Source organism: Paenibacillus sp. JJ-223 (genome assembly GCF_927798175.1).
Lineage (GTDB): Bacteria > Bacillota > Bacilli > Paenibacillales > Paenibacillaceae > Paenibacillus > Paenibacillus hubeiensis.
Genome location: NZ_CAKMMP010000010.1, coordinates 1 through 115343, shown reverse-complemented (window position 1 = coordinate 115343; position 115343 = coordinate 1). Strand labels below are relative to the sequence as shown.

112 protein-coding genes and 1 pseudogene (1 of these 113 running past the window's edge) are annotated in these 115343 nt (G+C 50.3%); 3 read left to right on the top strand and 110 right to left on the bottom strand.

Features of this window, described 5'->3' with window-relative positions:
• Both argS and L6H98_RS18135 read right to left on the bottom strand, forming a co-directional pair.
• A protein-coding gene (argS, locus tag L6H98_RS18140) for an arginine--tRNA ligase (RefSeq protein ID WP_236417190.1) crosses the window boundary here: on the bottom strand, window positions 1-1292 show its 5' portion. The gene continues 430 nt to the left of window position 1, outside the view; only the first 1292 of its 1722 coding nucleotides appear in the window; the start codon lies at window positions 1290-1292; its stop codon lies off the left edge, out of view.
• Window positions 1293-1790: 498 nt separating this feature from the next.
• Window positions 1791-2876, bottom strand: coding sequence for a GTP-binding protein (locus tag L6H98_RS18135; protein ID WP_236417188.1), 1086 nt, complete (start codon window positions 2874-2876; stop codon window positions 1791-1793).
• A 177-nt stretch (window positions 2877-3053) separates the two neighbouring features.
• Between L6H98_RS18135 and L6H98_RS18130 the strand changes: the two genes are divergently transcribed.
• Entirely contained in the window at window positions 3054-3572 is a 519-nt protein-coding gene (locus L6H98_RS18130; protein WP_236417186.1) for a molybdenum cofactor biosynthesis protein B, read from the top strand.
• 44 nt (window positions 3573-3616) lie between these two features.
• Here L6H98_RS18130 and L6H98_RS18125 read toward each other — a convergent pair whose 3' ends face one another.
• From L6H98_RS18125 to L6H98_RS17615, 104 genes are all read right to left on the bottom strand, one after another.
• Window positions 3617-4177: a hypothetical protein gene (locus tag L6H98_RS18125; RefSeq protein WP_236417184.1), complete on the bottom strand. Its 561-nt coding sequence runs from the start codon at window positions 4175-4177 to the stop codon at window positions 3617-3619.
• Window positions 4178-4249: 72 nt separating this feature from the next.
• Entirely contained in the window at window positions 4250-5269 is a 1020-nt protein-coding gene (locus L6H98_RS18120; RefSeq protein WP_236417182.1) for an acryloyl-CoA reductase, read from the bottom strand.
• Window positions 5270-5508: 239 nt separating this feature from the next.
• A complete protein-coding gene (locus L6H98_RS18115) occupies window positions 5509-6963 on the bottom strand; it encodes a nicotinate phosphoribosyltransferase (protein ID WP_236417181.1) in 1455 nt (484 codons plus the stop codon).
• Window positions 6964-7148: 185 nt separating this feature from the next.
• On the bottom strand, window positions 7149-7715 hold the full coding sequence (locus L6H98_RS18110; protein ID WP_236417179.1) for an isochorismatase family cysteine hydrolase: 567 nt from the start codon (window positions 7713-7715) through the stop codon (window positions 7149-7151).
• Window positions 7716-7779: 64 nt separating this feature from the next.
• Window positions 7780-8583: an NUDIX domain-containing protein gene (locus L6H98_RS18105; protein ID WP_236417178.1), complete on the bottom strand. Its 804-nt coding sequence runs from the start codon at window positions 8581-8583 to the stop codon at window positions 7780-7782.
• A 58-nt stretch (window positions 8584-8641) separates the two neighbouring features.
• Window positions 8642-9067, bottom strand: coding sequence for a PaaI family thioesterase (locus L6H98_RS18100; protein WP_236417175.1), 426 nt, complete (start codon window positions 9065-9067; stop codon window positions 8642-8644).
• Window positions 9068-9170: 103 nt separating this feature from the next.
• Window positions 9171-9620, bottom strand: coding sequence for a YlbF family regulator (locus L6H98_RS18095; protein WP_236417424.1), 450 nt, complete (start codon window positions 9618-9620; stop codon window positions 9171-9173).
• A 235-nt stretch (window positions 9621-9855) separates the two neighbouring features.
• Complete coding sequence (gene miaB, locus L6H98_RS18090; RefSeq protein WP_236417173.1) at window positions 9856-11412, bottom strand: tRNA (N6-isopentenyl adenosine(37)-C2)-methylthiotransferase MiaB; 1557 nt, start codon at window positions 11410-11412, stop codon at window positions 9856-9858.
• 449 nt (window positions 11413-11861) lie between these two features.
• Window positions 11862-12434, bottom strand: a complete 573-nt coding sequence (locus tag L6H98_RS18085; protein WP_236417171.1) for a phosphate propanoyltransferase — start codon at window positions 12432-12434, stop codon at window positions 11862-11864.
• 118 nt (window positions 12435-12552) lie between these two features.
• Complete coding sequence (locus tag L6H98_RS18080) at window positions 12553-13530, bottom strand: membrane dipeptidase (RefSeq protein ID WP_236417170.1); 978 nt, start codon at window positions 13528-13530, stop codon at window positions 12553-12555.
• An 88-nt stretch (window positions 13531-13618) separates the two neighbouring features.
• A complete protein-coding gene (locus L6H98_RS18075; protein ID WP_019005392.1) occupies window positions 13619-13879 on the bottom strand; it encodes a stage V sporulation protein S in 261 nt (86 codons plus the stop codon).
• A 116-nt stretch (window positions 13880-13995) separates the two neighbouring features.
• Window positions 13996-14790 (bottom strand): TIGR00282 family metallophosphoesterase, encoded by a 795-nt coding sequence (locus L6H98_RS18070; RefSeq protein ID WP_236417168.1) that lies wholly within the window; start codon window positions 14788-14790, stop codon window positions 13996-13998.
• Window positions 14791-14913: 123 nt separating this feature from the next.
• Window positions 14914-16449, bottom strand: coding sequence for a ribonuclease Y (gene rny / locus L6H98_RS18065; protein WP_236417166.1), 1536 nt, complete (start codon window positions 16447-16449; stop codon window positions 14914-14916).
• A 308-nt stretch (window positions 16450-16757) separates the two neighbouring features.
• Window positions 16758-17498, bottom strand: coding sequence for a regulatory protein RecX (locus tag L6H98_RS18060; RefSeq protein WP_236417164.1), 741 nt, complete (start codon window positions 17496-17498; stop codon window positions 16758-16760).
• A 249-nt stretch (window positions 17499-17747) separates the two neighbouring features.
• Window positions 17748-18812, bottom strand: a complete 1065-nt coding sequence (gene recA, locus L6H98_RS18055; protein ID WP_290371461.1) for a recombinase RecA — start codon at window positions 18810-18812, stop codon at window positions 17748-17750.
• Between the two features lie 241 nt (window positions 18813-19053).
• On the bottom strand, window positions 19054-20310 hold the full coding sequence (locus tag L6H98_RS18050; protein WP_236417162.1) for a competence/damage-inducible protein A: 1257 nt from the start codon (window positions 20308-20310) through the stop codon (window positions 19054-19056).
• A 109-nt stretch (window positions 20311-20419) separates the two neighbouring features.
• A complete protein-coding gene (gene pgsA / locus L6H98_RS18045; protein ID WP_236417160.1) occupies window positions 20420-21007 on the bottom strand; it encodes a CDP-diacylglycerol--glycerol-3-phosphate 3-phosphatidyltransferase in 588 nt (195 codons plus the stop codon).
• 298 nt (window positions 21008-21305) lie between these two features.
• On the bottom strand, window positions 21306-21797 hold the full coding sequence (locus L6H98_RS18040) for a YajQ family cyclic di-GMP-binding protein (protein ID WP_236417158.1): 492 nt from the start codon (window positions 21795-21797) through the stop codon (window positions 21306-21308).
• Between the two features lie 162 nt (window positions 21798-21959).
• Window positions 21960-22124, bottom strand: a complete 165-nt coding sequence (locus L6H98_RS18035; RefSeq protein ID WP_167666083.1) for a hypothetical protein — start codon at window positions 22122-22124, stop codon at window positions 21960-21962.
• A 72-nt stretch (window positions 22125-22196) separates the two neighbouring features.
• Window positions 22197-23288, bottom strand: coding sequence for a RodZ family helix-turn-helix domain-containing protein (locus L6H98_RS18030; RefSeq protein WP_236417156.1), 1092 nt, complete (start codon window positions 23286-23288; stop codon window positions 22197-22199).
• 63 nt (window positions 23289-23351) lie between these two features.
• A complete protein-coding gene (locus tag L6H98_RS18025; protein WP_236417154.1) occupies window positions 23352-24119 on the bottom strand; it encodes a DUF3388 domain-containing protein in 768 nt (255 codons plus the stop codon).
• 186 nt (window positions 24120-24305) lie between these two features.
• Entirely contained in the window at window positions 24306-24569 is a 264-nt protein-coding gene (locus L6H98_RS18020; RefSeq protein WP_236417421.1) for a DUF3243 domain-containing protein, read from the bottom strand.
• Between the two features lie 120 nt (window positions 24570-24689).
• The gene (locus tag L6H98_RS18015) at window positions 24690-25421 is read right to left on the bottom strand and encodes an SDR family oxidoreductase (RefSeq protein ID WP_236417419.1); all 732 of its coding nucleotides are present in this window, start codon (window positions 25419-25421) and stop codon (window positions 24690-24692) included.
• 39 nt (window positions 25422-25460) lie between these two features.
• Window positions 25461-26741 carry a pitrilysin family protein gene (locus tag L6H98_RS18010; RefSeq protein ID WP_236417152.1) on the bottom strand — a complete coding sequence of 427 codons (1281 nt, stop codon included), beginning with the start codon at window positions 26739-26741 and terminating at the stop codon, window positions 25461-25463.
• Window positions 26742-26743: 2 nt separating this feature from the next.
• Entirely contained in the window at window positions 26744-28024 is a 1281-nt protein-coding gene (locus L6H98_RS18005; protein WP_236417150.1) for a pitrilysin family protein, read from the bottom strand.
• Between the two features lie 130 nt (window positions 28025-28154).
• Window positions 28155-28988, bottom strand: coding sequence for a spore cortex-lytic enzyme (gene sleB / locus L6H98_RS18000; protein ID WP_236417149.1), 834 nt, complete (start codon window positions 28986-28988; stop codon window positions 28155-28157).
• Between the two features lie 185 nt (window positions 28989-29173).
• Window positions 29174-31903 carry a DNA translocase FtsK gene (locus L6H98_RS17995; RefSeq protein ID WP_236417148.1) on the bottom strand — a complete coding sequence of 910 codons (2730 nt, stop codon included), beginning with the start codon at window positions 31901-31903 and terminating at the stop codon, window positions 29174-29176.
• A gap of 89 nt (window positions 31904-31992) precedes the next feature.
• Window positions 31993-32223 (bottom strand): YlzJ-like family protein, encoded by a 231-nt coding sequence (locus tag L6H98_RS17990; protein ID WP_236417147.1) that lies wholly within the window; start codon window positions 32221-32223, stop codon window positions 31993-31995.
• Entirely contained in the window at window positions 32220-32957 is a 738-nt protein-coding gene (locus L6H98_RS17985; RefSeq protein ID WP_290371462.1) for an ATP-dependent Clp protease proteolytic subunit, read from the bottom strand. Before L6H98_RS17985 ends, L6H98_RS17990 begins: the two co-directional genes overlap by 4 nt.
• 238 nt (window positions 32958-33195) lie before the next feature.
• Complete coding sequence (locus L6H98_RS17980) at window positions 33196-34875, bottom strand: ribonuclease J (RefSeq protein ID WP_236417146.1); 1680 nt, start codon at window positions 34873-34875, stop codon at window positions 33196-33198.
• A 478-nt stretch (window positions 34876-35353) separates the two neighbouring features.
• Window positions 35354-36229 (bottom strand): 4-hydroxy-tetrahydrodipicolinate synthase, encoded by an 876-nt coding sequence (gene dapA / locus L6H98_RS17975; protein WP_236417145.1) that lies wholly within the window; start codon window positions 36227-36229, stop codon window positions 35354-35356.
• A gap of 49 nt (window positions 36230-36278) precedes the next feature.
• Entirely contained in the window at window positions 36279-37496 is a 1218-nt protein-coding gene (gene dapG / locus L6H98_RS17970) for an aspartate kinase (protein WP_236417144.1), read from the bottom strand.
• 434 nt (window positions 37497-37930) lie between these two features.
• The gene (locus tag L6H98_RS17965; protein WP_236417143.1) at window positions 37931-38527 is read right to left on the bottom strand and encodes a dipicolinate synthase subunit B; all 597 of its coding nucleotides are present in this window, start codon (window positions 38525-38527) and stop codon (window positions 37931-37933) included.
• Entirely contained in the window at window positions 38524-39423 is a 900-nt protein-coding gene (dpsA, locus tag L6H98_RS17960; RefSeq protein WP_236417142.1) for a dipicolinate synthase subunit DpsA, read from the bottom strand. The genes L6H98_RS17965 and dpsA overlap by 4 nt, the downstream gene beginning before the upstream one ends.
• Before the next feature lie 197 nt (window positions 39424-39620).
• On the bottom strand, window positions 39621-40073 hold the full coding sequence (gene dut, locus L6H98_RS17955) for a dUTP diphosphatase (protein ID WP_236417141.1): 453 nt from the start codon (window positions 40071-40073) through the stop codon (window positions 39621-39623).
• Window positions 40027-41310, bottom strand: a complete 1284-nt coding sequence (locus L6H98_RS17950; RefSeq protein WP_236417140.1) for a pitrilysin family protein — start codon at window positions 41308-41310, stop codon at window positions 40027-40029. The genes dut and L6H98_RS17950 overlap by 47 nt, the downstream gene beginning before the upstream one ends.
• 103 nt (window positions 41311-41413) lie before the next feature.
• Window positions 41414-42409 carry a polysaccharide deacetylase family protein gene (locus L6H98_RS17945; protein ID WP_236417139.1) on the bottom strand — a complete coding sequence of 332 codons (996 nt, stop codon included), beginning with the start codon at window positions 42407-42409 and terminating at the stop codon, window positions 41414-41416.
• Window positions 42410-42611: 202 nt separating this feature from the next.
• Window positions 42612-44714: a polyribonucleotide nucleotidyltransferase gene (pnp, locus tag L6H98_RS17940; RefSeq protein WP_236417138.1), complete on the bottom strand. Its 2103-nt coding sequence runs from the start codon at window positions 44712-44714 to the stop codon at window positions 42612-42614.
• Between the two features lie 234 nt (window positions 44715-44948).
• Window positions 44949-45218, bottom strand: a complete 270-nt coding sequence (gene rpsO, locus L6H98_RS17935) for a 30S ribosomal protein S15 (RefSeq protein WP_056700672.1) — start codon at window positions 45216-45218, stop codon at window positions 44949-44951.
• Window positions 45219-45378: 160 nt separating this feature from the next.
• Window positions 45379-46317, bottom strand: a complete 939-nt coding sequence (locus tag L6H98_RS17930) for a bifunctional riboflavin kinase/FAD synthetase (RefSeq protein WP_236417137.1) — start codon at window positions 46315-46317, stop codon at window positions 45379-45381.
• A 68-nt stretch (window positions 46318-46385) separates the two neighbouring features.
• Window positions 46386-47309 carry a tRNA pseudouridine(55) synthase TruB gene (gene truB / locus L6H98_RS17925; RefSeq protein WP_236417415.1) on the bottom strand — a complete coding sequence of 308 codons (924 nt, stop codon included), beginning with the start codon at window positions 47307-47309 and terminating at the stop codon, window positions 46386-46388.
• Entirely contained in the window at window positions 47309-48280 is a 972-nt protein-coding gene (locus tag L6H98_RS17920) for a bifunctional oligoribonuclease/PAP phosphatase NrnA (protein WP_236417136.1), read from the bottom strand. Before L6H98_RS17920 ends, truB begins: the two co-directional genes overlap by 1 nt.
• 19 nt (window positions 48281-48299) lie before the next feature.
• Complete coding sequence (gene rbfA / locus L6H98_RS17915) at window positions 48300-48659, bottom strand: 30S ribosome-binding factor RbfA (RefSeq protein ID WP_236417134.1); 360 nt, start codon at window positions 48657-48659, stop codon at window positions 48300-48302.
• A gap of 25 nt (window positions 48660-48684) precedes the next feature.
• On the bottom strand, window positions 48685-51324 hold the full coding sequence (infB, locus tag L6H98_RS17910) for a translation initiation factor IF-2 (protein WP_236417132.1): 2640 nt from the start codon (window positions 51322-51324) through the stop codon (window positions 48685-48687).
• A complete protein-coding gene (locus tag L6H98_RS17905; protein WP_236417131.1) occupies window positions 51317-51646 on the bottom strand; it encodes a ribosomal L7Ae/L30e/S12e/Gadd45 family protein in 330 nt (109 codons plus the stop codon). Before L6H98_RS17905 ends, infB begins: the two co-directional genes overlap by 8 nt.
• A complete protein-coding gene (locus tag L6H98_RS17900) occupies window positions 51639-51947 on the bottom strand; it encodes a YlxR family protein (protein ID WP_236417130.1) in 309 nt (102 codons plus the stop codon). Before L6H98_RS17900 ends, L6H98_RS17905 begins: the two co-directional genes overlap by 8 nt.
• A 26-nt stretch (window positions 51948-51973) precedes the next feature.
• Window positions 51974-53071 carry a transcription termination factor NusA gene (gene nusA, locus L6H98_RS17895; protein WP_236417129.1) on the bottom strand — a complete coding sequence of 366 codons (1098 nt, stop codon included), beginning with the start codon at window positions 53069-53071 and terminating at the stop codon, window positions 51974-51976.
• A 124-nt stretch (window positions 53072-53195) separates the two neighbouring features.
• The gene (rimP, locus tag L6H98_RS17890) at window positions 53196-53657 is read right to left on the bottom strand and encodes a ribosome maturation factor RimP (RefSeq protein ID WP_236417128.1); all 462 of its coding nucleotides are present in this window, start codon (window positions 53655-53657) and stop codon (window positions 53196-53198) included.
• A 189-nt stretch (window positions 53658-53846) separates the two neighbouring features.
• The gene (locus tag L6H98_RS17885) at window positions 53847-58169 is read right to left on the bottom strand and encodes a PolC-type DNA polymerase III (RefSeq protein ID WP_236417127.1); all 4323 of its coding nucleotides are present in this window, start codon (window positions 58167-58169) and stop codon (window positions 53847-53849) included.
• Window positions 58170-58315: 146 nt separating this feature from the next.
• Window positions 58316-59770 carry a proline--tRNA ligase gene (gene proS, locus L6H98_RS17880; protein ID WP_236417126.1) on the bottom strand — a complete coding sequence of 485 codons (1455 nt, stop codon included), beginning with the start codon at window positions 59768-59770 and terminating at the stop codon, window positions 58316-58318.
• Window positions 59771-59832: 62 nt separating this feature from the next.
• Window positions 59833-61104, bottom strand: coding sequence for an RIP metalloprotease RseP (rseP, locus tag L6H98_RS17875; RefSeq protein WP_236417125.1), 1272 nt, complete (start codon window positions 61102-61104; stop codon window positions 59833-59835).
• Between the two features lie 36 nt (window positions 61105-61140).
• Window positions 61141-61416 carry a DUF4135 domain-containing protein gene (locus tag L6H98_RS31415; RefSeq protein ID WP_339277487.1) on the bottom strand — a complete coding sequence of 92 codons (276 nt, stop codon included), beginning with the start codon at window positions 61414-61416 and terminating at the stop codon, window positions 61141-61143.
• 492 nt (window positions 61417-61908) lie between these two features.
• Complete coding sequence (locus tag L6H98_RS17870; RefSeq protein WP_236417123.1) at window positions 61909-63063, bottom strand: 1-deoxy-D-xylulose-5-phosphate reductoisomerase; 1155 nt, start codon at window positions 63061-63063, stop codon at window positions 61909-61911.
• A 68-nt stretch (window positions 63064-63131) separates the two neighbouring features.
• Complete coding sequence (locus tag L6H98_RS17865) at window positions 63132-63926, bottom strand: phosphatidate cytidylyltransferase (protein ID WP_236417122.1); 795 nt, start codon at window positions 63924-63926, stop codon at window positions 63132-63134.
• Window positions 63927-63942: 16 nt separating this feature from the next.
• Window positions 63943-64710 (bottom strand): isoprenyl transferase, encoded by a 768-nt coding sequence (locus L6H98_RS17860; protein WP_236417121.1) that lies wholly within the window; start codon window positions 64708-64710, stop codon window positions 63943-63945.
• A gap of 89 nt (window positions 64711-64799) precedes the next feature.
• Window positions 64800-65354, bottom strand: coding sequence for a ribosome recycling factor (gene frr / locus L6H98_RS17855; protein ID WP_236417120.1), 555 nt, complete (start codon window positions 65352-65354; stop codon window positions 64800-64802).
• Window positions 65354-66082, bottom strand: coding sequence for a UMP kinase (gene pyrH, locus L6H98_RS17850; RefSeq protein WP_236417119.1), 729 nt, complete (start codon window positions 66080-66082; stop codon window positions 65354-65356). The genes frr and pyrH overlap by 1 nt, the downstream gene beginning before the upstream one ends.
• A 237-nt stretch (window positions 66083-66319) precedes the next feature.
• Window positions 66320-66970: a translation elongation factor Ts gene (tsf, locus tag L6H98_RS17845; RefSeq protein ID WP_236417118.1), complete on the bottom strand. Its 651-nt coding sequence runs from the start codon at window positions 66968-66970 to the stop codon at window positions 66320-66322.
• 116 nt (window positions 66971-67086) lie between these two features.
• Window positions 67087-67785 (bottom strand): 30S ribosomal protein S2, encoded by a 699-nt coding sequence (rpsB, locus tag L6H98_RS17840; RefSeq protein WP_236417117.1) that lies wholly within the window; start codon window positions 67783-67785, stop codon window positions 67087-67089.
• 226 nt (window positions 67786-68011) lie between these two features.
• Window positions 68012-68635 carry a peptidase gene (locus tag L6H98_RS17835; RefSeq protein ID WP_236417116.1) on the bottom strand — a complete coding sequence of 208 codons (624 nt, stop codon included), beginning with the start codon at window positions 68633-68635 and terminating at the stop codon, window positions 68012-68014.
• A 3-nt stretch (window positions 68636-68638) separates the two neighbouring features.
• Window positions 68639-69193 (bottom strand): hypothetical protein, encoded by a 555-nt coding sequence (locus tag L6H98_RS17830; RefSeq protein ID WP_236417115.1) that lies wholly within the window; start codon window positions 69191-69193, stop codon window positions 68639-68641.
• A gap of 51 nt (window positions 69194-69244) precedes the next feature.
• On the bottom strand, window positions 69245-69562 hold the full coding sequence (locus L6H98_RS17825) for a hypothetical protein (protein WP_236417114.1): 318 nt from the start codon (window positions 69560-69562) through the stop codon (window positions 69245-69247).
• A gap of 51 nt (window positions 69563-69613) precedes the next feature.
• A complete protein-coding gene (locus L6H98_RS17820) occupies window positions 69614-71023 on the bottom strand; it encodes a FapA family protein (protein ID WP_236417112.1) in 1410 nt (469 codons plus the stop codon).
• A 57-nt stretch (window positions 71024-71080) separates the two neighbouring features.
• Window positions 71081-71869: a FliA/WhiG family RNA polymerase sigma factor gene (locus L6H98_RS17815; protein ID WP_236417110.1), complete on the bottom strand. Its 789-nt coding sequence runs from the start codon at window positions 71867-71869 to the stop codon at window positions 71081-71083.
• A 15-nt stretch (window positions 71870-71884) separates the two neighbouring features.
• Window positions 71885-72325, bottom strand: a complete 441-nt coding sequence (locus tag L6H98_RS17810; RefSeq protein WP_236417109.1) for a hypothetical protein — start codon at window positions 72323-72325, stop codon at window positions 71885-71887.
• Between the two features lie 4 nt (window positions 72326-72329).
• On the bottom strand, window positions 72330-72827 hold the full coding sequence (locus tag L6H98_RS17805) for a chemotaxis protein CheD (protein ID WP_236417108.1): 498 nt from the start codon (window positions 72825-72827) through the stop codon (window positions 72330-72332).
• Entirely contained in the window at window positions 72820-73446 is a 627-nt protein-coding gene (locus tag L6H98_RS17800; RefSeq protein ID WP_236417107.1) for a chemotaxis protein CheC, read from the bottom strand. The genes L6H98_RS17805 and L6H98_RS17800 overlap by 8 nt, the downstream gene beginning before the upstream one ends.
• A 3-nt stretch (window positions 73447-73449) precedes the next feature.
• A complete protein-coding gene (locus L6H98_RS17795; protein ID WP_236417106.1) occupies window positions 73450-73911 on the bottom strand; it encodes a chemotaxis protein CheW in 462 nt (153 codons plus the stop codon).
• Window positions 73912-73951: 40 nt separating this feature from the next.
• Window positions 73952-76045 carry a chemotaxis protein CheA gene (locus tag L6H98_RS17790; protein WP_236417105.1) on the bottom strand — a complete coding sequence of 698 codons (2094 nt, stop codon included), beginning with the start codon at window positions 76043-76045 and terminating at the stop codon, window positions 73952-73954.
• Window positions 76046-76078: 33 nt separating this feature from the next.
• Complete coding sequence (gene cheB / locus L6H98_RS17785; protein ID WP_236417104.1) at window positions 76079-77542, bottom strand: chemotaxis-specific protein-glutamate methyltransferase CheB; 1464 nt, start codon at window positions 77540-77542, stop codon at window positions 76079-76081.
• 33 nt (window positions 77543-77575) lie between these two features.
• The gene (locus L6H98_RS17780; protein ID WP_236417103.1) at window positions 77576-78463 is read right to left on the bottom strand and encodes a MinD/ParA family protein; all 888 of its coding nucleotides are present in this window, start codon (window positions 78461-78463) and stop codon (window positions 77576-77578) included.
• On the bottom strand, window positions 78460-79821 hold the full coding sequence (gene flhF, locus L6H98_RS17775) for a flagellar biosynthesis protein FlhF (protein ID WP_236417101.1): 1362 nt from the start codon (window positions 79819-79821) through the stop codon (window positions 78460-78462). The genes L6H98_RS17780 and flhF overlap by 4 nt, the downstream gene beginning before the upstream one ends.
• A complete protein-coding gene (gene flhA, locus L6H98_RS17770; protein WP_236417099.1) occupies window positions 79818-81851 on the bottom strand; it encodes a flagellar biosynthesis protein FlhA in 2034 nt (677 codons plus the stop codon). The genes flhF and flhA overlap by 4 nt, the downstream gene beginning before the upstream one ends.
• A 24-nt stretch (window positions 81852-81875) precedes the next feature.
• Window positions 81876-82958 carry a flagellar biosynthesis protein FlhB gene (flhB, locus tag L6H98_RS17765; RefSeq protein ID WP_236417097.1) on the bottom strand — a complete coding sequence of 361 codons (1083 nt, stop codon included), beginning with the start codon at window positions 82956-82958 and terminating at the stop codon, window positions 81876-81878.
• 23 nt (window positions 82959-82981) lie between these two features.
• The gene (fliR, locus tag L6H98_RS17760) at window positions 82982-83770 is read right to left on the bottom strand and encodes a flagellar biosynthetic protein FliR (RefSeq protein WP_236417096.1); all 789 of its coding nucleotides are present in this window, start codon (window positions 83768-83770) and stop codon (window positions 82982-82984) included.
• A gap of 10 nt (window positions 83771-83780) precedes the next feature.
• The gene (gene fliQ / locus L6H98_RS17755) at window positions 83781-84050 is read right to left on the bottom strand and encodes a flagellar biosynthesis protein FliQ (RefSeq protein ID WP_236417095.1); all 270 of its coding nucleotides are present in this window, start codon (window positions 84048-84050) and stop codon (window positions 83781-83783) included.
• Window positions 84051-84075: 25 nt separating this feature from the next.
• Entirely contained in the window at window positions 84076-84831 is a 756-nt protein-coding gene (fliP, locus tag L6H98_RS17750; RefSeq protein WP_236417094.1) for a flagellar type III secretion system pore protein FliP, read from the bottom strand.
• Window positions 84828-85364: a flagellar biosynthetic protein FliO gene (locus L6H98_RS17745; RefSeq protein WP_236417413.1), complete on the bottom strand. Its 537-nt coding sequence runs from the start codon at window positions 85362-85364 to the stop codon at window positions 84828-84830. Before L6H98_RS17745 ends, fliP begins: the two co-directional genes overlap by 4 nt.
• Window positions 85365-85372: 8 nt before the next feature.
• Entirely contained in the window at window positions 85373-85735 is a 363-nt protein-coding gene (locus L6H98_RS17740; RefSeq protein WP_236417093.1) for a response regulator, read from the bottom strand.
• 28 nt (window positions 85736-85763) lie between these two features.
• Window positions 85764-87020: a flagellar motor switch phosphatase FliY gene (gene fliY / locus L6H98_RS17735; protein WP_236417092.1), complete on the bottom strand. Its 1257-nt coding sequence runs from the start codon at window positions 87018-87020 to the stop codon at window positions 85764-85766.
• Complete coding sequence (gene fliM, locus L6H98_RS17730) at window positions 87010-88008, bottom strand: flagellar motor switch protein FliM (RefSeq protein WP_236417091.1); 999 nt, start codon at window positions 88006-88008, stop codon at window positions 87010-87012. The genes fliY and fliM overlap by 11 nt, the downstream gene beginning before the upstream one ends.
• 45 nt (window positions 88009-88053) lie before the next feature.
• Window positions 88054-88506, bottom strand: a complete 453-nt coding sequence (locus L6H98_RS17725; RefSeq protein WP_236417090.1) for a flagellar basal body-associated FliL family protein — start codon at window positions 88504-88506, stop codon at window positions 88054-88056.
• Window positions 88506-88727, bottom strand: a complete 222-nt coding sequence (locus L6H98_RS17720; RefSeq protein ID WP_236417088.1) for a flagellar FlbD family protein — start codon at window positions 88725-88727, stop codon at window positions 88506-88508. The genes L6H98_RS17725 and L6H98_RS17720 overlap by 1 nt, the downstream gene beginning before the upstream one ends.
• Before the next feature lie 68 nt (window positions 88728-88795).
• Window positions 88796-89611, bottom strand: a complete 816-nt coding sequence (gene flgG / locus L6H98_RS17715) for a flagellar basal body rod protein FlgG (protein ID WP_236417086.1) — start codon at window positions 89609-89611, stop codon at window positions 88796-88798.
• Window positions 89612-89692: 81 nt separating this feature from the next.
• Window positions 89693-90076, bottom strand: coding sequence for a TIGR02530 family flagellar biosynthesis protein (locus L6H98_RS17710; protein WP_236417085.1), 384 nt, complete (start codon window positions 90074-90076; stop codon window positions 89693-89695).
• A complete protein-coding gene (locus L6H98_RS17705; protein WP_236417084.1) occupies window positions 90073-90639 on the bottom strand; it encodes a flagellar hook capping FlgD N-terminal domain-containing protein in 567 nt (188 codons plus the stop codon). The genes L6H98_RS17710 and L6H98_RS17705 overlap by 4 nt, the downstream gene beginning before the upstream one ends.
• A 19-nt stretch (window positions 90640-90658) precedes the next feature.
• On the bottom strand, window positions 90659-92041 hold the full coding sequence (locus L6H98_RS17700) for a flagellar hook-length control protein FliK (RefSeq protein WP_236417083.1): 1383 nt from the start codon (window positions 92039-92041) through the stop codon (window positions 90659-90661).
• 39 nt (window positions 92042-92080) lie between these two features.
• Window positions 92081-93019 (bottom strand): kinesin, encoded by a 939-nt coding sequence (locus tag L6H98_RS17695; RefSeq protein ID WP_236417082.1) that lies wholly within the window; start codon window positions 93017-93019, stop codon window positions 92081-92083.
• Between the two features lie 47 nt (window positions 93020-93066).
• Window positions 93067-93519 (bottom strand): flagellar export protein FliJ, encoded by a 453-nt coding sequence (gene fliJ / locus L6H98_RS17690; RefSeq protein ID WP_236417081.1) that lies wholly within the window; start codon window positions 93517-93519, stop codon window positions 93067-93069.
• A gap of 11 nt (window positions 93520-93530) precedes the next feature.
• Window positions 93531-94850 (bottom strand): flagellar protein export ATPase FliI, encoded by a 1320-nt coding sequence (fliI, locus tag L6H98_RS17685; RefSeq protein ID WP_236417080.1) that lies wholly within the window; start codon window positions 94848-94850, stop codon window positions 93531-93533.
• Window positions 94851-95687, bottom strand: a complete 837-nt coding sequence (locus L6H98_RS17680) for a FliH/SctL family protein (RefSeq protein ID WP_236417079.1) — start codon at window positions 95685-95687, stop codon at window positions 94851-94853.
• Window positions 95680-96696, bottom strand: coding sequence for a flagellar motor switch protein FliG (gene fliG / locus L6H98_RS17675; RefSeq protein ID WP_236417078.1), 1017 nt, complete (start codon window positions 96694-96696; stop codon window positions 95680-95682). The genes L6H98_RS17680 and fliG overlap by 8 nt, the downstream gene beginning before the upstream one ends.
• A gap of 11 nt (window positions 96697-96707) precedes the next feature.
• Window positions 96708-98294 carry a flagellar basal-body MS-ring/collar protein FliF gene (gene fliF / locus L6H98_RS17670; RefSeq protein ID WP_236417076.1) on the bottom strand — a complete coding sequence of 529 codons (1587 nt, stop codon included), beginning with the start codon at window positions 98292-98294 and terminating at the stop codon, window positions 96708-96710.
• Between the two features lie 145 nt (window positions 98295-98439).
• Window positions 98440-98751 (bottom strand): flagellar hook-basal body complex protein FliE, encoded by a 312-nt coding sequence (gene fliE, locus L6H98_RS17665; RefSeq protein ID WP_236417075.1) that lies wholly within the window; start codon window positions 98749-98751, stop codon window positions 98440-98442.
• 60 nt (window positions 98752-98811) lie between these two features.
• Window positions 98812-99264, bottom strand: a complete 453-nt coding sequence (flgC, locus tag L6H98_RS17660; protein ID WP_236417074.1) for a flagellar basal body rod protein FlgC — start codon at window positions 99262-99264, stop codon at window positions 98812-98814.
• 5 nt (window positions 99265-99269) lie between these two features.
• Window positions 99270-99680: a flagellar basal body rod protein FlgB gene (gene flgB, locus L6H98_RS17655; RefSeq protein ID WP_236417073.1), complete on the bottom strand. Its 411-nt coding sequence runs from the start codon at window positions 99678-99680 to the stop codon at window positions 99270-99272.
• A 913-nt stretch (window positions 99681-100593) separates the two neighbouring features.
• On the bottom strand, window positions 100594-101994 hold the full coding sequence (gene hslU, locus L6H98_RS17650; protein WP_236417072.1) for an ATP-dependent protease ATPase subunit HslU: 1401 nt from the start codon (window positions 101992-101994) through the stop codon (window positions 100594-100596).
• 125 nt (window positions 101995-102119) lie between these two features.
• On the bottom strand, window positions 102120-102662 hold the full coding sequence (hslV, locus tag L6H98_RS17645; RefSeq protein ID WP_236417071.1) for an ATP-dependent protease subunit HslV: 543 nt from the start codon (window positions 102660-102662) through the stop codon (window positions 102120-102122).
• A 23-nt stretch (window positions 102663-102685) separates the two neighbouring features.
• Window positions 102686-104023, bottom strand: a complete 1338-nt coding sequence (gene trmFO / locus L6H98_RS17640) for an FADH(2)-oxidizing methylenetetrahydrofolate--tRNA-(uracil(54)-C(5))-methyltransferase TrmFO (RefSeq protein ID WP_236417070.1) — start codon at window positions 104021-104023, stop codon at window positions 102686-102688.
• A 21-nt stretch (window positions 104024-104044) separates the two neighbouring features.
• Complete coding sequence (gene topA / locus L6H98_RS17635) at window positions 104045-106144, bottom strand: type I DNA topoisomerase (protein ID WP_236417069.1); 2100 nt, start codon at window positions 106142-106144, stop codon at window positions 104045-104047.
• Between the two features lie 107 nt (window positions 106145-106251).
• Complete coding sequence (gene dprA, locus L6H98_RS17630; protein ID WP_236417068.1) at window positions 106252-107382, bottom strand: DNA-processing protein DprA; 1131 nt, start codon at window positions 107380-107382, stop codon at window positions 106252-106254.
• A 247-nt stretch (window positions 107383-107629) separates the two neighbouring features.
• On the bottom strand, window positions 107630-108559 hold the full coding sequence (gene sucD / locus L6H98_RS17625) for a succinate--CoA ligase subunit alpha (protein WP_236417066.1): 930 nt from the start codon (window positions 108557-108559) through the stop codon (window positions 107630-107632).
• A 67-nt stretch (window positions 108560-108626) separates the two neighbouring features.
• The gene (gene sucC / locus L6H98_RS17620) at window positions 108627-109787 is read right to left on the bottom strand and encodes an ADP-forming succinate--CoA ligase subunit beta (RefSeq protein ID WP_236417064.1); all 1161 of its coding nucleotides are present in this window, start codon (window positions 109785-109787) and stop codon (window positions 108627-108629) included.
• Window positions 109788-110032: 245 nt separating this feature from the next.
• The gene (locus L6H98_RS17615; protein WP_236417061.1) at window positions 110033-110488 is read right to left on the bottom strand and encodes a MarR family transcriptional regulator; all 456 of its coding nucleotides are present in this window, start codon (window positions 110486-110488) and stop codon (window positions 110033-110035) included.
• A gap of 192 nt (window positions 110489-110680) precedes the next feature.
• Between L6H98_RS17615 and L6H98_RS17610 the strand changes: the two genes are divergently transcribed.
• Together L6H98_RS17610 and L6H98_RS17605 are read left to right on the top strand one after the other, a co-directional pair.
• Entirely contained in the window at window positions 110681-111109 is a 429-nt protein-coding gene (locus L6H98_RS17610; protein ID WP_236417060.1) for an organic hydroperoxide resistance protein, read from the top strand.
• Window positions 111110-111353: 244 nt separating this feature from the next.
• Entirely contained in the window at window positions 111354-112955 is a 1602-nt protein-coding gene (locus tag L6H98_RS17605; protein ID WP_236417058.1) for a YifB family Mg chelatase-like AAA ATPase, read from the top strand.
• Between the two features lie 175 nt (window positions 112956-113130).
• On the opposite strand, the gene L6H98_RS17600 is transcribed toward L6H98_RS17605, so the two are convergent.
• From L6H98_RS17600 to L6H98_RS17585, 4 genes and pseudogenes are all read right to left on the bottom strand, one after another.
• Window positions 113131-113682 carry a nitroreductase gene (locus L6H98_RS17600; RefSeq protein ID WP_236417056.1) on the bottom strand — a complete coding sequence of 184 codons (552 nt, stop codon included), beginning with the start codon at window positions 113680-113682 and terminating at the stop codon, window positions 113131-113133.
• Between the two features lie 250 nt (window positions 113683-113932).
• A complete protein-coding gene (locus L6H98_RS17595; RefSeq protein WP_236417054.1) occupies window positions 113933-114334 on the bottom strand; it encodes a YraN family protein in 402 nt (133 codons plus the stop codon).
• A complete protein-coding gene (locus L6H98_RS17590; RefSeq protein WP_236417052.1) occupies window positions 114328-114636 on the bottom strand; it encodes an EscU/YscU/HrcU family type III secretion system export apparatus switch protein in 309 nt (102 codons plus the stop codon). The genes L6H98_RS17595 and L6H98_RS17590 overlap by 7 nt, the downstream gene beginning before the upstream one ends.
• Window positions 114633-115343, bottom strand: a pseudogene (locus L6H98_RS17585) (DNA ligase); the annotation flags it as partial. The gene L6H98_RS17590 and the pseudogene L6H98_RS17585, both read right to left, overlap by 4 nt.

The following is a 115343-nucleotide window of genomic DNA, read 5'->3' as shown; positions in this document are numbered from 1 at the left end:
TCCAACGAAAAGTCCACGTCGTTCAAGCGATTGTTGCGCAGGTCCCCAAACACGATGGCTCCGACGCCGACGGCTTCCGCCACGGCTTGCGCATTGGCCAATCCCGGGTTTTTCTCCTGAATGATGCGGGAGGCGCGGGCAACGGCCTCGTCCAGCACCTCCTGCAAGAAAACGACCTTTCCGCGGCGAGTGGACATTTTGCGTCCCTCAAACCGCATCAATCCAAACGGAATGTGCTCACAGTGAGCGGACCATTTATGCCCCATTCGCGAAAGCACCGCAAACACCTGCCGAAAATGCAGCTTCTGTTCCCCGCCGACCACGTACAGCATTTTGTCAGCCTTCATCACATCATGGCGATAAACGGCCGTAGCCAGATCCCGGGTAGGATAAATGGTGGTGCCGTCCTGCTTGATGATCAGGCATGGCGGCATGTTCTCTTCATCCAATCGCACGACGAGCGCGCCGTCGCTCTCTTCCAACAAACCTTTGTCCCGCAGTTCCTCGACGACGGCACCCATCTTGTCATTGTAAAAGCTTTCGCCGAGCGTATAATCAAATGCCACATGCAAGCGTTCGTACATGCGGTCGAATTCCTTCATGCTGACTTCCACGAAAAAGGACCACAATTTACGGGCTTCTTCATCCCCCTGTTCCAACTTGCGGAACCACTCGCGTGCCTCGGTCTCCAGGGACGGATCCTGTTCCGCCTCCTCATGGAACCTGACATAGAGCTCCAGCGACGTCCGAATCGGCTCTGCCAGCAAAGCCTCGTCATCTCCCCAACGCTTATATGCGGCAATCTGTTTGCCGAACTGGGTTCCCCAGTCTCCTAAATGATTCACGCTGACAGGGGCATAACCTGCCTCTTGGTACATCCGATACAGCGCAGCCCCAATCACCGTGGAGCGCAAATGCCCGATGCCGAACGGCTTGGCGATATTGGGAGAAGACATGTCAATGACCACTCGCTCGCCTTGACCCAGATCCAGCTTGCCAAATCCGGGCTTCATTAATTCGTTCAACATGGACACAGCCGCTTCGACTCTGTTAAAACGAATGTTGACATATGGACCTGCACTGACGGCTTCGATCCCGCTGCCTTGTAACGACTCTGCGATCGAAGCTGCGATGGCTGCCGGAGCTTTTCGAAGCGATTTGGCCAATGCAAAGCAAGGAAAGGCCAGATCACCCATCTCCGGTTGCGGCGGCACCTCCAGCATATTCCGTACTTCCATTTCGTCCAATCCCGTCAAGGGAGACAACAACAGCGCTGCCTGTTTCTTTAACATGTTAACCACTCCTTAATCGTCATCACTTCCCCGGAAAACAGAAAAGCCCTCGTCTCCATATCAGAGACGAGAGCTGTAATCACAGTTCCCGCGGTACCACTCTAAGTAAACAGCACGCCTGAACCTCGTTCAGGCGTTCGCTGTTCCGCTCGATGCGAGTAACGGTCGCCAACCGGATCGCCCTCTTCCGCTGCCGCCCCATTTTACGCAAAACAGCACTGTTCGGACGACCATCTCACGGGTGCGGTTCGCACAGGTCACGGCATACCGGCTTCCACCCGCTCCGGCTCGCTGTCATGCATGATTCTGGTTACTCTCCCGATCATTGATCATCATCAATATGCAATTCATTTCCATCATTATACAGACCATGTGCCGGTTTGGCAACCGTCCTCCACGTTCTATCTCGCGAAAGCCATAAGGAAACAGCCTGGGTGCATTCAATCCGTCTCCGCGCTGGCTCCGTGTATCGCCATCCGAAAAAAACGCATCGTCATGTTACTCTGCTGTGCCTTCCAATGCGAGCAGCTGCTCGCGAATGGCCCCCTGCTCAAAATGCTCCCCGATGAATACGGCAACGTTGGGTACCTGTCCCTGCGGATTAATTTTCATGTAATCCGATTCCTGATAGGCATACTGGAACCAGAACCGGCTCGCCGTATCGCTGAACGTTAAAATCCCTTTTGCACGATATACGTCCCGTGGCAGATTCGCAACAAAGCGTTCGAACGCTTCGCTGTTGACGGGTTTAGTAAAGTAATGCGTATATACCATCACATGTTCGTGCGAAGCATGCGCTTCATGCCGATGACCGGCATGATCGTGTTTGTCATGACCATGACTGCAGCCGTGCAGCGCACATTCGGCGGTATGCACATGCGAATCCGCCGATCCATGATCGGAATCGGGTTCGTTCCCCGTCAGAGATCGGGATGGGCTCTGCACGCCTGTTCCCGCACGCAGCAGCAAGTCCATGTCCACTTGGCATTTCACCGTGCCGATGACGGGAGCATACGCATTCCATTTCGCCAGCAATTGCTGCAGCTCTTCAAGCTCGCGGTCGTTGACCCGGTCCGTTTTGTTCAGGAGCAGCACGGATGCACAGCGAATCTGGTCCTGCATCAGGCGGAACGTCTTCCCCTTCTGCTCCGTATGAAGGCCCCATAGGTGCGCGGCATCCACTACGGTGATCAGGCTTTTAAGCTCAAGGCGCATGTACAGCGACGTTTCCGTCACACCGTCCAAAATTTCCATCGGATTGGCAGCACCCGTCGCTTCGATAATGATGACATCCGGCGACTCGGTCTGAATCAATTCCGATAGCTGAAGTCCAAGGTCCCCGCGCACGGTACAGCAGATGCAGCCCCCAAGCATTTCGGCCATGGGCACGGATTCGTCGACGACCTGGCCATCCAGATTCACTTCGCCCAATTCGTTCATGATGACCGCCGGCCGCAATCCTTGCTTTTTCCAATGCTCCAGCAATTGAACGAGCAGCGTCGTTTTGCCGCTTCCGAGAAATCCCGACAATATGTATACAGGAACGGATCGATCCTGACTTTGATTCGATGGTTGATTGTTCATTGTTTGCACCTCTCTCACGAACTAGCACAGTTTCATCGCATGATTTTGCCATCCTAGCGAGTGTACACCAACCCCGGCAGCCTGCGCAACATGCAAACGGAAGCGAGCTTCATTGCCTGATGTCCAATAATCGTCTATGCTATGGGGATACAGCCTATTAAGGAGAGGATAACAAGGATGAGCACTTCCGTGGAACAACATCGCCAAGAAGCTCCGGATTCAGTCTCGTGTATGATCGTAACCGTATCGGATACGCGAACCAAAGAAACCGACGCGAGCGGTCAGCTGATGCATCAGCTTTTGACCGAAGCAGGCTATCAGGTCGTCGAATATTTGATTACGCCGGATGAGACAGAGCGCATTCAGGCCATCCTGCAGGATGCGTCTGTGCGGGATGATATCGAAGCGGTTCTGATGAGCGGCGGAACAGGCATTGCGCCGAGAGATACGACGTATGAAGCAGTATCTTCGCTGCTGGATAAGGAACTGCCCGGATTCGGGGAAATTTTCCGTTTTCTCAGTTATACGGAGGACATTGGTTCTGCCGCCATTCTTAGCCGGGCCGTCGCCGGAACGATCGGACGCACAGCCGTTTTTTCCATGCCTGGCTCGAGAGGGGCCGTCAAGCTGGCCATGGAAAAAATTATTTTGCCCGAGCTGCGGCATGTCATGCGCGAAATATATAAACCCGTCTGACAAATCAGACGGGTTTTCGTAATTCGCACAGGGGATCCCTCTGTTTAATGGATCTGATCCAGCACATGATGGAACACGTCGAGAACCTCTTTTTCGTACCGGTCCCTCTCGCCCCCGCCAGCTGTATAAACCATGGCAACATGCCCTTTGCTCAGCATGGTCGTATGTCCCAACACATTGTCCACGTTTGCCTGGTCACCGGCATGACCTACCATTTCATACATTTCCGAAGCTCTCATGCCAGCATCACGAAATATGTGCACCTTGACCACATGCCGACCGTCCCCATCAAGCAAAGCCATATAGGCAACGCCGCCTTGACCGTCATCTGCTGTCATCGTGTTCATAAGCTTGATGCCTTTGGCCGAGAATTCCTTCTCAAGCTCCTCCAAAAGAGGCCCGTTTAATCCTTGGCCTTGATTTTGCGCCCGTATATTGCCTTCCTCTGCCGACTGTCCGGAATATATTTTGCGCTCCTGCTTCAGCGAAGAAGACGAACACGCTCCCAACATGACCAGCATGCATATTCCCACTAGAATAATGGCTGATGGCAGCCGTCTTCCCTTTCTTGCTTTTGCTCGTTTGCTGCATTGCTTGAAATCCATGCCTCTCTTCCTTTCCAGCGACCTGAATCGGTACACTTCGGGTAGAGTTAGCATGCCTGCTGTCCCATCGTTTTATTCCATCGGCGGCTCCGTCATCGTGTTCAGCACGGATCGGCCCACTGCCCCGCCTTTCAAAATCGTTTCGAGCGTCTGGGGCAGTTGTGCCCAGGAAATCTCTTGAATGCCGAGCTCAAGCGCCCGTTCAGGCTTCCATTCCCCGCCGAGCAGCTTCCAGATCCGTTCCCGGCGCTCCATCGGACAATACACGGAATCGATCCCGATCAACTGCACGCCGCGCAGAATAAAAGGAAACACGCTCGATTCGAACGACGGCCCGCCCGTCAATCCCGATACGGCAGCAGCACCGCCATAACGGACGTGCTTCAACCGTTCAGCCAGCCCCGCTCCTGCGGTCGGATCTACGATCCCGGCCCATAACTGTTTCCCGAGCGCTCCCTTGGCCGGTGCGTCTGCTTCTTCCCTTGAGATGACATGCGCTGCCCCGAGCCGTTTCAGCAGCGGTTCCTGCTCTGCCTTTTTCCCCGTGCTCGCCGTCACCTCAAAGCCTAACCGTGAGAGAATCGCAACGGCCATGCTGCCGACGCCGCCCGTGGCGCCCGTAACCAACACCGGCCCCATAGCCGGTTTCACGCCAGCATGCAGCAATGCGTCCACAGAGAGGGCCGCTGTAAAACCCGCCGTGCCGATCGCCATCGCTTCCTTCTCGCTTAATCCCGGAGGCAGCGGCACAAGCCACTCACTGCTCAGACGCGCATATCTGCTGAATCCCCCGAAATGGGAAACCCCTGGTTCATACCCCGTACTAATGACCCGGTCTCCGGGAGCAAACCTGCCGCTGACCGATTCTTCGACGACCCCCGCGATATCGATGCCCGGAACCATCGGATAATGGCGTACCACTCCGCCTTTCTCAGCGGCAGCAAGGCCGTCTTTGTAATTGACGCTCGAATACTGGACGTGTACGCTGACGTCGCCGTTCGGCAAATCTTCTTTTCGGAGCTGCTCGATCGCTGCGTGAACGCGGCCCTGCTCATCCTGACGTACAACATAAGCTGGAAACGATGTATTCATAGAGATCTTCTCCTTATATTTTAAATGATGGACTCATGGACTGCTTCTGTTACTTTCATCCCCTGACAGCACCGGATTGAAACATTTCAGGCATTGCCGGGTTTTCCCGGGAAATGTTTCGCAGGGTGGAATCAAGGGATAGTATACCGTACTTTGCGGAGTCCCCGTCCATGATTTTTGACACATATCAAAAAGGCATGACCCCTAACAAGCTTTCAGGTCATGCCCAGCCTTGATTATTAAAACTCTTCCTGCGAATGCACATGCTCCGCAATCAGCTTCTGCTTCATGTTCCACGCCGCAGGGCTGATGTTCACGCGATAAATTTCCGGATTGAGTTTGCGCAAATATTCCGGCCAGAACAGGTCAAGCTGTTCTTCATGATATCTGCGAATGTCATCCAGCGTAGGCAGTTCATAAACCTGCTGTCCATCCACGAAGATGGGCTCCAGCATGTTGACCGCTTCATAGCGGGTTACCGTCTTTTTCAGATAAGGGTGAAGTGGATTGAACAGTTTGAGCGGCCCGCCCTGAACCGGCTGTTCTTCTCCAGGATAACAAATGTAGTCGGCAATGGCTTTGCCATGCTTCGGGTCGACGATTCGAAAAACTTCCTTTTTCCCCGGCGTCGATACTTTTTCCGGATTTGCGGATATTTTGATCGTCGGCAGCATGCCGCCTTCCACTTCACGCTCCACCAACTTGTATACACCGCCGAGCGAAGGCTGATCCGAAGCCGTGATCAACTGCGTACCCACACCCCATGTGTCGATACGCGCGCCCTGAGCCTTCAGGTTAAAGATCGTGTTCTCATCCAGATCGTTGGAAGCCACGATTTTTACGTAGTCCAATCCAGCCTCATCCAGCATCTGTCTGGCTTGAATCGACAAATAAGCAAGGTCTCCGCTATCAAGACGAATGGCGTTCATGCGTTTGCCTTGGCTTTCAAGCATTTTGGCCGTCTTGATCGCATGAGGCACACCGCTGTTCAATGTATCGAATGTATCTACCAGCAGCGTGACTTGATCGGGCATGACTTTGGCATACACATCAAAAGCTTCCTGCTCGCTCATGAACGTTTGCACCCAGGAATGGGCATGCGTTCCCGCCGTCGGGATACCGAAGCGCTCTCCCGCCAACATGTTGGACGTGGCATGAAAGCCGGCAATATATGAAGCACGCGCTCCCCAAATGGCCGCATCCGCCTCCTGTGCCCTGCGCGTGCCGAACTCCAGGAGAGTGTCCTGATTCGCCACCCGTTTGATCCGGGATGCCTTGGTCGCAATCAATGTCTGATAATTCATGAAATTAAGGATGGCCGTCTCCACCAACTGTGCCTCCATAATGGAGCCCTCGACCCGAATCAACGGTTCGTCGGGGAAAACCAATGCTCCTTCTTTCATGGAATGAATGGTTCCCTTGAATGAAAACTGAAGCAGTTCCTCAAGAAAGCCCGGATCGTAGTTTTCCTGTTGTTTGGATAAATATTCGATGTCCTCCATCGTAAAGCGAAGCTGGCTGATATAATTCACAATGCGTTCCAATCCGGCAAATACGGCATAACCGTTTCCGAAAGGAAGCTTGCGGAAGTATGCTTCGAACACCGCCTTCCGTTTGTGAGTTCCATTGACCCAGTGCGCATACATCATGTTGATTTGATACTTATCCGTGTGTAACGCCAGGCTAGTCTGCATTTGTCTCATCCTTTCCGACTTCCGCTCATGTCCATGGATCCTGTCCACAGTCACGGGTCATCATGGTGGAGACTCTATCCTGTTGCTGTATGTCCAAACAACAATCGAGTCTCCGCTAACATGGTTTGTTTTAAATCAAATCATTGGCCCTGTCATCGTTTCTGACATGCACGCCGGCTCATGCTTCATTCATTGGCTGCCAATACCGTCTCTCGCGCTTGAATGACCTGAGCCCCAAGGCTGGAACGGAAATGTCCGAGCGCCCACTCATGTCCCCCAGGGTTGAAGCTGGCCACGGCGTCCTCAAATACCGTAATGTGAAATCCTTTGTTATAGGCGTCCACGGCCGTATGAAGCACGCATATGTCCGTACATACACCAATCAGGGCAATGTCCGTAATTCCTCGTTCCCTCAGCTTTAACTCAAGATCGGTGCCGCAAAAAGCGCTATATCTCGTTTTGTCCATCCATCGGATTTCCGACTTGTACTGTTCCATGACCTCTGCAAGGCGTCCATACAACTCCCGTCCTTTCGAACCGCGGATATTGTGCGGCGGAAACAACGCCGTCTCCGGATGATATGGATCATTCTGTTCATGCAAGTCAACGGCCATCACCACTTCATGACCATTCCGGCAATACGTCTCGGTCACTGCAGCGACAGTCTCAGCGATGTCCACGGCCGGCTGGCCTACGGGCAATGCTCCCGTCACAAAATCATGCGTGAAATCAATCACGATCAATGCTTTCATTCGTCCACACTCCCTTGGTTTGAGGTAGGTACATGAACTTCGTCATTGTGACCGTTTTTGCCAATTATGTGTAAATGGATAAACGCGGCACAAGCTCGGTGAACCGATACAGCTGCGCCGGACGCTGCGAATACTGATTCGAGCTTAGCAAATTGCCTTCCTCATCCCTGACCTCTTCGACGATGCCTTTGCGACTGCGCGTCGATGTGATTTTGCGAATGAAGTTGGGCTCTTCGAAATCCGGTACGACGCTCTGGATCACCTGATACAGTTCGCTAAGCGTAAATTCGCGGGGCAGGAATTGCCTTGCAATGGTCGTTTCCAGCATCTGCTGCTGAATCCGGTGATACGCATCCTCAATAATGGTCCGGTGATCGAAACCAAGCTCCAGCTCATGCAATGCCTCCTGAATCGTAAACAGGCCTACCTCCTCGGCATCATCGGCCGCCTGGCGGTGTTCCAGCATCCATTCCTCGACCAATGCGAAAAATGCATGGGAGATAATCCAGCCCCTCGGATCCCGACCCGGCTGGCTGTACACATTCAAGTATTCCAGGTGACCGCCGTCGACGCCGGTCTCTTCCATCAATTCCCGCTTGGCGGCGTCATAGATGGATTCATTCTCCTGGCAAAACCCTCCTGGAAGTGCCCATCTGCCGGCAAAAGGCCAACCTTTGCGTTTGATGAGCATCACTTTCAATTCCCGAATCGGCAACGTTTTGGTTACCGTTCTGCGTTCCCGCTTGGTCAAGGTAAACATGACGATATCTGCGGGCACGCCGTCCGGGGTACGATATTTTTTGGAACTATAGGCACGCGCCATTTCTTCATCGTTCTCAGCATTGAAGTGTTCGTTGTTTTCGCTCATGGGCACCACCGACTATTTTCATTTTGATAATTTCATTATGACATAGTAATACCGTTTGTCAACCATTTGATTGCTGATCGGGCTTTTTCGTACGCGCGACGCGAAACGTTGCGGTAGCCATGCACCCGAGCGTACCGGCTTGGTCATGGATTTCCGCCTGGGTTGTAATGCTTCGCCCTGCTTGATGCAATACGGTTGCCGTAACCGTCAGCTCCCCCTGATGCATGGGTGCCAGAAAGTGCACGTTCAGGTTGGTTGTGACGCAGCTGTCCACGTCCATCGCCGCAGTAGCTACCATCCCCATCGCCTGATCCATCAAAGAGGTCAGCACGCCTCCATGGATGATGCCCATGGAATTGGTATGCTGCTCGCCGGCCGTCAGCGCGATCTGTACTTCGCTTTGACTCCCTTTTATATAACGGCAGCCCAGGAATCCCCAGAACCGGCCGCTGCCTTCCTCCACCATTTTATCCAAAATGCTCATATTTGATTTCTCCTTCATAGCACCTTCGTCTGTTCATTCTTGATGCATTCGTTTTCCGATATGAACAAAAAGGCACGGACCGCGTCCGCACCCTTTCCATTTTTTAACCGCAGCTGCTCGGCGGCGAGTCCGTGCCTGCCTCCACATTGACTTTCTCGGAAACGGTATCCCGGATCACGGAAACGACCAGCTGCAGCAAATAGTTGATGTCGCTTTGGCTTTGCTGGAATTCGTTGACCAACGGAATACTATCCAGCTCATCCTGAAGCTCTTCGATCTCCTGCTCGATTTTGCTCACCATGGCCGCATTTTTGAAACTTTCGAAGGCTACGATTTCCTTCTGTTTTTTCTTGATGTTGGCGATCAGTTGCTGAATGCGTTCATGGTTTTGGATTTTGGCTTCAGCCTGCTGGAATTGCTTCACTTCCTCGCTGGTTCCGATCATACTGGCCAACTCTTTGGCTTTTCTCATAATGTCGTCGCGTATGACCAGATCGCGCGTATCGTACGTCGGCATACCATAACGGTTATATTGCACTTGTTCTTGCGCCACTGTAATCGCTCCAATTCGTATGAGATGAGGCAAAATGAACGGTTCTTTCTCCCACCAGTCCGCTACGGTTACGGATCGTTCTTCCGATCGCTGTTGTCCCCGAATTTCTGAATCTATGTTGCTCAAGGTTGAAATTCGGTGACAAAGGCGAGCGCTCTCGCTTCCTCCGTCTCCTCCGCTGCGTGCGCTGGATTCCAACTTCAAACACGTTATTTTGCAGGGTGGTAATGTATATTTACTGATTCGCTGCAACCGGATCGGTGAGCAGGTTACCCCGGATATAGAACGTCATCGGGTCGGTGATTTCGACCTGCACAAACGTCCCGATCAGATCTTTTGAACCTTCGAAATGCACTAATTTGTTGCTGCGTGTGCGTCCAGCCAGTACGTTGGAGTTCCGTTTGCTCTCGCCTTCGACCAATACCTCAACCACTTTGCCGCGCTGCTTCTCGTTGCTGCGGTGGCTGTATTCGTTGATCGTTTCGTTCAAGCGTTTCAGGCGCTCCTTCTTGACTTCCATCGGCACATTGTCCTCCATTACCGCAGCCGGTGTTCCTTCGCGCGGAGAATAGATGAACGTATAAGCAAAATCATAACCTACTTCGCGCACGAGGGAAAGCGTGTCCTCGAACTGTTCGTCCGTTTCTCCAGGGAAACCGACGATAATGTCGGTGGTCAGCACCACATTCGGGATCGCTTTCTTGATTTTGTGAGCCAGGTTCAGATAGTGTTCCCGCGAATACTTGCGACTCATGCGTTTGAGCACTTCCGTGCTGCCGGACTGCACCGGAAGATGAATATGCTCGACCAGATTGCCCCCCTTGGCGAGAACTTCGATCAGATCGTCGTCAAAATCGCGCGGATGGCTTGTCGTAAAGCGAACGCGGGGAACGTCGATTTTGCGGATGTCGTCCATCAGGTTCGCGAAGCTGTAGTTTATATCGGTAAAGTCTTTGCCGTAAGCATTGACGTTCTGCCCCAACAACGTAATTTCCTTGAAGCCCTGCCTTGCCAGGTCACGCACCTCGGCAATGACGTCTTCCGGTCTGCGGCTTCTTTCCTTGCCGCGCGTATACGGAACGATGCAATACGTACAGAACTTGTCGCAACCATACATGATGTTGACCCATGCTCGCATGCCTTCCCGTTTTTTCGGCAGGTTTTCGATGATATCGCCCTCTTTGGACCAAACCTCAACGACCATTTCCTTGCTGAACAGCGCTTCCTGAATCAGATGAGGCAAACGGTGCACGTTATGCGTACCAAAGATCATGTCCACAAAACCATGCTTTTGCATGATGCGGTTAACGACGCCTTCCTCCTGGGACATGCAGCCGCACACCCCAAGCAGCAAGCCTGGACGTTCGGTTTTCAACGTTTTGAGATGACCGAGCTCGCCAAACACCTTGTCCTCCGCATTTTCGCGAATCGCACATGTGTTCAGCAGGATGATGTCGGCTTCCTTGCGATCTTCCGTAGCCTGGTAACCCATGGATTCGAGCAGACCTTTAATCGTCTCCGAATCATGCTCGTTCATCTGGCATCCATAGGTGTAAACGATATAATGTTTGCCTTCGCCGATATGCTTCAATTCATCCGGGACGGCATTGTCGTAAAGTACCTGGATGTCTTCCTTTCCCCGCTGTTTCTCCTGACGATGATTCGGTTCGGACTTGATCGTAATGTCCCGGCCGCGAATCCGAATTTTTTTACTGAATTCATCTTGTGAAATTACTTTGGCATCGGAGAAATCAAAATATCGGGAGTAATCCTTTTTCGAATCTTTAGCCATGCCTGCGGTCACTCCTTACAGCCTCTATTCATATTCATTAAAATCCGTTATACCATATGGATCGGTGTTCTTTGCACCCGTTATACAACAAAAGAGCATTACGTCAAATTATAACATGGTTTGGACCGCAGTTCCATACGCAAAGCCTGCCGCCTCTTGTATCGCTGAAACGTAACGCCTTATGTATGCAACGCCGAGTGATGGAGCAGTGGAACCTCGTTTGGTTGCGGCATCGGTCTTCCTATATGCAAAAACCCGAGCTATCCATAACATCGGTCTTCGACCGTACCATGGATGTGCTCAGGTTTTTGGACTTGGTATTACATTCTCCAAAAAGAGTGGATTGCCTTAAAGGAAACCAGTTCCCATTTGTATCGCGGCAGAGACTTCAACGAAATTCCAGCGAAAATTTCGTCGAAATAAACCACCGCTAATGTCCCCGAAATTCCTTAGTCGATGATTTCAGCAGTGTCGCCATTACGCGCGCCTGCCGCGTTTGCTTCATCGGTATCGATGTGCATGTCCAATGCAAAGGAGTCGGATACGCGTGCCACTACATTTTCCAACACGAGGCCGCGTTCGCCGCTCAAGCGCACTTTCAGCATTTGTTTGTCTTGAATGCCCCATTTTTCCGCATCGGAAGTGTGGAAGTGGATATGGCGGGCAGCAACGATGACGCCTTTGTCGATGGTTACTTCGCCGGCAGGGCCTTTGATGGTTATTCCCGGAGTTCCTTCAATGTTTCCGGACTCGCGTACAGGGGCTTTAACGCCGATCGCAAAGGAATCCGTCATGGAGATTTCCAATTGGGTTTCCGGGCGAACAGGCCCGAGGATGCGGACTTTATCGAACTGTCCTTTCGAACCGATTACCGCTACTGTTTCGTTTGCGGCGTATTGGCCTGGTTGGGACAGAGGTTTGAACTCAGTCAGTTGATAACCTTTGCCGAACAAAATGTCGACATGCTCTTGGGATACGTGAATGTGGCGGGCGGATACGCCCACAGGTACTGTTTTACTCATTTGAAATTTCACTCCTTGTTTATCTCTGGCCTGAGGTCAGGCTCATAACAATCCTTTGGTATTATACCCCTTTTTGGCGTGAAATGAAAACGAACTGTTGAAAATTCATGAAATCCCCTTATTTTACCTGATTGGCGGCAGAAGAAGGCAATTGTTCATGCAAATAATTTATCGCATTATCCCACATCCAGCCTCGCACCACATGCTCGTCATAATGTTTCAGCAGCACTTCGATCCACTGCGGATATTTCCCCGAATGCTCCAAACCATGAATATATGTCGGTATTCCGTCAAAGTCGGACCCCATCATCAAATGCTGCGCTCCGCCCAAGGTGCATATCCGTTCGATATGCGGCAGCAGATCTTCCATGTGTACCTCATCCGCCTGTTTCACGAACCATGGCACAAACGTCAATCCCACCCGCCCATTCCGGGCCACAATGGCCCGAATTTGATCATCCTTCAAATTGCGGACATGGGGACACACCTCGTAGCTGTTCGAATGGGAAGCAATAAACGGACGCTTGCTCAGCTCGGTCAGTTCCCAGAACCCTTTTTCCGTCAAATGCGAAACATCCAGCAGCATGCCGATTTCATTGCAGCGCCCGACCAATGCCTTGCCTTTCTCGGTCAAACCCGCTCCTCGCTGCTCCATCACCCCGTCTGCCGCCCAATTGGCATAGTTCCAGGTCAGCCCTACGATTCGTATGCCCATCTCGTAACATAGCTGCAAGTAGAACAGGCTGCCTTCCAGGCCGTCCACACCCTCCAGCGTCAAAAGTCCCCATGGGTTCTCAAGCTTCCTGACATCAGCCACCTGTTCCCGCCATAACAGCGTTTGGATCCCCCGGCCTTGCCCATCGTTCCCATGAACCCGGTTTCTGTATAATTCGAGCTGACCCATAACGTGCTCAAACTTCCCCCGGCCCAATACTTCCGGCAAATAGATCGCAAACGCCTGCAAGCCGACGCCGCCTTCCTCCATACGCTGCACATTGACATCCAGCTCCGATGCATTTCGGAACGAAAGCTCGGGTTTCAACAACATTTTGCTCAAGGCATCACAATGAAAATCGGCGACACGCCATTCACGCATGAACGCTCCTCCTTTGGCCTGGAAATAAAAAATGGCATGCAAAAAAACCTGTCTACGACGTAAACAGGCTCCTTGCAGGAATCATGTATTATCTGGGCTCCACTATCAGCTTAATGGCCGTTCGGTCCTCACCGTCAATTACGATATCAGTAAAAGCTGGAATACAAATCAAGTCAACTCCACTTGGTGCTACGAATCCCCGGGCTATCGCTACCGCTTTAATGGCTTGATTCAATGCACCCGCCCCGATGGCCTGCAGTTCAGCATTTCCACGTTCACGAAGAACACCTGCAAGCGCACCGGCAACGGAATTGGGATTGGACTTTGCTGAAACTTTTAATACTTCCATGGTAAGTACCTCCCTGGGATTGTTGAATGTTTGTTTCCACTTACTAGATTTTATTCGCGGGAGGCAAAAAAATTCCTTCTTTTTAGACGAGGCTCGGAGAAAACGGGAACACCCCGCTACTCCATGCGCCACTCATCCTCGTTTAAACGAATTTTCTCGATTCGGGTTGCTTTGCCCGTGCTTTCGTCGATTTCCACAAACACGCCATGGAAGTGCCATTTGCCGTCATCCACCACAAAGCGTACCGGCAATTGGGTATAAAACTTGCGCAATACTGCCTGACGTTCCATGCCCAAGATGCCGTCACGCGGTCCAACCATGCCGGCATCCGTCAAATAAGCCGTTCCTCCCGGCAAAATGCGATCATCATTGCTTTGCACATGGGTGTGCGTTCCCACGACAAGCGAGACACGACCGTCCAAATGCCAGCCCATCGCAATTTTCTCCGAGGTCGCTTCTGCATGCATATCGACCAGAATACACTTGTGCTTCTGGCGAAGCTCGTCGACGATCTCGTCGGCGGTGCGGAACGGGCAATCCAGTGCGGGCAGAAACGTGCGCCCTTGCAGATTCACGATGGCCAATTCTTTGCCCTCGCCTTTGACCACGGTGTACCCTCTGCCTGGAGTGCCTGGAGGAAAGTTGGCAGGACGAATCATACGCGGCTCATCGTCGATGAACTCAAAAATGTCCTTGTTATCCCATGTGTGATTGCCCAGCGTTATGCCATGCACGCCCCAGTTAAAAAATTCGTTCGCAATCGCTCCGGTAATCCCGCGGCCTGCCGCCGCGTTCTCGCCATTGACGATGACGACATGCGGCTTGTACTTGTTTTTAAGGTAAGGCAGATTTTCTTTCAACGCTTTGCGCCCGACGTTTCCTACGATGTCACCGATAAAAAGAACTTTCAATGTATTGCCTCCTTCATTACTTACCATATCTGAATCCGGATTAAACATGTTATGCGCCAAAAGCAACGGTAACGTGCATAAATAAGAAAAGCGGCCACAATCGCGGCCACTTTTCGAAATGATCTATTTTGCGTATTCAACCGCCCGGGTTTCCCGGATCACGGTGACTTTGATGTGTCCCGGATAATCGAGCTCGTTCTCGATCATCTTGGTGATGTCACGTGCGAGGCGGAAAGCTTCCGCATCGTCGATTTTATCAGGCTGCACCATGACGCGAACTTCGCGGCCGGCCTGAATGGCATACGATTTCTCGACACCTTCGAACGATTCCGAAATTTCTTCCAGCTTCTCCAGTCGTTTGATATACGTTTCCAGTGTTTCGCGGCGTGCGCCTGGTCTTGCTGCGGATAAGGCATCTGCTGCTCCAACCAGCATGGCAATAACCGAAGTTGCCTCGCAATCCCCATGATGGGAAGCGATGCTGTTGATGACAACAGGGTGCTCCTTGTATTTCTTCGCCAGTTCCACGCCGATTTCGACGTGTGATCCTTCCACTTCGTGATCCAGCGCTTTACCGATATCATGCAATAATCCGGCACGTCTTGCCAGCGTAACATCTTCTCCAAGCTCGCCAGCCATCAATCCAGCCAAGTAGGCGACTTCCATTGAATGTTTCAAGACGTTCTGACCATAGCTTGTACGGAATTTCAATCTGCCCAAAATTTTGATCAAATCCGGATGCAGACCGTGTACGCCCACCTCGAACGTAGCTTGCTCACCGTATTCACGGATACGCTCATCCACTTCTTTGCGGGATTTCTCCACCATCTCTTCAATGCGTGCCGGATGAATACGTCCGTCTGCCACCAGTTTCTCCAGGGCTGTACGGGCAATTTCACGGCGAATCGGGTCAAAGCCCGACAGAATGACTGCTTCTGGCGTATCATCGATAATGAGGTCAATCCCGGTAAGGGTTTCTAGTGCACGGATGTTTCGTCCTTCACGACCGATAATCCGGCCTTTCATCTCTTCATTCGGAAGCGTTACAACAGATACCGTCGTTTCTGCCACGTGATCTGCCGCGCAACGCTGGATGGCCAGGGTAATAATTTCGCGGGATTTTTTGTCCGCCTCTTCCTTCGCCTGCTGTTCAATGTCCTTGATCATCTGAGCCGTCTCATGACGGACTTCCTGCTCTACGTTGGACAGTATGATACTGCGTGCGTCTTCCATGGTGAGGTTGGAGATACGCTCCAGCTCCGTAACCTGGCTTTTGTAAATCATTTCAATTTGCTGCTGTGTCTCATCAATGCGTTTCTCTTTGTTAGCCACTTGCTCTTCTTTACGTTCGAGTGATTCCATCTTTTTATCCAGCGACTCTTCTTTTTGCAACAATCGTCTTTCTTGTCGTTGAATTTCATTTCGACGTTCACGAGTGTCTTTTTCAGCTTCGGCGCGAATGCGATGGATTTCGTCTTTTGCTTCCAGCACCGTCTCTTTTTTCAGCGCCTCTGCCTCTTTTTTCGCATTTTCAACGATTTGTACGGCAGCTTGTTCCGCACTGGAAATTTTGGCCTCTGCAAGAGATTTGCGAATAAAATATCCGACTCCGAACCCAATGAATAGCGCGGCTACAACGAGAACGATCGTGATTATCATACTGTTCACCTCCTCGTTGGTTCCTCCAAGGCATTCCTTGGGTCTTTTTTCTGTTTTCAAACCTCGCATATTTTGGGAATACGAATACTCACGGCGATCCCCCGCCGATTTTCATTTCAAGTGTACATGTTTCCACGTACTATCCGCCTTCTCAAGCGAACCATAGTCAATGAATGGTTGAAAGTCCTGGAAATCGGAAACCGCTTTTTTGGAAGGAAAAAGGGTTACCCAATTCTTACAGACTCATGTCCATTTTAGTATTTGACGAAATAAATTGTCAAGAGAATGCAACCTGGCACATCGTCCTGTTAATCCCATAACCAACTTTCATGCTCTTCGTTGTCCGTCTCGCCATCTTCCTCGATCAGAACATTCACCGCACGACGAACCATATCCATGGGAAATCCGCGGCGAACCAGAAAGGGAAATGTTTTACGTTTTTTTTCGGAAATGTCACCTTTAACCTGCTTCCACTTTTTTCGACCTGCTAGCAGGGCAGTTTCAAACTCATCGTGCGCGCTAACTTCTTGCAAAGCCTCGGCAATGAGATCATTGGATACGCCTTTTTGGCGCAGTTCCTGCCTTATCCACAGTTTTCCCTTCCGCTGGCCTGTCATACGCTGTCTCGTCCATTCCTTTGCAAACCACTGATCATCAACGAGTTTCTCCCGCTCCAGCTGATCCAGCACATCTTCAATCAATGTTACCTCAAACTGTTTTTGTTGAAGCTTCTGGGCCAATTCTCGCCGGGTCCGCTGCTTATGTTCAAGATATCGCAATGACTGCACATAGATGCGCTGGCGCTCGTCCGCCACAACGATTTTTTCCAAATCCCGCTTCACAAACGTATTCCCTTTGGTCATGCGATACTTGATCATAACGTCTTCCAGTACGGTTAATGAGTACGTCCCAAAAGTGATGCGATACCGTGCTTCCCGGCTCTTCAGCCTGTCCACGCGTGTAATTACGAGTTCCTCGTTATCCGGAAAATCGGCGATCCCCTCCGGTTCATGTTCCGCTTCCCACTGTTCTTTCTCTGTGTTGTCCATGCGCTCTCCCTTCTACCTTCCTTCAAAACGCCCTTCCCAGACTCCTTAAAAAAGTGCAATTTCAAAGCCACTATAATATCAGGCAAAAAACTAACTCCACATGTGAACTTTATGGATATCAATAACATACCATGAACTGCGGTATGCATGCTAACAGCCCCTGTCCAATGATTGGACAGGGGCTGTTAAAACAGTACGATGAATTCAAACGCCTATTTTCACTTCGGTCATCCGCGAGAAAGGACAAGACTACTCGTTCAGTTCAAACAATTCCTGTTCTTCTTCCTCTTCCTCTTTCAATTGTTCATTGGTCGGAGCCGGAACTACCGTTGTCAAATTGCTTGCTTCACGGATTTTTTGCTCAATAACGTTAGAAATTTCGGTGTGCTCTTTAATGAACTGCTTGGCATTCTCGCGCCCTTGTCCAAGGCGTTCACCTTCGTAAGAATACCATGCACCACTCTTATTCACGATATCAAGCTCTGTAGCGATATCAATGAGACTTCCCTCTCTGGAAATACCTTCGCCGTACATGATATCCACTTCAGCCTGTTTGAATGGAGGGGCCACTTTATTTTTAACAACTTTGATACGCGTACGGTTACCGATGATATCGTTACCTGACTTGATGCTTTCTACGCGACGTACGTCCAGACGTACTGTAGAATAGAATTTCAAGGCCCGTCCACCTGGGGTCGTTTCAGGGTTACCGAACATGACGCCTACTTTTTCACGAAGCTGGTTGATAAAGATCGCGATCGTTTTCGATTTGCTGATGGCACCCGAAAGCTTACGAAGCGCCTGGGACATCAAACGGGCTTGCAAACCAACGTGGGAGTCACCCATCTCACCTTCGATTTCAGCTTTTGGTACCAATGCGGCAACCGAGTCTACAACGATGATGTCAACAGCACCGCTGCGAACCAATGCTTCTGCAATCTCCAACGCCTGTTCACCCGTGTCCGGCTGGGAAAGAAGCAGTTCATCAATGTTTACGCCCAATTTGCTGGCATACAGCGGATCAAGCGCATGCTCTGCGTCGATAAATGCAGCTTGTCCACCCACTTTTTGCACCTCTGCAATGGCATGCAGGGCAACGGTTGTTTTACCGGAAGATTCCGGTCCATATATTTCAACAATACGGCCTTTCGGAAGGCCACCTGTTCCTAATGCAATATCAAGAGCCAAGGATCCACTGGGGATAATTTCCACTTGCATGTGAGTGGATTCTCCCAATTTCATGATGGAACCTTTACCAAATTGCTTCTCTATTTGACGGAGCGCCATATCAAGCGCGGCACGACGGTCTGACAATATGTTCACACCCTTTACTGTTTATACTATAATGATACCTTGTTTTAACACGTTTGCCAAGCATTTTTTCGAACATACATTCGTTTTTTTTACGATGGACGAGGCGCCTCTCCTCCATGAAGCCTATCAGCAAAACAGAAAAAAGAACCGCAAACGAGGCTGTAAAGCCTGATTGTGCGGTTCTTCCGTCTTTCTCCATTATACCGGTCCACGCTCACAAAGGCAATCACGAACGCCAAAATTAGTCCATATCGACCAATTTGCGCCACAGACGATACAATATAGCTTTGGCGGAACGAATCCGCACCGTCTCACGATTGCCGTTGATCCGCAGTTCATGGATTTCCGTTTCTTTGTCCCGCTGGGCCAGCCCGATGAACACAAGCCCCGGCGGTTTGCGCTCCGAATATCCAGGCCCGGCAACACCGGTCACCGACAGGCCAAAATCGGCGTCCCCGATCATCCGGACCTGCTCTGCCAAAACCTTGGCCACCTCGGGACTCACGGCTCCAGGGGCGTCTTCACCTTCCAAATAATTGTGCGGCACGTTCAAAAGCTTCTCTTTTAACTCATTGGAATAACACACGATGCCACCCTTCAAAATGGACGCGCTCCCCGGAATCGATGTCAGGCTCTGCATGACAAGGCCTCCCGTGCAGCTCTCCGCAGCACTAAGCGTCAGCCCCATGTCCGTCATCATTGTGACAATCGCATGTTCGATAGGCACATCCTCATTAGCGTAGAGATGCTCAGGCAGCCTTTCCCGGATTTGGACCTCCATCGCATCCAGCTTCACCTTTGCTTCGCCCTCGCTCGGCGCTTTCGTGGATACGCGGACTGTGACTTCGCCCTCGCTTGCGTAAGGGGCAATCGTCGGATCCGTTTGTCCATCAATCAGGTCCAGCAGCCGATCCTCCAGTGCGGACTCGCCAATTCCCGCAAATTTCAGCATGCGGGAATAAATCGGCATTTCGGTCGTCAGAACATGCTGGAACAGCCATGGCTTCACTTGTTGTTCAAACATCGGAATGAGCTCCTTCGGCGGCCCAGGCATGACGATATAATGTTTGCCCTGATCCGAAATGGCGTTTCCGGCAGCAAGGCCCGTCTCATTGGCCAGCGGCGTTCCACCTTCGATGACGATCGCTTGACGGCGGTTATTTTCGGTCATGTCCACATTGCGGTCCAGGAAAAACTTCTCGATTTTGTCCATGGACAAGCGGTCAATATGAAGCTGTCGTCCGAGTACGGCTGCCAGGGCATCCTTGGTCAAGTCATCCTGCGTAGGGCCGATACCTCCCGAGAACAGGATAACGTCGGCACGCCCTTGTGCAATCCGAATGGCCTCGCTGAGCCGGCCCAGATTATCCCCAACGACAGTTTGAAAATAGACATCGATCCCGATCGCAGCAAGCTCGCGGGAAAGGTATCTAGCATTCGTATTTACGATTTGCCCAAGCAAAAGCTCGGTTCCTACTGCTATGATTTCAGCCTTCATTGAACATCCTCCTGTACGTATCGCGAGTGATCAAAGGGCAATAGGATTTGTCCCTATTGCCCTTTGCGATGCATTCTGCCATTCATTACCCTTTTTCACCTGTAAAACGTTATACTTCAGACAACTTCAGCAAATTTTTATTTTTGATGAAATAGTCGATTCCGGACCAGATCGTAATCAATGCCGCTGCCCAGACTGCGATAACGTCCACATGAATCCCCAGGAAGAAGAATGGGAAGTTATTCAGCAGCAGCAGCACGATTGCCGCAATCTGCACGACGGTTTTCAATTTGCCCCACGCGCTGGCCGCTACGACCGAACCGTCCAGCAAAGCGATTTGGCGCAAACCGGTAACCGCAAATTCCCGGCTGATGATCACGACCGCAATCCAGGAATCCAGCTTGCCCATCTCGACCAGAGAAATCAGCACCGCGGTTACCAACAGCTTGTCCGCAAGCGGATCGAGCAATTTGCCAAGATTGGTAACCATATTGTTTTTCCGCGCCAGATATCCGTCAATGCCATCCGTGCTTGCCGCAATGATGAAGATGACCGCAGCAATCAATTGATTATAAGGAAGCGAGAAACTTCCGAGCTGCAACGGCTCCGGATAAAACGGAAAATCCACCAGCAGAAACACCATTAAAAAAGGGATTAAGCAAATACGTGCAAGCGTAATCCGGTTGGGTAAATTCACAAGACGCCCTCCCTCTCATCCTCCAAAACTCCAAACATGAACGCTAATCCCATCCATCATTTTGACTGTGCCGGCAATAAGGTGTATGTAAAAACGCAAAATAAAGCCAACCGTTCAAACGCAGGCACCGTTTTAAACGTATCGGCGACATCCGTAATGTACTGCTTTTCACAAAGTCAGCAAACGATGGTGACTGGGCTTATATGCTTGGTTGCCAGCAATGCACATTTAGTATAATATACGCCCATTGCAGTGTCAAAAAGAAGCCTTGGGTCGCTCACGTTGCAACAGCTGTTGCTTATTTGAGGTTGGTATACTGCAAATCCAACGGCAAGCTGGCTCCATTCAACAATTGAATGACAGCCTGCAAATCATTTTTGCTTTTTCCGGTTACCCGCAATTGGTCTCCCTGAATCTGGCTTTTCACTTTCAGTTTGGAATCGCGGATCAGCACATTGATTTTTTTGGCTGCTTCCTGATCGATTCCCTGCTTGAAGCTAAAACGTTGGCGGACCGTACCGGAGGAAGCAGGCTCCACTTTGCCGTAGTCGATGTTCTTGAGCGGAAGGCCCCGCTTCACCATTTTAGATTGAAGCACATCAATGACGGCCTTGAGCTTGACCTCATCGTCGGAAATGATCGTCAACGCGTCCTTGTCCAGCTTGAGGCTGCTTTTGCTGCCTTTGAAGTCATATCGTGTACTGATTTCCTTTTCGGCCTGTGTCACGGCATTGCTCAATTCCTGCAAGTCCATTTTGGACACGATATCAAAAGAATGTTCTGAACTCAAAACCGGTCACCTCTCAAATTAATCTATGTTCTGTGTAACATTATAGTGGATACCCCAAGCAAAAGTCTAATTTTTGAACATTCGATTTTAAAAAGAAAAAGGCATTTTCGGCACCCTCAGCGGAAGGATACTGCCAAAAATGCCTTGATCCTGAATCAACGATTAGTAACGGCTTCGGTTAGGTTGTCTAAACATGTCCAATACGCCTAAAAGGATATGGGCAAGCCCAAAACCCAATATACCATAACCCCATGCGCTGGGCGTCAAGTAATAGCCCAGCAGGCTGACGATGATTCCGAGCCCCGTAACGATCCAGCTGACCGTCATCGCTTTCCACCTGCCTTCACCAAAAGTTAATTGCAAAAGGAGACACCTTAGTGTCTCCTGCAGTCTTTTTGGCTATTCGTTGGCCGTATTGCCGTCGCTATTCGTTTCGGTTGTCGATCCCCCATCCGTCCCCGTGGACGTGGTGGAAGCATTCCCGCTACTCTGACCCAGTTTGAGGCGAATGCGGTTCGTCGCTTTTCCATCCGTTACGACTTGTCCGCCAACTTCGATGGTCGTTGCTGCGGCATAACCGGATTTGATGTACAAACCGGTGTCGTCCAAATTAAACGTAAACGTATCGCCGCTTGCGGTCATCCCGAATTGCAGCTTTTCTCCACTGGAGTTTTGACCCTTGTATACTTCAAGCCAGCTTTCACCCGTAGCCGTAATGCTCACCGTAACCGGTTTGCCGGCACTGTCCGCCACCTCGAAATTGGTGATATTCCCCGACTTGCCACTTTGAGTGACAGTTACGCCGGACGTTTCGCCAGCAGGCTCCTCATTCTGATTTTCATTCGTCGTTTGTTCTGGCGTTTGTTCTGGCGTATCCTCGGTGGATTGGCCGGTTCCTTCATCTGTATTCGGCTCAGACGTGGCATTGTCCACTTGTTCCGAACCTCCGCCATTGCCGCCTGCAGCCGCGTCGCCCTCATTGCTGCCAGGCTGCTCTGTCGAGGCCTGACCGTTATCGCTAGGCGTGGCATCAGGCTTATCATTCGGCGTATTCTGGCTATCGGTGATTTTGGTTGGATCCACTCCAGGATTCGTGCTGCCATCATCCTTATTCATGACGACGTAAACGTATAGAAGCACGATGATCAAAATCGGAAACGTCCACATCAAAGCAACGGACATCCATCGGTTGCTGCGCTCCGCCGGACGGCTTGAACGCTTCTGGATGACCGGTTCCATCGTGGCTTCCGGTTGTTCCGCAGGCACATCCTTTTTGTGCCCCTCCAGCAGCTCATCAGGATTCAGTCCCACCGTCTCCGCATATGTTTTGATGAAAGCACGAACATAAAAACTGCCGGGAAGAACCTTATAGTCCCCCGCTTCGATTGCCTCCAAATACCTTTTGCGAATTTTCGTCATTTCCTGTACGTCGTCGAGACTCATCCCTTTTTGCAGCCGGGCCTCTCTTAACTGCTGACCCAGTTCAGACATGCCATCTCCTCCTTATGTTTCTCTTGTATGGTTTCCATCTATTCAAATCATTCCGAACAGGCATTACAGCTCGTCGGTATAGCTGGCCGTGAACGTATCATATACGATTTCTTCGCCCGGATTGTTGCGCAGTTCAATGATAATGTCAAAATCATTATAGTCATATTCGGACTCCTGGACAAATATATCCGGATGTTCGATCACCTTGGTGCTAGGCATAGCCATGATTTCCTGCAGCAGGTTGTAGTGCCGCTCGCTGGAACGAATGGTGCTAACAATCCCGTCAATAATGAAAACGTTGTTCGGGTTCATTTCGTCCTCGGAAAGCTGGCTTCGGATCGTTTGGCGCAGCAATGTCGACGATACAAACGTCCACCGTTTCATGGCGCATACACTGCCTGCGATAATGGATTCCGTCTTCCCGACACGCGGCATGCCGCGCAATCCGATAATTTGACTGCCTTCCCTTTTAAATACTTCACCCAAAAAGTCGACGAGCAACCCAAGCTCATCCCTCGTGAAGCGGAACGTTTTGCGATCATCCGAATCGCGGTCGATATAGCGTCCATGGCGGACAGCCAAAATATCCACGAGCTTGGGTGCACGCAGAGCAGATACCGTGATGCTGTTGACCTTGGCAAGCATTTCTCCCAGCAGACGGATTTTCTCATCGTCATCGGACTCAAGGAGCATGCCCCTCGTTTTGCCTTCCACGCCGTTGATCGTCAATATATTCACTTCAAGCATCCCCAACATGGAGGCGATATCCCCCAAAAGGCCGGGTCTGTTTTTATGTATTTTATATTCCATGTACCATTGTTTGGATTCCATTTGAACACCCCGTAAAGCAAAATTCCACATTATTCGACACTCCCGAAACGTGCCCATCGCACAACCAACCGGGACATCTTCTAAAAATGGGTCACGTTAATGATATATAAAATGAAAATGAATTACAAGAACAGGTCTGTAATCATTAGAGAAAAGCCCCCTTGCGGGAGCTTTCCGTCCTTAATCCTATGCGTTTTGCTTGGCCAGCTTGACCATCAGGCCCGCAATCGTACGACGTTCGTTCTCGTCGCCGACTTGCCATAACTCCTTCAATGCACGGTTGGAAGCGTTGGCCGGATCTACCTTGTCATCGAGAAAGTCGCCAATCTCGAAAGCAAGCTTGTTGATGGTTTCTTCAGTCATTCCCATCTTTTCTGCCTGCTTGACGCGGTCACCCAAAAACTTCTTCCATGTGTCGAAGTTGCTAACTACCGTTTTGTCTGTTGACATCATAAATCCTCCTTAGCGAAACGCATGAGATTTAAAATCAACAGTTGTAATATGTGATTTGGGAGCCGATTGTATACTGGTGAAATTACCCAGACCCATGTAAATACGCTAATCAAAACGTTATGTCAGCCAGCCTCCATTGGGACTGATGATTTGACCATTGATGTAACCCGACTCGGGAAGCGCGAGAAAGTATACCAACGAGGAAATTTCGTCAGGCTGGGCAAGCCTTCCCGCCGGAATTTCCTCCTCCAGCATTTTCAGCTCGTCCTGGTCAAGATGGTTCAGCATAGAAGTCTGCACGGCTCCCGGAGCGACGGCATTCACCGTCACTCCGGACGGAGCCAGCTCTTTGGCCAACGCTTTCGTAAATGCGTTTACACCGCCTTTGGTCGTAGAGTACAGCACCTCACAGGAAGCACCCGACAATCCCCATATGGAAGACACATTGATGATGCGTCCATATTTTTGTGCAATCATGTAAGGCATCAAGGCCTGGGTACACAAGAACGTTCCCTTCAGGTTGATGGCCATCACTTCATCCCATATTTCTTCCGTGACGTCCGACAACAACCCGTAATGCGAAATGCCGGCATTGTTAACGAGAATGTCGGGCATCATGCCGTGGGATTCCAGCTTCTCCTTCATACGCTCGATTTGTTCCCGGCTGCGCAGGTCAGCCGAGACCGTCATGACTTTGCCGCTCCCCTTCTCCATGCATCTTCTCGCGGCTTCATTAGCCGCCTCATGGGATTTCATGTAATGAATGGCCACATTCATTCCCACAGCTGCAAACCGCTCTGCAATGGCGGCACCAATTCCACCGCTTGCTCCCGTGACCAGCACGGTCATTTCTCCGATCGCTTTCAATCGTCCGTTCCCCTCTCCGTATCAAGGACTTGCCACTATCGATACTGCAAGCTGCTCCCATCTAATATGTTCCCTCAACCTGCGATTCACATCTTCCAAGGTGATGGATTCATAAGCCGAGAGCATATTGAAAAAATCGCCGCCCCTGAACTTTAGACGCGTAAATTCATGGGCAATGTTTTCCGGCGAGTTGAGCATGCGCAAGTATCCGCCCATCTTTTTTTTGCGGGCGCGCTCAAAGTTCGTCTGATCAAACCCCGTTTGCAAAAGCGCATCAACTTCCTCGCGTACACGGCTGAGCAGCCGCTCCGGATCCTTCGTATCTCCGCCTGCCGCAGAAAAAGCATACTGAGATGAACTGTTATATTCGTATCCGAAACTGTCCGAGATCAAATCCTCGTCATACAGCTTCTGGTACAAGGAAGTGCTTGCGCCAAACAGCAGGTCCAGCATTAATTTCGTCGTAAGATCGCGTTTGTGGAGCTCTTCTCCCGTCAACCCAACATCCGTTTCCTTGAAACCGAACAAACATTTGGGCAGAGAAACCGCCAACTTCTCTACTCTTTTCTTCTCCCCTACCTCTTCAGGCTCCTGCTCGAAAAAACGATTGATCCGGCCTTGGAACTTGAAATTTTTGCCGGCCTGGTTCGAACGAACCCGTTCCATCACTTCCTCCGGATTCACGCCGCCAACCACAAAAAGCAGCATATTGCTGGGATGGTAAAACGCATTATAACACGTGTACAGCGTTTCTTTCGTGATCGTGCTGATCGATTCCACCGTTCCGGCAATGTCGATGCGAATCGGATGTTTTTGATACATCGCTTCAATCAGTCCATAATAAGCCCGCCAGTCCGGATTATCGGCATACATGTCGATTTCCTGTCCGATGATGCCTTTTTCCTTCTCCACGTTTTGATCCGTGAAATACGGATTTTGCACAAAATCGACTAATGTTTGTATATTTTCACTTACGTGCTCTGTCGCCGAAAACAGGTACACCGTCTGATCAAAACTTGTAAATGCATTGGCGGATGCTCCGTTGGACGCAAATGTTGCAAAAATGTCGCCCGTAGGCTCTTCGAACATTTTGTGTTCCAGAAAATGGGCGATGCCATCGGGAACCGTTACCTCGTCCTGGCCTTCCACCTGAAAATGCTTGTCGACCGATCCGTACTTGGTTGCGAAGGTTGCAAAGGTTTTCTGGAATCCCGGCTTTGGCAGAACATAAACCTGCAGCCCGTTATCCATCACTTCATGGTACAGTGTTTCCTGCAAATCATCGTATTGAATGCGTTCCACCGTTATTCCCCCTTCTGATCGCGCAAAAAATAGATCGTATCCAACCGGAACTGACTCGCCGCCTCTTGAACCTGATCTTTGCCGACCTGTTCGACCTGTTCCAGCAGCTCCTCGGCGGTCCGGTCCGTTCCCGACAACTGACCATTGAAATCATAAGCAATCAGCTCAAACGCAGAATCCTGCATCTCTTTGACCAGATTGCGGATCATCGCTTTGGTCTGGGACATTTCCAGATCGCTGAGCGTTCCGTTTTTCATCTCTTCAAGCTGTTGTTTGATAATCGCAACGGCCTTTTCGTAGTTTGGAATTTCGATCCCGGATTGGATCGTTGCGATGCCTTTATGCCCGTCGTAACGCGATGAGGCGTAATATGCAAGGCTTTCCTTTTCCCTTACGTTGACAAACAGCTTGGAATGAGGGTACCCTCCCAAGATTCCGTTATACATTAGCGCTGCAGCATACCGTGAATCTCCATAGGTAATGGATGTGCGAAGACCCATATTCAGCTTCCCCTGGCCCACGTCCATCCGCTCCACGACCGTGTTCACTGCCCTATCCCCCAAAACGGCCGGTTTAGGATGATACCCTTCGGTGCCGATACGATCGACATCAAAGTAGCGCTGAACCAGGTTCTCCACTTCCTCCAGCGTGGTATCTCCGACCACGTACAGATCGATGACGGACCGATTCAGCCAATCCCGGTATGCCGAGGTCAATGAAGGAGCATCAATGCCTGCAAGCTCCTTGCGTTGGCCCAGCGCATGCAGTCGATACGGCTCATCCTTGCACATTTCTTCGATGCAGCGTTCGGCCGCATACCGCATCTTGTCGTTCACCACGGATTCCAGCTGCTTAAGCACGGTTTCACGCTCTGCTTCGACGTAGGCCGTGCGGAAGTGTCCATTTTCCTGAGCAGGACGGGTCAGCACTTCGCCTAAAAAGGCAAAGGACCGTTCCAACAATTTCTCGTCCCCGCCGACAAAAGCATCGTTGATGGTGTCCATTCGAAATTGCACGATCTGGTAATCTCCGCGTTTATAGATGTCAAAACCAAACCCGGCACCATACAGATGCTCCAACTGCTCGCGGAATTGCGTTGTTTCCGGATATGATTCGGTGCCGCGGCGCAATACAAACGGCGTTACCGCCACAGAGGTCACCGTGCTTTCTTGTAAAGGCACCCCTGCGTACAACGAAATGGCATATGTTTTAAATCGTTTGGTCGGAAGAACATGAATGCGAAACTGCTTCCGGTTTCCTCGTTCAAAGGCGGATGTATTCAACGTTCATAACCCCTTTACGGCATCATTTGTAAGGCAAAACAATGTTCCAGACAAGGCGTAACCACCATTTTAACCCATGCAAAAGACAAGAAGCAACCGAAGTCACGCCTTCTGGTTGCTTCTCCCGGCATCACATGCAAAAGATGTGTTGGCCGATGGTTTTGACCTGAGGACGGCTCCATATCCACTTGGACGTTGCCGTCTTTGGATTAAAGTAATACAGGCATCCGCCGGATGGATCCCAACCGTTTATCGCCTGCTCAACCGCTTTGCGGGCCTGGGCGTTCGGTTCGAGATAGATCTGGCCATCCGCCACTGCCGTGAATGCGCCAGGCTGGAAGATCACGCCGGAAGGCGTATTCGGGAAGCTTGGGGATTTGACCCGATTCAAAATGACCGCCGCCACCGCCACCTGTCCTTCGAAAGGTTCGCCTCGCGCCTCGCCGTACACGGCGTTCGCCATGATTTTGATTTCATTCTCCGACAAACCCATGGAATTGGCAGACCCCATGTTGTCCTGATCATTGTCATTCGCGGCACCGTTGTTGCCCCCGGCTTCGCTTCCTGCCCCACCCTTATGCAAAGGCGGTTCGGTTGGAGCCCAGTTTTTGGTGGCATTGTACAACTTCAGCTTGGTTTTGGCCCCGACGACGCCATCGGCCTTCATGCCGAACTCGGACTGGAACCATTTGACCGAATTCAGCGTTTTGCTGCCGAAATTGCTGTCAATTTTACCATTGTAGAAACCCAGGTACTTCAGTCTGCCCTGAAGTTCGTATACATCCTGCCCGTAGCTTCCATACTTCACCGTATTGCTGCTGAAGGTAGGCATTGCCTGTTCTTCCACTTGAGGCGTACTTTGATTCGAGGCCTGAGGCTTGGGATCGTGTGGAACCAAAAATCGGATTCCCAATGCGGACAACAGCAAAATAGCAGTGAAAAGCCATATGTTCATTTTTCGCATCAACTGTGCTCTACCTTTCTCTTGTGGGATTAACAGAATCGCTAACGTTATTATGACAAAGCCGCCTGTTTCCTATGCACCAAATCATCCGATCCTTGGACAGGATGGCAATGCGGGAAAACCAAAAAAGCCGCCAACCCTTAGGTTAACGGCTTCTTGTTTCCCGCGGCATCGCGGTCGATCCATCAAGAACTCATTTTATTCTGCTGATATTGTTCCAGCGAAATCAATACTTCGCGAGGTTTGCTTCCTTCGTACGGCCCGATGACGCCGCGAGCCTCCATTGAATCGATCAATCTCGCGGCACGGGTGTAACCGATACGCATCCGGCGCTGCAGCAACGATACCGATGCCTGCTTCGCCTCCAGAATGATCTGTACGGCTTGTTCGTACAGCTCGTCGAGCACCTCTTCATCCGCCTGGCCGGATTCTTCGACCTCAGGCACAAGGGATTCATCATACTGGGCTTCGCCCTGGCCGCGCACATAATTCACGATGTTTTCGACTTCCTCATCGCTCATGAACGCGCCCTGAACCCGGACCGGTTTCGAAGCGCCCATCGGCATGAACAGCATGTCCCCCCGACCCAGCAATTTCTCGGCCCCGCCCATATCGAGAATGGTGCGGGAATCCACCTGAGAAGATACGCCGAAGGCGATACGGGACGGAATGTTCGCTTTGATCACGCCGGTGATGACGTCTACCGAAGGCCGCTGCGTTGCAATAATTAAATGTATGCCCGCCGCCCGCGCCATCTGCGCCAGCCTTGCGATCGCATCCTCGACGTCGCCGGCAGCGACCATCATGAGGTCTGCCAACTCGTCGACGATTACGACGATATACGGCAAGATGGCCGCAGGGTTGTCTTTCATCAGGTTATTATACCCTTCTACGTTGCGCGTGCCCGATTTGGAGAACAGTTCGTACCTTTTCTCCATTTCCACCACGATTTTTTTGAGGGCGAGCGAAGCGCGTTTGGGATCGGTAACGACGGGTGCCATCAAATGCGGAATCCCATTGTATACATTTAGCTCGACCATTTTGGGGTCAACCATCAGAAACTTCACTTCATCAGGTTTCGCTTTGTACAAAATACTCGTGATGATACCGTTAATACATACAGATTTACCTGAGCCTGTTGCACCGGCTACCAGCAAATGGGGCATTCGGGCCAAGTTGCCGATGATCGTTTGCCCCGAAATATCCCGCCCAAAAGCGATCGTAACCTTGGATTCGGCTTCCTGGAAAACGGACGTCTCCATCACTTCTCGCATCGTTACGAGCGATACCTCTCCATTCGGCACCTCAATACCGATGGCTGATTTGCCGGGGATCGGCGCCTCCATACGGATGTCCTTTGCGGCAAGGGCAAGTGCGATATCATCCGTCAGACTGACGATTCTGCTGACTTTGACACCGATGTCAGGCTGAATCTCATACCTTGTTACTGCCGGCCCTCTGACCACTTCAAGCACCTTCGCGCGAACGCCAAAGCTTTCCAACGTCGCTTCCAGCTTGCGGGCTGTCTGCATGTAATCCTTCTGATCCTTGCCTTTTCCGCCGTTATTCGGCTTGGCGAGCAAACGGAACGGAGGCAGCTTGTACGGCTTCGGCGGAGGCGGAGGTGGCTGGACAGGCTGTGCTTCCTGAACGCCTTCTACCGCGCTCCCAGGAGGTGCAGGAGCACCATCAGCAGAAACACCGTTGTCATCCTGCAATGGAATCGATTCATTCCCTACATTTTCGGGACCAGACCACTCCAGAGACTCCTCAAGCTCGTCCCTGATGGTTAGCGGAGGTTCATGCTCTTCCATTTCGGGCTCCTTCAAGTCCTGAGGGAACGGATAGACCTCATCAAGATCATCCGACTTGTTATGTTCAGATCGAACGTGTTCGAAGAAGTCTCGAATAATGGGTGCGGAATTGGCTTTGGACGGAATTGCGGCCGCACCGTCCAGCGATCGTCGCTCGCTGGACGTCGGCATCTTCTGGCTGTTCCATGTTTCGTCCAGATCATCATCGTTCGCACGGTACAAGACCTGCTCCATCGCGCTTTCCTCGTGTTCCTCTTCACGATCCTGCTTGGCAGTTTCGCGTTCCGCTCCCCATTTCCCAAACAATTGGAAGAAAACGGGTGCCTTCCGTTTGGGGAGCGTCTCTTCTTCCTCGAAGTCGTCATCCTCGTCATCATACGGATCGGCAGGAACCGGGACTGCCTTTCGGGCAACGCCTTTCTTTTTGACCGAGGACGCTGAGGACGCCCGCTCCGACATTCGGGCCTGGACCCTTTTGTACATGGCAGAACCGGCGTCCCACACCTTGGTCCTGAAGATCCGAACCAAGTCCACGTAAGATAGGCTCGTAATGAGCATAAAACTGATCACAAACATCACGATCATGATCAACCGTGCTCCAAGACTGCCGAACAACCATAAAAATACGGCAAACTGTGCAGCCCCGACATAACCGCCGCTGATATCCTTGTTAAGCATGGAGTCTTTGCCCTCCGGGGCGGGTTGCAGCAGTTCGGTTTGCATATCGTTATGTACCTGCGTCAACACCGCACCGGGTTCAAGCGCACCGATGGGAATTAACTTCTGATGCATGGCGGAAACGGTGCTCATCAGTGTAAGCGCAAAAACAAGCAGGACAAGTCCTGTCTTGCGTGTAGTCCACCCGTTAGGCCATTTCCGGTGAATCATCACCATAAGGCCGTAGTAAATACCGATCAGCGGGATAACAAAATAAAATTTTCCAAGCATCAGCCCAAACATTTTGGATAACGAACGCCCCACCGTTGCTTCACCGGATAACGCGATAACGGATAACGTAATCAGCACGATGCCATAAATTTCATATTTGAGAACGCCGCTAAACGCAGCAGCCTTTTTTTTCTTCTTTTTTCTTCTGGCCAAATTCAGGTCACCCCCAGAAGAATATTATACCATAAAAATGTCCCCGTACATATGTTCTTTCTTTGCTCAATTTGTAAAAATCCCGTCGTTTATGCCGTTCCTCCAACATGCGGAATGCGAATAACCGATCCTGGCAAATGGCAAGGCTCCAGATACGCTTCCAAAGGGCAATCAAGCAGCCTGACGATGACTGCCTCGTTTCCGGAAGTGGGCCTGACTTGCATCAGTATCCCGTTAATTCTGACATCCTGCGTCCCTTCGTCTTCTTTCCACATCCCTGACCAAATTTGCTCGGGAGGCATAACCGTATACAACGTCATTGAGTGTACCCTCCTGCCTGAATTTCCTGTTTTCGCTCTCCCATCAACTGATTCAGTTTGGCGATGGCTTGACCGATACCGCCCACTGCGTCCATCAGCCCGTATTTGACGGCATCCGAACTGCCGACTGCCGTACCGATATCCCGGTTCAACTCTCCGGTCTTGAACATAAGCTCCTTGAACACTTTCTCGGAGATGTTGGAATGAGTGGTCACGAAGCGCACGACGCGTTCCTGCATTTTTTCCATGTACTCAAAGGTTTGCGGAACTCCAATCACCAGGCCGTTCATGCGAATCGGATGAATGGTCATCGTTGCGCTGCCGGCAATGAGCGAATACGAAGAAGCTACGGCAATCGGTACCCCGATGCTGTGCCCGCCCCCGATGACCACGGTAACGGTTGGTTTGCTCAAGGAAGCGATCATTTCGGCAATGGCCAGTCCAGCCTCGACATCGCCACCCACGGTGTTCAAAATGATAAGAATTCCCTCGATTTTGGCGTTCTGCTCGGCCGCGACCAACTGCGGAATGATATGCTCGTACTTTGTCGTTTTATTTTGGGGCGGCAAAATCAAGTGCCCCTCTACCTGACCGATGATCGTCATGCAATAAATGTTGGATTCGCCCGCAGGAGATTGGGTTTGTCCGAATTGCTGAATATTTTCCGTAACCGGAGCCATTCCCTTTTCTTCCTGCCCGGGATGTTCTCCCGGTTGTTCGGATTTCGATAACATTCTGTCTTGTTCAATATGATCCACTTCAAGCATGCTCCCTTCCCCGCAAACAATTTTTTTACCTTAGTATGGGGATTTTTCCAAGAGACTTATACTCGAAAGCTTCAGCATTTTGCGACCAGAGCGAATTATTATCCCGAAAATGCAGAAAAAGCCCCTTTTTTACGAGGAACCGTCCAATATTACTCGTAAAAAAGAGGCGACTGTGTGCCTGAATCTATGTGATTAACTGTTTTGGTTATACTTCCATGATGATCGGCAGGATCATCGGTCTGCGACGGGTTTGCTCGTAGAGGAAACGTCCCAGCGCATCTTTTACGTTCGTTTTGAGCGAAGCCCACTCGTTTACATTTTCGCTCATCAGCTTCTGCAGCGTGCTGCTTACGATGCGGTTGGCCTCATCGAGCAATCCTTCGGATTCGCGCACGTACACGAAACCACGCGAGATAATGTCCGGGCCGGACACGATTTTGCCATCCTGTTTGCTGAGCGTAACCACGACGACCAGAATGCCGTCTTGGGACAACAATTTGCGATCACGCAGTACGATATTGCCGACATCGCCAACACCCAGGCCGTCGATCAACACGTTGCCTGAAGTGACTTTGCCCGCTTTGCGCGCTGCGCCGCCCTGAATTTCCACGACTTCACCGATATCCGTAATAAAGATGTTGTCCGGATCGATCCCGACCGATTCGGCCAGAACCGCGTGGCGACGCTGCATGCGGAATTCGCCGTGAATCGGGATGAAAAATTTCGGCTTCATCAGATTCAGCATCAGTTTCAGTTCTTCCTGGCTGCCGTGGCCGGACACGTGTACGCCGCTGTTTGCACCGCTGTAGAACACGTGCGCGCCGAGACGGAACAGCTCGTCAATCGTGCGGCCAACATACTTTTCATTGCCCGGTACCGGAGTCGCCGCAATGATTACGGTATCTCCAGGCAGAATATCCACTTTGCGGTGGGTTGAGCGAGCCATGCGAGTTAAAGCGGACATCGGTTCGCCCTGACTTCCCGTGCACAGGATAACGACGCGATCCGCTGCCATCTTACCTACTTCTTCCGGCTCGATGATCATGCCATCCGGAATTTCGAGATATCCCAATTCGGAAGCGATGCCCACCACATTGACCATGCTACGTCCAATGACAGCCACTTTGCGCCCAGTTACCACGGCAGCGTTAATCACTTGCTGAATCCGATGCACGTTCGATGCAAAGGTTGCTACAACGACACGCTGTGTCGCTTTGCGGAAAATGTCCTCCAAAACGATGCCCACGTTTTTCTCCGAAGGCGTAAATCCTGGCTTCTCTGCATTGGTGCTGTCGGACAAAAGAGCAAGTACGCCATTGGCACCGATTTGAGCCATACGCTGGAGATCTGCATATTGACCATTGACTGGTGTATGGTCAAACTTGAAGTCACCCGTATGAACCACTGCACCTTCCGGTGTATCGATACATACCCCGACCGAGTCCGGAATACTATGGTTAGTAGCAAAAAACGTAGCTCTCAGCGTATTGCCCAGTTGAAGTTCGGAATCCACGTTGATCAGAATTCGCTTCGTTTCGCCGAGCAGATTCGCTTCTTTCAACTTGTTCTCGACAAGTCCAAGCGTCAATTTTGTTCCGTATACCGGAACGTTGAGATGTTTCAGAACGTATGGCAGACCGCCGATGTGGTCTTCGTGTCCGTGGGTCAAAATGATGCCTCTTACTTTATCGCGATTTTCAGTCAAGTAAGAAATGTCAGGAATGACAATGTCGATGCCCAACATGTCTTCTTCCGGAAACTTGAGTCCGGCGTCTACGACGACAATATCGTTCGCGTATTGGACAACATACATGTTCTTACCAATCTCACCTACGCCGCCCAGTGCAAAAATCATCAGTTTATCGTTATTATTTTTTTTAGACAAATGAATCTGAACCTCCTATGGTAGTTGGACGTCGTACCTTATTATTTTTGTATTTTAAGTTAAAAAAGCAGTCCATACACCACGTATCTATGATTAGATACGAATGTGAAAGAATACCTTTATTCACGATATTTGGAAGAAGTTCTTCGAAGTTACTCCCCTTCACCAACGAGTTGGATTTGAAATGATTCCTTCTTAGCCGACCCTTCCCTTTTCACAGCAAGCCACATCATTAAACGATGTCGCTTTCAATTTCAAAAAAATACCGCACCCAGTCACTTGACATCATTATACATGATCAAAAACTAAAAAAACAAGTCACTCTGTGAGCAACCTGTTCTTTTGCTGACCGGCAAGCCACTCTTGCTGTGCCTTGTCCCATAAAAAAAACCGTGCTTCCCGAAGAAAGACGGTTCCTTCTTTATCCATTTATAATGAATGATGCCTGCACTTGTCTTGGACTAACTCAAACCACGTTTCACCCGAATAGGCCGCGAATAAATTGCTCCTCCTGCTCCGTTGGAGGCACTAGCGGCAACCGTACCGACCCTACGTTCACTCCTTGCAGAGTCAGCGCATATTTGACGGCCACCGGATTCGGCAGCGGCTGAGGACATTCGAACAGCCCCTTGAAAATGGGGAACATTTCCTGATGCAGCTGCGCCGCTTCTTGCGGCAATCCTTGGACAAACGCTTCGATCATACGTTTCATTTTGAAACCGACCACGTGGCTTGCTACGCTGACGATCCCGTGTGCGCCAACGGACATGGCCGGCAGCCCGGACGCGTCGTCTCCGGTGTACACCCTGAAATGTTCAGGCGCGCCGGCAGCTATCAACGTGACATGTTCCAGTGAAGCACATTCCTTGGTTGCCACGATGTTGGAAATTTGGGCAAGACGCAGTGTCGTTGCCGCCGACAACCCCGCCACCGTACGACTAGGCACGTTGTACAACATAACGGGCAAAGCGGTCGATTTGGCAATGGCTTCGAAGTGTCTGTACATGCCTTCCTGACTCGGTTTGTTGTAATACGGAACCACGAGAAGCACACCGTCAACCCCGACACGTTCCGCTTCCTTGGTCAGATGGATGGAGTGCGAAGTATTGTTGCTGCCCGTACCTGCGATGATTTTGCATCGTCCTGCCGCATGCTTCACCGCAAATTCAAATAATTGTACCTTCTCTTCATCACTTAGTGTGGGAGATTCTCCCGTCGTCCCGGATATGACCAGCGCATCGGACTTTTGCTCCTTGATCAGATAGTCGATCAGCCGCGCCGTTTCCTCCCAATGAATTTCTCCTTGCTCGTTGAACGGAGTTACCATTGCTGTAATCAATCTTCCAAAGTCCAATTCGATTCCTCCTCAGAACAATCTGGCTCCGCCTGCTTCAAGTCTGATATTACAAATGGAGCTCGAACGAAGCATGCAGCGCCCGCAGAGCCTGGACCATGTCTTCTTTTTTGACAAGCACCCAAATGGTGGTGTTCGAATCCGCCGATTGCAGAATTTGAATATCCGCCAGCGTCAGGGATTCCACGATTCTTGCCATAATGCCAGGCACGCCGTTAATGCCCCCGCCGATGACGGACACTTTGGCACACCCTGACAAGCTTTGGGGTTTCAGTCCGATCTCTTGGAGCACGCGAATCGCTTTCTCGGAGTCGCTGTCAAATACCGTATAGACCACGCCTGTTGGGGTAACATTGATGAAATCAACGCTGATGGCGTTGTCTGCCATCGTTTTGAACACTTTCAGCTGAAGGCGATTGGCGTCGCTAGGCACGTCCACGGTAATTTGCGTTACGTTGCTTACGTAGGCAATCCCGGTAACGTACCGGTCCACTACGCCTGTTTGCACGTCCTGAAACCCTTCCGGATGCGTCACAAGCGTGCCTTCAGTATCCGCAAAGGTAGAACGGACCCTTACGGGGATTTGGGCTTGCATTGCAATTTCGACCGCCCGCGGATGGATGACTTTGGCTCCGTGATGCGCCATGTTGCAAATTTCGGCATAACTTACGACCGTAAGCGGGCGTGCATCTTCCACGATGCGGGGGTCCGCGGTCAAAATGCCATTAACATCGGTGTAAATATCCACGATCTCGGCATGAAGGGCTGCCCCCAATGCCGTTGCAGAGGTATCGCTTCCTCCGCGTCCAAGCGTGGTAAAGTCCCCTTGCTCGGTCTGGCCCTGAAATCCGGTAACGATGACGACCTGCCCTTTTTCGAGCAGTTCCAGTACACGAACAGGACGGACATCCAAAATCCGGGCATTCCCGAAATTGTCGTCCGTCACGAAACCAGCCTGCGCACCCGTCAGCACCGTATTTGCAATTCCTTCATTCTCGAGCAAGCTGCTCAGCGTGGTTGCCGATATAATTTCACCGCAGCACAGCAGTAAATCCTTCTCGCGCGGGGATAGTCCGTTTCCATTCTGGGCTGCCCAGTCCAGCAATGTGTCCGTCGCATAGGGCTCCCCACGGCGCCCCATCGCAGAGACGACCACAACAAGGCCGTAACCTGCCTCAAGCTCACGTTTAACATGACGGAGCACGTGCTCTCTTGCCTGAACGGTCGAAAGCGACGTGCCGCCGAATTTTTGTACCATGATGCGCATCTTTATTCCTCCATTTGTGTACGCAAGAAGACTGACACGTGCCGGATGAACAAATGGATCTATAAGGGGCGCTCCGATGTGAAAATCTAGTCTTTGTACGACATTACCTACGGCTGCCCGACTTCGGACCATCGAAGATCATCCAAATGAAGCAGCAGTTTGTTGCCCGGATTGCAACGTACACGCTGCGTGAACGCATGATCGTTGACTCATCCGGCTTTCGCTTCAGGCATCCTATGCCCGCATGTCATCCTCAAACATCAAGCAGATGCCAACATCGGGAGGAACGTCCCCCATGATTCTATTGTTTCTCAGACCATTTATCGTTGCTTCAAGCGTATGACCATTAATCCTTTAGCCGTTCCCATATCGCAAAGACATTCCTTCAAATGCGTTGATGCATGAATTTGCGTTCTTTAAGCACGCTTTTCACCCTACGCCTTTGCGGAGCGTTCCACGATCATAGGCTGCAGCTGCCTGCCCTCAAGTGCACTCCAGCAGGCTTCCGGTATCAATTCCATTTTGGCCACGAGCGAATTCGGTTTTCTCACCGGATCATCCTGCCCGAACGGCACGAAGTACATATGTTTGGCCACGAGCAGTTTGGCAATGTTCGCGGCGTTCAGTCCAAGACCATCGTTCGTCGAAATCGCCAGCACGACCGGACGCTGATTACGCATCTGCGCCTTGGCTGCCATCAGTACGGGACTGTCGGTCATCGCATTGGCCAGCTTGCTGGTTGTGTTGCCCGTACATGGGGCGATGACAAGTACATCAAGCAGTTTGGACGGTCCTAATGGCTCCGCCTCGACAATCGAGGAAATGATATCATTTCCGGTAATGTCCTTCAACTGTTTGTGCCAATTTTGAGCCGTGCCAAAGCGCGTGTCCGTCGTCAATACCGAATTCGATATGATCGGGACCACATTCGCCCCTTCCGCTACAAACCGGCTGATCACCGGCATGACCTCTTCAAATGTACAATGAGAACCCGTAATTGCATAACCCACCGTTTTTCCCTGCCAGTTCATCGTTCAACCTCCCGTGCGTTTTGTTCTTCCAAAAGCAAACGGATCAACGCGTCGGCAATAATGCCGCCAGCCGTTTTGGGAGCAACAATGCCGGGGAGACCTGGCGCCAGCAGCGCCTTGATGCCGCGTTTTTCAGCAAATCGGAAATCACAGCCGCCAGGGGCGGATGCAAGATCGATAATCACTGCTTTTTGCGGCATTCTAGACAGGATTTGTGCTGTGATAATCATAGTCGGTATCGTATTAAAAAGCAAGTCGACTTCCCCCGTTTGAGCGGCCAAATCCGTTGTCAAAAAAGGCTTCCAGCCCATGACGGCTGCACGCGCCACATCCTCCTCACGCCTCACGCCAACCCGGATATCAGCTCCGAGGCCCTGCAGCGTTTTCGCCATTGTGAATCCCGTTCGACCAAGGCCCAGCACGATGCTCTTCGAACCGTGAATCGTAAAGTCTGTCTCCCGGATTGCCATCGCAACTGCGCCTTCAGCCGTGGGAATGGAGTTATATAAGGCAATCTCGTCACGGTCCAGCACTTCCATCAATCTTAACCCGTTCTCCCGGCACAGCTCGCGCAAATACGGCTTAGCCATGCCTGTAAACACAATGCAATGCTCGGGCAATGCAGACACATGCTCCCTTTTCAAAACAAGCGGCAGATCGCTGAACGTTGCACTTACCTTCCCTTGATCATCACAACCCACTACAGGCAAAACCAACACATCGGCCGAAGCGAATACGCTGTCCTCCAATGGCTGATGCTCAATCCCTTCGATCGGGCGCTCCAGCTTGTCGAAGCCGACCACACTGATCGTGGCATCCAGCTCCGCACATTTATGAATGACTTCAAGCTGCCGCGCATCTCCGCCCAGAACGACAATCCGGACTCCGGTCAGCATCGGAACGTCACTCCTTTCACCACGCTATATGCCATATCGTATGCAATCGCCCACAACGTGGTGAAAGCAATGCATAAAAAGGCTTTGCACTTCCCAGAGCCACCTGAAATGGAAAGTGCACGCCCGTGATGCGTGCGCTGCATCCGAAAGAACAAAAAAAGCCGTCCCCAGAGAAGGACGGCATGTCTAATTTAGGTTTATTTTCCGGTATGTCCAAACCCGCCAGCACCCCGAACGGTTTCAGACAATTCGCTAACCTCGGTCAACTGTACGTCAGGCACGGTCTGGAATACGATCTGGGCGATGCGCTCCCCGCGTACGATCGTGAAAGGCTCCTGTCCAAGATTGATCAACAGCACTTTGACTTCCCCGCGATAGTCCGCATCGATGGTACCCGGCGTATTCAGGCATGTGATGCCATGTTTGAAAGCAAGGCCGCTGCGCGGACGCACCTGGGCTTCAAGCCCGGCCGGCATGGCCATGGCAAGTCCTGTCGGGATCAGCGCGCGTTCGCCCGGCTGCAGGACGAGCTCCTCCTGCAAAGCAGCGACAACGTCAAAGCCGGAGGCCAGCTCCGACATTTTTTGCGGCAGCTTGATATCCTCATTGCCCGGAAGTTTTTGAATTTGAACGTAGTGCAACGAAATCATCCCTTCTTAATCCAGCGATGGAGCGATCGGAGGCACCGACCATGGCGAGCGCGAAAGGCTCGGCGAACATCAGGTCCAGCACGGCATCGATATCGTCCATCGTTACTTGTTCTATTTTGGCGATCATTTCATCCAACGTATGGTGACGCCCAAGCATCAGCTCGTTTTTGCCAAGCCGATTCATGCGGCTGCCCGTGCTCTCCAAACTTAGGATCAGGCTGCCTTTCAGCTGCTCCTTGCCTTTGCGAAGTTCATCGTCGGACAGTCCGTTGACGGCAAGATCACGCAGCACTTCTTTGGTAAGATCAAGCACTTCCTTCGTCTGTTTTGGCGCGGTTCCTGCATATATGGTAAACAGACCGCTGTCTGCATGGGAGCTGTGGTAGGAATATACGGAATACGCAAGCCCGCGCTTTTCCCGGATTTCCTGAAACAGTCTCGAGCTCATGCCGCCGCCGATGGCATTGTTCAACACAACCATGGCAAATTGCAGCGGATCTCCGATTTTGCAACCCGGGAACGAAATGCAGATATGGTTCTGCTCGGTTTTCTTCTTATGGAAGAGTTGACCGCTCTGGAATTTGGGCAGTTCGACTTCATCCGTTTTTCCATGAAGGTCAAACGCCCCAAAGTGTTTTTCCATCAAATCGATGACGCTGTCGTCAATGTTGCCCGCAATGCTGATCACCGTATTTTCAATGGTATAATGTTCGTTCATGTACGCCCGCAGATGGCTCGAATCCATCGCTTTAAGCCGCTCTTCCGTTCCCAGGATCGGATAAGCCAGCGGGTGTTCTCCATATGCAGCTTGGGCCATAAGGTCATGGACCATGTCATCCGGCGTATCTTCGTACATCGAGATTTCTTCCAGAATGACGTTTTTTTCCTTCAACAACTCTTCATCGTCGAATTTGGACCGAAAGAACATATCGGACAGCACATCTACGGCGATCGGCAAATGCTCATCCAATACTTTTGCGTAGTAACAAGTGTATTCTTTTGAAGTAAAAGCATTCACGTTGCCGCCAATGGCGTCGAATTGCTCCGCGATCGCTTTGGCATCAAAACGATCGGTGCCTTTAAACAGCATATGCTCGATAAAGTGGGACACCCCGTTGCTTTCAGACCGCTCGTTGCGCGAGCCGGTTTTGACCCATATGCCGAATGACACGGAACGACAGGTCGGAATTTGTTCCAGCACTACTCTGAGGCCATTGCCCAGCTGAATTTTTTTCACGGTTGGCCCTCCTACATCTCTATAATTGCCATGATCCCGAAAAACGCATCTATCGAAATCGACATTTGGTTCCAACTGTTTGATATTAACAAAAAATCATCGTTCACTCAACCGACGCCTTCGCCACCCGGTTTGAGGACAACGTCTCACTGACCGTTCCAAGCGTAAGTCCCTTGGCGCGGATGGAGTCAATCATGCCCTTCAGTGCTCCGGAAGCAGACGCTGTCGGGTGCATCAAAATCAATGTTCCTGCCTCCACCTTTTGCGAAATTTTATGAACAACGGCATCCGGACTTGGTTTGCGCCAGTCCACCGTATCCAGCGTCCACAACACGGTTTTAAGCCCCATGCTGGAAGCGATCTCGACTGTCTTTTGGTTGAAATCCCCGGACGGTGGAGCAAACCATTGGTTGTCCACACCCAGCGTTTGCTTCAGGAGTTCTTCCGTTTTCGCGATTTCCTGTCTCGCCCGCTCCGCGCTCAATCGGCTCATGTCTGGATGCGAATACGCATGGTTGGACATTTCATGTCCCCGTTTCTGAATTTCCTTGGCCAGCTCCGCGTTTTTGCTTAGCCAACTGCCGTCCAGAAAAAAGGTCGCCTTCACCTTTTCGGCATCCAGCGTATCCAGCATCGGTTTGATGTATTCGTTTCCCCAGGCTACGTTGATCATAAATGAAACCATTGGCTTCTCGGGGTTCCCACGATAAATCGGGTGTGCTCCCAAGTCTTCAAGCCCGATTTCGGGTTTGGTCTCACGGTACACATACGAAAGCTTCGTATTCAGTGAGCCTCCAAGGGCTTTGCGGTAAGTGGCCTCCACATCGATTTCCAAACCATTATAACCCGGAATGGCCTTCCAGACCCGATCAACCCTGGCATTGATGGGGGGAACCTTTGTCTCTTCCGCCTTTTTCCGAATGGCTTCCAGCAGCGCGTCCTCTCCAGTAGCTTCTTTAAACATGTCGAACGCATTTTGAGTGCCTGGGCCCTCCCGTATCTCCGAAATGTATGTACGAACACCATCCGCTTGTCCGGCCAGCACGACCACTGCCAAACCTGCCAGGACAGCAGCCAGTTTTTTCGTTTGTTTTTTCACAGCTCATCCTCCCGCCGTCTTTGTCCACATCATATGAGGACAAGGGACGGAATATGAATGATCTCTAGAGCAAAATCGGATGAAAAATACATCTCCTTATGTGCGAACATGGAAGAACGAATGCTTTGGACATATAAAAAAAGAGCCAGAAATACAGCTTCTGCCTCTTCAACTTCTTTACATGTATTCGATTGGCTGACGTTTAGGATTGAGCAGGAGCTTCCGCAGTCAGCACGGCTTTGCGAGACAAGTTGATCCGGCCTTGTTGATCGATTTCCGTGACTTTGACGGTAATGGAATCGCCAACGGCAACGACATCCTCCACTTTGCCAACGCGCTCGGTCGACAATTGCGAGATATGTACGAGACCCTCCTTGTTCGGAAGCACTTCGACGAATGCGCCAAACTTCTCAACGCGTTTCACTTTGCCGACATAAATCTCTCCGACAACAACCTCGCGTACGATCCCTTCGATAATGGATCTGGCTTTTTCGTTCATCTCCTGGTTGGAAGATGCGATAAAGACGCGTCCATCTTGCTCGATATCAATTTTCACGCCGGTCTCTTCGATGATTTTATTGATGATTTTACCGCCAGCACCAATAACGTCACGAATTTTGTCAGGATTGATATGCATCGTCAAAATTTTCGGAGCATACTGCGACAGATTCTCGCGCGGAGCCTGAATGACTTCATTCATTTTGCCGAGGATGTGCATGCGGCCTTCTTTAGCCTGTGCAAGCGCCTCGGACAAAATTTTACGGTCGATTCCGTCGATTTTGATATCCATCTGAATTGCGGTTACGCCTTCTGCCGTTCCCGCCACTTTGAAGTCCATGTCTCCCAGGTGATCCTCCATGCCTTGAATGTCACTAAGGATGGATACATGTTCTCCATCTTTGATCAATCCCATCGCAATTCCGGCTACCGGGGCTTTAATCGGCACGCCTGCATCCATCATCGCGAGTGTACTTGCACAAATACTTGCTTGTGATGTGGAGCCATTGGATTCCAGCACCTCGGATACGAGACGGATCGTATACGGGAATTCGGTTTCCGAAGGAATGACTTTGGCCAACGCACGTTCACCGAGCGCACCATGTCCGATTTCGCGACGGCCTGGAGCACGCAGCGGACGAGCTTCACCGACGCTGAACGGAGGGAAATTGTAATGATGCATGAATCGTTTGGATTCTTCCAGACTGATGCCGTCCAGAATCTGAACATCCCCCAATGCGCCAAGCGTACATACGCTGAGAGCTTGTGTTTGTCCACGCGTAAACAGACCGGAGCCGTGCGTGCGTGGCAGCAGCGAGGTGTCGCATTCGATCGGGCGAATCTCAGCCAATCCTCGGCCGTCCGGACGGACTTTGTCATGCGTAATCAGACGACGCACTTCCTCCTTGACGATGTCATGCAGGACCTCTTTCACATCTTTGAGCAATTCCGGAGTTTCCAGATATTTTTCCTCGAAATGAGCGACGGTCTCATCGTTGATGGCATCAATCGCATCCTGACGAGCGTGCTTCTCGGCAATTTTGACGGCTTCCACCAAGCGGCCTGCCGCAAATTCACGCACTTCTTGGTTTACGTTTTCGTTAACCGCGTGCAGTTTTACGGCCATCTTCTCTTTGCCGGCAATCTCTACCAGCTCTTCGATGACAGTCACGATCTTTCTGATCTCTTCATGACCGAACATGATCGCTTCAAGCATAATGTCTTCCGGAACCTCATTGGCTTCGGCTTCAACCATCATAATTGCATCGCGGGTACCTGCAACAACCAACTCGATGTCGCTGACTTCAAGCTGTGCAATCGTCGGGTTAACCACAAACTCCCCGTTGATGCGTCCCACTTTTACGCCGCCGATCGGACCGCTGAACGGAACATCCGAAATGCTCAGAGCTGCGGAAGTACCGATCATGGCAGCGATCTGAGGTTCGCAATCCTGATCCACGCTCATCACCAGATTCAAGACTTGTACATCATTGCGGAAACCTTCCGGGAACAATGGGCGAATCGGACGGTCTGTCAGACGGCTGGCCAAAATCGCCTTTTCGCTCGGTCTTCCTTCCCGTTTGATGAATCCACCCGGAATTTTACCTACGGCATACAATCTTTCTTCATAGTTAACTGTCAGCGGGAAGAAGTCCAGATCTTTAGGCTCGCTGGAAGCCGTTACGGTACACAGTACAACGGTATCGCCGTAAGTCACTTTAACAGCGGCATTGGCCTGTTTCGCCAAACGGCCTGTTTCAAGCACAAGCTTTCTGCCGCCAAGCTGCATTTCAACATGTTTTTCCATGAAATCCCTCCTTGTTTAAATCAATCTTACATCAATGGATTCTGCATTCTCACAGTATTTCCTGCATGCTCTAATATACTCTCATGCAAAACAAAAGCTCCTTGCGGAGCGTTCATTTACAAATATATGGCACCGCGTTCATCTACAAAACAACCCGGCTGTGGGCCCGCTTGTCCTTTCAGACAAAAGAACGGCGGATAACAGCCAGGTTGGTTTTGAAGACATGTACGATAATTAACGACGCAATCCGAGTTTTTCGATCAGTGCGCTGTAACGTTTAACATCTTTGTTTTTCACGTAAGCCAAAAGCTTACGACGTTGACCTACCATTTTCAAAAGCCCACGACGGGAGTGGTGGTCTTTCTTGTGCGTACGCAAGTGGTCTGTCAAACTTCTGATGTTTTCCGTAAGGATAGCAACTTGCACTTCAGGAGATCCTGTATCGGACTCATGAGTTTTGTGCTCGTCGATCAGTTGTTGTTTGCGTTCTTGAGTCAATGCCATCCTATTCACCTCCTTCATAATAATCGCCATTAGCCTCGTTACCGCCGGTGAGAGCAAGCAACCAAGCCAAGGTTAATGTCGCCCCGAAGGACAACGTAGTACATTATATCATAGTTGCCCAATAAAAGTAAATGTAAACATCCATTTTATTATGCAATGGTTAGCTGAGCAGCCTTGCGGCAGTCAATGCATCCTCGCGAATCTGGGCAATGAGTGCATCAATGGATGCAAACTTGCGTTCCGGACGGATGTAATGAACCAGCTCTACCTTCAATTCCTCATCGTACAGCTGCCCCTCGAAATCGAGCAGATGCACTTCAAAGGTCGGTTTCATGCCCTGCTCATGAAACGTCGGTTTCACGCCAAGGTTCATGACCCCGCGCAGCTCCTGTCCCCGATACTCCACTCGCACGGCATAAACGCCGGTAGCCGGTGCAACGTAACGGTCCGTGAGCTCAAGATTGGCGGTAGGGAAGCCGATGGTTCGCCCTCTTTTCTCCCCATGCACCACGGTGCCGCGTATGCTGTAAGGCCTTCCAAGCCAGCGACTCGCCTCATCCATTTCGCCCCGCTGGAGCAGCCCCCGGATGAGCGAGCTGCTGACCTTCTTGCCGCCTAACAGAAACGGCGGCACCGTCTCAACGCTCATTTGCTCGCCCCCCAGTTCTCGAAGCAGCGCTTCGTCCCCTGCTCCCTTGTGGCCGAAACGGAAATCGAATCCGACGACCGCAGTTCGCGTTTGTAATGGAAGCAGCAGATCCTGCACAAACTGGTCTGGCGACAAGTGGGAGAATTGTTCGTTGAACTCAACGACGTAGAGCACATCCACTCCCATCGCTGAAAGGATGTCTTCTTTATCTTTCAGAGGAGTCAAATATCCCTCATAGTCCCCTTTGCGCATGACTTCTTTCGGGTGTGGGTGAAAAGTCATGACGGCCGCTTGCGTGCCGGTTTCACGCGCAATGCGCACAGCCGATAAAATGACGCTGGCATGCCCGAGATGCAGTCCGTCAAATTGGCCGATGGCCAGCACCTGCGGCTGGGGATGCAATTCTTCGGACGATAACGTCCGCGGATACGATAGCATTACCGTTTTCACAATCATTCACCTGCAATTCGCTTGATAGACAGAGCTTAGCATCACCGCGGCCTAAACTCAAGTTTTCCTTATTCCGGCAAAAAAACTTTAACCGCCTTCACCGTCGGTTTGGCTTCATCCCGTTCGAAAATACCATAAAATGTGCCGTCCTGCGCATACAAACGCAGAAATCCGGGTTTCTCCGCGGGAGGATCGAGCAGCTTTGCCGATAGCTTTTGCCCCTGAAGGGCTCCTTTGGCCTGCGCATCGCCAACCGTATGAGCAGGCAAGTAGGCAATAGCTTCATCCACTGGAATCAGCGCATCGGCCAACGTTCCGTCCGCCATACGCCGCTCCACGTCTTCGATATGCAAGCAGCGGTCTGCCGGAATGCCTGCAGATATCGTACGTTCCAGCTTCACCATCGTGGAAGGATAACCTAGCGCCTTGCCAATGTCGACGCATAACGTCCGTATGTAGGTGCCCTTGGAACATAGCGCGCGGAAGGAAATGTCCGTCACATCTTCTCTGACGTCCATGCCCGTCAGCTCCAATTCATGAATAGTCACTTCGCGGCTTTTGCGTTCCACGGTTTTTCCTTCACGGGCAAGCTCGTACAACCGTTTGCCATCGACCTTCACCGCGGAAAACATGGGCGGAACCTGGGAGATCGTACCCAGAAACTGCTGCAATACCTGCAAAACTTGCGCCTCTGCCACACGAACCGGTTCATCCGCCCGCTGGGTAACTTCACCTGTCATATCTTCTGTATCGGTGGACAATCCAAGTCTCAACGTTGCCAGATACTCCTTCGGAAGTTCCTGCATGTACTCCACAACTCTTGTTGCTCGTCCAAGACACAAAGGGAGTACCCCCGTGACTTGAGGGTCCAACGTTCCTGTATGTCCGATCCGTTTCATCTTCAAGATTCGCCGCATTTTGGCAACGACATCATGGGACGTGAATCCTGCCGGCTTATACACCGGCAAAATCCCTTCAAACGGTTTTACCATCATACATTCACCTGCTTCAATACACGGTCTACGATATCATCCAAGCTTCCTTCCAGCCGGCAACCGGCAGCGAGCACATGCCCGCCTCCGCCGAAGGTTTGCGCGAGTGCAGCGACGTTGACCTTGCCTGCAGAACGAAGAGAGACTTTGACGGCCTGGTCATGAATGACCTTGAAAAAAATACCGACTTCAACCCCTTCAATATTGCGGGGATAGTTGACGATCCCTTCCAAATCTTCATTCGCCGCGCCGCAAGCCACCATGTCCTCGGGAGTGATCACTACCCAGGCAATTTTGCCATCGTCGGTCATCTTCAGACTGGAAAGCGCTTTGTTCAGGATACGCACCTGCGGGAGAGTAACCTGCTCCAACAGGATTTGGGCCAGCATCGGTCCATCCACGCCATACTCCAGCAATTTGGAGGCGGTTGTCATCACATTAGGACTTGTGTTGGCATACCGAAATCCACCCGTATCCGTTAACAGTCCTGTATAAATAGCCGTAGCCGCAGCCTTGTCCATCTGGATCGGAAACTGTCCGACAAAATCGAATAAAATTTCAGCCGTTGCTGCTGCATCCGGTTTAATGATATTCACCGTGCCGTAACCGTCATTGGTCGGATGATGGTCGATATTCAAAATGAGGGCATCTTCTTCAAAATATTGCTTCGTTAAGCCCACTCTTGCAAAATCTGCACAATCCACGCAAATGACTGCTTTGTACTTCCGCTGCGGCGGCTGTTCGGTCATGTTCACGATGCGGTCCGCATTCCACAAAAAGCGCATGCGCTGCGGAATCTCGCCTTCGTTCATCATCGTGAAAGTTTTCCCCAGACATGACAGCAGCCAGCCCACCGTTACCGTAGAGCTGACTGCGTCACCGTCCGGCTGTACATGCGACACGACCAGGTAATCGTCATGCTCCAGCAGAAATTGCTTTCCGTCCTGAAGCGCCTGTTCATAAGTGTGCATAGCCGTCTCCTTTATGCAATTACTGGGATTCGTTGTTATCGCTGCCGATATCCCCGAGCAGCTTTTCAATGCGGCTGCCATAGGCAATCGACTCATCAATCTTGAAGATCAATTCGGGAACATGGCGAAGTCTGATGCGCTTGCCAAGCTCGGAACGCAAAAACCCATTTGCTTTTCCGAGCGCTTTAAGCGAATTATCCTTCTGTTCTTCATCCCCGAAAACACTCAGATATACTTTGGCTTGGGACAGGTCGTTAGTTACTTCAACGCCTGTCACCGTGACAAAGCCGATGCGCGGATCTTTCAGTTCCGATTGAATCAGCAAGCTAAGCTCTTTTTTGATCTGTTCGCCTACTCTGCCAGTACGAATCTTGGCCATCGTTGTTCACCTCATGCTTCCTTGCTTATCGTTCTACGGTCTCCATCACGAAAGCTTCGATCACGTCGCCTTCTTTGAGATCGTTATAATTATCCAGCGTAATACCGCACTCGTAGCCTTGTGCTACTTCTTTAGCATCATCTTTGTAACGTTTCAAGGAATCCAGCTTGCCTTCGTACAGCACGATGCCGTCACGAATCAGGCGAGCTTCCGCCGAACGTGTGATTTTGCCGGAAGTAACCATACAACCTGCAATGGTACCCACTTTGCTGATTTTGAACGTGTTGCGAACTTCTGCATGCCCAATGACATTCTCTTTGTAGACCGGATCAAGCATACCCTTCATCGCCTGTTCGATTTCCTCGATCACGCTGTAGATGACGCGATGCAGACGAATGTCTACTTGCTCCTGCTCAGCCGTGATTTTCGCCTGATTGTCAGGACGCACATTGAAACCGATCACGATGGCGTTCGATGCCGTCGCGAGAATGATGTCAGACTCGGTAATTGCACCTGCACCACTGTGAATGATTTTTACGCGCACACCTTCGACTTCGATTTTGGCAAGGGAGCTTTTCAGCGCCTCAACCGAACCTTGCACGTCACCTTTGATGATCACGTTCAGATCCTTGATTTCGCCGTCTTTGATGTGTTTGAACAAATCATCCAGCGTTACGCGTGTGTTGGTGCCCAGATCGGACTCACGCTGCGTAATCGCGCGTTTGTCGGCAATCGAACGTGCCTTGCGCTCGTCTTCGAATACCATGAACGGATCGCCTGCGCCTGGAACTTCGGTCAAACCGGTAATCTCTACAGGTGTCGAAGGTCCGGCTTCTTTCAAACGGCGTCCTTTGTCATTGACCATTGCGCGCACACGTCCGAAACAGTTACCTGCAACAAACGCATCCCCGACTTTCAATGTTCCGTGCTGTACGAGAACGCGAGCTACCGGGCCACGGCCTTTGTCGAGCTCGGCTTCGATCACCGTACCGCGGGCACGTTTGTTCGGGTTGGCTTTGTACTCGTTTACTTCTGCAACGAGCAGAATCATTTCAAGCAGACCTTCCAGTCCGATCCGTTGTTTCGCCGAAACGTTAACAAAGATCGTGTCGCCGCCCCACTCTTCCGGAACGAGCTCATAGTTGGTCAATTCTTGTTTAACGCGATCTGGGTCCGCACCCGGTTTATCGATTTTGTTCACGGCAACGATAATCGGAAGTCCGGCCGCTTTGGCATGGTTGATCGCTTCAACCGTTTGTGGCATGACGCCGTCATCGGCAGCTACCACAATGATGGTAATATCCGTAACCTGAGCTCCACGCGCACGCATAGCGGTAAACGCTTCGTGACCTGGCGTGTCCAAGAACGTGATTTTCTTGTTGTTGATCTCAACTTGATAAGCACCGATATGCTGCGTGATTCCGCCTGCTTCGCCGCCTGTAACGTTTGTTCTACGAATGGCATCAAGCAGCGTTGTTTTACCATGGTCAACGTGACCCATGATGGTAACGACCGGTGGACGGGACTGCAAATCTGCCGGATCGTCGTTCTCTTCAACCGTTTCGAAACGATCGTCCTCAACCGGGATTTTCACTTCGACTTCAACACCGAATTCACCCGCGAGAAGAAGAATCGTATCAATATCGAGCTCTTGGTTGATGGTCGCCATAACGCCCATGCCAATCAGCTTTTTGATCACCTCGGAAGCGTCTTTGTGCAGCAGCTTCGCTGTTTCGCCTACCGTCATGTCACCACGAACGATGATTTTCTTCGGCGTATTGTCGATTTTCTCGCGCGGCGGGGACTGGTGTTGATTTCTGCCACGGTTATTTTTTCCACCACGATTGTTGCGGAAATTGTTGCCGCGTCCGTCATCGAAACGACGTCCGCCACCATTGTTGGAACGGTTACCGTTGTTGTTTCCGCCCGAACCGCCTTGGCCGCCTCGGCGTTGTCCTTGTCCTTGGCCTTGGCTCTGGCCTTGGCCGCCGCTGCGATTGCCGCCATTGCTTGAATTTGCGTTTCTTACTTGACCGCCACCGCTGTTGTTGCTGCGCTGTCCTCCGCCTTGCGGACGGGATCCGGTGCTGCCACCAGTTCCGCCTTGCGGACGGGATGCGGTGCTGCCGCCAGTTCCGCCTTGCGTACGGGAGCCTGCACTGCCGTTAGTTCCGTTTTGCGCCGGTCTGGAGCGGTTGCCGGATTGTCCCCCTTGGTTTGAACCTTGGGAGCTATTGGATCTGTTGCGGCTGTCTTGGCCGCTGTGTCTTTGGGAGCCGTTGTTATTGTTGGAATTTGGTCTATTGTTCATACCTACCTGCTTTTCCTGTTGTATTTTTGTTTGTACGGGACTGCCGGAAGAACTTGAATTGCCCGGCGTGTTCACTCCGCCGGCCGGCTTGCTGTTGTCCACTGTTTTGTCGCTGCGCACCGAAGATGTGGCAACGGACTTTGGTTCGGAGCCCTGCTTCGTAGCTGCAGATGATTTTATGTTTTTAAAAAATTGTTCCACTTTATCCACCGAACCATTCTCCATGACGCTCATATGATTGTTCACCGGAATATCCAGTTTTTTAAGAATGGTTATGATTTCTTTGCTGCTCATGTTAAGGGACTTCGCATATTCATAAACCCGCAATTTATCCTTGTTGTCCTGTTTACTCAATATACTCCACCTCCGACATTATACCGACTTGCTTGGAGATCATTTTTGCAAACCCAACGTCCGTTACTGCAAGAACAACCCGCGTGTCTTTACCGATACTTGAACCCAGGCGATCCCGGTCAAAACCGATGACGAGCGGCACCTGGTAGGAACCGCATTTGTCGCGAAATTTCTTTTGTGTATTGGCCGAGGCGTCACCCGCAACAATAACCATTTTAGCTTCGGAAGAGCGGATTGCTTTGAGCACAATTTCTTCACCGGTAGCCAGCTTGCCTGCGCGCATCGCGAGTCCGAGGTAAGATAACACTTTTTGGTCACTCATCCTGATCACGCTCCTGCGCAGCCTTGAATTCATCCTCCACGCGAATGAAGTCTGCAGCCAGCTGCTCGTAAATTTCCGGTGAAACCTTGCCTTTCAACGCCCGGTCCAGGGACCGGTTTTTGAATGCAAGCTTGAAACAAGATTCTTTGCCGCATAAATACGCGCCACGTCCGGATTTTTTGCCAGTCAGATCGATCAGCACCTCATCCTCGGGCGTTTTGACCACGCGAATCAGCTGCTTTTTGGGCATCATTTCCTGGCACGCCACACATTTGCGCAGCGGTACTTTTTTTGGTTTCATACATTAACGCCCCCCCGTGCTTAGCTCTAGTCGACGGAGACGGAATCCTGATGCATTTCCGCGGAAGAATCCTTTTCTCTGCCAAACTCCTGTTCTGCCTGGGTCTCGCTCTTGATATCGATCTTCCAACCGGTCAGTTTGGCCGCAAGACGGGCATTCTGTCCCTTGATCCCGATTGCCAGCGAGAGCTGATAGTCAGGAACGATGACCCGCGCCATCTTCTCTTCCTCGAATACCTGAACCTCCAAAACTTTGGAAGGGCTGAGGGCGTTGGCCACATACTCATCCACTTGTTCAGAGTATCGAACGATATCGATTTTCTCGCCGCGCAGCTCATTCACGATGGTCTGCACGCGCGTGCCTTTCGGACCTACGCAGGAACCGACCGGATCGACTTCCTCATTGCGGGAATGCACCGCGATTTTGGAACGGAAGCCAGCTTCGCGAGCGACGGAACGAATTTCTACCACGCCGTCGAAAATCTCGGGAACTTCCAGCTCGAAGAGACGTTTCAACAAACCTGGATGCGTACGGGACAAAATGATTTGCGGGCCTTTGGTCGTATTTTCCACTTTCGTGATGTACGCCTTGATCCGGTCGCCGTGAGCAAACTTCTCGTTCGGCATCAATTCCGTCAAAGGCAATGCCGCTTCGATCTTGCCCAGGTCGATGTAAATATTGCGCAAATCCTGACGCTGCACAACGCCTGTGACGATATCTTCCTCTTTATCCACGAAAGCGTTGTAAATCAACCCGCGTTCTGCTTCGCGAATGCGCTGCGTCACGACCTGTTTCGCCGTTTGGGCGGCAATACGCCCGAAATCGCGCGGCGTAACTTCAATCTCCGCGATATCTTCCAATTGGAAGTGAGGATTGATTTCGCGGGCTGCCGGCAAGGAAATTTCCGTCCGGGAATCCAATACTTCCTCGACGATCAATTTGCGGGCATATACCCGGATGACGCCCGTGTTGCGGTTCATGTCGACGCGCACGTTCTGAGCTGTGTTAAAGTTCCGTTTGTAGCTGGAAATCAGAGCTGCTTCGATGGCTTCAAACAGCACATCCTTGCTAATCCCTTTTTCCCGCTCCAATTCATTCATTGCTTCAATAAAGTCCATACTCATGAATAATTGATCCCCCTTTCAAACATGGCACCCCATACGTAAAACGGCGAAGGCCCAAAACTGCCGGGCACCTTGCCGTTATCGCGAGGGATGTGTCTTTTTATTAGGTAAGTGAACAAGGTACCTAAAACAGAATGGCCAAGCGCGCGCTTGCAATCTTGTCATAAGGAACGGCATGTTGTTTCTTGCCGGCCTCAATGACAAGCTCACTGCCATCAAAAGAAAGCAGTTTGCCTTCAAACTCTTTCATTCCGTTCACCGGTCCGTAGGTCGTCACATATACGTTTTTGCCTACGGCTTTGGCAACGTCCTCCGGCTTTTTCAGTGGACGTTCCGCACCCGGAGAGGACACTTCAAGGAAGTAGACGGTCGGAATCGGATCGGTCTCGTCGAGCTTGGCGCTAAGCTGCTCGCTGATCATGACGCAATCGTCAATGTCGATACCGCCTTCTTTGTCGACATATACCCGCAGAAACCAACTGCTGCCTTCTTTGACATATTCGATGTCAACCAGCTCGAAGCCTTGTTCATTCAAATAGGGTTGGATCATTTCTTCCACAGTAGATTTAATCTTCGATGTGCTCAAAACCGATAACCTCCAACTTAGGTTACACCGGCCAATAGTTGCCGGCAGTTGTTAAATACCCAAGATTCTTTCATACCAAAGACTAAAGAGTGGGTTTCCCCACTCTTCAGAAATTCGTACTATCTCGTTCACTCCAGAAATTATAACATAGTCTGGTAATAGTGACAAGTAAGCTCTAACCTTCGCCCTTTAGAACAAGGACAACTGGTTGCTTTCAGGCAAACCTCGGAAGCATCCCATGCTCGTAAGAAGCTCGACGATCGTTTTGCTGGCCTTCGACTTCTGCTGGAAATCTTCAATGGAGAGGAACTCCCCATGCTCTCTCGCCGCCGCGATATTGCGCGCAGCATTGTCACCGATCCCGGCCAGCGCCGAGAACGGCGGAATCAGCGAATTGCCGTCCACGATAAATTTCGTCGCTTCGGAACGATACAGATCAATCGGCTTGAGCGAGAAACCTCGCGCTGTCATTTCAAGCGCCATCTCCAAAATCGGCAGCATGTTTTTTTCTTTTGGCGGAGCCTGGAAGCCCAATTGCTCGATCTCGACGATTTTGCGATAGATGGCATCGTAGCCCTGGCACACGAGCTCGATGTCGAAGTCCTCGGCACGAACCGTGAAATACGTTGCATAATATTGAATCGGATAATACAACTTAAAGAAAGCGGTACGCACAGCCGAGATCACGTAAGCAGCGGCATGCGCCTTCGGGAACATGTACTGGATTTTGAGACAAGAATCGATGTACCATTGCGGCACTTTGCATTTTTTCATTTCATCGATCCATTCCTGCGGCAAACCACGTCCCTTACGCACGCTTTCCGTAATCTTAAAAGCAAGGCTGGCGTCCATGCCTGCTTTGTAAATCAGGAACAGCATGATGTCGTCACGGCAGCCGATGACCGTTTTGATCGTGCACGTTCCGTTTTTGATCAATTCCTGCGCATTGCCGAGCCATACTCCGGTTCCATGCGACAGCCCGGAAATCTGCAGCAAGTCCGCAAAAGAGGACGGTTGGGATTCCACAAGCATCTGGCGCACAAACTTCGTTCCCATCTCCGGCACCCCGAAAGTAGCAACAGGTGAGCGGATCTGCTCAGGCGTTACGCCGAGCGCCTCCGTCGAGTTGAACATGCTCATCACCTTCGGATCGTTCATCGGAATGGTCGTCGGATCCACGCCCGTCAAATCCTGCAGCATACGCATCATGGTCGGATCATCGTGTCCCAGAATATCGAGTTTGAGCAAGTTTTCCTCAAAGGCATGGTAGTCAAAATGCGTCGTTTTCCACTCGGCATTGACGTCGTCCGCCGGATACTGCACAGGGGTAACGTCTTCGACTTCAATATAATCGGGCACAACGACGATCCCGCCGGGATGCTGTCCCGTGCTCCGTTTAACGCCAGTACAGCCGGCAGCAAGCCGGTTCAATTCGGCCCCGCGCCATTTCTTGTGGTGGCTTTCCTCGTATTTTTTCGCAAAACCGAACGCGGTTTTTTCCGCCACTGTGCCGATGGTGCCAGCCCGGAAAACAGCCTTGTCGCCAAACAATACCTTCGTATAATTGTGCGCATGCGGCTGGTAATCGCCGGAGAAGTTCAAGTCAATATCGGGAACCTTGTCCCCTTTGAATCCGAGGAACGTTTCGAACGGAATGTCCTGTCCTTCGCCTTTCAGCCTATTGCCGCATTTCGGGCAATCCTTCTCGGGCAGATCGAATCCGCTTGGCACGCTGCCATCGAGGAACCATTCGCTGTATTTGCAATCCGAATTGGTGCAAATGTAATGGGCAGGCAGCGGATTAACCTCGGAAATGCCCAGGAACGTCGCCACGACAGAGGAACCGACCGATCCCCTCGATCCGACGAGGTAACCGTCTTGATTGGATTTTTTAACGAGCCGCTCCGAAATGAGATAGTTCGCGGAAAATCCATATTTGATGATCGGACCCAGTTCTTTTTCCAGCCGGGCTACGATGACTTCAGGCAACTCTTCGCCATAGATCGATTTCGCCGTATTGTAACACGTATTGCGAATTTCCTCGTCGGCCCCCTCCAGGTTCGGCGTAAAGAGCTTGTCCGGGAACAACTTGATCTCTTCAAAACGGTCCGCCAATTCGGACGTATTGGTCACAACGACTTCATACGCCTTGTCCGTGCCAAGGAACTCGAACTCCTGCAGCATCTCATCCGTGGTGCGGAAATGGGCGTCCGGTTTGCGAATATCCTTCAGCGGGCTGAAGCCGGTAATGCCGTGAATCGTAATGTCGCGGAACAGCTTGTCCCGTTCCTCCAAATAATGCACGTTCCCCGTCGCAACGACCGGTTTGCCCAACTTGTCGCCGATGTCCACCACTTTGCGAATGGCCGTTTTCAGCTCATCCGGCGTAGCGACCAAAGCTTTCTCGACCAAGTGCATATACATCGTCAAGGGCTGAATTTCGAGCACATCGTAAAACTGGGCAATCTCCTCGGCTTCCTCCAACGATTTGTTAAGCACCGCTTCGAAAAATTCACCCTTTTCGCAGCCTGACAAAATGAGCAGCCCTTCGCGCAGTTCAACCAGCTTCGATTTCGGGATACATGGCACGCGTTTGAAATATTCCGTATGGGATAACGATACCAGCTTGTACAGGTTCTTTTTCCCGACTCCGTTCAGCGCGTAAATACAGCAATGGAACGGACGCGTGTTGGACAGGTCTTTGCCGACATAGTCATTCAGACGGTCTAGCATGGTCAACCCTTTCATTTGAGCCGCATCGTTCAGCAAACCGTTCAGGATGCCGGCGAGTGCCACCGTATCGTCAATGGCCCGGTGATGGCTTTCAAGCGCCACTTTATATTTATCGGCAAGCGTGTTGAGCCGATGGTTTTTCATCGTAGGATAGAGCAGCCTCGCCAGCTCCAACGTATCCAGGACAGGGTTAGGCAGCTCCGGCATGCCCAGGCTTTTCAGGGAAGCCTGGATAAAGCCCATATCAAATCGAGCATTGTGCGCAACCAGCACCCCGTCCCCCACGAACGCAGCAAAATCGCGAATGACCGGTTCAAGCTCTGGCGCATCTTTTACCATTTCATCCGTAATGTTGGTGAGCTGTTGAATGTTGTAAGGAATTCGCTCATGCGGGTTGACGAAGGAGGCGTACCGATCGATTTCTTTGCCGTCCTGCATCTTCACCGCGGCGATCTCGATAATTTTGTTTTGGGTGACCGACAGACCCGTTGTCTCGATATCGAATACCACATACGTGGCCGTTTTTAATTCCAGCGGCTGGGGTGCCAGCACAACGGCAACGGAATCGTTAACTACGTTGGCTTCCAGCCCGTAGATCATTTTGATGCCGTTTTTCTTCGCCGCCTTGGCCGCCTCCGGATATACTTGCACGCCGCCATGATCCGTGACAGCGATCGCTTTATGCCCCCAGGCAGCAGCCGTTTTCACGTATTTGTCAATGGAGGTTACGGCATCCATCGTGCTCATCGTTGTATGAAGATGGAATTCGACGCGCTTCTCTTCCGCATTGTCCTTGCGGGACGGTGGGGCCTTGACTTCCATCAGATCGGAAGGAATCATGGCCAACTCCGGAACCTGCATAAACCGATCGTATTCGACACGCCCACGGACTTTGACCCATTTACCATTGGCCAGCAGGCTGAGGATCTTGACATCTTCCTTCGTCTTCGCAAACATCTTCATCTGCATCGAGTCGGTAAAGTCGGTCAGGAAAAACGTGAACAACGTATTGCCGTTACGCAGCTCTTTGCTTTCCAAGCCAAAAATGGTCCCTTGCAGCGTTACCTTTTTCTCTTCGTCCTGAATGTCCTGCATAGGCACTGGCGGTTCTTTGATTTCATAGCCCATTTGCAGGCGAATCTCGCCCTGATCTTCTTCCTCCGGCATCTCGGATTCGACGGCTGCAGCCCTCATCTGTTCGATGACCTGCCGCTCTTCTTCCCGCTTCTTAAGTTGGAACTGCTCCATGGCCTCCTGATTGTTCCCACGTTCTCCGACAGCCATTTTTACGCGCAACGATGTATTAAAGTATTTATCATAAAAGGTCATAATGGCCTGATCGATCTGTTTTTTGCGCGCAAGCTCCAGCGACATGGCGTCGCTCATCGTCAGCTGCAGCAAATCCTCCTGGCATTCGAACTGGGCCCGGCTCATCCATCCATTGACGGACGGAATTTCCCGATGCGCCCATTCCAGAAACAAATTCCAATACTCGCTCACGATGTCGCCGAGCTGTACTTGTTCATTGTATTTGAAGCCAAACGTAATTTTGGCGATATGATTCAGCTTTTCTTGAATATGCAGGCAAAATGTCCGGTAGATCGGCGCAGGTACCAAAGTATCCTTTACGATAAGAATGCTCCAGTCGCGATTGCTGCGGCTCGTTTCCACCTTTTCGATCCATCCGTCCAGAAAATAAGGCTCTACCAAACCGGACGGAAGCTCGGCCTGCTTCATCAACAATTCAAACCGTTTTCTCTTTTCCTCGATTCCACTCATCATGTTCCTCCTCGTGCCTTCAAAACAGGAAAAGCTCCTGTGTCCAAAATGTCTTCGATCCGACCCGGCACCGACTCATTTTTTCTGACAGAAGCTCTCCATTCTACATCGCGGGATGAATCGTTGGATTCACCCTTTCTTCCTGATTAGTAGGCTCTTGCAAACACAACGGTATGTTTCGCTTTTTCACCGCAAGCCAAGCAGGTATGCTTTTGTTCCTTTGGCTCGAACGGAATGTTGCGGCTTGTTGCCCCCGTCACTTCGCGAACCTTATCTTCGCAAGCTTCCGAGCCGCACCAGCCAGCCAGCGTAAAGCCGCGTTTGTTTTCCATGAGCTGTTTCATTTCGTCCAGCGTATCCACGGAGTAGAAGTTTTCCGACATAAAGCTGCGGGCACGCTCCAGCATTTCGCCTTGTACCTGTGCCAGCATGTTCTGCACTTCTTCCACCAGGTTAGCCTGTTCAATCACTTTTTTCTCGCCCGTGATGCGGGATACGAGGACACAAACGCCATTCTCCATGTCGCGAGGTCCGATTTCCAGACGGACAGGGACTCCGCGCATTTCATACTCGTTGAACTTCCAACCAGGACGTACGTCGCTGCGGTCATCCATTTTTACGCGAATGCCCGCTTTTTTCAATTCGGAGAACAACTCGTCGGCACGGCCAACGACGGCATCACGCGTTTTTGGCGGTCCGATCGGGATCATCACGACTTGCGTCGGTGCCACTTTTGGAGGAAGTGCCAATCCACGATCGTCGCCATGAACCATGATCAGTGCTCCGATCAAACGCGTGCTTACACCCCAGGATGTCGTATAGGCATGCTCAAGCACGTTTTCGCGGCTGAGGTACTGGATTTCAAAGGCTTTGGCAAAGTTCGTGCCCATGTAGTGGGAAGTTCCGGCCTGTACGGCACGTCCATCCTTCATCATCGCTTCGATCGAGTACGTGTCCACCGCTCCCGCGAATTTCTCGGAAGGCGTCTTCTGACCGCTGATCACCGGAATGGCCAAATACTCTTCGACCACTTCGCGGTAAATTTCCAGCATGCGCATCGTTTCTTCACGTGCTTCTTCTTCCGTCTCATGCGCCGTATGGCCTTCCTGCCAAAGGAATTCGCTTGTACGCAGGAACGGCAGCGTTCTTTTCTCCCAACGAACAACGTTCGCCCATTGGTTGATCAGCACTGGCAGGTCACGATAGGACTGGATCCATTTCGAATACATGTGACCGATGATCGTTTCCGACGTCGGGCGGATCGCAAGCCGCTCTTCCAGCTTTTCTCCGCCAGCCTCGGTGACCCAAGGCAGCTCGGGATTGAAGCCTTCCACATGCTCTTTTTCCTTCTGGAAAAAGCTCTCCGGAATGAACATCGGGAAGTAGGCATTGCGATGGCCCGTTTCGCGGAAACGGCGATCCAGCTCATCCTTGATATGCTCCCAGATTTCAAATCCGTCCGGCTTGAACACGATGCAGCCGCGCACCGGGGAATAATCCATCAAATCGGCTTTTTTAATCACATCAATATACCAGCGGGAAAAGTCCTCTCCCTGTGGCGTAATTTCAGTCACGAACTGTTTATCATTTTCCTTCGACATAAGAATCCAGTGTCCTCCCATTACGACCATCTTCACTGGCTGCAAAGACAGTCCAACCATAATTATCTGTTAATTAATCGTAGAATATCATTATAAGTTACTGCAAGCATTAGCACAAACAACATCGCAAAACCGATAAAATGTACCATGCCTTCCCGATTCGGGTTCAGAGGCCGGCCGCGCACCGCTTCGATCCCGAGAAAGATGAGACGGCTTCCGTCCAGCGCCGGGATCGGCAGCAGGTTGAAAATACCCAGGTTAATGCTAATCATGGCGCTCCAATATATTAATCGATCCAAGCCAGATTTAGCAATCTCTCCGGTAACCTCAATCGTTCTTACAGGCCCCCCGATATCGTCCAAGGCAAAATTTTGCACGAGCTGCTGAAGACCTTTAAAGATCAGTTTGGATGTTTCGATGGTATATTTGCCCGAAAGCGACAGCGTTTCGATGAAACCGGCTTGTCTGGTCGGATATCCAAGAGAGATCCCTACCTTGCCGTTTCCTGATCCATCAACGTCCGCAGGAGTTACAGAGACGGAGGCCTCCTGACCTCCCCGTTCTATCATCCAATCCATAGATTTGCCTTTGGATTCGGAGATGAGACTGATCAGTTTCTGTTGATCCGCCCCAACAGCCGTACCGTTAATGGACTTGATGATGTCCCCTTCCTTCAAACCTGCCTGCTGCGCAGGCCCATTAGCCGAAACCTCGGCTATTTTTATGTAAGAAGGATTTTCAACGGGAACGCCGCTCACCTGGATATAGATAATAAACAATGCAAACGCAAGCACGAAATTCATCAGCGGCCCTGCAAAAATAGCCATAGCACGCTGCCCGACCGTTTTGCTGCTGAACCAACGATCTTTAGGCGCAATCTGCATGGTGTTGTCTTTTCCTACGATAAGGGCTTGAGGATGAACGGAAAATGCCATACGTTCCCCATCCACATCCAATTCCAACTGCAGATTTGTCTCCAAATCCACATGCAGGACCTCACCCTTAATGACATTCTTATACTTTTCGAGGTTGGCGGTGAATATCTTTTCGATGCTGCCGTCTTTGATGCGAACGCATATGGTTTGCCCTACGTCTATAAGAGAAATATCAGGATCTTCGCCTGCCATTCTGGCATAACCGCCAAATGGAAGCAACCGGAACGTAAACTGAGTTTCGCCTCTTTTATATGAAAACATTTTAGGACCAAAACCGATAGCAAACTCACGAACCAAAATGCCTGCACGCTTCGCAAAATAATAATGGCCCCATTCATGAATGGCAACAATCACAAAAAACATCATGAACACATAGAACGCGATTTTTAGAGTTTCCAACTACATTTGCACCTCCTTCAACTTAGTATGCAAGCTTTAGAATAACATTATTCTCAAAAAAATACCAAGAAGTATTTTGGATCTCGGATCGCTGCCAAGTGCGATATCTTCCAAACGACGGTTCATGAACGGGTAGCGGCCAAGCCTTCTCTGCTCGACTTCATTTGAAAACAGGGTTTCCATTTCTATGAATAGAGGATATTCTCCATAATCGATAATATTCTCAAAATGAATATCAATTGAGCCCGGAACATGCAGCAGCGGAACGTACCCGCCATAACGATAATCATAACACGAAATCTCTTGAGGCATAGCACACGCTTTAAACTAGCGAAAGACTGCGAGCTGTTGGTCCCCTGGATTTGGCCCAGAACAGGATCCATGACCGGTATCGATTCAACCTATACAACGTCTCTTAGTAACACTTCATTGTAGCATTCATATTGATCATGAGGTGTAACGCCCTTCAACAATCCTGACGTCTAGCGCTGCAGCTTTTATATTAACGTCCGTATACTCCATTCCGCAAGCTTAGTGTATTGCTTTTCTCAAGGGATGTATAACCATTCATTGGCTGGCTATGCCCGATTCCTCCTTCAAATATGTAGAAAGGCCACCTTTTCGATCAGAACAGATCTTGAAGGGGACCTTAGAAATACGATGGTTCACAGTATGTGATATGACCCGGGCTTCGTAAAACACGAAAGCCCAGCGGTCCGCTTGGCGTGTCTGGTGGATGCTCAACAATGTAAAAAATCAACTATATTATACCATATAGTTGATTCCATAAATACCCTATTCGGTTTATGAATTCAATTCAATCAAAGACTCGGCAAACCTGCGCGACTGTTGATCTGCCAAATGAATCTCCTCAAGGACTGGATTCTGAATAAGAACGTGCTGATCAAGCACTTTCTCGATGATATATTCTATTTGCAAAAATGGAATCAGCCCTTTCAAAAACGCCGCTACCGCTACCTCGTTAGCCGCATTGAAAGCCGTGGCCGCAGTTCCTCCCATTCTTCCACATTCATAAGCCATTCTTAAACATGGAAACCGTTCCATGTCCATCTCGCGAAAATTCAATCGCCCTGCTTGTGCCAGCGAAAGTCTCTTGGAAGGTGACGGCAATCGATCGGGATAAGTCAGGGCATATTGGATCGGTACGCGCATGTCGGGATTTCCCAACTGGGCAATGATGCTCGTGTCTTCAAACTCCACAAAAGAATGGACAATGCTCTCCGGGTGAAGCAGCACATCGATCTGATCATAATCAAGGCCGAATAGCCAGTGAGCCTCAATCACTTCAAGTCCTTTGTTGACCATTGTGGCGGAATCGATCGTGATTTTGGATCCCATGGACCAGTTCGGATGTTTCAATGCGTCTTCAACGGTCACGTGCTCCAGCTGTTCGCGGGACAAGTCCCTGAAGGAGCCCCCCGATGCCGTGAGCGTAATGCCTTTTATGCGATCCCGATTCTCCCCGTTCAAGCATTGAAAAATGGCAGAGTGTTCGCTGTCCACGGGAAGCAACGCTACGCCTTTGGCCGCAGCCCGGGAAGTAACGATATGGCCGGCGGTAATCAGCGTTTCTTTATTGGCTAGGCCGATCTGTTTGCCTGCTTCGATCGCTGCCAGCGTGGACTCCAATCCGACGCTGCCCACTACCGCAGTGACAACCGTATCTGCATCGGTTCCGGATGCAACTTCAATCAGACCTTCTTCGCCGTAACACAGCTGCGTTCCCGCAGGGAGATATGGAGCGATCCTGTCTGCAAGCTCCTTGGAACCGACGGATACTTTTTGCGGCCTGTAACGTTTGGCTTGATCTATCAGAAGTTCGATGTTTCCCCCGGCAGCCAGACCCTCGACCTGAAAAAGGTCTGGATGCATGTCTACGACATCCAGTGTCTGAGTTCCAATGGAACCGGTAGAACCGAGAATCGCAATTTTTTTCATGCTGCACCTCATTTTCATTTATCCCATTACATGTACGGCCATTCGCCATACACGATCTGCATTCGTAATTAATAGGGCAATAACATCAGTATATGTACAAACGGGAATACCACGATCCAACTATCACATCGATCCAAGATGCCTCCATGTCCCGGAAGCAGATTGCCGGAATCCTTGATGTTATATATACGTTTGTATGCGGATTGGATCAAATCCCCCATCTGCCCTACCACCGCAGCGGCAAGCCCGATGAATATCGCCCTTTCCCAAGTGAGCAGTCCGTCCGAAGCCCATGCAAAAACAAGCGAGGTCACAATTGCAATCGCAATGCCACCCAACGCTCCTTCAACCGTTTTGTTGGGGCTAATCGATGGCCACAGCTTGTTTTTGCCGATAAGCTTTCCTACAAAGTAGGCCCCTGCATCACTGGACCAAATGGAACCGAGCAGCAAAAACGTCCAAAAAAGACCGTTTGGCAAATGCCTCGATTCCGCAATGTAATAAAAGCCAACCCCTACGTAAACCACGCCCAGAAACAGCATGGCTACCGTGTTCACCGATATTCTGTTTTTCGTTACAACCGAGGTTGCCATCAACACAAGCATAACAAGCCAGCCCACCTGAAATAACGTTAGCGGGCGATGGTCCCACAGCATTTCCCATGGAAACACCAATGCAAAAACACCTGCATACCCGATTAGGGCTGCGCCCGAAAAGGGCGGCAGCCCTGTCATTTTCACAAACTCATAATAACCGATGAGAGCCATTACCAGTACCAATCCATGGTACCAGGGTCCACCCAGCAGGCAAAAACCCAAAAACAACGCGCCTGCTATTATTCCTGTCGTTATTCGCTGTTTCAACGGCTTCATCCTCCATCTATTTCAAACCGCCGTAACGCCGTGACCTGCGCTGATATTCGGCCACGGCTTCAAGCAAATGCTGTTTGCCGAATTCAGGCCAATATATATCCGTAAACCATAATTCACTATATGCCAATTGCCACAACATAAAATTGCTGAGTCTAAGTTCGCCGCTTGTGCGGATTAACAAATCAGGATCAGGCATGCCTGCAGTAAACATATGTTTGTCGATCACTTCAGGCGTGATTTCCTCGATCGACAATTCCCCCGACTGCACTTTCAATGCAATCTGCTTGGTACAGTCCGTCATTTCCTTGCGACTTCCGTAATTCATTGCAAAATTCAATACCAACCCGGTATTATGCTGCGTACGCTGAATTGCCTCACGTAAAGCATCCACGGTGTGGGAAGGCAAATATTCCTCTTGACCCATCATGGAAATACGAACATTTTTTTCGATCAGTTCATCCAGCTCTATCGCCAGGAATTCTTGCGGAAGCCGCATCAGAAAGTCCACTTCTTCTTTTGGACGCGCCCAATTTTCTGTCGAAAAAGCGTACATCGTCAGATATTTAATCCCCAGTTCATCCGCTGCTATGGCCGCACGCTTGACGGCTTTCATGCCGCTTTGGTGCCCGGCGATCCTCGGAAGTCCAAGCCGTTTGGCCCAGCGTCCGTTTCCGTCCATGATGATGGCAACATGCTCCGGGATATTGTCCCCGGAAATCGTCAGCGTTTCCTGCTTTTCAGCCCCATTCCACCACGACCGAACCCGTTTGATCATTCCTGTTCCTCCAAAATCCTTGAAGTTTCTTCACCTGAAGCTTGGAAAAAGAGACAAAACCCCACCGTATCGGAGGGGCTGCGCTTGTCTTACACTTCCATAATTTCTTTTTCTTTGGCAGCGAGTACCTTATCGACTTCAGCGATAAACTTGTCCGTCGATTTCTGGATATCGTCTTGATGTCTCCGGGATTCGTCCTCGGAAATGTCCGACTTTTCCATTTTTTTGATGTCATCATTTGCATCGCGCCGAATGTTTCGAATGGCCACTTTGCTTTCTTCACCGAACTTTTTGGTAAGTTTGACAAGTTCGGCTCTGCGCTCTTCAGTCAACGGAGGAATGGACAGGCGAATCATGCTTCCGTCATTTGCAGGCGTAAGCCCGAGATCGGATTTCATGATCGCGCGCTCAATGTCGCTCATCGAAGATTTATCCCAAGGCTGAATCATCAGCGTACGGGAATCCGGCGTACTGATGTTGGCCAACTGGTTGAGAGGCGTCATCGCGCCGTAATATTCAACTTGAATTCGGTCCAACAGAGCTGAGCTGGCACGTCCGGCACGCAGAGTCGCAAGATCGCGACGCAATGCCTGAATGGCCTTTTCCATACGTTCTTCAGCACTTTTTTTAACTGCTTGTGGCATTAATCTACACTCCCTTTAACGATTGTTCCAATCCGTTCGCCAAGAACAACGCGTTTGATGTTGCCTTGCTCTGTAATGGCAAATACAATCAACGGAATGTTATTGTCCATGCAGAGCGAAGACGCTGTCGAGTCCATCACGCCTAGATTTTTATTAAGTACATCAAGGTACGTCAGCTGCTCATATTTCTCAGCCTTGCTATCCTTGAATGGATCTGCCGAGTAGACGCCATCCACTTTGTTTTTAGCCATCAGGATGACTTCAGCTTCAATCTCCGCTGCGCGCAGCGCCGCTGTTGTATCCGTGGAAAAGAACGGGTTACCTGTACCTGCTGCAAAAATAACGACCCGGCCTTTCTCCAGATGACGAATGGCTCTACGACGAATGTACGGTTCTGCAATTTGCTGCATCGCAATGGATGTTTGCACGCGCGTAGGCACATCGATTTGTTCGAGTGCATCCTGCAGGGCGAGCGAGTTCATGACTGTTGCCAGCATACCCATATAATCGGCCGTTGCCCGGTCAATGCCGTTTTCGCTTCCGGCGATACCGCGCCAGATGTTGCCGCCGCCACATACGATAGCGACTTCGACGCCCAATTCAACAACTTCCTTTACCTGCTGGGCAATCGAAGAGATCGTCTCTGCATCAATACCGTAGCCGTTTTGGCCAGAAAGGGATTCCCCACTAACCTTTAATACAACGCGTTTAAATACTGGCTGTTCCAATTGTTCACCCTCCACTTTGAATTGAGCGCCTCCGGCGTTCAATCAACAAAACTTCTCGCGCGTAGCCTCCTGCTTAAAAAGAAAGGAACACAGCTTGTGTTCCACTCTTTTTAGGAAAAACGATGATCCGGAAAGGCATTGTTTTCCTTAGATATAAGGGAGTTGCGAGCTTCGAAGTTTGTTCATTCTTATATCTTCGAAAAGCATTTTGACTAACCGGCAATCATTCGTTATTGCTTACTTGTTTACTTGGGACATAACTTCTTCTACGAAGTTGTCGACTTTTTTCTCCAGGCCTTCGCCCAGTTCGTAACGAACGAAACGACGGATGGAGATATTTTCACCGATTTGGCTGATTTTTTCATTCAGCAATTGAGAAATCGTTTTGTCAGGGTCTTTAACAAAAGGTTGCTCCAGCAAACAGAACTCTTCGTAGTATTTGCCGATGCGGCCTTCAACCATTTTTTCAACGATTTTTTCAGGCTTGCCTTCGTTCAGTGCTTGTGCTCTCAGGATTTCTTTTTCTTTTTCCAACTCTTCCGTGGAAACTTCTTCGCGGCTTACGAATTTAGGGCTTGCTGCTGCAATTTGCATTGCGATATCTTTAACAAACTCTTTAAATTGGTCTGTTTTACCTACGAAGTCCGTTTCGCAGTTAACTTCAACCAGAACGCCGATCCGTCCGCCAGCATGAATATAGGATTCCACTGTACCTTCAGTTGCTGCACGGCCAGCTTTGTTTGCCGCAGCTGCCAGACCTTTTTCACGCAACAGTTCAGCCGCTTTTGTCAGGTCACCGTTTGCTTCTTCCAGCGCTTTTTTGCAATCCAGCATACCTGCGCCTGTTTTTTCACGAAGTTCTTTTACTGCACTCGCATTTACTGCCATTGTTAATTCCCTCCAAAATGAGTTTTGTAAGTACACTCTAAAAAAAGGGCAGTGAGAGGTTATCCACCTACCAACCACCCTTTTCATTTAATTCTTAAGGTATAATGCGAGCTCGATTAAGCGGATGTTTCTTCGCCTTGGTGAGCTTCGATTACGGCATCAGCCATTTTACCTGTCAGCAACTTAACGGCACGGATCGCGTCGTCGTTACCTGGAATAACATAATCGATCTCGTCTGGATCGCAGTTTGTATCAACGATACCAACGATTGGGATACCCAATTTGCGAGCTTCGGCAACAGCGATACGCTCTTTGCGAGGATCGATGATGAACAGGGCGCTTGGCAGGCCTTTCATATTTTTAATACCGCCGAGGAATTTCTCCAGACGATCTTTTTCTTTGCGAAGCAAGATAACTTCTTTTTTAGGCAATACGCCGAAAGTGCCGTCCTCTTCCCAAGCTTCCAATTGTTTCAAACGATCGATACGTTTTTGAATCGTTTGGAAGTTTGTCAGAGTACCACCCAACCAACGTTGGTTGATGTAGAATTGACCAGCGCGCTCAGCTTCTTCTTTAACGGAATCTTGAGCTTGTTTTTTGGTTCCTACGAACAGGATTGTACCATTTTCAGCTGCGATTCCTTTAACGAAGTTGTAAGCTTCCTCGACTTTTTTAACTGTTTTTTGCAAGTCGATAATGTAGATTCCGTTTCTTTCGGTGAAGATATAACGATCCATTTTTGGGTTCCAACGACGAGTTTGGTGACCGAAGTGTACCCCAGCTTCAAGAAGCTGCTTCATGGAGATTACTGCCATCTTCACACACCTCCTAATATGGTTTTTTTGTGTCCCTCCGCAGGCATCATTTTTTGCCAAGACTCTCCATCAGGAAAGCACCCTCAACAAAATTAGCCATGCGTGTGTTTTAACACCGTTAACTAATATAACACAAGAAATTGTTGGTTGCAACATTTACCTCGAATGTTTCTATCCGCTCCTGCATCTGCCGCTGCAAGCAAAGAACCGTCCTGTCTGAGCAAGCTCAGCTTGACGGTTCTTTGATGATTTTGTCGATGATGGACTGGTAGCTTTCACCTTTTTCAAGAGAGTAGGTGCCTACTTGTATTTTGGTGTTAATCTTTGCTTCCCGGCCTGCTTTGATGAAGCTTTCGGCATCATCCACAATGCCTGCTTTTTCGAGATTTTCCGCTACCATCACAAGTGTGCTTCCCGAACGGATCCGAAAAGAGACCTGTTTCTTCGGTTCCGCAGGGGCGGTAGGCTTTGAGGTTTCGGGTTTGCTCGTTTGTGTTGGCGAATCCGCAGCATCTGCAGAAGGCTGCTGCGGATCAATAGGGGTTTCGGGTTTTTCGGCCGGCTCCGTCTCTTTCGGCGCAGTTGCCGTCTCTCCCTGCAGCGTGCTGCTCTCTTGTTTCTTTTTTTCCACCCATTCGGTCTCGGTATAGAGCTCTGCATCATTGTCAACCAGCTTGAGATTCATGCTCTTCGCAGCATTCTCCAGCTGTTCCCTCGATAACGACGAAACCTGCTCAGGCTCCAAAGCGTTATCGGCTAAAGCATTTTGTCCCACGTTGGCAAGCTGAAGCAATACCGCTCCGACAATCATGCCGCTGCCAATTCCGATCCATAGGGAGCGCTTGTCCATGCGTCAGCTCTCCTCCCGTTCTGCAAGCTGTAAGATCAGCTGCACTTCTCCGCGTTGAATCCCCGTGTGTTTTGCGATGGCATCCATGGATTTCCCTTCTCCATGCAGCCGGAACAACTCCGCATACCGCGCTTTGATGGTTTCGCGTTGGGGATCGGGCAATTCATCCATCTTTGGCTGCTCGGCAGCCGCCAAAGAAGGTTGAAACGCGGTCTCCTTGGTTTCTCCTGCCGGCGCTTCGGAGATCGCATTCCGGACATAAACTTCGTTCACTGCTTCAACCCGGGCCTCTTCAAGTCCCTTCAACCGTTTTTCCAGTTCATCAAGCTGGGCCTGCATGCGCTGATCCGCAGCCGCGGCTTCTCCCTTCATTTCGGCAACGCGCTGAATCAGAGTATCGTTATCCCTCTCGATTTCGGCCATATAATGCTCAAGCGTTGCCTCCATTTCTTGAACAAGCTTCTGTTCCGGTACTTCATTCTTGTTTTTCTTCGGCTGAATCAGAGCGTAAACGATGGCACAGCCTCCCAGTATGACAATAATAATCCACGGTGACATCGAATCTCTCCTTATGCTCATCCTGTTTCAAAAAAAGTCCATGCCATCATCTCAGAAGGACAGATCGATATGTTTCCCTTTAAACGGATGCTCGGCAAGCTTGGGCTGTTGCTCCCCGGTTTCTTCCACATCGCTCGTCAATGTGCCACCATGGCGTTCTCCTTGGTGGGACTGGCCATCCCTCACCGCAGCATCCGCCGTTTCGTCCACCGCAGTGCTGCGCTGACTCGATGCCTGAGCTTCCTTGGCTGTTTGCTCCGCAATCATCTGCTGATCCAGCATCGGCCTCTGTTGGTACTCATTTTGGTAACGCCCAGCTTCACTCGTTCTAGGCACCGCGATCTGCAGTTCTACCGCCTTGAAACTCATGCGCTCACCTCTTGGGTTTCGAATGGAACTTCCTGAACTCGAATCGTGAGATCAAACGTATGGAACCGTCACAATGTCTCCATCACTGTAATAAAATGAAATTCGATGGACGGGATCTTTAACAAATTTGGTGTATCTGCCGATAACTATCTTAGAGCCACCATAGATGGTCTTGAAAATATCGACGCGCGCCATGCTCGTATTTTCTAGAATCTTCTCGATTTCCAGGATGCGGTGTTTCGTTTCCTCGTTTTGACGCATCGAAGATTTCTGAGTGGCAGTAAGCTTGATCCGCATGGCCATTTTGTCAGGGCTCAGCTGGCCCGATGCGGCCAGTTGGTCCAAAAGGGCCAGTGCTTTCCTCGTTTTGTCCAACGAATCCATATGGGTTCGCAAATTCGAGCGCAAATCGTTCAGCTCATTGCGAAGTTTGGGTAAAACACCGACCTCAATGGAGGTCACCGTGGACATGCTGTTTCCGACAATGCGCGCGGAAACATTCTCACCGGCCTGGATCGTCCCGCCGACGATCAGCCCTTTCGTTCCGGCACAGATCACGTTACGGCCTGCACGTATGCTGGAATGCATGATGCTCTGGGATACGAGAACATCTTCGCCGGCATCGACATGCCCTTCCTGAACAAACGTGCATTTCACGTTATGTCCGGCATGCACATGCCCTTTGTTATATCCAATGATCCCGCCCGTAATTTCTACGGAACCTCCGGCTTCCAACTCTGCTCCTTCGACTCCACCTACAACGCGTATGTCGCCGGCTGCTTTAACTTTGAAACCCGTCAGCACGTTGCCACGGATGACCACGGTCCCTACGAAATCAACATTGCCGGTGCTATAATCAACGTCGCCGTTAATTTCGTATACAGGGAACACATTTAACTTGTGATCTTCCGTTTTGGTCACAAGCCCGTCAATCGCGGCATACATTGCGGAGCCATCCGGATTAACAACGACGTTTTTTCCCACTTTAAACCGGGCTTCTTTTCCTGGACGAAAAGGAATGGTTTCACCCGTTACCGCGGTACCAGGGGTGCCTTCTTCCGGGGGAACCCGTTCGGCGATAATCTGTCCGGAACGAACGTTGTCAAGGCGAGTGACTTCCTTATAGTCCACCTTGCCATCCTCGGCTTCCAGCGGACGGTGTTCGCTGTGTTCCTCCAACCCCGCATGCAGTTTGATAAAACCGTCCTTGCCTGCAACCGGAGCGATTCCTTCGGCAAATAAATAACGTACATGGATATGCTTTTCGGGCTGTGCCACAAAAGCGAGCAGGGCTTCCTTTATGATGCCATACTTGATCCCCTGACTTGCGATATACATTTCCAGTTCTTCCAGAGCGATTTCCTGACCCTCTTCATGTTTCGATAATTCCAAGTAAGCTTTGCTTTTGTCTTCAGAGAATACAACGCTCAGACATTGTTCCAACGCATTCGGCTGTGTCAATGCAGCTCTTCCCCCTTATTAGACCTTCCACTCCCTAAATTCGTATCATTTTCTATTTTAGTCCCTGCTCAGCAGCAATTCCTTCTGTTTGTCCAACGTTCCGCGCAGTCTTAATATCGCCTTGGAATGCAGCTGCGAAATCCGCGACGGGGAAAGGGACATGACCTCGGCGATCTCGCTGAGCGAAAGGTCCTCATAATACAAGAGGGACACCACCGTCCGTTCCTTTACGGTCAGCTTTTCCAATCCCTGCACCAGTGCTTCCTTCAAATAAAACTCGTTCACTTTGTAGTCCGGGTTTTTGGCCTTTTCATCCACCATTAAAGAAAGCCGCGTTTCCGATTCTTCCTCCCGGATCGGGTCTTCCAGGGAACACAATGACATCACGGCCACCTCCTGAAGCATATGCTGAAAGTCCTTTGTGGACACATCCAGGTACTGGCTCATTTCTTCATCGGTCACAGAGCGCAGATACGTCTGTTCCAGTTGTTGATACGCGTCTTCGATCCGTTTGGCCTTCTCCCTAACGGAACGTGGGACCCAGTCGCCTTGGCGCAGCCCGTCAAGAATGGCCCCTCGCACCCGCCAGGAAGCATACGTTTCGAATTGAAGGCCTCTTTCATAATCAAACTTCTCGAGCGCATCGATCAGCCCCATGACGCCGTTGCTCTCGAGATCATCTTTAGGTACGTTTTTAGGCAAACCAACGGCTAATCTGCCAGAAACGTAATTAACAATGTGCAAATATTTTTCAATCAAACTTTTCTTCGCATCAAGATCTCCATGTTCCTTCCACTTTTCCCATAGATCAGCATGGTTCAAATGTGCAGCTTTACGCTCGTTCAATTGCCTTCACCCTCCTTATTTGTCTGTCAGGTGACGAACAGCTTGCGCCAACTCTTCCGGCTCTTTCGTCCGCACAAGTTTCGGCGGGTTTAATGGCGTGAAATCCGTCTTCGTGTTTTCGGATGTCGGAAGATCTGCCTCGGCGGAAGCGTTCTGTCCATTCTTGAGCAAGTCGTTCAGCTCTTCTCCATCGCCTTCAAGTGTGATGTCCATCTGCGAACCTTTGACAGCCTGATTATTCAGGGAATCAACATCGAACCCATTATGTTCCGGGGAAGGAGCCAGCAGCATGCCCAACACCCAGCGTAGACCATATGCAAGAACAAACCAGACTACGAATCCGATGAACCCGCGAATTAAACTGGTCACGAACACATTGCTGCTATATGCTACAAAAAAAGTCAGAATAAATCCGACTATGCCTGCTCCAAGATTAATGCGGTAGTTTCCAATCATATGTTTATAGTTCCTTTACACCCATTTGTACGCTTCGAATAGTCAAAAGCCCGGTTTCGCAATCCATTTCAATGGTACGGCCATAATTACCACCGGTATCTTCGGCAACAAGCGGTATTTTAAGCTTCTCCAGCCATTCCCGGCAAGACTCGGCATTTCTCGGCCCGATGCGCATCGTCTCTCCTGCTCCCGAGAAAGAAAACATTTGGGAGCCGCCGGCCATTTTGGATACGATCCGTGACTGGGAAGCCCCTAACTGCAGCATTTTCTCCAAGAGCTCGGGCAATGCGGTATCTGCATATTTCGCCTTGTTTACGTTTCCCTCTCTTGCGATTTCCGACGTTGGGAGCATAACGTGTGCCATCCCGGCAAGCTTCAGCTGCGGATCGTACATCGTTAAACCCACGCAAGATCCCAGGCCTGTCGTTCGAATAATGCCGGGAAGTTTGGCTATGTTCAAATCCGCCATTCCGACCTTGACGATGTTTTTGTCTTCAATCATAATCCAGCGGCACCCCTAAAGACTCAAAAATCTTGGCGAATGACGCAGGATCGGGAATCAGGAAAAATTGGCCCTCTACTTGATCCTGTCCTTCAAGAAAGGAGGTGTCAATGAGCAATGCGTCGTCCCCCATTTCCCCGAACTGCAACAGCCCGTAGCTAAGAATGGCCCCAGCCATATCGACAGCCAATCCGGGAACGGTAGGATACATGGACAATCCGGTAAAGTCAGCTAAGGATGACAGATAGGAGCCAGCCAACATGTTTCCAATTTCGGATAAAGCCGACTGCTCCATTTCTGTAAACTCGAGACCTTCCTTCAATTCAAAACCGGCAAGCCGGTTCAACAGCATTTTGGCGGCTTCCGGAGCCATCATGAAAAACAGGTTGCCAGGCGCCTCACCTTCCACCCGGAGGAACACCGTGACCACGATGCGCTCATCGCCGCCGACCTTATCCGCAACTTTTTCAAAAGGAAGCATTTCCACAGTCGGTACGCCCATATCGATCGGTTTGTTCAAAAGCTGGGACAACGCCGTAGCGGCGTTGCCAGCTCCAATGTTACCGACCTCTTTGAGCACATCCAACTGGATACCCTCAAATCGGTTGAATATTTCCACGGTTTAGCCCTCGACGCTTTCCAGCTGAACGATTTCGCTTCTGCTTAATACTTCATTCAGGTTAAGCATGATGAGCAACCGTTCATTCTCCAATTTGGCCACGCCGCGCAAGTATCTCGCTTTTACGCCGCCAACCACTTCCGGGGGATTGTCGATGGAACTGCTCTTGATGTCAATGACGTCGTTGGCCGCGTCTACGATGAAGCCGACCTGCATATCGCCTACTGCCACGATGACGATTCTTGTTTGATCGGTATATTCCGTTTCAGGCAAGGAAAACCGGCCGCGGAGGTCAATGACGGGAATGACCACGCCGCGCAGGTTGATGACGCCTTTTACGAAAGAGTACGTATTGGGTACCCGGGTAATCGGCATCATGCGCTCAATCGTCTGAACCTTTTCCACCTCTACGCCGTACTCTTCGGAACCGAGTTTGAAGACGATCACTTTCAATTCTTGATCCATGGATAAAACCTCCTTATTAATGTAAGGCTAGGAATGATGTTTATTTGATAAATGCATTAGGGTCTACGATGAGCGCAACTTGTCCATCACCCAGGATCGTAGCTCCAGAGATTCCTTCAATCGCAGGCAGATAATTCCCCATCGATTTCAGCACGATTTCGCTCTGACCGATAAATTCTTCAACGGACACCGCTGCCAGGCGATCGCCTTTGCGAATAACCACGATTTCGGTTTCTTTCTCATCGGCATCATTGAAATCGGGTACACCAAATACCTCGCTTAACGAAAGGTAAGGAATAAGGGATTCCCGGAACGTAATCATCTTGTTGCCGTGAATGTTGCGTACCTGCTCACGCTGCACGATGGCCGTCTCTACGATGGAAGAAAGAGGAATGGCATATTTCTCTGAACCGAGGCGCACAAGCATCGCCGCAATGATGGACAACGTCAGTGGCAGTTGGACCGAGAAATTCGTGCCTTTGCCCGGCGTCGAGTGAATCGTTACATTGCCGCCAAGCGAGGTGATTTTGGATTTAACGACATCCAGTCCCACGCCCCGTCCGGAGATGTCCGAAATTTTATCCGCTGTGCTGAAGCCCGGAGCAAACAAAAGCTGGTTGACTTCATCGTCGCTCATTTTGGCTCCCTGCTCTTCGGTAATGACTCCTCGGGAAATCGCCGTTTTCAACAATTTTTCGCGATAGATTCCTTTGCCATCATCCTCGATCTCAATAAAGACATGGTTCCCGCTATGGAATGCACGCAGATTCACGGTGCCCATTTCCGGCTTCCCGGCTGCGATGCGTTCTGCAACATTCTCTACGCCATGATCGACCGCATTTCGAAGCAAATGCACGAGCGGATCTCCGATTTCGTCAATGACGGTGCGGTCCAGCTCGGTTTCCGCGCCGGTGATGACAAGATCGATTTTTTTATCCAGCGTTTTGGCCAAATCGCGGATCATCCGCGGGAAGCGGTTAAATACGGTATCTACCGGCACCATCCGCAATTTCAAAACGATATTTTGCAAATCTGTGCTGACCCTGCTCAAGTGGGCTACCGTATCGGACAAATCGTTATTTCCCGTTTCACTTGCCAACTGCTCCAGGCGGGAACGATCGATCAGCAATTCACTGAAAAGATTCATTAATACGTCAAGTCTTTCAATGTCGACGCGAATGGTTCGTGAAGGCGCTGCAGTCGGCTTGGGAGCAGCCGGCTTGGCTGCTTCTTTTTGGGCTGCTTCTTTCGCGGCCCCCTCTGATTGGGGCGATGCCTCCGCAGTTGCAGCAACCGGGGCCGTTGCCGCCTCGACTGCTGCCGTCAACTCTGCGGCTGCGGCAATAGCCTGACTGGTCATATGTTGAAGCGATTCTTGATCCAGCGGAACCACTTTGGCACTATCTATCTCTGAAATGCCCAAGATCGCTTTTTCAAGTTCCGGCGCTTCTTTGGTTGTTATGTAATACAACGAAAAACTGCGCTCAAACTTATCCTGCTCTATATCCTCGACCGACGGGAAGGCCTTGACCACTTCGCCGGAGCGCTCCAGCAAATCAAAGACCATATACGCCCGTACAGCCTTAAGCTGGCTTTGTTCACTGACATGTACTTCAATAAAATGTACCTGATGTCCCTCCGAGATGGACTGTTCGAGCACGGAATACTGGAACTCGTCCAGCTCTACCGCCGCCAATTCTGTCGAATCGCTCGATTGGCTTGCATCGGCAGCAGGGGTGTCCCCACCTTTCCACTCACCGCTTTCGATTGCCTGAAGAGCGGCAACGATGGAGGAAACGTCCGCTTTTCCTTCTCCACCGCCGGTAATGTCCTGTACCATCGTTTCCAGTGCATCCAACCCTTTGAACAGGGTGTCAAAAATGAAATCCTGCATTTTCAATTTTTCGTTACGCACCAAATCCAATACGTTTTCCATTTTATGCGTCAGGGATGCCAGATCTTCGAAGCCCATCGTTGCGGCCATGCCTTTCAAGGTATGTGCAGAGCGAAAAATGACCTGTACGATACCGAGATCCTCCGGGTTGCTTTCGAGTTGAAGCATATTTTCGTTAAGGGACTGCAGATGATCATTCGACTCATCAATAAACATGGATAAATATTGGTTCATGTCCATTGTGAGGCACCTCCTCCATGAGTTACACTCCGTTTATTTCACAGCTTGAACAAGTTTCGGTGCGATCCCCTGCAGTGGCAGAAGATGTCGCACACATTGCAGCTCGACTGCCGAACGCGGCATACCGTACACAACACATGTTTCTTCGTTCTCTGCAAAGGTAGACGTCACCCCGGCATCGTACATCTTTTTCATCATCCGGGCTCCGTCGCTCCCCATGCCGGTCAAGAGAACCAGATGCCTTTGCAGCGAAGCAAAGTCCATCAATGACTCGAACATCGTATCCACCGACGGTCTATGCCCGTTAACAGGCTGCTCTTCGGTCAACTTTACGACATACTTTCCGTCTACGCTCTTGTTGACCTTCAGATGGTATCCGCCTGGTGCAATATAAGCCGTTCCTTTTTGTAAAACCATGCCTTCTTCGGCCTCGACCACCTGCAGCGGGCTGAATGTATTCAGGCGCTGAGCCAGAGAACGTGTAAAGTTGGGCGGCATGTGCTGCACAATGACAACAGGTGCGGGCAAATCGGCCGGCAGTTGCTCGAGCAATGTTTTAAGGGCGCGCGGCCCTCCTGTCGAGCAACCGATTGCGATAATCTTATTAAAGGACCCCTCTAAGCCGGAAAGCTGTTTCCTAGCCGGCACGGCTTGCGCTGCCCCTTTGGCATTGTCGCTTGCCGAAGCAGCTGCAACCTGATCGGACACAATGCGCGTTGATACATTAGGACGAATCTCTTGAGGCATCCGAGTCGGCTGTGACCGTTTGGTTGAGTGCGTTTCGCCTGGTTCACGGGTAACATCCGTTTGAAGCGCCGGTTTGCTTTTAGGGGCTGCAGGTTGTTTACTCGCCTTCGAATCCTTAGCCGATGATTGGATCGGCTTTGGAGGAATCCGTAACTTTTCATTGTTTTCGCTCGGCGCACGTTTGACCAGTTCAGCCTGCATGGCTGGCTTTTTGGTCGCATCGCCTGCTTTCTCATTGGCTTTTTTGGTTTCTGACTGTGGAGCCTGCACAATTGGAGAATCCAAACGGATCATCTGGGCCTCTTCCCTTTTTTGAATAGCGGCCGCCCTGCGTTTCTCCCTTTGTTTGATCTCATCCATGGCCGCACGCATCCGTTCGATCAGCGCTTTCCCCACATCCTGAATGTCATGATCCTGGGAGACGGACGGTTTGCGGATAAAATCAAACGCTCCGGCTTCAAGAGCCATAATGGTCTCTTTCATGCCTTGTTCATTAATACCCGACAACATAATGACCGGAACATAAAAATGCTTCATGATGGACTTGAGCGCATCAAGCCCGTTCATTTCCGGCATTTCAACGTCCATAGTGATGATATCGGGTTTTAAATCCAACGATTTTTGTATCGCCTCTCTACCGTTTGAAGCGGTTGCCGCAACCTTGAATTCCGGATCCGCTTCAATCAAATCGGAAACAATTTTGCGCATAAAAGCGGAATCATCGACAACCAATACTTGATACACCGCCATCTTGTTTCACACCCCTGTTTCCTTATTCAGAAATCATGTTGTTTTCCTGAGCCACTTTTGCATAAATCCCCTGATTCCTGTCAAGGTTTCGGATTCGGCTGCCGAAGGAACGGCTAAATAACGAAGTGCGAGGCGCTGTATATCCCTTGAAGCTCTGGCATTCGGATAGGCCAAGGAGTACGGCACCTGCCTCTTCACCGCTTTGCTCACTTGGGGATCCTCCGAGATAGATCCTAGCAGCGGAATATCCGCATGCAGAAACCTTTTGGCTACACCTGCCAGCTTTTCAGCCACCCGTCCAGCTTCCTGCTCGTCATCCACCCGGTTAACGACCAGTCGAAAGGGAGTCACCTTTTCCTGACCATGAATGATTTTCATTAAAGCATAAGCGTCGGTAATGGAAGTTGGTTCAGGAGTGGTGACAATCAAGCACTCATCGGCAGCTTCGATAAATTTCATATTTTCCTTGGAAAGTCCGGCTCCGGTGTCAAAAATAATATAATCCACGTGCTGGGCAATCTCATCCACTTGGGCAGCAAAGTATTCCAAATCCCGATCTGACAACGAAAACAATTCTTGCATGCCCGATCCACCAGCGATATATGGCAAACCATTTGCTCCCAGCTGCACGATTTCATGGATGGTCTTTTTTCGGTATAACAAATGATACAAATTATAGGTAGACGACGCACCCATCAAAACATCGATGTTGGCCATCCCTATATCTGCATCAAATACAAGGACTTTTCGGCCAAGCGTTTGCAGGGACAGCGCAAAATTCAGCGTGAAGTTGGATTTTCCCACCCCGCCCTTGCCGCTGGCCACCGTGATCAGCCTGGCTGCACGACTGCCGCGCACCGGCTCCTTGTGGTCCTGCGGGGCAGAAGCCATTTTTCGAAGTGAAGATGCCTGATCTTTCATTGCTTCGTTTCTCCCAATAACATGTCAGCCAATTGGTCCGCATCGGGCTTCAACAGATGATCCGGGACATTCTGACCATTGGTCAGGTATGCCAGCTTGATCGGAAATTGATGCAGCAGATTGAACATCGGGCCATAACTTCCGGTTTCATCCATTTTCGTGAAAATCACTTTGTCCAGCCCATATTTGCTGAAATGATTCGCAATTTCAATCATGTCCCTGCTTTTCGACGTCAAGCTGATGACCAGGTAGGTCTCGCTATGCTCCACGGGCGCAAGCAGACTCTGGAGCTCGGAAACCAGCAATTCATTCCGATAGTTTCTACCTGCCGTATCCATAAAGATCAGATCGCATTCCTGAAGCCTTGAGATAGCACGTTGCGTATCTCCCGGTGACTGCACGACCTCCAGCGGAACATTGAGAATGGATGCATAGGTTCTGAGCTGTTCTACTGCCGAAATCCGATAGGTATCGGACGTGATGAAACCTACTTTCCTCTGCTTGTTGAACATCTGCTCCGCCGCCAGCTTGGCAATCGTCGTTGTTTTTCCTACTCCGGTAGGGCCGGCAACATAGACAATGCGGGTATCGGGTCGGATTCCTTCATCGATGCGCTCAATCAGAAAGCGTACAATTTCCTGCTGAACCGCTCTCCTTGCGCCTTCTGGATCCAACTCGTTTTCCTCCATGTTATTTAGCACCTCTTCGAACCAATTGTCCGAGAGTTCGGACCACAGTTCCTGATCCTGCAAACGATCCTTTAATGAAGCCAGGTCTTCCGGAAATGAATCAGCTGCTGTTCCCTGCTGTGCAAGCCTATTCATCATCCGTTTAATATCCCGGAGCTCTGCCATCAGTTCATGCGTTTCGCCCGATTGCTGATTCGTTTCAGACGTTGAAACCGAAAAATCCGCCCCTTCCGGTCGCGGTTTATCTTCGACGTCTGAACCCGGAGCAGCACCTGCAGCTCCCCTGCCCAAATCGTTTTGTTCAGGCGCAGAACGCATTTCTTCTACTTGATCACTTTTTATTTCCGGATTTTCTTCCTGTGGCGAAACTTTTTTCTCGAAATCCTGGGCAAAAGAACTCGCTGTTTGACGATAAGCCTCAGGAACTCGCGTCCGAGGTACCAAGGGGACCGAAGACGCGGACGGTACGGTGACCTGCCGACCCGCATCCCCCTTCTCTTCCTTTTCTATTGCGGCGACAACCTCAATTCTTTTTTTGCGAAACATTCCGAGAACGCCGCCAACCTTGACTTCTTTGGTAGACAGAATGACGGCGTCGCTTCCCAAGTCTTTCCGAATCTGAAGCATCGCTTCGGGCATGGTCTCAACGACATATTGTTTTACTCTCATAGGTTCACCACCCCGACACTTTGAATTTCAACATTCGGTTCCAACTCGCTATAGGAAAGCACAGGAATATCCTGCATCGTGCGTTCAATAACCTGCCGCAAATACATACGAATCGTCGGCGATGTCAACACGACAGGCTGTTGTCCGGATTGAATGACCCGGTTGACCTGTTCGGTCAGTTTTTGATACACATTTTGAGTCGAGGCCGGATCCAATGCAAGATAGCTTCCTTGATCGGATTGCTGCACGCTTTCGGCAATCTTTTTTTCCAAGCCCGGACCCACTGTAATGACACGCAGCGTTTCGCCCTTTTGCGAAAATTGCTGGGTAATTTGACGTGAGAGCGATTGGCGTACATATTCCGTAAGCACATCAGGATCTTTCGTGTATGTGCCGTAATCAGCCAGCGTTTCGAAAATCGTAACCATATCCCGAATGGATATCTTTTCGCGCAGCAGTTTGGCTAACACTTTCTGTACATCGCCGATGCCAAGAACGGAAGGAATAAGCTCGTCCACAAGCGCGGCATAATTTTCCCTGAGATTGTCCACAAGCGCTTTCGTTTCTTGTCTTCCAAGCAATTCGTGGGCATGTTTTTTGATCAACTCGGTCAAATGGGTGGCCACGACAGACGGTGGATCGACAACCGTATATCCAGCCAATTCAGCCCGGTCTTTCGCGACTTCATCAATCCATAGCGCAGGAAGGCCGAAGGCAGGCTCCGTCGTTTCGATTCCTGTGATGGATTCATCCTCATATCCCGGACTCATCGCCAGGTAATGATTCAGAAGCAGTTCTCCGCCGCCAACAACATTGCCTTTGATTTTAATCACGTATTCGTTAGGCCTGAGCTGGATATTATCGCGAATGCGGATGACCGGCACGACAAGCCCTAATTCAAGCGCGCACTGTCTCCGGATCATGATAATCCGATCCAATAAATCCCCACCCTGCTGGTTGTCAGCAAGCGGAATCAAACCATAGCCGAATTCGAATTCAATCGGATCCACCTGAAGAAGGTTGATGACACTTTCCGGACTTCGGACTTCCTCAATCTGTTGTTCCTCTTCCATCTGTACCTCGGCTTCTTGCTTCAGGTTAAGGTTGTTCTGCATTCTCCATGCAGCGAAAGCAAGCAACCCGGCAAGAGGCAATGTCGTAACGATATGAATTGGCGTAAAGAACCCCAGCATGGCAACGACGAACGCTACAATGTAAAGGAGAATCGGGTATGAGAACAATTGTCCGGTAATATCATCGGCAAGGTTGCCCTCCGAAGATGCCCGCGTGACAATCAGACCCGCTGCCGTCGAAATCAGTAGTGCAGGAATCTGGCTGACCAATCCATCACCGATCGTCAGAACGGAATACGTGGACAAGGCCTCGGCAAAAGAAAGCCCATGGACCGTCATACCGATAATGAATCCGCCGACGAGGTTGATGATCAGGATGATGATGCTCGCAATGGCATCACCTTTGACAAATTTACTTGCACCATCCATCGCTCCATAGAAATCCGCTTCGCGTTCAATCTTGGAGCGGCGTTCGCGCGCCTGCTGTTCATTGATCAAACCGGCATTTAAATCCGCATCGATACTCATCTGTTTACCTGGCATCGCATCGAGCGTAAAGCGGGCAGCTACTTCGGCTACGCGCTCTGAACCTTTGGTAATGACGATAAACTGAACAACGACGAGAATAAGGAATACGATGAAACCAATCGCAATCTGTCCACCGGCAATCCAGCTACCGAAGGTAGCTACAACGGACCCTGCCTCGCCCTCTCCCAAAATCAGCTTGGTTGTCGAAATATTCAGCGCAAGCCGAAACAGTGTTGTAATGAGCAACAAAGCCGGGAAGATCGAAAACTGCAGCGCCTCTTTGCTGTTCATTGCAACAAGCAAGATCATCAGGGCGATGGAGATGTTGACCACGAGCAGCAAGTCCAGCAGCCAGAGTGGGATCGGGAGAATCATCATCAACACGATGCCAATGATCCCCGCTAGGACGGCAATATCTTTAGTTTTCAATGAATGTACGGCCTCCGATCCCTTTTATTTCGTTCTGCCCTTTAATTTATATACATACGCCAGCACTTCGGCTACCGCTTGAAACAAGTCGGCCGGTATCGCGTCGCCAATCTCGGCTCTTTGGAACAATGCCCGTGCCAGCGGTTTGTTTTCCATGGTAATGACACCGTTCTCCTTGGCGATTTCCTTAATCCGTAAAGCGACGTAGTCCTGACCTTTGGCGATCACTTGGGGTGCCTCCATCTCGGAACCTTCGTATTTCAGTGCCACCGCGAAATGCGTAGGGTTCGTAATAATTACATCCGCATTGGGTACTTCCTGCATCATTCGCTGCATGGCCATTCTGCGCTGGCGTTCCCGAATCTTGCCTTTAATCAACGGGTCGCCTTCCATTTTTTTATACTCATCTTTGATATCTTGTTTGGACATGCGGATGTTTTTCTCATATTCGTATTTCTGATAGATATAATCAAAGATAGCCAGCACCATCAGGGCAACCGCCGTTTTGATTCCCAAATCCATGACCAGCTTTGCGGCAAAATGCAAAATGGCGTCCAATGAAACATGGGCAAGCGAGGCTATTTCCGATTGATACCCTATGATCGTGCTATATACGAGATAACCGATGATAAGCATTTTTAGAATGGATTTGGCGAATTCAACCAAAGAACGCAAGGAAAAAATGTTTTTGAACCCTTTGATCGGATCAAGTTTCTCCAGTTTGGGTTTAAGCCCTTCTCCGATCATCAGGAAACCAACCTGTATGTAATTGACGATCAGTGCCACAAGCACGACGACCAGAAAAACCGGCGCGAGCAGCAGCAAGACCTCAATCCCGTATCGCATCATCATGGCGACCACATTTTCGGAAGTGATATCCATGCTCAGGCGATTGATAAAAATGTCGGTAAACAAACGTACGATCCGCTCTTTATAAAAATCGCTAAACACCAGCATGACCAAAAATGCGCATAACAATATAGCCGCTCCCGAAACTTCCATGCTCTTGGCCACTTGGCCCTTTTTTCGGGTATCCTGTCTCTTTTTGGGGGTTGCCTTTTCCGTCTTTTCCCCTGAAAACAACTGGAGATCAAGTTGGTATTTCATTCGGATTGAGCCCTCCATTTCACTCAGACCGGCCTTTGTCCGATGGTCCCAAGCAATTGCTCCATGGATCTGAACATGACTTCGAACAGTTGACCGAACACGTAGGAAAAGCTCGGAACGACCAGCAACAATATAGCAATTCCCACCAGTATTTTGAGAGGCATGCCCACGGCAAAGACATTGAACTGCGGCGCGGTTTTCGCCAGAAAACCCAACCCGACATCCGTCAGGAACAAGGAAACGACAATCGGCGCAGACATCTGAAAGGCAAGCATGAACGCCTCACCCAATGCCCGGATCAAAAACTCTGCAATGCTTCCATTGGCAACCGTAAGGAAAAACGCATTGGATAACGGAATCCATCGATAACTGTATACAATGGCGTCCAGCAAATAATGGTGCCCGTTCATCGTCAAGAACAACAACACAGCGAAAGCATACTTGAAGTTACCGGTAAGGGGCGCAGATGCTCCAGTCATCGGATCGTAAACATTCGCCATACCAAAGCCGATTTGGATATCGATAAACGCTCCTGCCGTCTGCACGGCCGTGATGAACAAATATCCCACAAACCCCAGCAGCAGTCCGATCAATATCTCTCTAAATACAAGCAAGATGTAACTCAGATCAGCAGGTACGGTTTGATTCACGCCATATGCCAGATATACGGTCAACGTAACGAACGCCGAAAGTCCTATTTTTAAAGTGCTAGGCACATTTCGGGACGAAAAGACAGGTGCAGTTACAAAAAATGATGCAATTCGACAAAACATAAGCAGAGCAACAGGAAAACTTTGCAGCAACGTCTCCATTGTTCAAAGCCTACCCGATATATCTGTAAAGATTTTCAAGAATGTTGGACGTAAAATCAACCAAAATATTCAAAATCCAGGGTCCAAACAAGAGGACTGCGAGCAATACGGCAATAATTTTGGGCACAAAGGCCAAGGTTTGCTCCTGAATTTGGGTTGTTGCTTGGAACACACTAATAATAAGACCTACAACCAGGGCAAGTATAAGCATGGGCGCGCTGGCCAGCAGTGAAGTATAAACCGCTCTCCCGGCCAGACCGATAATAAACTCCGAAGTCATGACCGTCCTCCTTTAACGTTCCGGCTCAAGTGTTGAAGCTCAGCAATAGTGATTTCACAACCAGATACCATCCGTCCACGAGAACAAATAACAGTATTTTAAACGGTAGCGAGATCATAACCGGCGGAAGCATCATCATCCCCATTGCCATAAGCGTACTTGAAATGACGATGTCTATGACCAAAAATGGAATGAATATCATGAACCCCATCTGGAATGCTGTTTTCAGCTCACTGATTGCATATGCCGGTACCATTACGGTAATCGGAATATCCTGATAGGTCTCAGGTTTCTCGGCTTGATTGTATTTCATGAAAAGCAATAGGTCTTTTTCCCTAGTGTGGGTAAACATAAACTTTTTGATGGGGTCTGCAGCTTTCTCAAGCGCTTCGGTCTGTGTAAGATCTCCCTTCAGGTATGGTTGGAGCGCAACCTGATTAATGGAGGACAGCGTCGGCGACATGATGAATAACGTCATGAAAAGCGCAAGACCCACAAGCACCTGGTTCGGCGGCATCTGCTGCGTCCCGAGGGACGTCCGCACAAAACCGAGAACGATCACAATCCGCGTGAAGCTGGTCATCAATACCAATATGGCAGGTGCAATACTCAATACCGTAATCAGCAGGATCAGGGAAAGCGAGCTCGTTCCTGGCGCAGAACCATCTCCTCCGCCGATTTGAATATCGATATTCGGAATCGGCTCCGCAAAAGCGATCGTCACGGATGCAAGGCTGATCAGAGCCATCAGGCTGCATGCTATCCAAATCTTCTTCTTCATGAATCCCTCGACCGATCTGTAGTAATGTCTTTTTCCAGAAGCTTCTCCATCTTGTCTTTGCGATTGGGCATCTGCCGAAGCTTGGATTCAAACAGTTCATGGAATGACGCCGTATCCTCAAGCTCTATCTCTCGCGGAGGTTCTTCCTTGCGCAAGCGGGATGCCAGCTTGGTGATGAGAGGCGACAGGTTGCCGCGCTGTGCCACGGCTTCCCGCTCAAAAGCGTCGATGATTTCTTGCGCTTCTTCGGCATCCGAGATTTTGTCCAGCAGCTGTATGTCATTTCCCACACCAAGCAAATAAACACGACCGCCAATTTCTACAATCTGCAGCGATTTCTGAGATCCCAGACCGATTCCACCCAAAATGCGAACCGTTCCTTTTCGAAACCACTGCTGATTCCGCTTGTTCAAAAAGCGGAGCAAATAAACGATTAGGACCAGGATGACGGCTAGGACCACAATTACCCATACAAGCTGCATATAATAATTGAGACCAGCGCCAGCTCCCATACTCCCGTCCTGTGAATTCATCATGTATCCTAACCCAGCGTCTTGCTGATCGCTTCGATAACCCGGTCAGACTGGAACGGCTTGACGATGAAATCTTTAGCTCCCGCTTGAATGGCATCGATAACCATGGCCTGTTGTCCCATCGCGGAGCACATAATGACTTTAGCGTTGGCATCGATTTTTTTGATTTCCTTCAAAGCCGCGATTCCATCCATCTCAGGCATAGTGATATCCATCGTGATCAGATCCGGACGAAGCTCCTTGAACTTCTCGATTGCCTGTGCTCCATCCTGAGCCTCGCCAACGACCTCGTATCCGTTTTTGGACAAAATGTCCCGGATCATCATTCTCATAAATGCAGCGTCGTCCACGACTAAAATTCGGTTTGCCATCTTGATTCAAGTCCTCCCTAAATTGTGCTTATTGTAATTTCTGAATCCGGTCCCATTGGCTTACGATATCCGTAACCCGAACGCCAAAGTTCTCATCAATGACGACAACTTCCCCCTTGGCGATCAGCTTGTTATTCACCAAAATATCGACAGGTTCGCCGGCAAGCTTGTCCAGCTCGATAATCGAACCTTGCGACAGTTCCAATATATCCTTAATTTGCTTCTGGGTCCTTCCTAATTCTACGGTGACTTTAAGGGGAATGTCCATCAATAAATTCAAATTATTTTCGTCAACCTGTCCGTATGCGCCATTCTGCAAATTGGCGAATTGCACGGGCTGCACGTTCACATTCCGGTTCGGCATGCCGCCATAGTGCTGCGGCGTTCCGTAAGGTTGCTGCGGCTGCATTGGATATGGTTGTTGCGGCGGCATCCCCATGGGAGCTTGTCCGTAACCATAGTCCGGCATTGGCTGCTGTGGCGGCATCTGCGGCGGTGTCGCAGGCTGCGGTGCCGGGGCGGCTGGTTCCTGGGCAGCCGGTGCTGGGGCGGATGCCGGCAGCGGGTCCGATTGCACAGGTGCTCCTGCGGTGGACTCCTGTGCGCCACCGATCAGCATTTCGACCATGCTCTTTGCAAAATGCACAGGCAGCAGCTGCATCAACGTCGAATCGATCAGATCCCCGATCATCAATCTGAAGGACACTTGGATCAGCGTCTCATCATCAGGCAAGCTGTTTACACCTTCGCCGCTTTCCATGTTGAGGATATCAATGCCTGGCGGCGAAATGTTAACGAACCGATTAAAGATCGTTGACATGGAAGTCGCCGATGAGCCCATCATCTGGTTCATCGCTTCCTGTACGGCGCTGATATGAATCTCGTTCAATTCTTCATCCGCCGGATTTCCTTCGCCACCAAGCATCAGGTCTGCAATCACCTGGGCATCCCGCTTTTTGATGACCAGCGAATTAATTCCTTCAAATCCATCCACATAGTTGACGTGTACTGCCACATGCGGTTTGGGAAACGCCGTTTCGAACTGGGAACGGCTGATGATCGACACCTTTGGTGTCGTGATATCTACTTTAAGTCCAAGCAATGTGGATAACGCGGTTGCCGCGCTGCCGAATGTAATGTTTCCGATCTCGCCCAGAGCATCCTGCTCCAGGTCAGTCAAAAAGTCATCCACGGTCTTTGGCAGCGGCTCCGAGCTGTTCATGGATTCGGACTGCCGGAGCAATGCATCAATCTCTTCCTGCGACAAATAATCCTTACTCGTCAAACTCTTCAACTCCTTCGGTGACAATTTCGTCGATCTGTACAGCCACGCGGTCTTTTATCGTTCCAGGACTGCCGTAATATTTCAAGCGATCCCCCACTTTAATGGATAAACCCTGATCAACCGGCTTGTTTAACGTAATTACGTCGCCAACGGACAAACCCAGAAACTCGGAGACTGAAATCCGCGATTCTCCCAGTTCAGCGACCAACGGCAGTTTCGCCTTGTTTACGCGTTCCTTGAGCGCCTCGTACTCTTCAGGAGCTCTCGTTTTCCTCTCGGAAACAAACCATTGATGAGTCGAAAGACGTGACATAATGGGCTCCAGAACGACATGCGGAATACACAAATTGATCATACCCGTGGTGTCACCGATTTTGGTGCTAAGCGAGATCAGCGCGATGGTTTCATTCGGCGACACAATCTGCATGAACTGCGGATTGGTTTCCATGGCTTCCAACCGCGGTGTAATATCGAGCACCGTTTTCCATGCTTCCTGCAAACTTTCAAACGCACGGCTGAAAATCCGTTCCAATATGGTCGTTTCGATTTCAGTCATGGAAGATATTTTGACCGGCGCAGTTCCCGGACCACCCAACAACCGATCCAGCATGGCATAGCCTACGTTAGGATGAACCTCGAGCACCATGCGTCCCTGCAAAGGCTCTGCTTCAAAAATGTTCAAAATCGTCATCTTGGGTATGGAGCGAATAAACTCATCATAAGGCAGCTGCTCAACCTGAACGACATTAATCTGAACGAACGTCCGCAATTGGGCTGAAAAATAAGTGGTGAGAAAGCGTGCAAAATTTTCATGAATACGAGTCAGGCTTCGAATATGGTCTTTGGAAAAACGCACCGCCCGTTTGAAGTCATAAGATCTAACTTTCTTCTGAGTTTCTTCCTTTTTTAGTTCCTCTGCATCCATCTCACCAGAAGATAGGGCAGCTAATAGGGCGTCAATCTCATTCTGTGATAATACATCCACCATGTTCTCACCCCCTTACAGGCTTACAGCAAGTTCTGATCATGTTCATTACAGTGGTGCCACTGTAAAATTATTAAAAGTTGCTTTGGTCAAATTCGGTTCAGGCAAAGCTTCGTTAATGAGTTTGGTCAGCTTTTTGTTGAATTCGGAACGGCGCTCTGCTCCATCAAGCTCTTCCGGCTGCGTATCTGCAAAAGCCTGAATGATAATCGGTTTAACGACAAGGTCTTTGATTTTCTCGAAATCTTCTTTTGCTTTGGCATCTTTCAATTCGAAGACAACGTCCACCGAAACGATGGTGTTGTTGCCCGCCAAATTAGTTTTGATTCCGGTAATCTCTGAAGACACTTCCACAATCTCGTCGGCAGTCAACTTTTTCTCAACCGCCGCGCTTGTTTCTTTTTTCGGATCGTTTTGTCCTTGCAAAAATACGAAGGCCACAACGACAATCAATGTGATCGCAAGCAGTGCGACAGCGATCCAAGGCAATACTTTTTTCATCAGGACTCCTCCGTTTGCTGCACTTTGATGGTGGCTGCCTGGACTCCGATTTCACGGTTATATTCCTTAATTTTGGAAACGACCTCTTCCGCCTTCTCGAGCACGATCAGCCTTTTTCCCGTAACCAACGTAATATACGTATCCGGCGTCTCTTCCACAATCTCAACCATCAGTGCATTCAGCCACATGGGAGAACCGTTTAACCGCGTAACCGAAATCATGCCAAGCCCCCTTGATCAGAGGTGGAGGAGGCAACTCCCCCACACCCTACAAATTAGCCATCCCGTAATTATCGTTTCAAGTTAACAACTTCCTGAAGGATTTCGTCAGAAGTCGTAATGATCCGCGAATTCGCCTGGAAACCACGTTGGGCAACGATCATTTCCGTGAATTCGCTCGTCAATTCAACGTTGGACATCTCAAGCTGGCCGGCAATAATGGCTCCCGTACCGTTCTCCGGATCGTTTGCTGTCAGATTTTCGATGGCCCCTTCCGGATTGGCATTTGCCGTTATCCGATACAGGTTCCCACCGATTTTCTCTAACCCTTCAGGGTTAATCACCTTGCCTATGCCGATTTGTATTTCGCCTTCAACCGTGCCGTCAGCCATCGTTGTGTTAATCGTGCCGTTTTGGGCAATGGTAAAAGACACCACGTCATCACCGATCGTAATGGGCTGACCTTCACTGTCCAACACATACAACCCATCCGAAGTAACCAGATTCCGGGCTGCGTCAACATGAAAATCGCCCGCACGAGTTAAAAAGGGCACCTCTTGGTCTCCGCCCATGGATACCAAAAAGAATCCATCCCCGTTAATTCGCAAATCCGTGGGATTGTTCGTCGTTTGCGGACTTCCTGCCAGGTGAAGCGTGTCAATCGAGCCGATCGAAACGCCCAGACCGATTTGTTTCGCGTTAACCCCGGCGTTGTCGTCGGTTGGCGCGGTTACCCCGGCAGTCGTTTGACTCATGATGTCTTTGAACATGACACGGCTTCCTTTAAAACCTACCGTGTTCACGTTTGCGATATTGTTACCAATGACGTCAAGTTTGGTTTGAAAGCCCCGCATCCCGGAAACGCCCGAGTACATCGATTTCAACATGTTAATAAAACCTCCCAGCCTCTATTTGGTGCCGCATCAGTCGGTCAGCGGCATTTCGGCTCCCGAGAATGGGCCAGCCAGTTAAGAAATAATTACAGCACTGTCGATCTGGGTGAACACATTGTCTTTCATGCTTTTGCTATCCAAGGCTGTAACAACAGTGCGATTTTGAACATTAACGATAAACGCCATATCCTGCATTAATATAAGAGACTCTTTAGCACCTTTGGCAGCAGCTTTATCCAGCGCAGAACCAATCTGCTCCATCTGCTCGCTTCCAAGCTCAATGCCTCGCTGTTCAAGTCTTTTCGCAGCGTGGTTGCTTAATTTGAGCAGATGTTCATCAAGCAGCTCCGCAAAAGGCCGTTCGAATGGACCTGCATGCTCCCCCTGCTTCGTTCGGTGCAGCAAGTTTGGTGTCAAGGCTCCTGCATAGAGTTGACCAACCGTCATCCGATCCGTCATGACGCATTCCCACCGGATGCAGGTTCTTCGGACGGAGCATCTTGCTTATTATCTGGATCCGTTTTATCTGGTTCTGCCTCTTCTTCTTCTTTCGGGTTTGACACCTGGATGATTTCATCCAATTTAATCTCGTCGTTGCCTACTTTAGCATATTGAACCCCATCTCTGACGATGATGGAATCCACAATGCCCTGGCGCAACGTTCCGTTGTCATCCTTGTCCTTATCGGCTTTCCAGCTCAGATCGTCATTTTTGGTATTCCCGGAAGAAATCCAACTGATTTCCTTGCCGATCATGCTGGACACAGTGCCCAGGGATTTGCCCAACGCCTCCAATTTGGAGGAGATATTGACCAGCTGCTCCACAGAACTAAACTGCGCCATTTGGGCAATGAACTCCTTATCTTCCATGGGCTGCATCGGGTCCTGGTTTTGAAGCTGGGTAATCAAGATTTTTAGAAATTGATCCTTACCCAACTCTTTGGTTGCTGCACTAGTAGTCGCTTTATTGGCAGCCGAATAGTTGGGCCAGGTGGCATTGGTTGAAAAAATTTCGTTAGCCATTCTTTCACCTCATTCCTGATTAAGCCTTGGCTGTAAACGAATCGCGTGGAAGATCGCTCTCTTCTGCATGCTCGCTGCGCCAGTTACGCAGCTCTTCCTGCAAATTCGCAACGGTTATCGAATCGTCGGTCTGTTCCTCGCGTTCACGCGAGCGCCGTTGTTCGCGGGAGTTGCCCCCAGGCTGACGTCCGCCATCCTGATACATTTGCGACCCCACCGAACTGTTTTGAGTTACCTCTATCCGTTCTACCTGTATGCCTTGTGCAGCCAGCGAAGTCCGAAGCTGCGACATCTGCTGCTCGATCATGTCTTTGGCCATGGCGTGTTCTGTCATGAAGCGGGCGACGAGTTGGCCATTTTGAATCGAAATCTGCACATCCAGCTTGCCCAAATGCTCTGGTCTAAGAGAGATCGTCGCTTCCGAGAATCCCTTTTGATGTACGATATCCAGTTTGTTAATGACAAATTGCGTCATTTCCTTGCTGAATTGTGAAGCCTGCATTACCGGCTCTGCCGGCTTTGCTGCCAGCGTTCCGGACGATCTAAGGGACAGTTCTCCTGCCGTAATGATGCGATTCTGATCGGCCCCATCCAGCTGAATTTCACCCGATTCGATTGAACCACCCGCCTCACTGGCATTATCCGCCATGGCAGACTGCAAAGTCAGCGTATTGCTTTGCGGTCCCGAAACGTTGGATTTGAACTGCCCGGCATTGGATTTAGCTCCCTCTGTCTGGTCATTAACTACTGCAAAAGCATCCACCATGGATTTCAGCTCGGTCCAACCTTTGTTGCTGTTCAAAGGAACTCCTGCTTGATCCAGCCGATCCTGCAAGGTTTGGAGCAAATGTTTACGCTCGGTCGTGTTTTTGACAACAGCGCCATCCGGCTCCGTAAACTTGGCCGCCATTTGCGTAAGCACATCCTGCAGCACAAACCGCGCCGCCGCCGGATGTTCTTCCAGATGGATCGCAAGCGGGCTGCTCGCAGCCGCTTCCGTCGGAACCGTTTCGTTTTCATCCGCCGTTTCCCCGGTCTCAGCACCATTCAAAAGAACGTACAGCTGCTGGATGATGGATTGCAATTCCACGGCGAGCGTCGGATCGTTCTCGAGAGTTTCATCAAGCGAATCCAAATCGTCAAACAACGAGCTTAGCAGTTCCATCAATGATGTTTGTTCTCCTTCTTCCAATGAAGCAAAGGAAAATACAAGCGGATTGGAAGACAACGATTCCGGTGATTCGGATGTGCTGGCGTTTGCTACGCCTCCGTTCATGGACTGTGTCAGCGTTTGGTCAAACGTTCCAGTCACACCATCAGGTGCAGATGTTCCGGATGATTTAGAAGCTCCTGCTGTTTTGCCCGATGGAGCCGTGGAGGTCATCTGATATACCATCGACATTTCTTTTTCACCCCCCTTCTCCGTGAGAGATGGTCCTTTCTATTTGTTGCCCATCAAACGATTCAGAATTTTGGCTGTTTCTGCCGAATCTGCGCTGGACATGCTCTCCAGCAGTCGGGAACGGGTGGCATCATCCACCGAGTTCAGAATCGTCAACGTTTTGTCAGGGCTCAGTTTATACGTCTCCAAGAGAAGCGTTGCTGCGTTTGAAGCAGACATGGTGGAGAAGGTTTGGCTCAACTGGCTTTTGTCCAGGTTTTTGGATGTCGTTGCCGTCGTCGTCTGCGATGCCGATTGCTCTTTTTTGAGCCTCGATTGCAATGCGTCAAGGGCCAGATCACCCGAAGGTTTGGCGTCTTTCATCATCATGGTGACATCGGCAGCCGTTTTCGGATCCATTTTCTCCAAAATTTTCGTTTGGGCGCTGGACTGCATGGAACTTAACATAAGCACCATTTCTTCGTTCGTCATGTTTTGCAAAATCGGAGCAGCTTTGCTCGGACTCATGGCCGCATACATTTTCGCCAAACTTTTGATTTGCTTCTGATAGTCGGACTCCTCTTCCGGTGCAGACTTGGCAGCTTCTTCGGCAGCCTTGCTCGCCTCATCGAGTTTCTTTTGCAGCTCACTGGCTTTTTGCGTTTCGGTTGCCGTTGCTTCCTTGGCTGCTTGAAGCTCTGTCTCTTTCTGGGCTACCTCGGACTTCAATTTCTCAATGGTTGCTTCTGCGCTCTCCACTTGCTTCTCGCTATTTTCAAGCTTTTCTTTTTCAGGATCCAGCTTGGGATCGGGAACCCAATCTTTTACGACAGGAACCTTGTTGGCCAGCTCAAGCAGATTATTTCGAACATCTACATTGAACAGGGTCAAGAGCACCCCGAGCAGTACCACCGTGAACACAATCGGGATGGAAATCATGAGAAACTTTTCCCAACCGCTGCCGGACTCCTTTTCCAACTCTTCGTCTTTAACAGCCATTTTCTATTTCCTCCTTCACGAGACAACTCCGCTTTTGCGAACCGGTATCAAATCGCACGTCCGGCTTTCGCAGCGAACCGCACAGTAGCCATCTCGTCCAGATCGTTCTGTTCCCGGAGGAGCATCTCCTGCTGAAACTTGAGTTTGGCTTTCCCTCTCGCTTCGAGCCATACTTTTTCGTCCACCATTTTACCGTTCAAAAACGTTTGATTCCGCTGTACATGAACCTGAGCATGCTTCACGTCATCGCTTTTCCTGGAAATGCATTCATCGAGATGATGGATGTAGCGCTGCATTTCCTGCAGACTGGACACGGAAGCTTTAGCAGCCGTTGCGGATTGAATCCCTTCAATGGCTTCCTGTTTGTCGTTCAACAGCTGCAACAGATGCTCTTCCTCGGTCTGAAGTTTGCCGATGGCTGTGGATAACATCCACTCCGCTTGTGTCTTTTCATTGCTTTTCAGGTCGACAACCTTTTGGAAATGATATCGAAATTTCATCGTTTACCTTTTCATCTCCTTGCAAATTCAGAAATCAAACGTTCCTGCACTTCACTTAGCGTCACTTTTTCGTCCACTTTTTGCTTCGTAAAATTCCATATGTTCTCGATCTGTTCGATCGACTCGTCGATAGCTGCATTGGAACCTTTCTGATAGGCACCGATATTGATCAAGTCTTCGGATTCTTTGTACACGGCCATCAACCGTTTCATGTTGTTTACGGCGTCCAGTTGTTCCTCCGGTGCGATATCCTTCATGACACGACTGATGCTGGCCAAAACGTCGATCGCCGGAAAGTGGCCTTTGTTGGCGATGGCACGGTTCAGCACGATGTGCCCGTCAAGAATCCCCCTGACGGCGTCGGCTATAGGTTCATTCATGTCATCCCCGTCGACAAGCACCGTATAAAATGCCGTGATGGAACCGGTCGGCCCTGTCCCTGCGCGCTCCAAAAGCTTGGGAAGGCTGGCAAACACCGAAGGAGTGTATCCCCTCATGGCCGGCGGTTCGCCGACAGCAAGTCCCACTTCCCGTTGCGCCATCGCATATCGCGTTACAGAATCCATCATTAACATGACATTCATGCCTCTGTCCCTGAAATATTCTGCAATGGTCGTAGCGATCACCGCTCCCTTGATTCGAATCAAGGCCGGTTGATCCGAGGTCGCGACGATGACGACCGAACGCTCCAGTCCTTCCGGCCCCAGATCGCGTTCGATAAAGTCACGAACTTCGCGCCCCCGCTCCCCGACAAGCGCGATGACGTTGACATCCGCCGCCGTATTGCGGGCAATCATGCCCATCAGCGTACTTTTCCCGACACCGGAACCTGCGAAAATGCCAACCCGTTGGCCTTTGCCTACCGTAAGAAGTCCATCGATGGCTCTCACGCCGACACTCATCGTCTCAAGTACCCTTGGGCGATCCATTGGATTAACCGGCGCATTGGAGGTCGAGTAGGTTGGCATTCTTGACGGCAAAAGCGAACCATCGAGCGGCTTGCCCAGACCGTCAAGCACTTTTCCGAGCAGTTCGGAACCGACCTGTACGCCAAGCGGCTTGCCTGTCCCGACCACATCGCAGCCTGGACCTATGGATTGAAGTTCCCCAAGAGGCATTAACAGCACCTTATTGTCTCGAAAACCTACAACCTCCGCTTGAAGCGGTTTGGCCGATTTGCCAGGGTAGATGTAGCATACATCGCCGATGCTTGCATCCGGCCCCTCCGATTCCACCATGAGACCAATGACCTGAGTCACTTTGCCATTCACTCGAACGGGATCGAATTGTCGCAAATGTTCCATATATCGCTGCGAGCTTAAAATCTTCATTTAACTTTTCGACTCCTCATCCTCAAGTGCGATGCGGACCAATTCTTTTTTGATTTCGGAAAGCTGTGTGTCGATTCGGGCATCCACACTCCCGAAGGACGACCGGATGACACAACCTTTGTCCTTCACGGTCGCATCGGGCAGAATTTGCAATTCCGCCTGCGAATCAATCGACAGCGCGAGTTCTTCCCGCGCAGCCTGGACAAATGCAAATTGTTCAGGGGCTACACACAACGTAATGATGCCCTGCTCCCGTTTTCGCGACAAATTCTGTCGAATGAGCTCGAGCATATGCTCCGGATCAAGCGTCAGCTGTTTGTCGATCACTTTTTCCGCTATTCCGCAAGCAAGTTCAACGAGGAAAGGCTCTGCTTCCTGAATGATTTGCTCTTTTGCTACATATGCCTCTCGGAGAACTTGCTGGGCTTCCTTCATCATCTCTTCGATTTTCACCTGGAGCTCATGTTCAGCCTGTACCCTGCCCTCTTCATAGCCTTGCTGAAAGCCTTGTGAACGCATGGCTTCAATTAAATGCTCATCCTGCTGACGTTGCTCCTGCCACCAGGCCTCGATCTGTTCCTTCGCCTCCTGAAGCATTTGCTCCGTCTGCTCTGAAGCTTCACGCACCTGCTTTTCCGCAAACTCCTTGGCATCCTTCAGCATCTCTTCCGTCAGGCGTTTGGATTCCTCGTCAACACGTGCTTGCAATGATGCGGCATGTGTCGAATCATCATCACCATCCGAAGCTGTTTCCGCTTCTCCGTAATAATGGTGGTTTTCCAGACGCTTGTGATCCTGAGCAGGCACATACTGAAAAGATTTAATCAAATTAGACAATGATGTCATCTCCTCCGCCACGGGCGATAATGATCTCACCTGCATCCTCCAGTTTGCGGATAGTTCCTACGATGCGCGTTTGGGCTTCTTCAACGTCACGCAGACGCACAGGACCCATAAATTCCATTTCTTCTTTGAACGTTTCGGCCATACGCTTCGACATATTTCGGAAAATAACATCCCGAACTTCTTCGCTGGCCACTTTCAATGCCAACTGCAAGTCGGCGTTGTCGATATCGCGGATAATGCGCTGAATCGAACGATCGTCCACATTGACGATATCCTCGAACACGAACATCCGTTTTTTGATTTCTTCGGCAAGCTCCGGATCCTGAATTTCCAAGGAATCCAGAATGGTGCGTTCCGTCCCCCGGTCGACCCCGTTGAGGATTTGCACGATGGATTCGATACCACCTGCGTTCGTATAATCTTGTGTTACTGTTGATGAAAGCTTCTGCTCCAAGACTCTCTCCACCTGCGCAATGACTTCCGGAGACGTGCTGTCCATGACCGCGATTCTTCGGGCTACATCCGCCTGCTTCTCTTGCGGCAAAGATGAAAGGATGGCAGCCGCTTGTTCAAATTGAAGATAAGAAAGAACGAGAGCGATGGTCTGTGCATTTTCGTTCTGGATAAAGTTCAGAATCTGGTTCGGATCTGCCTTGCGCGCAAAGTCAAATGGTCTGACCTGCAGCGTGGCCGTCAGGCGATTAATAACTTCAAGCGCTTTTTGAGAGCCGAGCGCTTTCTCCAAAATCTCTCTGGCATAGGTAATACCGCCTTGAGAGATGTATTCCTGGGCCAAACAAATTTGGTGGAATTCCGCCAAGATCATTTCTTTTTCCGCAGAATCCACTTTGCGAACATTGGCAATCTCCAATGTCAGCTGTTCGATCTCTTCATCTCTGAGATGTTTGAAGATTTGGGCCGAAACTTCCGGTCCCAGCGTAATCAATAAAATTGCTGCTTTCTGTCTTCCGGTCAATCCTTGACCGCTCGCTTTTGCCAATGCATTCACCTCTATTCGTCAGCCAGCCACGTACGCAGCAGATTGACGAATTCGTCTGGCTTTTTCTTTGCCAAACTCTCCAATTGTTTGCGCACTTGACTTTCGTTCGTCACACTGTCCAGCGTAATGGACGGAAACTCTGTTGCTACAGGGAGAGGAAGCTCCTCTTCTTCGTCTTCTTCTTGTCTGCGACGGCGACGCACAAGCAGGATCACCACTGCAGCGATCAGCGCTGCCACTAACCCGCCTGCTGCCCATAACATCCATGAAGAAAGTTGGAAACCGGTGCTTTCCGCAGTTGTCGTTTGGAATCCTTGGGAAATCACTGAAACTTTTTTAGTCAAATCCGCGTCTGTTAATTGAACATCTGAATCAGCCAAGGAAGCACGGACGATATTTACCAGAATGTTCTCGATCGCATCCTGGACAGGCTGCTGCAATTCCGTTTGGCCTGCTGGTGGTTCAACCGCGACGTTAATGGTTAAATCTTTTACAGTATAAGGACTTGAAACGATATCTTTCACAATCCGGTTTACATCGTAATTTCTGGTGCTTGAGGACTCTTCGGAAGTCGAATTCCCCGAGCCGCCGTCGGCAGACGGGTATCCGGGAATTTCCTCTTGACCGGTACCTGCTACACCGCCGGTTGGATTGCTTGCACCTGAATAACTCTTCTGGATCTCCTGTACGCTGATGGCGATCCCTTGCATATTTTCGGTGTCTACCGGTGTTACCAGGTTTTCCTTGCGTGTTTCTTTATCAAAGTTAAGTTTGGACGCCACCAATACGTTAACCTTGTCTTCGCCCACGATTTGGGACAGGAATTGTTTCACATTGTTGCGCACATCGTTTTCGAACTTTTTCTGCAACGCCATATTTTCCTGAACTTCGGAGGATAATCCGCCGCTGCCTCCTCGTGCAGTCGGAATCAGTTCAGCTTCGTCGGCATTCGTAATGGTAATGTTCTCAATCGGCAGATTGGGAACCGCTGTTTTCACGAGATTGAAATACCCGTCTACAGCCGCCTGGTTAGGATGATATCCAGGCTGGAACGTCAATGCAATGGAAGCAGATGCTTTGTCCTGCTCTTCAAGGCCTGCAAAAATATTATCTTTCGGCATATTAATCAGAGCCTTCGCCTCTTGAATGCCTTGCATCCGTTGAAGAAGCTGTTCTACTTCCCCGTTAATCGCGTTGTTGTATTTGACATCGAACTCTTTGTCGGTCATTCCGATCGGCGACGAGGATTCCTCGAATGCCTTATATCCCAAAGAACCGTTTTGAATGATGCCTTGCGAACCCACATTGACTTTTGTCAAGGCCACGTCGGTGCTTGGAACCGAAATCGATTTGCCATCCGCACTTAATTTGTAAGGGATGTTCGCCGAATTCAGATAATTGATGACTCCTGCGGAATCGCTTGCGTTCAGATCCTTGAAGGCCACCTCATATTCCGTCTTGGACAATTGCATCGTCACGACAACCGCAGCCAAGATCAAAAATGCAAAAGTGGATACTAGCAATATCTTTTGTTTTTTACTGAAACTATTCCAATACTGGACCGTTTTGTCCTTGTACCGGGCCATTCTCTCGTTCACTCTGTCACCCCATCCGAAACTTTGCTAATCTGTCCCGAAGCCATCTCCGTCGCTCGCTCGTTTGAAAGCAGGAAGAATGTTGGCAGGATCAGTACCGCGTCTGCTAGTTGTTAGGTCCAGCGCCGACATCATTGCAGGCGTGCTATTACAGTTGAGTACGCATAATTTCCTGATATGCTTCGATCACTTTGTTTCGAATCTGGGTCGTCAACTGCAAGCTAAGCAGCGCCTGTTCAGACGTGATCATGACCTGATCGATATTTGCTTTGCCAACCAAAAACTGGTTGGTCATTTCGTGTGACTCGGTCTCTTGGGCCGCTACGGAGCCAAGAGCCTCTTGTAGATATGTACCGAAGTTTTGAATCGTTTCGGCTGGTGTGGATGGCCGTTCCACTGTCGTGCTCTGCAACTGCAAAGGTTGAGCCCCTTGTATACTGAACATGTTATTTTGAATCATTAATGTCCCTCCCGTCAGCTCTTTCGTTTGTCTCACTTGGTGCTACCGATTTACATTCAATCAGGCTCTTCCGATTTCCAGAGCTTTCGTGAACATCGCTTTGGTGGAATTCAGTGCTGTAACATTTGCCTCATATGAGCGTGAGGCCGAGATCATATCCACCATTTCTTTGGCGATGTCGACATTGGGCATCATGACATAACCTTCGGCGTTAGCATCCGGATGTGTCGGATCGTACACCGGTTTAAGCGGTGACTGATCTTCGCGAATTTCCGAAACCCTGACTCCTTTCCCGGTAGCCCCTCCTTGCATCTGACTTTGAAGAAGGCTGCTGAAAGAAGATTTGTTCGGTTCCAGGACAACCATTTTCCTTTTGTATGGGACCGCTTCTCCGTTGGACACGCTGGCACGGGTCGTTTCGGCATTCGCAATGTTGGACGAGATCACATCCATCCGCAAACGCTGCGCGGTTAGAGCAGACGAACTAATACTAAAGCTGTTGCTAACGTTCACTAGAATTATCTCCCTTCAATTCCGACTCGCATCATCTTGATCTGTTCATTTACCTGCTGAATGTAGGCGTTATATCTCAGTTGGTTCTCCGCCAGAAGACTCATCTCACGATCAATATCGACATTGTTCTGGTTATTGTTCATGGAGGTGCTCTGGTCCATTTCGACTACTGGCGCAGGAACGGAAGAGGAAGGACCTATGACAAAATGCCTTGGATCTGTCACTTTCCCTTTCAAAACCTTGATATCCCCATCGTTCATTTGCTGTTGCAGCATTTCTTCAAAAGAAATGTCAGAACGCTTGAAATACGGGGTGTCAGCATTCGCGATGTTGTTGGCAATGGCATTTTGCCGCATATTCGACGCATCAAGTGCACCTTGCAACCTTTTAAAACTAATATCATTCAAAAGATTCATAATATCCCTCCTCTCTTTTAAAATTATGGAAAAAGTTACAACCCTTTTTCTTCAAGTTATCCTTGTTTTCGACAAAAACAGGTTCGTTTTTATCCGTCGATCTAGGACTTAAGTAGAATTAACTCTGATGTTGTCGTATAACATAAGTTTCTTAGAGATTGGCATTTATTACAATAAGAAAAAAGCCCTATCTTTTCTTAAAGACAGAGCTTTTTGAGTATTTTCAGCAAATTATGATTTTTTTCGTAAACGATGGGACCCAAAAGAAAACATTGTTTAAATCTACTTAACATCTAGTCTCTTACAATTCAAAGTTCGCTTCACGATTTCATCTATATTTTTAAGCGATCCGAATTGAGCGAAGAGTTATCCGGCGAATTTTCCCATGGTTAAACATGAAAAATTTGGCGTAACAATAGGCTTTCCAAACCAGGATGCAATAAAACCGATGTATCGTTGTAATTCATAATTGACACCCCGTCCAGAAGACAACCCTTCATTTCTGAACTTGGGAGACTAACAATTTCTTAACATTTAGAGTTAACAAAACCGTGCACCGTCCCCGGTTTTCAGTTTCATCCAAAATGTCCCATTACTCAGGCTTTTTTCGCATTTGCGCAATAAAACCGACCCATTGCCATTAAACCGATCACTAGACTAGGACAATAAATAAACCTATATTTGGAATTCAAACCAATTGAATTTTAAACATATGCGGATGCTTATCTAAGACAATCTCCTTGATCTGCTTCACAAGTCCTATATTTCGGCATGTCCCATCGTGCTTTTACTCTATTATCGGTTAAAACGTTGTTAAACATTAGCTGCTATGTAACAAAAATGTCGAAATTATATGCGAAGCTTCAAAAAAAAGACACGCATTGGGACATTCGCCCGGTGCGTGTCTTTTCCCTTATAGAATGTACTGACTTAAATCGCGATCCTGTGCAATATCGCCGAGTTTTTCCCGAACATACTCCGGTGTAATGAGCATGCGCTCCAGCGTCAGCTCAGGGGCCTCAAAGGATAAATCCTCCAGCAGCTTCTCCAGAATGGTGTGCAGACGGCGAGCACCGATATTCTCGGTGTTCTGGTTTACGGACACGGCAAGCTTTGCGATCTCCCGAATGGCTTCGGCTGAAAACTCGATCTCAATATCTTCCGTTCGCAACAAATCGACATATTGCTTCGTTAACGCATTTTTAGGTTCTGTCAGAATGGATACGAATTCTTCAAGCGTCAAGCTATCCAACTCCACGCGAATCGGAAAACGTCCCTGCAGCTCCGGAATGAGATCCGACGGCTTCGCGACATGAAATGCGCCAGCTGCGATAAAGAGGATATAATCCGTTTTAACGGGCCCATATTTGGTCATCACCGTCGAACCCTCGACAATCGGCAGAATGTCGCGCTGTACACCCTCCCTGGAGACGTCCGGGCCGCTCCCGCGCCCTTGGCTGGCTACTTTGTCAATTTCGTCGATAAAAATGATCCCCGTTTGTTCTGCCCGACGGACCGATTCTTGGGTGACATCATCCATATCGATCAGTTTGCCCGCTTCTTCCTGGGTCAGCACCTTGCGCGCTTCCTTGATGGCCAGCTTGCGTTTTTTGGTGCGGCGGGGCAGCAGGCTGCCAAACATCTCTTGCATGTTCATGCCCATCTGATCATTCCCCTGCCCGGCAAACATATCCATCATGGAAGGCGTCGTATCCTCGACATCGATTTCGATAATTTCGTTTTCCAATTTGCCTGACAACAGGTCGAATTTGATTTTCCGCCGTCTTTCCGCAAGCCCGGAATCGGTTTGGCGATCTTCCTGTTCGTCTTCCTGGCTCGAATTGTTGCCAAAGATCATTTCGAACGGATTACGCTGGTTTTTAGAACGGGACGTCGAAGGCGCCAAAATATGTACGATTCGCTCATTGGCGGCTTCCTCAGCCTTATCCTTCACTTTTTCCGTACGCTCCTGTTTCACCATGCGCAGGGACGTTTCGATCAGATCACGGACCATGGATTCGACATCGCGGCCGACATAACCTACTTCCGTAAATTTCGTAGCTTCCACTTTCACGAAAGGAGCGCCTACCAGTTTGGCCAAGCGGCGCGCGATTTCCGTTTTCCCGACCCCGGTCGGGCCGATCATCAAAATGTTTTTCGGTACGATGTCGTCCTGGGTGTGTTCAGGCAGCAGGCTCCGTCGATAACGGTTGCGAAGCGCAACCGCCACCGATTTCTTCGCCTGCTTCTGTCCTACAATGTACTTATCCAGCTCTGCTACGATTTGTCTTGGGGTTAACGATTGAGTTTGCATTCCGGTTCCCTCCTGCCATTATGCCGGATTTTTTCCGGCATCTTAACTTTTATCCAAAACTAGGGGTAACCCCGCATAGCGCTTGAAACAAACCTTCGACCCAGGTTCTCGCTTGCGGGGTTACATTACAGCTCTTCGACAATAATGTTGTTATTGGTATACACGCATAGCTCTGAGGCAATTTGAAGCGCCTCCCTGGCGATATCCTTTGCTTCCAGATCCGTGGCATGACGTTTCAATGCTCTTGCGGCTGACAAAGCAAAGTTCCCCCCCGATCCGATTGCAATGACGTCGTCATCCGGTTCGATAATTTCGCCACCGCCGGAAATAAGGAGCATGCCGCTATGATCCATCACGATCAACAAAGCCTCCAGCTTGCGCAAAATCCGATCCTGACGCCAATCCTTGGCGAGCTCAACGGCAGCCCGCTGCAGATTGCCGTGATGCTCCTCCAGCTTGCCTTCGAATTTTTCAAACAAGGTAATAGCGTCAGCTACAGATCCCGCAAAACCGGCAACGACCTGCCCCCGGTACAAACGTCGCACCTTTTTGGCCGTTTGTTTCATGACCACGCTCTGTCCCATGGTCACCTGCCCATCCCCGGCAATCGCGGCTTTGCCATTATGGCGCACAGCACAGATCGTCGTCGCGTGAAATGACATGTCCATGATATAAGCCTCCTACGTATGATTTAAACGCGTCCAGGAACCGTCAGGCCCTCCTCAGCCGCAAAACGGGCAATGCCGTCCAGTGCACGCTGAGCAAGAGCTTCATTTTTTTCTTTTTTGTTGCGAATTTTCTGAGCCAATTTCGGCAGCAAACCAAAATTCGCGTTCATCGGCTGAAAATGCTTGAAATCGGCAGTGGTAATGTATTGAGCCATGCTTCCCAGCGTCGTTTCCGCAGGCAGCACAGCCATATCCTGACCCAGCGCAAGCTTGGCTGCATTCATACCGGCAATCAGTCCGGATGCCGCGGATTCCACATACCCTTCAACCCCGGTCATTTGGCCGGCGAAGAACAGGTTGGAACGCCCTTTGAATTGATAGGTCGGGTGAAGCAGCTTCGGCGAGTTGATGAACGTGTTTCGGTGCATGACTCCATAACGCACGAATTCCGCATTTTCCAAACCAGGAATCAGCGAGAATACCCGCTTTTGTTCTCCCCATTTCAGATGGGTCTGGAAGCCTACGAGATTGTACAGCGTGCCTGCAGCATTGTCCTGTCTCAGCTGAACGACTGCGTGCGGCAGCGTCCCTGTATGCGGGTTGACGAGGCCAACCGGTTTCATCGGTCCGAACAGCGCGGTTTGTTTTCCCCGTTTCATCATGACTTCAATCGGCATGCAGCCTTCGAAATAAATTTCCTTCTCGAATTCTTTCAATTGAGCGACTTCAGCCGTAATCAGCGCCTCGTAGAACGTGTCGAATTCCTCTTCGGTCATCGGGCAGTTCAGATATGCCGCCTCGCCTTTGTCATAGCGGGATGCAAGATATACTTTGTTCATGTCGATGGAATCTTTTTCGATAATCGGCGCAGCCGCGTCGTAAAAGTAAAAATATTCCTCGCCCATAAGCGCTTTGATCTGCTCGGACAATGCAGGCGAAGTCAGCGGGCCGGTAGCCACAACCACAATGCCATCCTCCGGAATCGCGGTTAACTCTTCGTTCACCACTTCGATCAGCGGATGATTGTGCAGCGTAGATGTAATTTCACCCGAAAACCCGTCCCGGTCAACGGCAAGCGCACCGCCAGCAGGTACTGCATGGCGGTCTGCAGCTGCAAGCACCAGCGAGTTCAGCATGCGCATTTCTTCCTTCAGGACGCCGACCGCATTGGTCAACCCATTGGCACGAAGCGAATTACTGCATACCAGTTCGGCGAATTTATCCGTGTGATGTGCAGGCGTTTTCACTACGGGTCTCATTTCATACAGCTTCACGCGCACCCCGCGGCTTGCGATTTGCCAGGCCGCTTCCGTACCGGCCAATCCGGCACCAATCACAGTCACTTGTTGTTCATTACTCAAAATCATTTACCCCCATCTATGCTATTGCGCTGATTCTTCTTCCGGCTCCTCCACGGGCTCCTGATGATCGCATGAAGTACACTGCAGGCGAGTTCCCTGCTTGTTGCGCTTCTCAACCATCATGGAACCGCAGCTAGGGCACGGCTTGGCAGACGGTTTATCCCAGGATACGAAGTCGCACTCCGGATATCTGTCGCAGCCGTAAAACACCCGTCCTTTTTTACTGCGCCGTTCCACGACATGTCCTTCCTTGCATTTTGGACAAGTTACGCCGATATCCTTGACGATCGGTTTCGTGTTTCGGCAATCCGGAAAGCCGGAGCATGCCAAAAATTTCCCGAAACGACCCAGCTTGTAAACCATCGGTTTGCCGCATTTTTCGCATGTTTCATCCGAGACTTCATCTTCGATCTCGATTTCCTTCATTTCTTCTTCGGCAAATTCAAGGCGCTTCTCGAACGATTCATAGAATTCGGCGAGGACCTTCACCCAATCTTCCGTGCCTTCCTCCACATGGTCGAGATCCCCCTCCATGTTGGCCGTAAACTCGACATCCAGAATTTCCGGGAAAAACTCCTCCATTTGCTCAATAACCAGCTCACCAAGCTCAGTCGGCATGAATTTCTTTTCTTCGATCGCGACATATCCGCGTTTCTGGATCGTTTCCAGCGTTGGCGCATACGTACTTGGACGCCCTATACCCAGCTCTTCCAACGTGCGAACGAGCCTTGCTTCCGTATACCGCGGCGGCGGCTGCGTAAAATGCTGTTTCGGTTCGATCTCTTGCTTTTCGAGCACATCACCGCTTTTCAGCGGCGGAAGCAAACGATCCTCTTCGGTTGTACCGTCGTCATTGCCTTCCACGTACACCTTCATGAATCCCTGGAAGCGGACTTTCGAACCAGCCGCCCGAAACGTGGCGTCTCCCACAGCGATATCTACCGACAGGGTATCCAGAATGGCAGAAGCCATTTGACTCGCCACGAAGCGTTCCCAAACCAGCTTATACAGCCTGAACTGGTCACGGCTCATAAACGACTTGATGGAATCCGGATCGCGCAAAATGGAGGTAGGCCGAATCGCTTCGTGCGCATCCTGCGCATTGGCAGCCTTTTTCGCATAGTTGCGTGGAGTTTCCGGCACAAAGGCATCGCCATACTTGCTGATGATGTAATCTTTGGCTTCTTCCTGCGCGGATGCAGCAATTCGAGTGGAGTCGGTACGCATATACGTGATAAGACCCACGGTGCCCTCTTTGCCAAGGTCAACGCCCTCATAGAGCTGTTGGGCAACGGACATCGTTTTGGATGCCCTGAAATTGAGCTTCCGGGCCGCTTCCTGCTGCAGGGAACTCGTCGTAAACGGGGCAGATGGGTTGCGGCTGCGTTCCTTCTCTTTTACTTCCTTGACTGTAAAAGGAGCGCCTTCGATCTGTTTAAGCACAGCCTGAACCTCTGCCTCGCTGCCAAGCTCGGTTTTTACGCCATTCAATTGATGAAACTTGGCTTCGAAAGGGCTGCCGTCTGCCGTCAGCTTGGCAGTAATGCTCCAGTACTCTTCGGGAATGAAATCATTGATTTCATTTTCCCGATCCAAGATGATTTTGACGGCTACCGACTGAACTCGTCCTGCCGATAGTCCCTTTTTGACTTTCTTCCATAATAGCGGGCTGATCTTGTACCCGACAAGACGATCAAGAATCCTTCTCGCTTGCTGGGCATTCACCAAGTCCATGTTGATTTTGCGCGGGGTTTTGAAAGCATCCTTCACGGCCTGCTTCGTAATCTCGTTGAAAACAACCCTGCAATCCTCGGTGTCATCCAGTTCAAGCGCATGGGCCAAATGCCAGGCTATCGCTTCACCTTCGCGATCCGGGTCAGCTGCAAGATACACTTTTTTCACCTTTTTGCGTGCATCCTTGAGTTCTTTCAGAACAGAACCTTTGCCGCGGATCGTAATATATTTCGGATTAAAATCATTTTCAACCTCAACGCCGATCTGACTCTTCGGCAAATCGCGCACATGTCCCATCGAAGCCTTTACGATGAACTTGCTGCCCAAATATTTGCCAATCGTCTTCGCCTTTGAGGGCGACTCCACGATAACGAGTGAATCCGCCATAGGTTCATCCTCCTCTCAGTGACGAGCTGCTAAAACAAGCGAACTCATCCCATCTAACTAACTTCTCATAACGTTTATGTTCACACACTGCAGCAGCTGCAGCGTCGTCATACCCTCACATACCTTGACCCAGGTAATTGGTTAATCTGCTTTTTTATGATTAAAGATAACAGAACTGAATGCAAATGTCCAAAATCCCAACCCAGCCTTTCCACAAGCTGGTCCAGAGACTGCTCCTCATGCTCCAGCAGAGTGATGACGCGTTGCTCGTCGGAAGAAAGACTTGTTTCGGGAAATATCGCTTGTGCAATCCCTTCGCCTTTCTTCGTTGAACGACCTCTATTGTAAGGAAGTTGTTCGGGATTTGGCAAGCCCATTTGATATTCTTCCAACAGATCGTTAACGGATGTGACCAATTTGGCGCCCTGACGAATCAAATTATGGGCTCCTCTGCTCTTCGGGGAAGTGATCGGTCCCGGAACAGCAAATACATCCCGACCGGCTTCCAGGGCTGCGTCTGCGGTAATGAGCGAGCCGCTGCGAAGGTCGGCCTCGACAACAAGCGTCCCCAGGCTTAGTCCGGCAATAATTCGGTTGCGTTCGGGAAACAGTCCTTGCCGCGCTTTGGTGCCTGGCGGGTATTCCGACAGCAGAAGTCCTTTTTCAGCAATTTTTGCGGCTAATCCACGATTTTCGGCCGGATAGATCTGATCGATGCCTGTTCCGAAAACGGCGATGGTTTTGCCATCTGCACGCAAGGCCGCTTCATGACATACGCTATCAATGCCTCTGGCCAACCCGCTTATCACCGTCAAGCCTGCATGGCATAAATCACCAGCCAGCTTCTCGCCGATTTTGCGGCCATATACGGTCGGCATTCGCGTGCCCACCATGGCAATGGAATCCGAACATAGCAAACCCATATCTCCAATGCCATATAATACCCAAGGCGGCGATCCCGTTTCCTTCAATAATATGGGATACTCACCATCCAGATACGTAATCACCCGAATTCCCAGTTTATAAACCTGCTCTCGTCTCTCCTCGATCCAGCTTCGATTTAATCGTTCGACCAAACGGAGTGCCTGATCCGTTCTCAGCCCGACCTTTAACCAATCCTCTTTACGAAAATCGAGCATGTCTGCCAGTTTGTGCTCACCGGACATCAGCTTGGAGATCGTTTTCCGTCCAATGCCCTCCATTTCATGCAATCCGAATAAAATCCATTTATCTTTCATATGTATACTTCCTCCCGCTGGAGGGAAAAAAGCTTCCCTCATATTGTGTGGCAAGTGACCCCGGATTGCAAGCGTTTACTTTGTCGTGAAATGTAATCCTTCCTGTTTGCGACAAAAAAACGCAAAAAAGCAACCCTTCGTCCGGATGAGGGACAAAAGGTTGCTTACCTTCCGTGTCACAATATCGTCGATAACCCAAATAAACTCATTTTTTGAGCATCGTTTCTTCTATTATAACGGGAAAGTTTTAATGTGTCGTGCACAAATTCAAAATGCCTTTTTCTTCGAGCACGCTTACGAGCGTCGAACCCATCTCGGATGGCGTCGGCGCAACTTTGATGCCGCAAGATTCGAGTTTTGCGATTTTTTCCTTCGCCGTGCCTTTACCGCCGGAAATGATTGCTCCGGCATGGCCCATGCGTTTGCCCGGAGGCGCAGTTACGCCGCCAATGAAACCTACCACCGGCTTGGTCATATTGTCGCGAACCCACTCGGCTGCTTCTTCTTCCGCAGTCCCTCCGATTTCACCGATCATGATCACGGCATGAGTCTGAGGATCTTCGTTAAAGCGTTTCAGAATATCGATGAACTCGGAACCTTTGACAGGGTCCCCACCAATCCCGACGGCGGAGGATTGACCGATTCCACGAGTTGTCAGCTGGTGTACGGCCTCATACGTCAACGTTCCGCTGCGGGATACTACGCCCACATGTCCTGGTTTATGGATGTACCCCGGCATGATTCCGATTTTGCATTCTCCCGGCGTAATCACGCCCGGACAGTTAGGGCCGATCAGGACCGTCTTTTTGCCTTCCATGAATCGGGAAACCTTCACCATGTCAAGGACCGGAATGCCCTCGGTGATGCAGATCACCAGATCCAGCTCGGCATCCACGGCTTCCATGATGGAATCCGCAGCAAACGCCGGCGGCACATAGATTACGCTTGCTGTCGCTCCCGTCGCTTCTTTAGCTTCAAGAACCGTATTGTAAACCGGAAGGCTTACGACCTCGCCGTTCTCCAGCGTGATGTCCACATTCGCTCCGCCTTTGCCCGGCGTGACGCCGCCGACCATTTGGGTTCCGTAATCCAAAGCGCCCTTCGTATGGAACATTCCTGTTGAACCCGTAATGCCTTGTGTAATGACTTTTGTATTTTTATCGACCAAAATACTCACGTTGCTTCACATCCCCTTACGGTTATTTTTCATGTCCCGGACATGGCTCCGGTACCAAGGAATGAACTTATTTGACGAGGGCAACAATTTTTTGTGCGCCGTCGGCCATGGAATCGGCTGGAACGATATTCAATCCGGATTCGCCCAGAATACGTTTGCCCAATTCCACGTTGGTTCCTTCAAGGCGAACGACAAGCGGTTTCGTCAGGCCGAGCTGCTTCGCGGCTTCAACCACGCCATTGGCAATGACGTCACAGCGCATGATCCCGCCGAAAATGTTAACGAAAATACCTTCGACCTTGGCATCGGATAGAATGATCTTAAACGCTTCGGTGACTTTCTCCGTCGTTGCGCCGCCACCAACGTCCAGGAAGTTGGCTGGGTCTCCGCCGTAATATTTGATAATGTCCATCGTCGCCATCGCCAGTCCCGCGCCATTTACCATACAGCCGATGTTGCCATCCAGCGCTATGTAGCTGAGATCATATTTGGAAGCCTCGATTTCCTTCTCGTCTTCTTCGTCCAAGTCGCGCAGTTCCTGAATATCCTTGTGGCGGAACAATGCGTTGGAATCGAAATTCAACTTCGCGTCCAATGCGATAACGTTTCCATCTCCCGTAACAACGAGCGGATTGATCTCTGCAATGGAACAATCTTTTTCGACAAATGCTGTGTACAACGCAACCATGAACTTCACGGCTTTATTAACCAGCTCATTCGGGATGCCGATGCTGTATGCCAGCTTGCGTGCCTGGAAGACCTGCAATCCGATGGCAGGATCGATCACTTCTTTGAAGATTTTCTCCGGCGTTGCCGCCGCCACTTCTTCAATCTCGGTACCGCCTTCTTCGGATGCCATCATAACGACGCGTCCTGTGGCCCGGTCTACAACTACCCCGACGTAATACTCTTTGCGGATATCGCAGCCCTCTTCGATCAAAAGGCGTTTGACTTCCTTGCCTTCCGGTCCAGTCTGGTGAGTAACCAGCACTTTCCCCAAAATCTCGGATGCATAGGCACGAACTTCATCCGTGCTTTTCGCTACCTTTACGCCGCCTGCTTTTCCGCGGCCTCCGGCGTGAATTTGCGCTTTGACTACAGTCACCGGACTGCCCAGTGCCTCTGCGGCTTCAACCGCTTCATCGACTGTATAAGCAACCTTCCCGTTTGGTACGGCAACTCCATACTGTTTCAGTACTTCTTTTCCTTGATATTCATGGATATTCATTCTCGAATCCTCCTATCAACATGACTGCAACAAGGCGGGTTATGATGACGAACAAAAGACAATTGTTGACTTTTTTTACTTAAACCCAGTCCATTGTAACATGTTTTTAAAACGCTTTCCTTAAAAATGTGGCTGTGAATAGACAGCATTTTGATATGGATTTGATTCCGCAATGTGAATACTTGGATAAAACTGGAAAACCTCCGGTTTTTTACCGAAGGCTCTTCTTGGTCATGGATGATGCTTTATTTTTTTGCTTCTTTCATGTTCGTCTCGTGCACCCTTTGAAGCAGCCCCTTGAATTGGTCAAGCAACGTCTGAAATTCGGCGTTGTTCAAGCAAGCATCGCCCTGGATGGAAGCAGGGATCATCAAAGCTTTTTGACGAAGCTCCCGGCCCGGGTCTGTCAGCGTAATCAGCACCTTGCGTTCATCCTGTGCGGAACGTTCACGATGGATGAGGCCGGCCGATTGCAATCGTTTCAGCAAAGGGGTCAACGTCCCCGAATCCAGATACAGCGCCTCGCCGATCTCTTTCACCGTACATTCTCCGCGCTCCCACAACACGAGCATGACAAGATATTGCGAATAGGTTACGCCAAGCTCTTCGAGATAAGGCTGATACATCTTTGTAATTTCGCGTGAACAAGCATATATCGCAAAACATAATTGGTTATCCAGCTTCAAAACGTCTTCCTGCATCCGTTGCTCTCACCTGCCTATATAAACATTCATTCCTAACAATCGTGTTACATGATTCAGGAATCTAACCTCTATATTATCACAAATTAAAAATAAAACAGAATAATTGAACACAAATTATTTTACTTTTCAATTTAATTGTGATAAATTTGATTGTGTAAAATATAATTATAAAACAGGGAGCGATATATCATGATGACGATCCAACAAAAAATGTATGAAACCACAGTGAAAGCAGTAGGCGGCCGCAATGGCTACGTCGAGTCCTCCGTTCCTGAGCTGCGCTTGGATGTCCGCACACCGAAAGAAATGGGCGGTGCCGGCGGAGAAGGCACTAACCCGGAGCAACTGTTTGCAGCAGGTTACGCGGCTTGTTTCGATAGTGCGCTCAACATGGTTGCACGCATGCAAAAAATCAAGCTGGAAGGCTCCGAGGTAACGGCTACCGTTCATTTCGGCAAAGTCGAGGACGGCGGTTTTGGCATCGCTGTTACGCTGGACGTACTGGCAAAAGGCGTGGACAAAGCCACTGCGGAGAAGCTGGTCGAGGCGGCACATCAAGCATGTCCTTATTCCCGGGCTACACGGGGCAACATCGACGTTGAGTTGAACGTACTGTAATAACCATTTCAAAGGATATGCCCGGAATCTTGCTCGCCGGCCTACTCTTTTTGCGAATACGGAAATACGAAATGTACGGCTGTTCAGGAAACCGGCCGGATCGATCCGCAGTAAGGTTCCGAATCGGAGTTGACGCCCGGTTTCCTTTTATATACAATGCTTAATAGATGATTAGGAAGCACCTTCATTCGCGAATCGGCCGCTTTATGCGCAGCCAACACACGAAATGGGGGTGTTTCTTTTTATGTACGGAAAATTGCACAGCGCCTGTCTGTACGGCATCGACGGGATGCTCATCGAAGTGGAGACAGACTTGTCCAACGGCCTGCCGCTTACCGCGATTATAGGTTTGCCGGACTCGGCGATCCGCGAGGCTGTCGAACGGGTTCGTGCCGCCATCAAAAACTGCGGGTACCAGTATCCGTTGCAGCGCATCACCATCAATCTGGCGCCGGCGGACCTTCGCAAGGAAGGCTCCTCGTTCGACCTTGCGATTGCCATCGCCCTTCTCGTAACCAGCGGACAATTGGTGCTTCCAGCAGAAGAACGAACATTAATTGTGGGCGAGCTGGCTCTGGACGGATCGGTCAGGCCCGTTCCCGGCGTGCTCGCCATGGTTGATCTGGCCAAACGGCAAGGCTTTACCTCCGTGATCCTGCCTGCCGATAATCTTGCGGAAGGCTCGCTGATCAGCGGAATACAGGTGCATGGTATTCGGCATCTTCAGCACATCGCTCCGAATGCACATGAGCCCGGTTCCGAAGACAGAGGAACCACGCCGGACGCAGGTCCGGTGGAGCTGCATAACTATGCGCATCTCGAATCTCCTGCCAATGGCACGGGGCCAATGGATTTCGGACAACATGCCGCATCCGCAGCATTACGCGATGACTACGCCGACGTTCTTGGGCAGCATCATGCCAAACGGGCGCTCATGATCGCTGCTGCCGGGATGCATAATATTTTGCTCGTTGGACCTCCCGGGACGGGCAAAACGATGCTGATCAAGCGGCTTCCAACCATCCTCCCGCCATTATCTGACGAAGAAGCGCTGGAAGTGACCAAAATTTTGAGCGCTGCGGGCAAACTGAAAGAAGCCGCATCGGGACTTGTGACAGAACGGCCCTACCGTTCGCCCCATCATACGATATCGACGTCAGGTTTGATTGGAGGAAGCGGCATACCCAAGCCCGGAGAAGTCAGTTTGGCCCACAGGGGCATTCTGTTTCTTGACGAGCTACCGGAATTTCACCGCCAGGTGCTTGAAGTGTTGCGGCAGCCGCTCGAGGATCATAAGGTGACCATAAGCCGGGCCAGGGCTGCCTTCACCTTCCCTGCCCAGTTCATGCTCGCTTGTTCCATGAACCCATGTCCGTGCGGGTATTTAACCGCCAGAGGCGAGGAACAACGCTGCATCTGCCCTCCGTCTCGCGTCGCGGCTTACCGTGCCAAAATTTCCGGACCGCTGCTGGATCGAATCGACCTTCAGATTGAAGTGCCGCCACCCGGCGAATGGAAACATTCTGCGCCTTCTCCCACATCCGCCGAAATGCAGGCCAATGTCGTGCGTGCCCATCAAATCCAGGCAAAACGCTATGCCGGAAGCGGCATTCGCTGGAACAGCCAGCTTTCCGGCAGGCTGCTTCGGCGTTCTGTACGGCTGCCTGAAGAAGCAGAGCAGTTGTTGCAGCATACGTTGCAAGCATTGCATTTAAGCATGCGCGCCCATGACCGGATCATCAAAATGGCGCAAACGATCGCCGATCTCGATCACGAAGGCGTCATCTTGACGGCACATGTCGCTGAAGCCATTCAATATCGGCAGTTGGATATGAACCTGTTTTGATTTGAAGGGATACAAGGCTTAACCCAGGAAAATTCAACGCAAAAAAGCCCCTTGCTTTATGAAACCTTCATGACCGAAGGCTGCTAGAAAGCTGGGGCTAATTATGATTTGCGCGTTTAACCAATGAGACTCAGCAGTAGAAGCTGTTACACTATTCTCATCGCCTTCGCGAAGATTATTCGAACAGCGTTAATTTTTCTTTGGCCGGCGTCCGCTCCCGGGCAGGTGGAATCACTTCGGGATACCCGAGATAAACCATACCGATAATTTTTTCCCCCGGCTCAATATCCAATAAGTCGCGGAATTTCGGAGCGTAAAGGAACGGCTTCGTTACCCAGAACGTTCCGATTTCCTCACTCCAGGCGGCCAGCATAAAGTTTTGCACCAGTGCACTCACGGCTGCGAAATCCTCGTCCCATACGTTTTGCCTTGGGTCCTCTTTCAATACTACCAGAAGCACGGCAGGCACTTGTTTGATATTGGCCGAAAACTTGTTGTCTTCGCCCATCTCTGCATCGATGGCATCGGCAAGCTTCTGTTTGCCCTCGCCGTTGAAAAGCACAAATCTCCATGGCTCCCGCAATTTGTGGTTCGGTGCCCACACGGCCGTGTCCAGCAGCTCAACGATCGTGGAAGTCGGAACCGCTTCTTGTTTGAATTTTTTGACGGTACGGCGGTTTTGAATGGTCTCTCTTACAACGTTATGGGTTTGAATGGAATTGTTCATAAAAATAGGATACCTCCTGCCAATGATATGGTAATGGGTTTGAGATCGAAGTCCGGCAATCAAATATGCGAGATCATTTCCTGTTTTTTAAATCGTACGCCATGCTGCTCCATTATACACCCAGCCAGCGGGCATATTCAAAACACCTACAACAAAAAGAGGCTTGTTCCGAGTGACAAGGATTCTGCCTCGGACATGCCTCTATCAAATTCTCTTATGCGTATGTGCCGCTTGGTCACACCATGGCCTCTCAGAACGCATTGACGATATGATTCACCGAAACGGTCGTTCCGCGATGATCCAGCATCACAGCGACCACGTCAAAACGAATTTGCGGCTGAGATGCCGTCTCCCGGCTTTGCAGGTAAACCGCAGCCGTTGAACGAACCTGATGTATTTTCCGGGCATCTACCGATTCTTGGGGCGTTCCGAATTTGGAGACATGGCTTCGACTCCGTACTTCCACAAAAATGACCAGCCCATCCAGTTGCGCGATGATATCAATCTCGCCGCTTCGACAACGCCAATTGCGTTCCAGAATCAGGTATCCTTGCTCCTTGAGCCAAGCTAAAGCCGCCTCTTCTCCAATTCTGCCTTTTTGTTGGCGCGTAAGCCTGATTGCCTTGGATGGATTCGACTTGTCGTTTACCATGCGTCTCCATCCTCTTGCGCAGAAGCCATTCGATCGGCACGGTAAATATAAGTCAATATTTCCGCAACCAGTTGATACAGCTCGGCAGGAATCTGCTCGTCCAAATCGAGTTTGGACAACACTTCCACCAGGGCGGCGTCCTCCTGAACGGGAACCCCGTTTTCCTTTGCCTTTTCCAGAATGGCTTCCGCAACTTTGCCTCGTCCTTTGGCTACAACAACGGGAGCATCCGTCTCTCCCGGAATGTATTTCAGCGCAACGGCTCTTTTGGACAACCCATTGGGCTGAACCTCATCCTTCATATTTTCACGTCCACCCCTTTGTATCGGTCAGGACTATAATCCGAAGCGCTAACTTTCCGTTCGCCTCCAGGCTCTTTATCTGCAGGCCAAGGCTCCGTCCGGAAGCTTAGCAGCTGATACCCCAGCTGATCAAGCGCCTGATGGATGAGTTGTCGTCCACCTTCCAGCAGCGGTCCCATCCCTTCCCGATCGTTAAGTACCCGCAAACTGACGATATGGTTAACGACCTGTACGTCCACGAGCGTAGGACCAAGGTTTTTCATGTTGAGGTCAAACCACAGCCGGCAATTTGCTGCATCCAGCTCGCCGCGTTGTCCCCGGCGGGACTGGATTTGTACCGAAGCCGTCTCTTCACCATCCGGCCCAATTATCGGGATAAACCAGTGCATCTGCGCAAACGTAGCATTCCTGTCCGTCGTCAGCAGCAGCTGCTGACCGGTAAGATATTGAACGGCTTGGACGGCGGCATCCTTCAGAGCCGCCGGAGCTCCATCGCTGCTTGCAAGCTGCAGCAGCAGGCCCTTCAGCGAGTCCGCGCCAGCCGGACTCGCCGCCTCTCCGGCGCGCGCTTGCGCAGCCGCGCCGTGCACGGCCTGCTGCTCGTGCTCCGCACCGAGCAGCTTCAGCACGCGCCCCACCCACGGGTCCCCCTCGTGGGTGACAGGCGCGTGCCCTGCCGCAGCGCCCGCAGGGGCTGCGGCGGGGGG

Bases quoted from the DNA above. Each gene is read 5' to 3' on its own strand.
- fliI (WP_236417080.1), bottom strand. From the start codon at position 94,850: ATGAAGATTTTAAGCTCGCAGCGATATATGGAACATTTGCGACAATTC.
- L6H98_RS18020 (WP_236417421.1), bottom strand. From the start codon at position 24,569: ATGTCAACAGACAAAACGGTAGTTAGCAACTTCGACACATGGAAGAAG.
- L6H98_RS18015 (WP_236417419.1), bottom strand. From the start codon at position 25,421: ATGACCGTGCTGGTCACGGGAGCAAGCGGTGGAATTGGTGCCGCCATT.
- L6H98_RS18085 (WP_236417171.1), bottom strand. From the start codon at position 12,434: ATGAGTAAAACAGTACCTGTGGGCGTATCCGCCCGCCACATTCACGTA.
- L6H98_RS17720 (WP_236417088.1), bottom strand. From the start codon at position 88,727: ATGATTTCGGTTACGCGGTTAAACGGTTCTCCCATGTGGCTGAATGCA.
- rbfA (WP_236417134.1), bottom strand. From the start codon at position 48,659: ATGGCCAAGATTCGTACTGGCAGAGTAGGCGAACAGATCAAAAAAGAG.
- L6H98_RS18130 (WP_236417186.1), top strand. From the start codon at position 3,054: ATGAGCACTTCCGTGGAACAACATCGCCAAGAAGCTCCGGATTCAGTC.
- L6H98_RS17905 (WP_236417131.1), bottom strand. From the start codon at position 51,646: ATGAGTGACCAAAAAGTGTTATCTTACCTCGGACTCGCGATGCGCGCA.
- L6H98_RS17725 (WP_236417090.1), bottom strand. From the start codon at position 88,506: ATGAAAAAAGTATTGCCTTGGATCGCTGTCGCACTGCTTGCGATCACA.
- rny (WP_236417166.1), bottom strand. From the start codon at position 16,449: ATGATAATCACGATCGTTCTCGTTGTAGCCGCGCTATTCATTGGGTTC.
- L6H98_RS17745 (WP_236417413.1), bottom strand. From the start codon at position 85,364: ATGAATTCACAGGACGGGAGTATGGGAGCTGGCGCTGGTCTCAATTAT.
- flgB (WP_236417073.1), bottom strand. From the start codon at position 99,680: ATGAATCTTTTGAATGATATTAGTTTTAAAAGGTTGCAAGGTGCACTT.
- nusA (WP_236417129.1), bottom strand. From the start codon at position 53,071: ATGAGTATGGACTTTATTGAAGCAATGAATGAATTGGAGCGGGAAAAA.
- L6H98_RS17965 (WP_236417143.1), bottom strand. From the start codon at position 38,527: ATGAACTGGCAGGGAAAAACGGTGGGTTATGCAATTACGGGTTCTCAT.
- L6H98_RS17805 (WP_236417108.1), bottom strand. From the start codon at position 72,827: ATGATTGAAGACAAAAACATCGTCAAGGTCGGAATGGCGGATTTGAAC.
- fliE (WP_236417075.1), bottom strand. From the start codon at position 98,751: ATGATTCAAAATAACATGTTCAGTATACAAGGGGCTCAACCTTTGCAG.
- L6H98_RS17860 (WP_236417121.1), bottom strand. From the start codon at position 64,710: ATGATCAAACGGGTTCGGTCGTGGTGGAATGGGGCTGAAAAGCAGGAA.
- L6H98_RS18060 (WP_236417164.1), bottom strand. From the start codon at position 17,498: ATGGACAACACAGAGAAAGAACAGTGGGAAGCGGAACATGAACCGGAG.
- L6H98_RS18110 (WP_236417179.1), bottom strand. From the start codon at position 7,715: ATGAAAGCATTGATCGTGATTGATTTCACGCATGATTTTGTGACGGGA.
- frr (WP_236417120.1), bottom strand. From the start codon at position 65,354: ATGCCACAAGCAGTTAAAAAAAGTGCTGAAGAACGTATGGAAAAGGCC.
- L6H98_RS17595 (WP_236417054.1), bottom strand. From the start codon at position 114,334: ATGGTAAACGACAAGTCGAATCCATCCAAGGCAATCAGGCTTACGCGC.
- L6H98_RS17835 (WP_236417116.1), bottom strand. From the start codon at position 68,635: ATGGACAAGCGCTCCCTATGGATCGGAATTGGCAGCGGCATGATTGTC.
- L6H98_RS18050 (WP_236417162.1), bottom strand. From the start codon at position 20,310: ATGAAGGCTGAAATCATAGCAGTAGGAACCGAGCTTTTGCTTGGGCAA.
- dapG (WP_236417144.1), bottom strand. From the start codon at position 37,496: ATGCGCATCATGGTACAAAAATTCGGCGGCACGTCGCTTTCGACCGTT.
- rpsO (WP_056700672.1), bottom strand. From the start codon at position 45,218: ATGGCATTGACTCAAGAACGCAAACAACAACTGATCGACGAGCACAAA.
- L6H98_RS17920 (WP_236417136.1), bottom strand. From the start codon at position 48,280: ATGCACACTTATGAACAGGCGCTTCAGGACGGAAAGCAATTTCTGCTG.
- L6H98_RS17885 (WP_236417127.1), bottom strand. From the start codon at position 58,169: ATGAGTGGAATCGAGGAAAAGAGAAAACGGTTTGAATTGTTGATGAAG.
- L6H98_RS18035 (WP_167666083.1), bottom strand. From the start codon at position 22,124: ATGACGGTCAGCTGGATCGTTACGGGGCTCGGAATCATCGTCAGCCTG.
- fliP (WP_236417094.1), bottom strand. From the start codon at position 84,831: ATGAAGAAGAAGATTTGGATAGCATGCAGCCTGATGGCTCTGATCAGC.
- L6H98_RS17795 (WP_236417106.1), bottom strand. From the start codon at position 73,911: ATGGATCAAGAATTGAAAGTGATCGTCTTCAAACTCGGTTCCGAAGAG.
- L6H98_RS18120 (WP_236417182.1), bottom strand. From the start codon at position 5,269: ATGAATACATCGTTTCCAGCTTATGTTGTACGTCAGGATGAGCAGGGC.
- L6H98_RS17740 (WP_236417093.1), bottom strand. From the start codon at position 85,735: ATGGCAAACCGAATTTTAGTCGTGGACGACGCTGCATTTATGAGAATG.
- L6H98_RS17990 (WP_236417147.1), bottom strand. From the start codon at position 32,223: ATGACGTTGTATACGGTTATGCCTCCCGAGCAAATTTGGTCAGGGATG.
- truB (WP_236417415.1), bottom strand. From the start codon at position 47,309: ATGGTAAAACCGTTTGAAGGGATTTTGCCGGTGTATAAGCCGGCAGGA.
- L6H98_RS17985 (WP_290371462.1), bottom strand. From the start codon at position 32,957: ATGTTATCGAAATCCGAACAACCGGGAGAACATCCCGGGCAGGAAGAA.
- L6H98_RS17610 (WP_236417060.1), top strand. From the start codon at position 110,681: ATGATGACGATCCAACAAAAAATGTATGAAACCACAGTGAAAGCAGTA.
- L6H98_RS17605 (WP_236417058.1), top strand. From the start codon at position 111,354: ATGTACGGAAAATTGCACAGCGCCTGTCTGTACGGCATCGACGGGATG.
- hslU (WP_236417072.1), bottom strand. From the start codon at position 101,994: ATGCAAACTCAATCGTTAACCCCAAGACAAATCGTAGCAGAGCTGGAT.
- L6H98_RS18075 (WP_019005392.1), bottom strand. From the start codon at position 13,879: ATGGAAGTATTAAAAGTTTCAGCAAAGTCCAATCCCAATTCCGTTGCC.
- dprA (WP_236417068.1), bottom strand. From the start codon at position 107,382: ATGAAAGATAAATGGATTTTATTCGGATTGCATGAAATGGAGGGCATT.
- L6H98_RS17700 (WP_236417083.1), bottom strand. From the start codon at position 92,041: ATGTCGATGGTATATCAGATGACCTCCACGGCTCCATCGGGCAAAACA.
- fliM (WP_236417091.1), bottom strand. From the start codon at position 88,008: ATGGTGGATGTATTATCACAGAATGAGATTGACGCCCTATTAGCTGCC.
- L6H98_RS17870 (WP_236417123.1), bottom strand. From the start codon at position 63,063: ATGAAAAAAATTGCGATTCTCGGTTCTACCGGTTCCATTGGAACTCAG.
- tsf (WP_236417118.1), bottom strand. From the start codon at position 66,970: ATGGCAGTAAATGCGAGTGCAGTAAAAGAACTTCGTGAAAAAACAGGC.
- topA (WP_236417069.1), bottom strand. From the start codon at position 106,144: ATGGCGGATTCACTCGTTATCGTGGAGTCGCCCTCAAAGGCGAAGACG.
- hslV (WP_236417071.1), bottom strand. From the start codon at position 102,662: ATGGACATGTCATTTCACGCGACGACGATCTGTGCTGTGCGCCATAAT.
- L6H98_RS18105 (WP_236417178.1), bottom strand. From the start codon at position 8,583: ATGAGCGAAAACAACGAACACTTCAATGCTGAGAACGATGAAGAAATG.
- sucC (WP_236417064.1), bottom strand. From the start codon at position 109,787: ATGAATATCCATGAATATCAAGGAAAAGAAGTACTGAAACAGTATGGA.
- L6H98_RS17600 (WP_236417056.1), bottom strand. From the start codon at position 113,682: ATGAACAATTCCATTCAAACCCATAACGTTGTAAGAGAGACCATTCAA.
- L6H98_RS17825 (WP_236417114.1), bottom strand. From the start codon at position 69,562: ATGAGTTTCAAGGCGGTAGAACTGCAGATCGCGGTGCCTAGAACGAGT.
- proS (WP_236417126.1), bottom strand. From the start codon at position 59,770: ATGTCGAAGGAAAATGATAAACAGTTCGTGACTGAAATTACGCCACAG.
- L6H98_RS18025 (WP_236417154.1), bottom strand. From the start codon at position 24,119: ATGGAATCCAAACAATGGTACATGGAATATAAAATACATAAAAACAGA.
- flhB (WP_236417097.1), bottom strand. From the start codon at position 82,958: ATGAAATACCAACTTGATCTCCAGTTGTTTTCAGGGGAAAAGACGGAA.
- L6H98_RS17830 (WP_236417115.1), bottom strand. From the start codon at position 69,193: ATGTCACCGTGGATTATTATTGTCATACTGGGAGGCTGTGCCATCGTT.
- L6H98_RS18100 (WP_236417175.1), bottom strand. From the start codon at position 9,067: ATGAGCATTTTGGATAAAATGGTGGAGGAAGGCAGCGGCCGGTTCTGG.
- dut (WP_236417141.1), bottom strand. From the start codon at position 40,073: ATGATTTCGTTGCACTACGTTCAAATTCAAAAACTTCCGGGCAATGAG.
- L6H98_RS18135 (WP_236417188.1), bottom strand. From the start codon at position 2,876: ATGAACAATCAACCATCGAATCAAAGTCAGGATCGATCCGTTCCTGTA.
- L6H98_RS18125 (WP_236417184.1), bottom strand. From the start codon at position 4,177: ATGGATTTCAAGCAATGCAGCAAACGAGCAAAAGCAAGAAAGGGAAGA.
- L6H98_RS17710 (WP_236417085.1), bottom strand. From the start codon at position 90,076: ATGACGGATCGGATGACGGTTGGTCAACTCTATGCAGGAGCCTTGACA.
- L6H98_RS17790 (WP_236417105.1), bottom strand. From the start codon at position 76,045: ATGGACATGAACCAATATTTATCCATGTTTATTGATGAGTCGAATGAT.
- rpsB (WP_236417117.1), bottom strand. From the start codon at position 67,785: ATGGCAGTAATCTCCATGAAGCAGCTTCTTGAAGCTGGGGTACACTTC.
- L6H98_RS17695 (WP_236417082.1), bottom strand. From the start codon at position 93,019: ATGGCTGTTAAAGACGAAGAGTTGGAAAAGGAGTCCGGCAGCGGTTGG.
- flhF (WP_236417101.1), bottom strand. From the start codon at position 79,821: ATGAGAGTAAAACAATATGTCGTTGAGACCATGCCCGAAGCGATGCTT.
- fliR (WP_236417096.1), bottom strand. From the start codon at position 83,770: ATGGAGACGTTGCTGCAAAGTTTTCCTGTTGCTCTGCTTATGTTTTGT.
- L6H98_RS18115 (WP_236417181.1), bottom strand. From the start codon at position 6,963: ATGCAGACTAGCCTGGCGTTACACACGGATAAGTATCAAATCAACATG.
- L6H98_RS17590 (WP_236417052.1), bottom strand. From the start codon at position 114,636: ATGAAGGATGAGGTTCAGCCCAATGGGTTGTCCAAAAGAGCCGTTGCG.
- flgG (WP_236417086.1), bottom strand. From the start codon at position 89,611: ATGTTGAAATCGATGTACTCGGGCGTTTCCGGGATGCGGGGCTTTCAA.
- cheB (WP_236417104.1), bottom strand. From the start codon at position 77,542: ATGGCGGTGTATCAAGTATTGGTTGTCGATGATTCCGCTTTTATGCGC.
- L6H98_RS17615 (WP_236417061.1), bottom strand. From the start codon at position 110,488: ATGCAGGAAGACGTTTTGAAGCTGGATAACCAATTATGTTTTGCGATA.
- L6H98_RS17705 (WP_236417084.1), bottom strand. From the start codon at position 90,639: ATGGCTAACGAAATTTTTTCAACCAATGCCACCTGGCCCAACTATTCG.
- fliQ (WP_236417095.1), bottom strand. From the start codon at position 84,050: ATGACTTCGGAGTTTATTATCGGTCTGGCCGGGAGAGCGGTTTATACT.
- L6H98_RS18080 (WP_236417170.1), bottom strand. From the start codon at position 13,530: ATGCGTGAATGGCGTGTCGCCGATTTTCATTGTGATGCCTTGAGCAAA.
- dpsA (WP_236417142.1), bottom strand. From the start codon at position 39,423: ATGCTGACCGGAGTCCGGATTGTCGTTCTGGGCGGAGATGCGCGGCAG.
- L6H98_RS17780 (WP_236417103.1), bottom strand. From the start codon at position 78,463: ATGAAAGATCAGGCATCTTCACTTCGAAAAATGGCTTCTGCCCCGCAG.
- L6H98_RS17810 (WP_236417109.1), bottom strand. From the start codon at position 72,325: ATGATTGGAAACTACCGCATTAATCTTGGAGCAGGCATAGTCGGATTT.
- L6H98_RS31415 (WP_339277487.1), bottom strand. From the start codon at position 61,416: ATGCCTCAAGAGATTTCGTGTTATGATTATCGTTATGGCGGGTACGTT.
- L6H98_RS18030 (WP_236417156.1), bottom strand. From the start codon at position 23,288: ATGTCTGAACTGGGTCAGCAGTTAAGAGAGGCCCGGCTGCAAAAAGGG.
- L6H98_RS17900 (WP_236417130.1), bottom strand. From the start codon at position 51,947: ATGAAACCAAAAAAAGTACCGCTGCGCAAATGTGTGGCGTGCCAGGAA.
- miaB (WP_236417173.1), bottom strand. From the start codon at position 11,412: ATGGCTAAAGATTCGAAAAAGGATTACTCCCGATATTTTGATTTCTCC.
- fliJ (WP_236417081.1), bottom strand. From the start codon at position 93,519: ATGAAATTTCGATATCATTTCCAAAAGGTTGTCGACCTGAAAAGCAAT.
- pnp (WP_236417138.1), bottom strand. From the start codon at position 44,714: ATGGAAAAACATGTTGAAATGCAGCTTGGCGGCAGAAAGCTTGTGCTT.
- sleB (WP_236417149.1), bottom strand. From the start codon at position 28,988: ATGCGAAAAATGAACATATGGCTTTTCACTGCTATTTTGCTGTTGTCC.